The 115343-nt window shown below is 61.0% G+C and carries 97 protein-coding genes, 4 tRNA genes and 4 pseudogenes (1 of these 105 only partly in view); 29 read left to right on the forward strand and 76 right to left on the reverse strand.

Features of this window, described 5'->3' with window-relative positions:
• Positions 1-82 precede the first annotated feature (82 nt).
• Positions 83-514, forward strand: a complete 432-nt coding sequence (locus D3879_RS17690; RefSeq protein ID WP_119955579.1) for an anti-virulence regulator CigR family protein — start codon at positions 83-85, stop codon at positions 512-514.
• Positions 515-538: 24 nt separating this feature from the next.
• On the opposite strand, the gene arsJ is transcribed toward D3879_RS17690, so the two are convergent.
• The 8 genes and pseudogenes from arsJ to D3879_RS17730 all read right to left on the reverse strand — a co-directional run bounded on the left by arsJ (position 539) and on the right by D3879_RS17730 (position 6152).
• Complete coding sequence (gene arsJ, locus D3879_RS17695; protein ID WP_119955580.1) at positions 539-1759, reverse strand: organoarsenical effux MFS transporter ArsJ; 1221 nt, start codon at positions 1757-1759, stop codon at positions 539-541.
• A 111-nt stretch (positions 1760-1870) separates the two neighbouring features.
• Entirely contained in the window at positions 1871-2875 is a 1005-nt protein-coding gene (locus tag D3879_RS17700) for an ArsJ-associated glyceraldehyde-3-phosphate dehydrogenase (protein WP_119955581.1), read from the reverse strand.
• A 23-nt stretch (positions 2876-2898) separates the two neighbouring features.
• On the reverse strand, positions 2899-3414 hold the full coding sequence (locus tag D3879_RS17705; protein WP_119955582.1) for a phosphatase domain-containing putative toxin: 516 nt from the start codon (positions 3412-3414) through the stop codon (positions 2899-2901).
• A gap of 13 nt (positions 3415-3427) precedes the next feature.
• Entirely contained in the window at positions 3428-4144 is a 717-nt protein-coding gene (gene arsH / locus D3879_RS17710; RefSeq protein WP_119955583.1) for an arsenical resistance protein ArsH, read from the reverse strand.
• Between the two features lie 4 nt (positions 4145-4148).
• Positions 4149-4766, reverse strand: a pseudogene (locus D3879_RS17715) (arsenic resistance protein); the annotation flags it as partial.
• Positions 4767-4857: 91 nt separating this feature from the next.
• Positions 4858-5214, reverse strand: coding sequence for a metalloregulator ArsR/SmtB family transcription factor (locus D3879_RS17720; RefSeq protein WP_119955584.1), 357 nt, complete (start codon positions 5212-5214; stop codon positions 4858-4860).
• 7 nt (positions 5215-5221) lie between these two features.
• Positions 5222-5635 carry an arsenate reductase ArsC gene (locus tag D3879_RS17725; protein ID WP_119955585.1) on the reverse strand — a complete coding sequence of 138 codons (414 nt, stop codon included), beginning with the start codon at positions 5633-5635 and terminating at the stop codon, positions 5222-5224.
• A 442-nt stretch (positions 5636-6077) separates the two neighbouring features.
• Positions 6078-6152, reverse strand: a tRNA-Arg gene (locus D3879_RS17730).
• Between the two features lie 246 nt (positions 6153-6398).
• Here D3879_RS17730 and D3879_RS17735 point away from each other — a divergent pair.
• Complete coding sequence (locus D3879_RS17735) at positions 6399-6881, forward strand: GNAT family N-acetyltransferase (protein WP_119955586.1); 483 nt, start codon at positions 6399-6401, stop codon at positions 6879-6881.
• A gap of 3 nt (positions 6882-6884) precedes the next feature.
• Here the strand turns inward: D3879_RS17735 and D3879_RS17740 are convergent, their stop codons facing one another.
• Together D3879_RS17740 and D3879_RS17745 are read right to left on the reverse strand one after the other, a co-directional pair.
• Positions 6885-7940 carry a Glu/Leu/Phe/Val dehydrogenase dimerization domain-containing protein gene (locus D3879_RS17740; RefSeq protein WP_119955587.1) on the reverse strand — a complete coding sequence of 352 codons (1056 nt, stop codon included), beginning with the start codon at positions 7938-7940 and terminating at the stop codon, positions 6885-6887.
• Positions 7941-8053: 113 nt separating this feature from the next.
• Positions 8054-11521, reverse strand: coding sequence for an indolepyruvate ferredoxin oxidoreductase family protein (locus D3879_RS17745; RefSeq protein WP_119955588.1), 3468 nt, complete (start codon positions 11519-11521; stop codon positions 8054-8056).
• Positions 11522-11720: 199 nt separating this feature from the next.
• Between D3879_RS17745 and D3879_RS17750 the strand changes: the two genes are divergently transcribed.
• Positions 11721-12194 (forward strand): Lrp/AsnC family transcriptional regulator, encoded by a 474-nt coding sequence (locus tag D3879_RS17750; RefSeq protein WP_119955589.1) that lies wholly within the window; start codon positions 11721-11723, stop codon positions 12192-12194.
• Between the two features lie 115 nt (positions 12195-12309).
• Here D3879_RS17750 and phnP read toward each other — a convergent pair whose 3' ends face one another.
• The 10 genes from phnP to phnC form a co-directional block, all read right to left on the reverse strand.
• Complete coding sequence (gene phnP / locus D3879_RS17755) at positions 12310-13074, reverse strand: phosphonate metabolism protein PhnP (protein ID WP_119955590.1); 765 nt, start codon at positions 13072-13074, stop codon at positions 12310-12312.
• Entirely contained in the window at positions 13065-13640 is a 576-nt protein-coding gene (phnN, locus tag D3879_RS17760) for a phosphonate metabolism protein/1,5-bisphosphokinase (PRPP-forming) PhnN (RefSeq protein ID WP_119955591.1), read from the reverse strand. Before phnN ends, phnP begins: the two co-directional genes overlap by 10 nt.
• Before the next feature lie 2 nt (positions 13641-13642).
• Positions 13643-14788 carry an alpha-D-ribose 1-methylphosphonate 5-triphosphate diphosphatase gene (locus D3879_RS17765; protein WP_119955592.1) on the reverse strand — a complete coding sequence of 382 codons (1146 nt, stop codon included), beginning with the start codon at positions 14786-14788 and terminating at the stop codon, positions 13643-13645.
• A complete protein-coding gene (gene phnL, locus D3879_RS17770; RefSeq protein ID WP_119955593.1) occupies positions 14778-15500 on the reverse strand; it encodes a phosphonate C-P lyase system protein PhnL in 723 nt (240 codons plus the stop codon). The genes D3879_RS17765 and phnL overlap by 11 nt, the downstream gene beginning before the upstream one ends.
• Before the next feature lie 108 nt (positions 15501-15608).
• Entirely contained in the window at positions 15609-16430 is an 822-nt protein-coding gene (gene phnK / locus D3879_RS17775) for a phosphonate C-P lyase system protein PhnK (protein ID WP_119955594.1), read from the reverse strand.
• A 2028-nt stretch (positions 16431-18458) separates the two neighbouring features.
• Positions 18459-19070 (reverse strand): phosphonate C-P lyase system protein PhnH, encoded by a 612-nt coding sequence (phnH, locus tag D3879_RS17780; protein ID WP_119955595.1) that lies wholly within the window; start codon positions 19068-19070, stop codon positions 18459-18461.
• Positions 19070-19531 (reverse strand): phosphonate C-P lyase system protein PhnG, encoded by a 462-nt coding sequence (gene phnG / locus D3879_RS17785; RefSeq protein WP_119955596.1) that lies wholly within the window; start codon positions 19529-19531, stop codon positions 19070-19072. Before phnG ends, phnH begins: the two co-directional genes overlap by 1 nt.
• A gap of 142 nt (positions 19532-19673) precedes the next feature.
• Entirely contained in the window at positions 19674-20468 is a 795-nt protein-coding gene (gene phnE, locus D3879_RS17790; protein WP_119955597.1) for a phosphonate ABC transporter, permease protein PhnE, read from the reverse strand.
• Between the two features lie 57 nt (positions 20469-20525).
• Positions 20526-21533 carry a phosphonate ABC transporter substrate-binding protein gene (gene phnD / locus D3879_RS17795; protein WP_119955598.1) on the reverse strand — a complete coding sequence of 336 codons (1008 nt, stop codon included), beginning with the start codon at positions 21531-21533 and terminating at the stop codon, positions 20526-20528.
• 64 nt (positions 21534-21597) lie between these two features.
• Entirely contained in the window at positions 21598-22437 is an 840-nt protein-coding gene (gene phnC, locus D3879_RS17800) for a phosphonate ABC transporter ATP-binding protein (protein ID WP_119955599.1), read from the reverse strand.
• A 382-nt stretch (positions 22438-22819) separates the two neighbouring features.
• Between phnC and D3879_RS17805 the strand changes: the two genes are divergently transcribed.
• Positions 22820-23146, forward strand: coding sequence for an Arc family DNA-binding protein (locus D3879_RS17805; RefSeq protein ID WP_119955600.1), 327 nt, complete (start codon positions 22820-22822; stop codon positions 23144-23146).
• Positions 23147-23253: 107 nt separating this feature from the next.
• Here the strand turns inward: D3879_RS17805 and mgtE are convergent, their stop codons facing one another.
• On the reverse strand, positions 23254-24696 hold the full coding sequence (gene mgtE, locus D3879_RS17810; RefSeq protein ID WP_119955601.1) for a magnesium transporter: 1443 nt from the start codon (positions 24694-24696) through the stop codon (positions 23254-23256).
• A gap of 323 nt (positions 24697-25019) precedes the next feature.
• On the opposite strand from mgtE, the gene D3879_RS17815 reads away from it, so the two are divergent.
• On the forward strand, positions 25020-25523 hold the full coding sequence (locus D3879_RS17815; RefSeq protein WP_119955602.1) for a DUF4124 domain-containing protein: 504 nt from the start codon (positions 25020-25022) through the stop codon (positions 25521-25523).
• A 41-nt stretch (positions 25524-25564) separates the two neighbouring features.
• Here the strand turns inward: D3879_RS17815 and D3879_RS17820 are convergent.
• The 14 genes from D3879_RS17820 to D3879_RS17885 all read right to left on the reverse strand — a co-directional run bounded on the left by D3879_RS17820 (position 25565) and on the right by D3879_RS17885 (position 39621).
• Positions 25565-25641, reverse strand: a tRNA-Arg gene (locus tag D3879_RS17820).
• Between the two features lie 84 nt (positions 25642-25725).
• Positions 25726-25802: transfer RNA gene (locus D3879_RS17825), tRNA-Arg, on the reverse strand.
• Between the two features lie 106 nt (positions 25803-25908).
• Positions 25909-25999: transfer RNA gene (locus D3879_RS17830), tRNA-Ser, on the reverse strand.
• A gap of 61 nt (positions 26000-26060) precedes the next feature.
• Positions 26061-26246 (reverse strand): carbon storage regulator CsrA, encoded by a 186-nt coding sequence (csrA, locus tag D3879_RS17835; RefSeq protein ID WP_003283978.1) that lies wholly within the window; start codon positions 26244-26246, stop codon positions 26061-26063.
• Between the two features lie 192 nt (positions 26247-26438).
• Complete coding sequence (locus D3879_RS17840; protein WP_119955603.1) at positions 26439-27674, reverse strand: aspartate kinase; 1236 nt, start codon at positions 27672-27674, stop codon at positions 26439-26441.
• A 99-nt stretch (positions 27675-27773) separates the two neighbouring features.
• The gene (alaS, locus tag D3879_RS17845; protein ID WP_119955604.1) at positions 27774-30398 is read right to left on the reverse strand and encodes an alanine--tRNA ligase; all 2625 of its coding nucleotides are present in this window, start codon (positions 30396-30398) and stop codon (positions 27774-27776) included.
• A gap of 316 nt (positions 30399-30714) precedes the next feature.
• On the reverse strand, positions 30715-31719 hold the full coding sequence (ltaE, locus tag D3879_RS17850; protein ID WP_119955605.1) for a low-specificity L-threonine aldolase: 1005 nt from the start codon (positions 31717-31719) through the stop codon (positions 30715-30717).
• Between the two features lie 221 nt (positions 31720-31940).
• On the reverse strand, positions 31941-32951 hold the full coding sequence (gene astE / locus D3879_RS17855) for a succinylglutamate desuccinylase (RefSeq protein WP_119955606.1): 1011 nt from the start codon (positions 32949-32951) through the stop codon (positions 31941-31943).
• 51 nt (positions 32952-33002) lie between these two features.
• Complete coding sequence (locus D3879_RS17860; RefSeq protein ID WP_119955607.1) at positions 33003-33287, reverse strand: topoisomerase II; 285 nt, start codon at positions 33285-33287, stop codon at positions 33003-33005.
• 13 nt (positions 33288-33300) lie between these two features.
• On the reverse strand, positions 33301-34656 hold the full coding sequence (astB, locus tag D3879_RS17865) for an N-succinylarginine dihydrolase (protein WP_119955608.1): 1356 nt from the start codon (positions 34654-34656) through the stop codon (positions 33301-33303).
• Positions 34653-36116: a succinylglutamate-semialdehyde dehydrogenase gene (gene astD, locus D3879_RS17870; protein WP_119955609.1), complete on the reverse strand. Its 1464-nt coding sequence runs from the start codon at positions 36114-36116 to the stop codon at positions 34653-34655. The genes astB and astD overlap by 4 nt, the downstream gene beginning before the upstream one ends.
• Positions 36116-37153, reverse strand: coding sequence for an arginine N-succinyltransferase (gene astA / locus D3879_RS17875; protein WP_119955610.1), 1038 nt, complete (start codon positions 37151-37153; stop codon positions 36116-36118). The genes astD and astA overlap by 1 nt, the downstream gene beginning before the upstream one ends.
• An 11-nt stretch (positions 37154-37164) precedes the next feature.
• Positions 37165-38181, reverse strand: a complete 1017-nt coding sequence (gene aruF / locus D3879_RS17880) for an arginine/ornithine succinyltransferase subunit alpha (protein ID WP_119955611.1) — start codon at positions 38179-38181, stop codon at positions 37165-37167.
• A 219-nt stretch (positions 38182-38400) separates the two neighbouring features.
• Positions 38401-39621: an aspartate aminotransferase family protein gene (locus D3879_RS17885; protein WP_119955612.1), complete on the reverse strand. Its 1221-nt coding sequence runs from the start codon at positions 39619-39621 to the stop codon at positions 38401-38403.
• 714 nt (positions 39622-40335) lie between these two features.
• Here D3879_RS17885 and D3879_RS17890 point away from each other — a divergent pair.
• On the forward strand, positions 40336-41331 hold the full coding sequence (locus D3879_RS17890) for an IS110 family RNA-guided transposase (protein WP_119955613.1): 996 nt from the start codon (positions 40336-40338) through the stop codon (positions 41329-41331).
• 222 nt (positions 41332-41553) lie between these two features.
• Here the strand turns inward: D3879_RS17890 and argR are convergent, their stop codons facing one another.
• From argR to D3879_RS17935, 9 genes are all read right to left on the reverse strand, one after another.
• Entirely contained in the window at positions 41554-42534 is a 981-nt protein-coding gene (gene argR / locus D3879_RS17895) for a transcriptional regulator ArgR (RefSeq protein WP_119955614.1), read from the reverse strand.
• Positions 42535-42622: 88 nt separating this feature from the next.
• Positions 42623-43387, reverse strand: coding sequence for an arginine/ornithine transport ATP-binding protein AotP (gene aotP / locus D3879_RS17900; RefSeq protein WP_119955615.1), 765 nt, complete (start codon positions 43385-43387; stop codon positions 42623-42625).
• 26 nt (positions 43388-43413) lie between these two features.
• Positions 43414-44526 carry a succinylglutamate desuccinylase/aspartoacylase family protein gene (locus tag D3879_RS17905; protein ID WP_119955616.1) on the reverse strand — a complete coding sequence of 371 codons (1113 nt, stop codon included), beginning with the start codon at positions 44524-44526 and terminating at the stop codon, positions 43414-43416.
• A gap of 10 nt (positions 44527-44536) precedes the next feature.
• Positions 44537-45235 (reverse strand): ABC transporter permease, encoded by a 699-nt coding sequence (locus D3879_RS17910; protein ID WP_119955617.1) that lies wholly within the window; start codon positions 45233-45235, stop codon positions 44537-44539.
• Complete coding sequence (locus D3879_RS17915; protein WP_119955618.1) at positions 45232-45921, reverse strand: ABC transporter permease; 690 nt, start codon at positions 45919-45921, stop codon at positions 45232-45234. Before D3879_RS17915 ends, D3879_RS17910 begins: the two co-directional genes overlap by 4 nt.
• A 381-nt stretch (positions 45922-46302) precedes the next feature.
• Positions 46303-47082, reverse strand: a complete 780-nt coding sequence (locus D3879_RS17920) for an ABC transporter substrate-binding protein (RefSeq protein ID WP_119955619.1) — start codon at positions 47080-47082, stop codon at positions 46303-46305.
• A 599-nt stretch (positions 47083-47681) separates the two neighbouring features.
• Positions 47682-49637, reverse strand: a complete 1956-nt coding sequence (gene acs, locus D3879_RS17925; protein WP_119955620.1) for an acetate--CoA ligase — start codon at positions 49635-49637, stop codon at positions 47682-47684.
• 255 nt (positions 49638-49892) lie between these two features.
• The gene (locus tag D3879_RS17930) at positions 49893-50471 is read right to left on the reverse strand and encodes a hypothetical protein (RefSeq protein WP_119955621.1); all 579 of its coding nucleotides are present in this window, start codon (positions 50469-50471) and stop codon (positions 49893-49895) included.
• A gap of 447 nt (positions 50472-50918) precedes the next feature.
• On the reverse strand, positions 50919-52484 hold the full coding sequence (locus D3879_RS17935) for a sigma-54-dependent transcriptional regulator (RefSeq protein ID WP_119955622.1): 1566 nt from the start codon (positions 52482-52484) through the stop codon (positions 50919-50921).
• Between the two features lie 272 nt (positions 52485-52756).
• On the opposite strand from D3879_RS17935, the gene phhA reads away from it, so the two are divergent.
• The 3 genes from phhA (at position 52757) to D3879_RS17950 (ending at position 55262) form a co-directional block, all read left to right on the forward strand.
• The gene (phhA, locus tag D3879_RS17940; RefSeq protein ID WP_119955623.1) at positions 52757-53545 is read left to right on the forward strand and encodes a phenylalanine 4-monooxygenase; all 789 of its coding nucleotides are present in this window, start codon (positions 52757-52759) and stop codon (positions 53543-53545) included.
• A 152-nt stretch (positions 53546-53697) separates the two neighbouring features.
• On the forward strand, positions 53698-54069 hold the full coding sequence (locus D3879_RS17945) for a 4a-hydroxytetrahydrobiopterin dehydratase (RefSeq protein ID WP_119955624.1): 372 nt from the start codon (positions 53698-53700) through the stop codon (positions 54067-54069).
• On the forward strand, positions 54066-55262 hold the full coding sequence (locus D3879_RS17950) for an amino acid aminotransferase (protein WP_119955625.1): 1197 nt from the start codon (positions 54066-54068) through the stop codon (positions 55260-55262). Before D3879_RS17945 ends, D3879_RS17950 begins: the two co-directional genes overlap by 4 nt.
• A 112-nt stretch (positions 55263-55374) precedes the next feature.
• Here D3879_RS17950 and arfB read toward each other — a convergent pair whose 3' ends face one another.
• From arfB to D3879_RS17995, 9 genes and pseudogenes are all read right to left on the reverse strand, one after another.
• Positions 55375-55788, reverse strand: coding sequence for an alternative ribosome rescue aminoacyl-tRNA hydrolase ArfB (gene arfB, locus D3879_RS17955; protein ID WP_119955626.1), 414 nt, complete (start codon positions 55786-55788; stop codon positions 55375-55377).
• A 172-nt stretch (positions 55789-55960) separates the two neighbouring features.
• Positions 55961-57382: an amino acid permease gene (locus tag D3879_RS17960; RefSeq protein ID WP_119955627.1), complete on the reverse strand. Its 1422-nt coding sequence runs from the start codon at positions 57380-57382 to the stop codon at positions 55961-55963.
• A gap of 108 nt (positions 57383-57490) precedes the next feature.
• The gene (gene maiA / locus D3879_RS17965) at positions 57491-58132 is read right to left on the reverse strand and encodes a maleylacetoacetate isomerase (protein WP_119955628.1); all 642 of its coding nucleotides are present in this window, start codon (positions 58130-58132) and stop codon (positions 57491-57493) included.
• A gap of 100 nt (positions 58133-58232) precedes the next feature.
• Complete coding sequence (locus D3879_RS17970) at positions 58233-59216, reverse strand: fumarylacetoacetate hydrolase family protein (protein ID WP_119955629.1); 984 nt, start codon at positions 59214-59216, stop codon at positions 58233-58235.
• Between the two features lie 232 nt (positions 59217-59448).
• Positions 59449-60625 (reverse strand): annotated as a pseudogene (locus D3879_RS27650) (homogentisate 1,2-dioxygenase).
• Positions 60626-60830: 205 nt separating this feature from the next.
• The gene (gene hppD / locus D3879_RS17980; protein WP_119955630.1) at positions 60831-61913 is read right to left on the reverse strand and encodes a 4-hydroxyphenylpyruvate dioxygenase; all 1083 of its coding nucleotides are present in this window, start codon (positions 61911-61913) and stop codon (positions 60831-60833) included.
• Positions 61914-62433: 520 nt separating this feature from the next.
• Positions 62434-63750 carry a lipase family alpha/beta hydrolase gene (locus D3879_RS17985; RefSeq protein WP_158592100.1) on the reverse strand — a complete coding sequence of 439 codons (1317 nt, stop codon included), beginning with the start codon at positions 63748-63750 and terminating at the stop codon, positions 62434-62436.
• A gap of 64 nt (positions 63751-63814) precedes the next feature.
• On the reverse strand, positions 63815-64204 hold the full coding sequence (locus D3879_RS17990) for a hypothetical protein (RefSeq protein WP_119955632.1): 390 nt from the start codon (positions 64202-64204) through the stop codon (positions 63815-63817).
• Between the two features lie 257 nt (positions 64205-64461).
• Positions 64462-64731: pseudogene (locus tag D3879_RS17995) on the reverse strand (ABC transporter ATP-binding protein); the annotation flags it as partial.
• Positions 64732-64925: 194 nt separating this feature from the next.
• On the opposite strand from D3879_RS17995, the gene D3879_RS18000 reads away from it, so the two are divergent.
• The 9 genes from D3879_RS18000 to D3879_RS18040 all read left to right on the forward strand — a co-directional run bounded on the left by D3879_RS18000 (position 64926) and on the right by D3879_RS18040 (position 76336).
• Positions 64926-66059: a PAS domain-containing protein gene (locus D3879_RS18000; protein ID WP_119955633.1), complete on the forward strand. Its 1134-nt coding sequence runs from the start codon at positions 64926-64928 to the stop codon at positions 66057-66059.
• Entirely contained in the window at positions 66056-67510 is a 1455-nt protein-coding gene (locus D3879_RS18005; RefSeq protein WP_119955634.1) for a sigma-54 interaction domain-containing protein, read from the forward strand. Before D3879_RS18000 ends, D3879_RS18005 begins: the two co-directional genes overlap by 4 nt.
• Positions 67511-67950: 440 nt before the next feature.
• Positions 67951-68946: an IS110 family RNA-guided transposase gene (locus tag D3879_RS18010; protein WP_119952286.1), complete on the forward strand. Its 996-nt coding sequence runs from the start codon at positions 67951-67953 to the stop codon at positions 68944-68946.
• Positions 68947-69236: 290 nt separating this feature from the next.
• Positions 69237-69839, forward strand: a complete 603-nt coding sequence (locus D3879_RS18015) for a dimethylamine monooxygenase subunit DmmA family protein (RefSeq protein ID WP_119955635.1) — start codon at positions 69237-69239, stop codon at positions 69837-69839.
• A complete protein-coding gene (locus tag D3879_RS18020) occupies positions 69836-70804 on the forward strand; it encodes a PDR/VanB family oxidoreductase (protein ID WP_119955636.1) in 969 nt (322 codons plus the stop codon). Before D3879_RS18015 ends, D3879_RS18020 begins: the two co-directional genes overlap by 4 nt.
• Before the next feature lie 19 nt (positions 70805-70823).
• Complete coding sequence (locus D3879_RS18025) at positions 70824-71858, forward strand: heme-dependent oxidative N-demethylase family protein (RefSeq protein WP_119955637.1); 1035 nt, start codon at positions 70824-70826, stop codon at positions 71856-71858.
• A gap of 105 nt (positions 71859-71963) precedes the next feature.
• Complete coding sequence (locus tag D3879_RS18030; protein WP_119955638.1) at positions 71964-73502, forward strand: APC family permease; 1539 nt, start codon at positions 71964-71966, stop codon at positions 73500-73502.
• Positions 73503-73648: 146 nt separating this feature from the next.
• Entirely contained in the window at positions 73649-75073 is a 1425-nt protein-coding gene (locus tag D3879_RS18035) for a gamma-aminobutyraldehyde dehydrogenase (RefSeq protein ID WP_119955639.1), read from the forward strand.
• 393 nt (positions 75074-75466) lie between these two features.
• Positions 75467-76336: a methyltransferase domain-containing protein gene (locus D3879_RS18040; protein ID WP_158592101.1), complete on the forward strand. Its 870-nt coding sequence runs from the start codon at positions 75467-75469 to the stop codon at positions 76334-76336.
• Between the two features lie 2 nt (positions 76337-76338).
• Here the strand turns inward: D3879_RS18040 and D3879_RS18045 are convergent, their stop codons facing one another.
• From D3879_RS18045 to D3879_RS18065, 5 genes are all read right to left on the reverse strand, one after another.
• Positions 76339-78117 carry an ABC transporter ATP-binding protein gene (locus tag D3879_RS18045; RefSeq protein WP_119955641.1) on the reverse strand — a complete coding sequence of 593 codons (1779 nt, stop codon included), beginning with the start codon at positions 78115-78117 and terminating at the stop codon, positions 76339-76341.
• The gene (locus D3879_RS18050; protein ID WP_177412470.1) at positions 78110-78712 is read right to left on the reverse strand and encodes a DsbA family protein; all 603 of its coding nucleotides are present in this window, start codon (positions 78710-78712) and stop codon (positions 78110-78112) included. The genes D3879_RS18045 and D3879_RS18050 overlap by 8 nt, the downstream gene beginning before the upstream one ends.
• A 36-nt stretch (positions 78713-78748) precedes the next feature.
• Complete coding sequence (gene trhO / locus D3879_RS18055; RefSeq protein WP_119955643.1) at positions 78749-79687, reverse strand: oxygen-dependent tRNA uridine(34) hydroxylase TrhO; 939 nt, start codon at positions 79685-79687, stop codon at positions 78749-78751.
• A 204-nt stretch (positions 79688-79891) separates the two neighbouring features.
• A complete protein-coding gene (locus D3879_RS18060) occupies positions 79892-80197 on the reverse strand; it encodes a BolA family protein (protein WP_119955644.1) in 306 nt (101 codons plus the stop codon).
• A 12-nt stretch (positions 80198-80209) separates the two neighbouring features.
• Complete coding sequence (locus D3879_RS18065) at positions 80210-80731, reverse strand: DUF2059 domain-containing protein (RefSeq protein ID WP_119955645.1); 522 nt, start codon at positions 80729-80731, stop codon at positions 80210-80212.
• A gap of 305 nt (positions 80732-81036) precedes the next feature.
• Here D3879_RS18065 and D3879_RS18070 point away from each other — a divergent pair, with 305 nt between their 5' ends.
• The 3 genes from D3879_RS18070 to D3879_RS18080 all read left to right on the forward strand — a co-directional run bounded on the left by D3879_RS18070 (position 81037) and on the right by D3879_RS18080 (position 84151).
• Positions 81037-82050 (forward strand): DUF2804 domain-containing protein, encoded by a 1014-nt coding sequence (locus D3879_RS18070; protein WP_119955646.1) that lies wholly within the window; start codon positions 81037-81039, stop codon positions 82048-82050.
• Between the two features lie 93 nt (positions 82051-82143).
• Positions 82144-83538 (forward strand): class II fumarate hydratase, encoded by a 1395-nt coding sequence (locus tag D3879_RS18075; RefSeq protein WP_119955647.1) that lies wholly within the window; start codon positions 82144-82146, stop codon positions 83536-83538.
• Complete coding sequence (locus D3879_RS18080) at positions 83531-84151, forward strand: NAD(P)H-dependent oxidoreductase (RefSeq protein ID WP_119955648.1); 621 nt, start codon at positions 83531-83533, stop codon at positions 84149-84151. The genes D3879_RS18075 and D3879_RS18080 overlap by 8 nt, the downstream gene beginning before the upstream one ends.
• Positions 84152-84305: 154 nt before the next feature.
• Here D3879_RS18080 and D3879_RS18085 read toward each other — a convergent pair whose 3' ends face one another.
• Positions 84306-85274 (reverse strand): DMT family transporter, encoded by a 969-nt coding sequence (locus D3879_RS18085; RefSeq protein WP_119955649.1) that lies wholly within the window; start codon positions 85272-85274, stop codon positions 84306-84308.
• Between the two features lie 294 nt (positions 85275-85568).
• Between D3879_RS18085 and D3879_RS18090 the strand changes: the two genes are divergently transcribed.
• Positions 85569-85778 carry a DUF6316 family protein gene (locus tag D3879_RS18090; RefSeq protein WP_119955650.1) on the forward strand — a complete coding sequence of 70 codons (210 nt, stop codon included), beginning with the start codon at positions 85569-85571 and terminating at the stop codon, positions 85776-85778.
• A 131-nt stretch (positions 85779-85909) separates the two neighbouring features.
• Here D3879_RS18090 and D3879_RS18095 read toward each other — a convergent pair whose 3' ends face one another.
• From D3879_RS18095 to pap, 3 genes are all read right to left on the reverse strand, one after another.
• A complete protein-coding gene (locus D3879_RS18095) occupies positions 85910-87334 on the reverse strand; it encodes an IS1182 family transposase (protein WP_119955651.1) in 1425 nt (474 codons plus the stop codon).
• Positions 87335-87758: 424 nt separating this feature from the next.
• Positions 87759-88943 carry a thiolase family protein gene (locus D3879_RS18100; protein WP_119955652.1) on the reverse strand — a complete coding sequence of 395 codons (1185 nt, stop codon included), beginning with the start codon at positions 88941-88943 and terminating at the stop codon, positions 87759-87761.
• A 120-nt stretch (positions 88944-89063) separates the two neighbouring features.
• A complete protein-coding gene (gene pap, locus D3879_RS18105; protein WP_119955653.1) occupies positions 89064-90551 on the reverse strand; it encodes a polyphosphate:AMP phosphotransferase in 1488 nt (495 codons plus the stop codon).
• A 301-nt stretch (positions 90552-90852) separates the two neighbouring features.
• On the opposite strand from pap, the gene mnmC reads away from it, so the two are divergent.
• From mnmC to D3879_RS18120, 3 genes are all read left to right on the forward strand, one after another.
• A complete protein-coding gene (gene mnmC, locus D3879_RS18110; RefSeq protein WP_119955654.1) occupies positions 90853-92832 on the forward strand; it encodes a bifunctional tRNA (5-methylaminomethyl-2-thiouridine)(34)-methyltransferase MnmC2/FAD-dependent 5-carboxymethylaminomethyl-2-thiouridine(34) oxidoreductase MnmC1 in 1980 nt (659 codons plus the stop codon).
• A gap of 190 nt (positions 92833-93022) precedes the next feature.
• Positions 93023-95785 (forward strand): hybrid sensor histidine kinase/response regulator, encoded by a 2763-nt coding sequence (locus tag D3879_RS18115; RefSeq protein WP_119955655.1) that lies wholly within the window; start codon positions 93023-93025, stop codon positions 95783-95785.
• 71 nt (positions 95786-95856) lie between these two features.
• Positions 95857-96084: a YheU family protein gene (locus tag D3879_RS18120; protein WP_119955656.1), complete on the forward strand. Its 228-nt coding sequence runs from the start codon at positions 95857-95859 to the stop codon at positions 96082-96084.
• 49 nt (positions 96085-96133) lie between these two features.
• Here D3879_RS18120 and D3879_RS18125 read toward each other — a convergent pair whose 3' ends face one another.
• The 10 genes and pseudogenes from D3879_RS18125 to D3879_RS18170 form a co-directional block, all read right to left on the reverse strand.
• Positions 96134-96466 (reverse strand): YnfA family protein, encoded by a 333-nt coding sequence (locus tag D3879_RS18125; protein WP_119955657.1) that lies wholly within the window; start codon positions 96464-96466, stop codon positions 96134-96136.
• An 87-nt stretch (positions 96467-96553) separates the two neighbouring features.
• Positions 96554-96982, reverse strand: a complete 429-nt coding sequence (locus D3879_RS18130) for a hypothetical protein (RefSeq protein WP_119955658.1) — start codon at positions 96980-96982, stop codon at positions 96554-96556.
• Positions 96983-97962: 980 nt separating this feature from the next.
• Positions 97963-99435, reverse strand: a complete 1473-nt coding sequence (locus D3879_RS18135) for an inorganic phosphate transporter (protein ID WP_119956342.1) — start codon at positions 99433-99435, stop codon at positions 97963-97965.
• Positions 99436-99683: 248 nt separating this feature from the next.
• Positions 99684-100850 (reverse strand): MFS transporter, encoded by a 1167-nt coding sequence (locus D3879_RS18140; protein WP_119955659.1) that lies wholly within the window; start codon positions 100848-100850, stop codon positions 99684-99686.
• A 212-nt stretch (positions 100851-101062) separates the two neighbouring features.
• On the reverse strand, positions 101063-101872 hold the full coding sequence (locus D3879_RS18145; protein WP_119955660.1) for an SDR family oxidoreductase: 810 nt from the start codon (positions 101870-101872) through the stop codon (positions 101063-101065).
• Between the two features lie 216 nt (positions 101873-102088).
• Entirely contained in the window at positions 102089-103774 is a 1686-nt protein-coding gene (locus D3879_RS26835) for an N-acetylmuramidase domain-containing protein (RefSeq protein WP_218567845.1), read from the reverse strand.
• An 81-nt stretch (positions 103775-103855) separates the two neighbouring features.
• Positions 103856-104866, reverse strand: a complete 1011-nt coding sequence (locus D3879_RS18155; protein WP_119955661.1) for a DUF2235 domain-containing protein — start codon at positions 104864-104866, stop codon at positions 103856-103858.
• A 475-nt stretch (positions 104867-105341) separates the two neighbouring features.
• Positions 105342-105713, reverse strand: a complete 372-nt coding sequence (locus tag D3879_RS18160) for a DUF2784 domain-containing protein (protein ID WP_119955662.1) — start codon at positions 105711-105713, stop codon at positions 105342-105344.
• Between the two features lie 70 nt (positions 105714-105783).
• Positions 105784-106113, reverse strand: coding sequence for a DHCW motif cupin fold protein (locus tag D3879_RS18165; protein ID WP_119955663.1), 330 nt, complete (start codon positions 106111-106113; stop codon positions 105784-105786).
• Positions 106114-106153: 40 nt separating this feature from the next.
• Positions 106154-106333, reverse strand: a pseudogene (locus tag D3879_RS18170) (chorismate mutase); the annotation flags it as partial.
• A 545-nt stretch (positions 106334-106878) separates the two neighbouring features.
• On the opposite strand from D3879_RS18170, the gene D3879_RS18175 reads away from it, so the two are divergent.
• The 4 genes from D3879_RS18175 to D3879_RS18190 all read left to right on the forward strand — a co-directional run bounded on the left by D3879_RS18175 (position 106879) and on the right by D3879_RS18190 (position 111693).
• Positions 106879-108447, forward strand: coding sequence for an ABC transporter ATP-binding protein (locus tag D3879_RS18175; protein ID WP_119955665.1), 1569 nt, complete (start codon positions 106879-106881; stop codon positions 108445-108447).
• 34 nt (positions 108448-108481) lie between these two features.
• Positions 108482-109561 (forward strand): ABC transporter permease, encoded by a 1080-nt coding sequence (locus D3879_RS18180; protein ID WP_218567852.1) that lies wholly within the window; start codon positions 108482-108484, stop codon positions 109559-109561.
• A gap of 1 nt (position 109562) precedes the next feature.
• The gene (locus D3879_RS18185) at positions 109563-110495 is read left to right on the forward strand and encodes an ABC transporter permease (RefSeq protein WP_119955666.1); all 933 of its coding nucleotides are present in this window, start codon (positions 109563-109565) and stop codon (positions 110493-110495) included.
• Positions 110496-110595: 100 nt separating this feature from the next.
• Positions 110596-111693 carry a BMP family ABC transporter substrate-binding protein gene (locus D3879_RS18190; RefSeq protein ID WP_119955667.1) on the forward strand — a complete coding sequence of 366 codons (1098 nt, stop codon included), beginning with the start codon at positions 110596-110598 and terminating at the stop codon, positions 111691-111693.
• Positions 111694-111919: 226 nt separating this feature from the next.
• Here the strand turns inward: D3879_RS18190 and D3879_RS18195 are convergent, their stop codons facing one another.
• From D3879_RS18195 to D3879_RS18210, 4 genes are all read right to left on the reverse strand, one after another.
• A complete protein-coding gene (locus D3879_RS18195; RefSeq protein WP_119955668.1) occupies positions 111920-113065 on the reverse strand; it encodes a YncE family protein in 1146 nt (381 codons plus the stop codon).
• A gap of 155 nt (positions 113066-113220) precedes the next feature.
• Positions 113221-113661 carry a pyridoxamine 5'-phosphate oxidase family protein gene (locus D3879_RS18200; protein ID WP_119955669.1) on the reverse strand — a complete coding sequence of 147 codons (441 nt, stop codon included), beginning with the start codon at positions 113659-113661 and terminating at the stop codon, positions 113221-113223.
• A 162-nt stretch (positions 113662-113823) separates the two neighbouring features.
• Positions 113824-114090, reverse strand: a complete 267-nt coding sequence (locus tag D3879_RS18205; RefSeq protein WP_119955670.1) for a nickel-binding protein — start codon at positions 114088-114090, stop codon at positions 113824-113826.
• A gap of 995 nt (positions 114091-115085) precedes the next feature.
• A protein-coding gene (locus D3879_RS18210) for a cation acetate symporter (RefSeq protein WP_119955671.1) crosses the window boundary here: on the reverse strand, positions 115086-115343 show its 3' portion. Its footprint extends 1401 nt past the window's final position; 258 of the gene's 1659 nt are visible here — the last part of the coding sequence; the start codon falls outside the window, past its right edge; it ends in the stop codon at positions 115086-115088.

The following is a 115343-nucleotide window of genomic DNA, read 5'->3' on the forward strand; positions in this document are numbered from 1 at the left end:
CGGAATGCGCCGCTAAGATCAGTTAAAGCTGCATCTACTTGGACTTTCCAACGCGCACGGCTACCACCGCGGAGCCTCACCCATGCCCCTTCCACGTTCCTTTCTGCCGATCTTCACCAGCCTGGCTTTAGCGCTGAGCACACCGGCGCTGATGGCCGCCCCTAAAAATGGTCACAACAAGCATGACAACTATTCCAGTGGTGGCAGCTACGACGATAACGACGTCACCATCGACCTCAACGGTCCGCAGATAGACATCGGTCGGGTACGCATCATCCTCGGAGATAACCGCGACCTGATCGGCCCAGTGCAATCCCTACCCCCGGGAATTCAAAAGAACCTCGCTCGCGGTAAGCCACTACCACCGGGCATTGCCAAACGATTCGACAGCCGCCTGCAGGGCAAACTGCCGCACTACGATGGCTATGAGTGGCAGCAAGTCGGTCGCGATGTCGTCTTGGTAACGATTGCGACGGGCATCATCTATGAAGTGCTGCACGACATTCTGGACTAGGTCTCAACACTTGGCAGCGGGAGATCATATCGCCTCGGCATGCCTGGGTAAGGCGATAGAGATCAGCGCGGCCAACAGCACGAAGGCCGTCGAAATCCACAGGCAGGCCTCCAGTCCATAAGCCTGGTAGATCCACCCGGACAGCACGGTGCCGAGCAGACGGCCCAGGGCGTTGGACATGTAGTAGAAACCCACATCCAGCGACACCCCGTCTTCCTTGGCGTAGGAGACGATCAGGTAGCTGTGCAGCGACGAGTTCACCGCGAACAGCGCGCCGAACACCATCAATCCACCCAGCAGCACTGCATGTGCAGACAGCCCGGCATTCAGGCCCAACGCGATAGCGGCCGGCAGACCCGCCAGCAGCAGCGCCCAAACGAAGGCAACGCGGCCATCTGGGACGTGGCCGCGCTGCTTGCCGGTGATGGCCGGAGCGAAGGACTGCACGATGCCGTAGCCGATAACCCAAGCCGCAAGAAAGCCGCCGACCTGCCAGAAGTCCCAGCCGAATACCGCACTCAGATACACCGGTAGCGCCACCACGAACCACACATCGCGGGCGCCGAAGAGAAACATCCGCGCCGCCGAGAGGATATTGATCGCACGGCTCTTGGAGAGGATGTCGCGGAACTTCGGTTTGGCTTTGGCCTTGCCCAGATCCCTCTTCAGCAAGAACAGACTACTCAGCCAAATCAGCGCCAGGACTGCTGCCATGGCCAGCACCCCGCCCTTGAAGCCCATCAGCGCGAGCAAGGCACCGCCGAGGAAGAAGCCCACACCCTTGAGGGCGTTTTTCGAGCCGGTGAGGATGGCCACCCACTTGTACAGTGTGCCTTGCTGGCCGTCCGGCACTAGGAGCTTGATCGAGCTCTTGGCGCTCATCTTGTTGAGATCTTTGGCGATACCCGACAACGCCTGGGCGCCCATCACCCAGGGGATGGTCAGCCAGGCGACGGGCACCGTCAGCATCAGCAAGGCCACCACCTGTATGCCCAGGCCGATGTTCATGGTGCGATTGAGACCCAGGCGGGCGCCGAGGTAGCCGCCCACCAGGTTGGTGATGACGCCGAAGATCTCGTAGAACAGGAACAGGAATGCAATCTGCAACGGGCTGTAGCCCAACGAATGAAAGTGCAGCACCACCAGCATGCGCAGCGCGCCATCGGTGAGGGTGAATGCCCAGTAATTACCGGTCACCAGCAAGTATTGACGCACTTCGGGAGACAGGCGTGACAAGGCATGCATCGGAGGTTCCTGTTTGTTGTCGATCAATGCAGGACATGTAGGAGCGAGCTCTGTTCGCGAAGCTGTTAAAGGCTGTTCGCGAGCAGAGCTCGCTCCTACGGGAGGTTTGCCTTACCCGGCCACGCCAACCATGCGGGCCAGTTCAACGGTACGGTTGGCGTAGCCCCACTCGTTGTCATACCAGGCGTAGAGCTTCACCTGAGTCCCGTTGATGACCATGGTCGACAGCGCATCGATGATCGAGGAACGCGGGTCGGTGCGGTAATCGATAGACACCAGCGGACGCTCCTCATAACCGAGGATGTCCTTCAGCTCGCTCTCGGCGGCGGCCTTGAGCAGTTGGTTGACCTCTTCCACCGTGGTCGCGCGCTCCACCTCGAACACGCAGTCGGTTAGCGAGGCATTGGCCAGCGGTACGCGCACGGCGTGACCATTCAGGCGCCCGCGCAGCTCGGGGAAGATTTCCGCGATGGCGGTGGCCGAACCGGTGCTGGTCGGGATCAGGCTCATGCCCGAGGCGCGGGCGCGGCGCAGATCCTTGTGTGGCCGGTCGAGGATGCTTTGAGTGTTGGTCAGATCGTGAATGGTGGTGATCGAGCCGTGACGGATACCAAGGTTTTCGTGGATCACCTTGACCACCGGGGCCAGGCAGTTGGTGGTGCACGAAGCGGCGGTGACTATGCGGTGCTCAGCCGGATTGAACAGCTGCTGGTTGACGCCCATGACCACGTTCAGCGCGCCCTTCTCCTTCACCGGCGCACAGACCACCACGCGCTTCACGCCCTGATCCAGGTAAGCCTGAAGCACGGCGACGGATTTCATCTTGCCGCTGGCCTCAATCACCAGATCGCAGCCCGACCAGTCGGTGTCGGCAATCGCCTTATTGGCGCTGACCTTGATGCGCTGACCGCCAATCACCACGCAATCGCCCTCAGCACTGGCTTCGTGCTGCCAGCGGCCATGCACCGAATCGAAGTTCAGCAGATGCGCGTGGGTCGCCGCATCGCCCGCCGGGTCGTTGATCTGCACGAAGTCGAACGCCGTCCAGCCCCAGGCGGCGCGCAGGGAGAGACGACCGATCCGACCGAAACCATTGATGCCTACTTTGATGGTCATGCTGTTGTTCCCTGAGTCTGTTGTTAGTTGGCGCCCGACTTGTCGGAGTTGAACTGAGCGATGTACTGGACATGGGCCGGAAGCTGGAGGGAGCGAGGACGCAGCGCCTGCACCTCATTGATCGCTTCGCGGAACGGCACCCCACACTCGATCAACAGTTGCGCGGCAATCAACCCGGTACGGCCAGAGCCGCCCTTGCAGTGGATGGCGATGTTCTTGCCCTCGACCAGCAATTGCTTGATCCGCTCACGATGCTGTTCCCAGGCCGCCTGGAATGGCTCGCCGGGGGCCTGCTCGTCCTCCACCGGTAGGTGGAACCATTCGATTCCGAGTAGTTGGCACCCTTCCGGCAGCAGATCGATCTCGTTCTGGAGTAGCTCTTCCCTCGGCATCAAGGTCACCAAGGCTGAAGCACCGGCTCCCTTGAGTGTGTCCAACGCGTCGGCAACGGAGGTGTCCTTGGTGCCGGGGCACGGCGTGAAGATCAGTTGGCCTTTCACATCAGCCGCAGTGAGTATGGAGTAAGGGTGTTGTTGCACGATCAGGTGTTCCTCAGATGGAGCGTTGATTGACGCGTTTCGACAGTTCTTCCGCCGATTCCTTACGCTCGGAGTAGCGGTCGACCAGATAGTCCTGGCGCTCGCGCAGCAGCAAAGTGAACTTCACCAACTCCTCCATCACATCCACCACACGGTCGTAGAAGGAAGAGGGTTTCATGCGCCCCGCCTCGTCGAATTCGAGGAAAGCCTTAGGCACCGAGGATTGGTTGGGGATGGTGACCATGCGCATCCAGCGGCCTAGCACACGCAGCTGGTTGACCACGTTGAATGACTGCGAGCCGCCGCAAACCTGCATCACCGCCAGGGTCTTGCCTTGAGTCGGGCGAACTGCGCCCATGGCCAGCGGAACCCAATCGATCTGCGCTTTGAACACGGCGCTCATCGAGCCGTGACGTTCCGGCGAGCACCAGACTTGGCCTTCCGACCAGAGCACCAATTCACGCAGCTCCTGCACCTTCGGATGGCTATCTGGAACGTCATCCGGCAGAGGCAGACCGGAGGGGTTGAAGATGCGCGTCTCGGCGCCAAAGTGCTGCAACAGGCGTGCAGCTTCTTCCACCAACAGCCGGCTGAAGGAACGCTCGCGGGTCGAGCCATAGAGCAGCAAGATGCGTGGCTTGTGCGTGGTTTTCAGTTCAATGCCGAGCTTTTCAGGCGTCGGCAGTTCGACCAGTTCAGCATCGAGATTGGGGGTGTGATCGTCGTACATGAATTCACTCCTGCGCGAGGGCGCCGTTGGGCTGATCGAACCAGCGGCGCTTCAACCAGAAGGCCACGCCGACCAGGGAGATCAGCACCGGCACCTCCACCAGCGGGCCGATCACCGTGGCGAAGGCCACCGGCGAGGCGAGGCCGAAAGTTGCGATGGCCACGGCTATGGCCAGCTCGAAGTTGTTGCTGGCAGCGGTAAAGGCCAGTGCGGTTGTACGGGGATAGTCAGCGTGGAGCAGCTTGCCCATCCAGAAGCTGATGAAGAACATCACCACGAAGTAGATAGTCAGCGGGATGGCTATAAGCAGCACGTCCAGCGGCAGTTGCAGCACCCTGTCGCCTTTGAGGCTGAACATCGCAACGATGGTGAGCAGCAGCGCAATCAGGGTCAGCGGACTGATCTTCGGGATGAAGCGCTCGCTGTACCAGGTTTGGCCCTTGCGGCTGATCAGAATCTTGCGAGTGAGGAAGCTGGCCAGGAACGGAATGCCCAGATAGATCAGCACGGATTCTGCGATGTCGACGAATCTGGCATTGATCACACTGCTTTCCAGGCCGAACAGTGGTGGCAGCAGGCCGAGGAAAATCCAGGCATACACGCTGACGAACAGTATCTGGAAAAAGATGCTGCGGCAGCTGTTGGCCGTGCAGAGGAACAGGATCTTCATCGGGTAATCTCGTAATGGCCGAGCAAAGCCCAGACGAACGGGCTCAGCAGCAGACAGCAAGCCGTTCCGGCCGGTCGCCCATGCCTTCGAGGCGTTTCGAGTCAGGACTTAGCCAGTGCTTGTTGGCGTCGAGCACGGTGCTCAGAATGCTGTGCACCCAGTCCGGCAGGTTCGGGTGCAGACGGTAGTACACCCATTGCCCCTGGCGTCGATCCTCAAGCAGCCCGCAGGTACGCAGCTGCGCCAGGTGCCGAGAAATCTTCGGCTGGCTCTCATCCAGCGCACAGGTCAACTCGCAGACGCACAATTCGCCTTCGCGTGCGATCAGCAGCATCACGCGGACGCGGGTTTCGTCAGCCAGGCATTTGAATACGGTGGTCGGTGTCAGATGGTCAGCCATAGCGGTCTCAACGTTTGGTTTTCACCAGAACGAACATCTTGATGCGTTCATGGATCTCGTGAAGGGTGTGGCGGAATGCATCGGGCTTGCTGCTGGTCACCGGATCTTCGAAGTTCCAGGCCAGCACCTCACCCGCTCCAGGCAGGGCCTGACACTCCAGCGCCGATTTATCGCACAGGGTGATGATGTAATCGAAGCGTTCACCCTCGAACTCATTGATCGACTTGCTGCGCAGCCTTTCGGTGCTCACCCCCGAATGTTCGAGAGCATCTAAGGTGTGGGGGTCAACCTCGCTGGGCGCAGTACCGGCACTGAATGCCTCGAAGTGCTCGGAATCGGTATGCCGCAGCAGCGCCTCGGCCAGCTGCGAACGTGCAGCGTTGGCGACACAAACGAACAGGACGCGGGTCTTGTTGGTCATGACTGGCTCTCAGTACACATACGGGAAAACAAATATATGAATATTCGTATATAGAGTAAAGACTTCGAGTCGAACGGTGGCGTCATACTTTATGAATTTTCTAGCAAGCCGAAATTTATCCGGCTGCAAGCCTGATTTTTCAGGGCTCACAAGCTGCTTCAGACAAGTTTTTTCGGCAATAAACATCTGAGATATTGCATATGCAAATTTTGTAATTAATACATCACTATTGAGGCAGTAAGCAGGAGCCTGCTGATGAGAAAACGGAAGAGCCTCAAGGCGCACGCTGAGTCAGCCCCGCAGTTCAACAACTCTGGGACAGGTCAGGATTAGATAGAAGGCGGTGAGCGTTACCCTAGGATGGGACGCCTTGGAATGAGCGGCCGGGCCTTTCGATTGAAGCGCGCGATGCGCACCTAAAGACCAAAGAAGCCAGAGGTTATGGTGTCCCCTGCTGGAGTCGAACCAGCATCTAGCCCTTAGGAGGGGCTTATTCTATCCATTGAACTAAGGAGACAACGCGTAAAGCAGCGACAGATTCTACCCGTTTCCAACAGTTCAGTAGATGGATGTCTAGAAGAACTACACACCCTTCCCATCACAGGGATGCTCCATCCAGTTGAGCAACGGAAATCTGCCAACTATCGTGCTAAACAGTGCACGACAGGATAACCGGGCGGCATGTTAACGGCCGGCGAGATTTTTGTCATGCCGTCGCCATCCGCGTTACCCATACTCAACTGAACCATGCAGGAGCGCCGCCATGTCCCACGCCCCCAATGCTGCTCAGTTACCTGATTCGCCGTTCGCTACGTTTAGCCTGCGCGCCGCCTGCAGTGCGGATGCCGCGAAGCTCGCCAACTTGTTGCAGCAACTCGGCAACGATGACCCACGCCCCGACCCAACCTTGCTGGCTTTACGCCTAGCCGAGCTACCGGCCAGCCGCGAAGTGCTGGTGGCCGAGCGCGATGGCCAACTGCTCGGCACCTGCACGCTCAACCTGATCGAACACCTGGCGCACAACTTCGCGCGCTCGGCAGTCCTCGAAGACATGGTGGTGGACAGTCAGCAGCGTGGCCTCGGTATCGGCCAGGCACTGATCGAGAAAGCCGCCGAACGTGCCCGCGCCTGGGGTTGCTACAAACTGGCGCTTTCCACCAACCAGAACCGCGAGGTCGCGCATCGCTTCTACGCGGCCCTGGGTTTTCAGCCCCATGGGATCAGCTTGGCGCTACCCCTGGGTTGATCACTACTTCGCGCCGAAGCGTTCCTCGGCCAGGCGATCCGCGACGGCCGTAGTAGTACGGCCCTCCTGCTCGGCGCGGACGAAGATCTGCCGCAGGGTGTTGCCGATGCCTTCGATATGCGCCTTCAACTCGGCGGCGCTGCCGCCGCTGCGCTCGAAATAGACATCGATGATGCCGCCGGCGTTGATCGCGTAGTCCGGCGCATAGAGGCAGCCGTTGCGTACCAGTTCCTCGGCCAGTTGCGCGTCAGCCAGTTGGTTATTTGCCGCCCCGGCGATGATCGGCGCGCGCAGCGCTTCGAGAGTTTGCAGGTTGATGATGCCGCCCATGGCGCAGGGCGCGAAGACGTCGACATCCAGCCCGTAGATGTCATTCTGGCTCACCGCCTTGGCGCCCAGTTGCTCGACCGCGCGGCGCACGTTGGCGTCGACGATGTCGGTCACCCATAGCTCGGCACCGGCCTCTTTCAAGTGCCGGGCGAGGCTGAAGCCGACTTGACCGACGCCCTGGATCGCCACCTTGAGGCCACGCAGATCATCGCGGCGCAGGCGGTGCTTAACCGCCACCTGAATGCCGATGAACACGCCGTAAGCGGTGGACGGCGACGGGTCGCCATTGCGGATGCCGCCGTCGAAGGCTTCACGCTGCCCAGCGCCGGCCACATGGCGGGAGCGCTCGGCCATGATCTGCATTTCCGCCACACCGGTGCCGGAGTCGGCGGCGGTGATGTAGCGCCCGCAGAGGCTGTCGACAAAATCGCCCATGGCCTGGAACAGTGCCTCGCTCTTGCCGGTATGCGGATCGCCGATGATCACCGCCTTGCCACCGCCAAGTGGCAGGTTTGCCAGGGCCGACTTGTAGGTCATGCCACGGGACAGACGCAGCACGTCGCGCAGGGCTTGCTCGTCATTGGCGTAAGGCCACATGCGGCAGCCACCCAGGGCCGGGCCGAGGTTGGTGTTGTGGATGGCGATGATGGCTTTCAGGCCGCTGGCCTTGTCATGGCCGTAGACGACCTGCTCGTGACCATCGAATTCAACGTGGGAGAAAACGGACATGCGGGTACCTCGGGGTTCTTGTCTGGATTGAATGGGGGAACGGCGGATGCCCTCTCCCCAGCCCTCTCCCGTAAACGGGAGAGGGGGTTGCACGTGATAGGAGCGAATGAAACTCAGGCGGCCGATTCGTAGAGCCGCACCACTTGGAGTTCGCCGGCCAGCAGCTGGGTGCGCAGTTGCGCCTCATGCTCGCGGGCCTTGGCCATGGCGCGTTCCTTGACGTGGCCATAGCCGCGGATCTGCTCAGGCAACTCGGCGATAGCCACCGCCGTGTGGTAGTTGTCCGCACGCAGGTGGGCCAGCACGGCTTCGACACTGTCCTCGTAGTGGCCGATCAGCTCGCGCTCCTGACGGCGTTCTTCGCTGTAGGCGAAGGGGTCGAGGGCGTTGCCACGAAGGAACTTGAACTTCGCCAGCAGGCCGAAAGCGCGCAGCATCCAGGGGCCAAACTGGCGCTTGCGCGGCTGGCCGGTCACCGGATCACGCTTGGCCAGCCAGGACGGCGCCAGGTGGAACTCCAGGCGGTAATCGCCGCTGAACTGCGCTTGCAGTTGCGTGCGGAAATCACCGTTGCTGTAGAGCCGCGCCACTTCGTACTCATCCTTGTAGGCCAATACTTTGAAGTAGTAACGCGCCACGGCTTCGGTGAGCTGCTTGCTTGCATCGCTGTCGAGCAGCCGCACGCGTTCGACCAGATCGTTGTAGCGCTTGGCGTAGGTGGCGTCCTGGTAGGCGGTGAGGTAGTCGATGCGGAACTGGATGACTTCCTCCAGGGTTTCGCAGCTTGGCGCGCCCTGCTCCACCGGCGTGGCCAACTTCTCCACGGCCGACGGGTCATGGGCGGCGCGGCGGCCCCAGAGGAAGGCCTCGCAGTTGAGTTTTACCGCCACGCCGTTGAGCGTGATGGCTTGCTCGATGGCGGCGGCGGAGACCGGCACCAGCCCGCGCTGATAGGCGTAGCCGAGCATGAACAGGTTGGTGGCGATGCTGTCGCCGAGCAGGCGGGTGGCCAGGCGCGTGGCATCGATGAAGTGGGTCTTCTCTTGACCCACCGCCTCGATCAGCGCTTCCTGCATGGCCTGCCCCGGTACCTGGGCATCCGGGTTGCGGGTGAACTCGGCGGTAGCCGCCTCATGGCTGTTCACCACGGCGGTGGCGATACGCTCGTTGAGCTTGGCCAGCGCTTCTTCACTGGCGGCGACGACCAGATCACAGCCGAGCAGCAAATCGGTCTCGCCAGCGGCGATGCGCACGGCGTAGATGTCGTCCTGTTTGGCGGCGATGCGGATATGCGTGATCACCGGGCCGAACTTCTGCGCCAGACCGGCTTGGTCGAGCACACTGCAGCCCTTGCCTTCGATATGCGCGGCCATGCCCAGCAGCGCGCCGACAGTGGTCACACCGCTGCCGCCAACACCCGGCAGGAGGATGTTCCACGGCCGCTCCAGGGTGGGCTGGGTTGGTTCCGGCAGGGCCGCGAAGACTGCACCGGCACCGACCGCTTCCGGCTGGCGCAGGCTGCCGCCGTGCACGGTGACGAAGCTCGGACAGAAGCCATCGACGCAGCTGAAATCCTTATTGCAGGAATTCTGATCGATCTCGCGCTTGCGCCCCAGTTCGGTCTCCAGCGGCAGCACCGACAGGCAGTTGGACTTCACGCTGCAATCGCCGCAGCCCTCGCATACCGCCGGATTGATGAAGGCGCGTTTGGCCGGATCGACCAGTTTGCCGCGCTTGCGCCGACGGCGCTTCTCGGTGGCGCAGGTCTGATCGTAGATGATCACCGAGGTGCCCTTGAACTCGCGCAGCTCGCGTTGCACGGCATCCAGCTCACGACGATGGTGAAAGCTGACGATAGGCGCGAAGGTATCGCGAGTCGGGTACTTCTCCGGCTCATCGGTGACCACGGCGATACGTTTCACGCCCTCGGCGAACACCTGCTGGCTGAGCTGATCGACGCGCAATTCGCCGTCGATCGGCTGGCCACCGGTCATGGCCACGGCGTCGTTGTAGAGGATCTTGTAGGTGATGTTGACCCCAGAAGCGACCGCCGCACGCAAGGCCAACTGACCGGAGTGGAAGTAGGTGCCGTCGCCGAGATTCTGGAAGATGTGCGGGGTGTCGGTGAACGGCGCCTGGCCGATCCAGGTCGCGCCCTCGCCGCCCATCTGGGTGAAGGTGTCGGTATTGCGATCCATCCACTGGGTCATGTAGTGGCAACCGATGCCGCCCTGGGCGCGGCTGCCTTCCGGCAGTTTGGTCGAGGTATTGTGTGGGCAACCCGAGCAGAAATGTGGGGTGCGGACAGTATGATGCTTGGGCGCTGCCAGTGCTTTTTCCTTGGCGGCGAGGAAGCCCAGGCGCGACTCGATCTGCTCACTGCTGTAGATCGGCGCCAGACGCTTGGCGATGACCCGCGCGATCATCGCCGGGGTCAGCTCGCTGAGGTTCGGCAGCAGGGAATTGCCAGCCTCGTCGAACTCGCCGACCACCCGTGGGCGCTTGCCCACCGGCCAGTTGTAGAGCTGGCCGGTCAGTTGGTCCTCGATGATGCTGCGCTTCTCTTCCACCACCAGGATTTCGTCCAGGCCTTCGGCGAACTCATGCACCGAGACCGGCTCCAGCGGCCAGCTCATGCCGACCTTGAGCACCCGCAGGCCAACCTGGGCACAAAGCTCATCGTCGAGGCCGAGGTCGACCAGCGCCTGGCGCACGTCGAGGTAAGACTTGCCGGTGGTGATGATACCGAGGCGCGGGCTGGGCGAGTCGAGCATCACCTGGTTGAGGTTGTTGGCACGGGCGAAGGCGCGGGCGGCGTAGATCTTGTAGATATTGAGGCGCTTTTCCTGCACCAGCGGCGGATCAGGCCAGCGGATATGCACGCCGTCTTCCGGCAGCTCGAAGTCGTCGGGAATCTTCACCTCGACGCGCAGCGGGTCGACATCGACCACAGCGGAGGAATCGACGTTTTCGGCGATAGTCTTCAACGCCACCCAGCAGCCGCTGTAACGCGATAGCTCCCAGCCGATGATGCCGTAGTCGAGGATTTCCTGGACGTTGGCCGGGTTCAGCACCGGGATCGACGCGGCGATGAAGGCGTGCTCGCTCTGGTTGGCGATGCTCGAGGATTTGCAGCCGTGGTCGTCACCGGCCAATAACAAGACGCCGCCATGCGGCGACACGCCAGCGGAGTTGCCGTGCTTGAACACGTCGCCGCAGCGGTCCACGCCAGGGCCCTTGCCGTACCACATGGAGAACACGCCGTCATAGCGCGCGCCAGGGAACAGGCTGGTCTGCTGGCTACCCCACACGGCCGTGGCGGCGAGCTCTTCGTTGACCCCTGGCTGGAAGTGGATGGCGTTTTCCTGAAGGAAGGACTTGGCCTCCCAGAGGCTCTTGTCGAGGTTGCCCAAGGGCGAGCCGCGATAGCCGGAAATGAAGCACGCAGTGTTCAGGCCATGGGCCGTGTCACGCTGTTTTTGCAGCATCGGCAGGCGGGTGAGTGCCTGGGTGCCGGTGAGGTAGAGATGACCGGTTGCGAGTCGGTACTTGTCATCCAGGCGGATCTCGGCCAGAGACATGCGGCGCTCCTTTTATATTTATATGGCGACCTTACGTGGCAACGGTAAATGCCACGCTGGAAATTCCAGCACAGGATCACTGCGCTGGCGGCTGGCTAAAATATGACTCGCCTGAACGGATTTTTTCTTTCTCTTTTCGAGGTTGAACGCCAATATTGCGCATGATCCAACCTATAAAAATAAAATTTCGGGAACATTCATGCAGATTAAGTTGAGTGCTATCGATCGCAAGATTCTCCGCCTGCTGCAGCACAACGCCGACCTCTCGGCAGCGGAGATCGCCGAACGCGTGGAATTGTCGCAATCGCCCTGCTGGCGGCGGATTCATCGCATGCAGGAAGAAGGCGTGATCGAACGCAAGGTCGCCCTGCTCAACCCGCAACGCCTGGGCCTGAGCATGACGGTGTTCGTCAACGTCAAACTCTCCGGCCACGGCCGCCGTTATCTGGCCGAATTCGAGGAAGCCATCACCGGTTATCCCGAGGTGCTGGAGTGCTACACCATGGCCGGCGGCATGGACTATCTGTTGAAGGTGGTGGCGCCGGACATCGCCAGCTACGAGCGCTTCCTGCGTGATCACTTGCTGCAGAAGCCGCATGTGCAGGAGGCCCATTCGAATATCGCCATGAGCGAAGTCAAACGCACCACGGAGTTGCCGCTGGATCTGGTTTGACCGGCCATGGAAAAACTTGGCTATGTGCCAGTGATGTAGGCTGGGTAGAGTCGTTTTTTAGCGAAACCCAGCCTACGGTTTTGCGCTTTTTCAATACACGCCTGCAACAGCTAACTCAGATGCTCAAGCCATCGAAGGCCAGGCTGACGCCCGCCGGCAAGCTATCGGGATGATCCAGCAGCCAGGCGTCGAAACTGTGGCCGATATGGGTTAGCAGCGCCTCGCCCGGTTGCAACTGCTCGATCACCTGCAGGGCGCGGGTCAGATCGTTATGGTTGCGCGGCGCCTGCGGTTGCGGCGCGTTGGAGCAATCCAGCGCCAGCACATCCAGCGGTTTACCGGCGAGAAAGGTGGCGGTCTCTTCCGGCACGCCGACCGTGTCCGTCAGGTAAGCAATACGTCTGCCCTGGCCTTCCAGCCCCGCCTCTTCTAATAGATAGCCAAAGGTTGGCTTGGAATGGGTCAGTGGCAGGGCCGTGACAATCAGTTCGCCCAACTGGCGACGCTCGAAGGCGGCGAACGGCTGGGAAAAATCGAGAATCCCCGGATGCTTGTAGAGATCGGCCAAGCCTTCCGGGTCGGCCGGGCCATGCACCGGAATCACCAACCCTTGACCCCAGCGCAATTGCAGCAGGCCCTGGGCGTGGTCGGCATGGTAGTGGGTTTGCAGGATGCCGCTCAGCGAGTGCGGCGCAAAGCGCTCGGTCAGATCGCTCAAACCACTGTCGATCAACCAACGCTGCCCTCCACACTCGACCAGCGCACAGCAAGGTCCACGGCGGCGTTGCGGATAAACCCGGGCCCTGTCGCAAGCCACGCAGCTGCAACCGTAGACCGGCACTTGGCGAGCATCACCGGTGCCGAGCAGGGTCAGGCGCATGCGCGACTCGCGCCGATCAGGTTGAGCAGGTTTTCCACTGTCTGTTCGAAGTGGTCGGAATTGTCGAGGATATGCAGCCGGGCGCTGCCGCCCTCGCCTTCGGGGTTCGCACTGGCTTGGAATTGCGCGTTACGGGCCAGCCTCGCCTCGATCTCTTCGACAGTCTCGCGCCCCCGCGCCAGCAAGCGCTGACGCAATACCTGGCTGTCCACAGTCAGCAAGATGGCGAGCATATCCGGATAGCGCTGGCGCGCTTGCGGCAGATAAGCCCGCGAGCCGTTGACCAGCACGTCATGCCCGGCCGCCAGCCAGTCGTCGATCTGCTTGGGGATGCCATACGCCAGGCCATTGGCGCGCCAACTCATGGCAAACGCACCTTCGGCCTCCCTCCGGTCGAACTGCTCCGGCGTGACCGCCTCGGCGTCCTCACCCACCGCCTCGGCCGAACGAGTGATCACCCGCTGGACGATCCGACAGCCGCGCGCATCCAGCGTCGCGCGGGCGGCTTGTAGCAGGCTGTCCTTGCCTGACCCCGAAGGGCCGATCAAATAAATCAGCTTGCCCATGTTCAGAACACCCTCTTACCTTGGCGCCAGACCTGCTGGATCACCACCTGCCCTGCCTGCACCTTGGCCTGCAGCAAATCCGCCCGCAAACCCGGGCGAATTTCGCCACGATCCACCAGGCCGGCAGCCTGGGCCGGCGCGCGGCTGACAGTGCCAATAGCCTTAGGTAAATCATACCCGTTGTCCTGCCCGGCCAGCAGTAACGCCGCCGACAACAGGCTGGACGGATAGTAGTCGCTGGAGAGGATATCCAGCACACCTTGCTGAGCCAGTTCGGCGGCGGCGATATTGCCCGAGTGGGAACCACCACGGACGATATTCGGCGCACCCATCAGCACCTTCAAACCCAGCTCATGGCTGGCCTTGGCCGCTTCCAGCGTGGTCGGGAACTCCGCCACGGCCATGCCGAAACCCGCCGACTCCTGCACATGCGCCAAGGTCGCGTCGTCATGGCTGGCGACTGAAAGGCCACGCGCACCGCAGATATCGACGATGGCCGCGCGGTACTGCTCGCTGTACTCGCTGGAGTTGGCCAGCTGTTCGCGGATAAAAGCATCCATCTCCGCATCGCTGAGATGGTATTTGCCCTGGTAGTACTCGCGATACTTTGCCTCTTGGGCGAACTGGCGCTGGCCAGGTGCGTGATCCATCACCGACACCAACTGCACCAGCGGGTGCTCCACCAGCTCGCGAAACACCTCCAGCGTCAGCGGATGGCTAACCTCACAACGCAGGTGCAGGCGGTGCTCGGCACGGGTATGCCCGGCGGCCTCGGCCTTGGCGATCGCCTCGAGCATCGCCGGCAACTGCTGCATGCGTTTGCCCTTGGGGTTCACATCGCCGATCGACAGTGCATCGAACACCGTAGTGATACCCGCCGCGATGATCTGCGCATCATGCGTCAGGACTGCCGAAGCGGATGGCCAGTCCACCCCCGGGCGCGGGGTCATGTGTTTTTCCAGGTTGTCGGTGTGCAGCTCGACCAGCCCGGGCAGTAGATAGGCGCCCGCCAGGTCTTCGGCCTGCGGCAAGTCGCTGCGCCCTTCCTCCACTGCGGCGATCAGGCCGTCGCGAAGCACCACGGTGCCATGAAATACCTGATCGGCAGTGACCACCAGAGCGTTGGTCAGAATGCGTTCAGCCAACATGTGCGAGCTCCTTATCCAGCAATCCTTCGGCGGGCGTCATGTCGAGGTAACGGTCGGCGACCGCTTCGCGGGCCGCGCGGTCGTGGAAAATTCCGATTAGCGCGGCGCCAGCAGCCTTGGCTTCGCCGATCAGCTCCAGCACCACCTGGCGATTGGCCTCATCCAGCGAGGCAGTCGGTTCATCCAGCAGCATCAGCGGCCAAGTGACCATAAAGCCGCGGGCGATATTCACCCGCTGCTGCTCGCCACCGGAGAAGGTGCCGGGCGCCAGTTGCCAGAGCCGCTCGGGAATGTTCAACCGGCTCAACAGGCGTTTGGCCCGTGCCTCGGCCTCGGCTTTGGCCCAGCCGCGCGCCAACGCCGGCTCCATCACCACATCGAGACAAGCGACGCGCGGAATCACCCGCAGGAACTGGCTGACGTAGCCGAGGGTTTGCCGACGCACTTCCAGGGTCTGCCGTGGCTCGGCACCGACCATCTCGAGCATGTCCTCGTTATGCCGAATCCGGATGCTGCCGCCGGCGGGCAGATAGTTGCCGTACAAGGTACGCAGTAAGGTCGACTTACCGGCGCCGGAGCGACCATGCAGCACCAGACACTCACCGGCCCGTACGTGAAAATTCAGCTCGCGCAACACGTTCAACACCACGCCGTGCTGCTGGTGCAGGGTGAAGGTTTTTGAGAGGCCGCGGACCTCGATCATGTTATTCATCAACGACCACCTCGTTGCAAAGTCTGCGTGCGTATCTCCCCTCTCCCCAACCCTCTCCCGTAAACGGGAGAGGGGACTGTTCGCGCTCGGTCGGACCGACTGGGGTTTTCATGGCTGCAACACCGAGGACACCAGCAGCTGCGAATACGGATGCTGCGGGTCGTCGAGAATCTGGTCGGTCAGCCCCGCTTCCACCACATGGGAGCGGCGCATGACCATCAGGCGATCCGCCAGCAACCGCGCCACGGCCAGATCGTGGGTAACGATCACCACTGCCAGATCCAGCTCGCGAACCAGGCCGCGCAGCAGGTCGAGCAAACGCGCCTGCACCGAGACATCCAGCCCGCCGGTCGGCTCGTCCATAAACACCAGGCGTGGGCTGGAGACCAGGTTGCGGGCGATCTGCAGGCGCTGCTGCATGCCGCCGGAGAAGGTCCGTGGCAGGTCATCGATGCGCAGCGGGTCGATCTCCACCTGTTTCAGCCAGTCGAGACCGGCCGCCCGCAGCTCGCCGTAATGACGCAGGCCCTGGGCCATCAGCCGCTCACCGATATTGGCGCCGGCCGACACACTCATGCGCAGGCCATCGCGCGGGTTCTGCTCGACAAAGCCCCACTCGGTACGCAACAAGGTACGGCGCTCGGCTTCGCTGGATTGGTAGAGGTCGAGCCAGACGTCACCCTTGCCGCGATAGTTGACTACCCCGCGATCCGGCGGGCAGCGCCCGGAGAGCAGCGACAGCAAGGTCGACTTGCCCGAGCCGGACTCGCCGACGATGCCCAATACCTCGCCGGGATAGAGATCGAATGAGACCGCCTGGCAGCCCTTCTCCGGGCCATACAAGCGGGTCAGGTCACGCACTGACAACAGCGGTTCGACGCGTTCCGCTGGCGGCGTTTGCCGCGTGGACTTTGGCTTTCCAGGGAGCACTCATCGGCCGGCCTCTGCATTTTCAGGGATGAGCCACAACGTTGCGCGCAGTAGTCGGTAATCGGCGCAGACGACTGGCTTGCGCCGGCGTCGTCGACGATAGCTCGTCGAGGTAAGGAATTCGTGGCTGCCGCAAATCGGCAGTTCTCCTGCCCTGCTGGTCTGAACGGGTGATCTCGAAGCTCAGGGGCTGCCCCCGGGTGTACGGTTGGCACTGCGGTACAGAACGCTTCTCGGACCGGCGGGCCGAAGAGCTCAGCGCCGGGGCTCACTATCGAGTTTCGGGTTGTGAATTTGGGATCGGTGCGACGGGTCCAGATCACGGGTGGCCGCAACGTCACGTAAGGCGTAGTGGTGGCGAGATGTGGCGCGAAGGTGCCGCTGTCCTCGTTAGAGCTTCAAATGCATACACCGTAGTCGTTTATAGGCGCGTGCATTGGTCCGTGTCTCGTTTTTCCGGGGTTCGATAAAGGCAGCGGCTCTGGGATCGGCACTGTAGAAGAATGCTGCTCGGCGTTTAGCGGCGTGTTCGGGATGCGGTGACGGGGTCTGGGATCACCGGTCGCTCCGCCGTGCGCTGGCAGGTCTGGATGCGGCGGACGGGCGAAGAAGCGGGCTGGATGGACGCGTGGGTGGTGGTGTCGGGCGCCCTGTCATGATTTGGAGCAATCCTCGCGCCGAGGATCGCGGGTACTGCATGCGCGGTGCGCCCAACATAGGGCAGCGGCCATTTTCGCGGCCGCGGAAGGGCACTGATAGACCGGGGATGGCCAGGCGTTGAGACAAGCCACGCGGATATGCGTTTGGTCTGCCATCAGATAAGCGGAAGTTGTAACCTGGCTCGCGCTGTGAGCTTCGGATGGGCACGGCTGGGGGGGGCGACGGCGATTCATGGCGCGGTTCTCCTGAGCGACGGGCCGGGTTATCTGCCGTGCGTCTCCAGCTTGCGGCTTTCGGCCTGCTGCGACGCAACTTGCGGATCAGCTCAGCTTCGACTGGAAGTCGGTAATGCGGCAATTTCAGGTGCAGAGACGAAGCGCTGCGCCTCGGGAGTTGTGCAGTGCATGCAGCACGAATCTTGGCCTGTTGCGCCGGCGATCCACCTCCTTCGCGCGTACCTCGCCCGGCCCCAGCGCACGATTGATCCAGGGCGCATGCCCATGGCCTCTGCGCTGCGCGTACGAAGCCAGAACGTCGCCACGGGTGAAATTGCGTTTGCGCTGCGCGGTTTGCTACCGACGAATGTTGACCTATGCTCGCACTTCGGTCAGCTCCGATGTCCCCGAGCGGCACGGCACAAAAACCAGCTCTTGCGGCTCGATCCACAACCCATCTAACGGTGCCTGATGCGGATTTCCCCAGCGAACGGGTGGCTGGCCCGGTACAGGCGGGCGCTGGGTCAGGTAACTCAGCGCCAGCCAGGAAGCCTCGTCGCGCGCGCTAAGGCTTGCAGGCGCTGGGCAGGTTTGCTCGGGGAGTCAGGCGGGCGTCGCGGTGTTCGGCATCGCAGGGCTTTGCGCGGTGATGGCGCTTCCAGGCGATCAGCCCTTCGTCGGTCGAGCGTCGGCCCCGTGGCCGGCGTCCAGGTTGCACGCCTTCGACACCTGCGGTCGGACCGGTTTCAGTGCCTCGGCAGCAGGGCAAAGTCAGCAGTAGCTATCGGGTGTAGTCGAAGGTCGGGCCAAGCAGCTTGAGCCGCCAGGTAAATCCTGTGATGTCGCGTGAAATCGCCGGCTCAGCTGCATGCCGTGGTTTCCAACGAGGCTGGCGGCAAAGCGCGGCAGAAGTGGTGCGATAGCCGCGCAGGAAGATCTGCTTCCGTCAGAGTCGCCGGCAGCTTGCTTGAGTCGAGGCGGCAATTCTTCGTCGTGACACGAGCCCTCGGTCATCACCGGGCGGACGGACAGGCGGCTTTGTTGGGAATTGGGCGCGACGCTTCAACTCGGGAATGGGGTCGCGCCGGACGTTTGTTGGCAGTAGCTGGTGGCATTGGTGAGTGGCGCTACGCCACCTTTGCGGCAACGTACATCAGGCAGCTCCTCGGTTTTTAATCGGCGACACGGCGGTCTGCGCGGCAGCCAATGACCTGTGCTCGGCGGCGAAAAATGCATCGAGGCCACGCGGAAAGGCATTGCGGGCAGCACGTTCACGCCAGAAGTCGAACGCCAGCGGCAAGGCCACACTGCGCGAATCATGAATCCCCGGCCCTTGCCAGCTCAGCGCCCGGCCACCGTCCAGCGCACTTAGCTGGATCAGCAAGGTGCAGGACTGATCCGGGTAACGGTCGCTGCCGTTGTCGAACGCGGACAGATCGTGCAATTCGCGCTCATCCAACAGCGCGAACAAGGCGTCCTCACGCGCGGCAACGATCGGACAACCACAGTGAAAAGCCAGATTGGCGCGGATCGCCGGGCTGTCGAACGCCGGCGCCAGCCACAACGGCGTGTCGGCATCGAGAAAGGACAGACACAGGGCATAGGTCGCCGGTTGCAGCAGGTCCAGCGGCAAGGCGCGGTCCAACTGCTGCAGCGTGCCGGGTTCCGCCAGGGCCTTGAGCGCCGCGCGGAAGCTGCGTTGGGCGTCGAGCAGCGGGTCATTGAACGCCGGTTGTAGCCATTCAGAGGTGGGCACCGGAAGCATCAGTCTTCTCCTCGCAGTAAGGTGAAGAACTCCACCTTGGTCGTCGCGATTTCGGCAGCCTGCGCAGTACGACGAGCGGCCTGCGCCTGGGCCAGGGGCTCAATCAATTGTTGCAGCCAGTGTTGTTGCTGGCTGCCTTGCAGGTGCGCATCCGCCAGGGCGGCCAGCTCGGCGTGGCGCTTGTCGCGGCCGGCCACATAGCTGTAGCCGGTACGGCCGTCGGCCAGGCGCACTACACAACGGGTCACGCTCATTTCACCGAGGTTGAAGGCGCTGCCGGTGCCGCCCATGCGCCCGCGTACCAGGGTCATGCCGACTTCCGGAGCGCGGATCAGGCGGTAGTCGGCGTCCTTCAAGACCGGCTCGAAGCTGTGCAGATCGCCGCCGGCACGGGCGAGTACACCCATCCAGCGCTGCCGCGCTGTGATTGCCGAAACGGAGCTAGCGGAGCTGGCATTCATGTCTGTCTCCTTCATGGGGCCATCTGATACTGAAAGCACTTGGCGCGGCGAGTGGACAAGCACAGCTCCACCGGGCCGTCGGCCAGAGCGCAGGAAAGGCTAAAAAGCGTGAGCGAAGGTGCGTAGCGCGACCTCCTCTACTTCAGATAAACAGCTTGCGCAGGCGCTGCGAGAGGATGTCGATCAAGCTCACCACCACAATGATCACCAGCAGCACGGCGCAGGTTTGGCCGAACTGGAAGCCGCGAATCGCCTCCCAGAGGATCACGCCGATACCACCGGCGCCGACCATGCCGACCACCGTGGCCGAGCGGACGTTGGATTCGAAGCGGTACAACGAGTAGGAAATCCACAGCGGCAGAACCTGCGGGATCACCCCGAAGATCACTTCCTGCAGGGCGCTGGCACCGGTGGCGCGCACCCCCTCGACCGGGCCGGGATCGGAAGCTTCGACCGCCTCGGCAAACAGCTTGGCGAGCACCCCGGTGGTGCTGATGAACAGCGCCAATACACCGGCAAACGGGCCCAGACCGACCGCCACCACGAACAGCATGGCGAAGACCATTTCATTGATCGAACGGCAGGCATCCATCACCCGACGCACCGGCTGGTAGACCCACCAGGGCACGATATTTTCAGAACAGAGAATGCCCAGCGGAATCGCACAGATAATCGCCAGCACCGTGCCCCAAATGGCGATGTGTACGGTGGTGACCATCTCCTTCAGGTACAGCTCCCAATTGCTGAAGTCTGGCGGGAAAAAGTCGGCGGCGAAGGTCGCCATATTTCCCGAGTCACGGATCAGTGCCAGCGGATTCATCTCGGCGCCGTGCCAAGACCAAGCCAGCATAGCCAGGAGCAACCCCCAGCCAAGCACGTTCAGCCAGGAACGCTTGCCAGTCGCTACAACGGAGGTCGAGGAAGTCAGGGTGGTCATAAACAACTCTCAAGAACGGCAAGGTAAGCGCGGCGCCAGGCGCCGCGCTCGATCAGATCAACCAGCGTTAACAGCGCTGCTCTTCTCCAGCTCGGCAAGGCGTTTCTCAAGCTTTACCAACTCGACATCCAGGGCCTGAAGTTGTGCCTGTTTGTCCGCGGCGGACAACTTGTCGTTGTTCGCCACCTCAGTACGTTTCTTGAACAGCTCAAGCTGGCGGATCGGCAGCAACTGGTCGTCGTTGGAGGCGCGGAACTTGCCCCATTGCAGGCCTTCCAGCACTTTCAGCTCTTGCGGGTTGGCGCCATAGCTCATGAAGAACTCGCGCAGCTTGGTCTTGTCAGCGTCAGCCAGATTCTTGCGCCAAACAATTGGGTCGGCTGGGATCAGCGGCGAAGTCCAGATCACTTTCAACTGGGCAGCCTTGTCCGGAGCGGTCACTTGCAGACGCTCCATGCCTTCACTGTTAAAGGTGCCGACATCGACTTGTTTGTTGGCTACCGACAAGGCGTTCACTTCATGACTGCCGTTCAGCGCGCGCTTGAAGATCTTGTTGGCGTCGACATTGTGCTTGGCGAACACGTAATAGCCGGGCACCAGGTAGCCCGAGGTGGAGTTGGGGTCACCGTTGGCGAAAGTCAGGGTTTTCGCGTTCTTGAGCATGTCCTCGATCGAATTGATCGGGCTGTCTTTGCGCGCAACCATCAAGCTGTAGTAGCCCTGGGTGCCATTGGCCGCGACGGTCTGGGCGAAGATCTCGCCATTGGCGCGATCCACCGCCTCCATGGCGGCCTTGTTGCCGTACCAGGCGATGTCGACTTTGTCGAAACGCATGCCCTGGATGATCCCGGCGTAGTCCGGCGCGAAGAAGGCATTGATCTTCAGCCCGGTCTGCTTGGACATGTCGGCGAGGAAGGGATCCCAAAGGGTCTTCAGGTTTTGCGATGACTCGGTGGAGATGATGCCGAAATTGATTGCCTGCTGATCAGCGGCCTGAGCAGCGCCCAAGAGGGAGCCGGTTAACAGCGCGGAGGCGGCGAAAACACGGCCGATGCGTTTGAACATGGAAAACTCTCCTGTTACGGGTGGGGGTTGGTGGCAGACGCGGTGAATTGGGAGGCGCGATGAATCAGGCTTTGGCCAAGGCCAGCGGCAGTTCCTGCACGAGATGCGGGCGGTGGGCCTTGTCGGAAAACAGCAGGCTGGCGTCGAGGTCGGCGCCGTACAGGTCATTGAGGAAGTTCGGGCTGAGGCCCTCGGTGGGGCCATCGAAATGGATACGCCCGCCTTTCAGCGCCACGGCCCGACGGCAATAGCGCACGGCGTAATCCACTTGATGCAGGGTGACCACCACGGTCTTGCCATCGCGGCGATTGATGTCGGCGAGGATTTCCATGACCTTGCGCGCGGACTCAGGGTCGAGCGAGGCAATCGGCTCATCGGCCAGAATCACTTCGGCTCGTTGCGTCAGCGCCCGGGCGATGGCCACGCGTTGCTGCTGTCCGCCGGACAGCGTGGAAGCACGCTGCGCCGCCAGGTCAGCCAGACCGACGCGCTCCAGGGCCTCCATGGCACGCTGCTTTTCTTCAGCACTGAACATCCCTAAGGTGCCGCGCCAGCGTGGCATGCGGCCGAGGCCGCCGAGCAGCACGTTGTCCAGAACGCTCAAGCGAGCGACCAGATTGAACTGCTGGAAGATGTAGCCGATGTCAGCGCGCAACCGCCGCACTTCACCATTCAAGCGACCTTGCGCCTGTACTTCGCGGCCCAGCACCTGAATGCTGCCGCCAGCGCTGCGATCACAGCAGGCCAGGCCCGCCAGGTGCCGCAACAACGTAGATTTGCCGGAGCCAGAGGCACCGATCAGCGCGACCATCTCGCCCGGTTGTACAGACAACGCCAAGTCGTACAGCGCCTGCTTACGGCCGAACGTCTTGTTCAAGCGCTCAACACGGATCACTGCGTTCATGGGCTTGCCCTCTCATTAACGGTTGCTGGACGACTACTGGCCGCCATCTGGTGTAGACCAAGATAGACAAAGCCTGTGTCAGCTCCGTTAATCGGGCGTGACGCTTAGGTGACAATCAGTTTAAATTTTAATGCTGCAGCCGCCCTGGAACGGTCGTTTTGCCCAGCAATACGCATTTCTGACAACCGGTGCTGGCAAAAAGCCTGTACCCCGACCAAAATACGACACATAATTGGCGTCAATTAACCGCTGCAGTGGCCGCAAGGTCGCGAGACGCAAATTGCGATCCTGGTTGAACGGCTAGTGCTAATGATGGTCAAACCGGTGACAATCATGCGGCTCATTGCCAGCATCGTTCCCCTGAACTAACCGGTTTAAAAGTATGCGCCCTATGAAACAGGCTATTTACTCCAGCCGTACGGCTGACAAGTTCGTCGTCCGCTTGCCCGATGGCATGCGTGAGCGCATCGCCGATGTCGCACGCAACCACCATCGCAGCATGAATTCCGAGATCATTGCGCGCCTTGAGCAGAGCATGCTTCAGGAAGGCTCGCTTGATGATGACCTAAGCATGCGCTTGGACAGACCCGAACTGTCATTGCATGAGCGCGAGCTGCTGCAACGTTTCCGGCAACTGTCGCGACGCCAGCAAAATGCGCTGGTTGCCCTGATCGCCCATGATGCAGAACTAAGCGCCGAAGGGGCTTAAAAGCTCCTCGAAGCAAAAAGCCAGCGTAATGCTGGCTTTTTGCTTCTCCGCCAACCGTCGCCTATAAAAAAACCGCCCCAGGAGGCGGTTTTTTTATAGGCGACGACTTAGAGCAAGAATAGTGTCGCCAGCCCAAGGAAAATGAAGAAACCACCGCTATCGGTCACCGCGGTAATCATTACACTGGACCCCAAAGCCGGATCGCGCCCCATGCGCACCAGGGTCATAGGGATCAATACACCCATCAACGCCGCCAGAAGCAGATTGAGCGTCATTGCCCCAGTCATGACCAAACCCAGCGACCAGCTGCCATAAAGCATGTAAGCGACAACCCCGATCACCCCACCCCAGACCACGCCATTGAACAACGACACCGCCAGTTCTTTGCGCATCAAACGCGAGGTATTACCGGTACTCACCTGATCCAGCGCCATCGCCCGCACGATCATGGTGATCGTCTGGTTCCCGGAGTTACCGCCGATACCCGCAACGATGGGCATCAGCGCGGCCAATGCCACCAGCTTCTCGATCGAGCCCTCGAACAGGCCAATCACGCGCGAAGCGATAAAGGCGGTGATCAGGTTGATCGCCAGCCAGGCCCAACGGTTACGCAGCGATTTCCACACCGAGGCGAAGATGTCTTCTTCTTCGCGCAGACCTGCCATGTTCAGCACTTCGGCTTCACTTTCCTCACGGATCAAGTCGACCATTTCGTCGATGGTCAGACGACCGATCAGCTTGCCGTTCTTGTCCACCACCGGGGCGGAAATCAAGTCATAACGCTCGAAAGCCTGGGCGGCGTCGTAGGCGTCCTCATCCGGATGGAAACTCACCGGATCGTCGGCCATTACTTCGGCTACCTGCTTCTCCGGGTCATTGACCAGCAGGCGCTTGACTGGCAACACGCCTTTCAACACACCGTCGTAATCAACCACGAACAGCTTATCGGTATGCCCCGGCAACTCTTTCAAACGACGCAGGTAACGCAGTACCACTTCCAGGCTGACATCCTCGCGGATGGTGACCATCTCGAAGTCCATCAGGGCGCCGACCTGATCCTCTTCGTAGGACAAAGCCGAACGCACACGCTCGCGCTGTTGCGCGTCGAGCGTTTCCATCAGTTCGTGGACTACGTCGCGTGGCAGCTCAGGCGCCAGGTCAGCCAACTCATCGGCGTCCATCTCCCTGGCAGCCGCCAGGATCTCGTGATCGTCCATGTCGGCGATCAGCGTTTCTCGCACCGAATCCGAAACTTCGAGGAGGATGTCGCCATCGCGCTCAGCCTTGACCAACTGCCAGACGGTCAGGCGGTCAGCTAGCGGCAAGGCTTCGAGGATATGGGCGACGTCGGCAGAGTGCACGTCATCGAGCTTGCGCTGCAGCTCAGCGAGATTCTGCCGGTGAACCAGGTTTTCTACGAGATCCCGGTGCTGGCCTTCCTGACGATGCGTCAGGTCTTCGACCAGTTTGTGGCGATGCAGCAGTTCAACTACCTGAGCCAGGCGGTCCTGCAGGCTTTCTTGCGGTTTTTTTGCTTCTACTTCAGTCATAGCGCACTCCACCCCCAGCGGCAGGGCACGCCAAAAGGGATCAATCCGTCAGTTCATGATTGGACAATCGAGGTTCTGAGTTACTACTGGGTAAGTCCATGGTGGTATTCCATAAGCCCCGGCGGGGCTGACAGGAGAAATGATAACACTGCTCAATGGCTTTGCACGTTACAAAATCTAGGCAAGAACAAGCGCTTGCATCACAAATCTCGGCCTTGCCTGAATTCTCTAACTGCGACGTAGAGCACTTTCAACAGGGCACTACTGACGAGAGAAAAAGCACGCGTTAAGCTTGCTCGGCGACCGTCAAGGAGGACGTCCCCATGCATAGGCTGCTACGCGCAGTATCCTGCGCTTTTTTGCTTTGCCCTTCCCCGCTACTGCTGGCCTCGACCGTGTTCCGCTGCGAAGACGCCAACGGCCATGTCACCTTCACCCTGCAAGGCTGCCCAACGGAGCAGGCGCAGCAACTGCAAAACGCCGACAATCCAACACCAGGCAACGACAAACCCGTGCCTTTAGCGAAAACCGCCAAAGGCGCGCGCTCAAGCAAAACCAGTAAAAAAGCAAAGGCCAGCGAACTGGTGGTGGTCGGCGAGCAACAGGACGGCTGTGGCAACCGTGTCACGGGCAGCGCCCGCCGAGCAGCGATGATTCAGAAGGAAGTGCGCGCCGGCATGACTCGCGCGGATGTAGAGAGCACCCTGGGCAAACCGGACAAGATCAGCAGCCAGAATGGCCAGATGCGCTATCAATACCGCGACAATGAAGGCCGCAGTCGCCAGGTCAGCTTCGACGAGAATGGCTGCGTCCGCGGCAAACGCTAGACAAATAAAAAGGGCCTGCATCACTGCAGGCCCTTTCGATATGGTGCACTCAGGAGGATTCGAACCTCCGACCGCTCGGTTCGTAGCCGAGTACTCTATCCAGCTGAGCTATGAGTGCATTTTTACAACATCCAGAGACTGCCGAAGCGCGGCTCTGGTTAAAACAAAATGGCTTACATTGCTGTAAACCACTCTTTGAATATGGTGCACTCAGGAGGATTCGAACCTCCGACCGCTCGGTTCGTAGCCGAGTACTCTATCCAGCTGAGCTATGAGTGCTTTGGTGACGCGAATTATAAAGCTTCGAATCTGATGGTCAACTAATTTTTCCAGTAATTCCAACGACTTACCGTAAAACTCAACACATCAACTTCGTTAGAAATAATGGCGGAGAAGGGGGGATTCGAACCCCCGACACCCTTTTGAGATGTACTCCCTTAGCAGGGGAGCGCCTTCGGCCACTCGGCCACCTCTCCGCAACACGGGGCGCATGATATCCATCTTTGCCCCGTTTGCAAAGCCAAAAATTGATAAAAATTAGTGGCTTGGTTCTTGGTCTTTCTCTTTCTGGATGCGCTGGTAGATTTCCTCACGGTGCACAGCAACTTCCTTGGGCGCGTTAACGCCAATGCGCACCTGATTACCTTTCACACCCAACACGGTGACGGTGACATCGTCACCCACCATCAGGGTCTCTCCGACCCGGCGAGTCAGAATCAGCATTCCCTTTCTCCTCACGGATTACAGTTCAGGACAACAAACAGTCTGCAAAATTAAAATGGTGGCAGCCCCCATGACTCTCAAGCAGCGGAGACCTCCACCCAAGTATTGACTAGTGTAGGCAGAAAGAAAGCTCCACCACATCCGCCAAAATGACGAAAGGCGCGGGATCAACCGCGCCTTTCGGGCAACGCCTCACTCGCCCTGTCGGGCCGGAGCGTCCAATTCGAAAGCTGTGTGCAACGCACGCACGGCCAGCTCCAGGTATTTCTCTTCGATCACCACCGACACTTTGATTTCCGAGGTCGAGATCATCTGGATATTAATACTCTCCTTGGCCAAGGCTTCGAACATACGACTGGCCACGCCCGCATGGGAGCGCATACCGACGCCGACGATGGAGACCTTGGCAATCTTCAGATCGCCGCTGACTTCCCGCGCATTGATCTCACGAGCGGTCTGCTCGAGTACCTGCTGGGCGTTCTGGTAGTCATTGCGGTGAACAGTGAAGGTGAAGTCGGTGGTGTTATCGTGCGCGACATTCTGCACGATCATGTCCACTTCGATATTTGCGGCACTGATCGGGCCGAGGATCTTGAAGGCCACGCCAGGAATATCCGGCACGCCACGGATGGTCAGCTTGGCTTCGTCGCGGTTGAAGGCGATACCGGAGATGATCGGCTGTTCCATGGATTCCTCTTCATCAATAGTAATGAGGGTGCCCGGCCCCTCTTGGAAGCTGTGCAGCACGCGCAGCGGGACGTTGTACTTGCCGGCGAACTCCACCGAGCGGATTTGCAGCACCTTGGAGCCGAGGCTGGCCATTTCCAGCATTTCCTCGAAGGTGATCTTGTCCAGGCGCTGGGCCTGCGGCACCACGCGCGGATCCGTAGTGTAGACGCCGTCGACGTCGGTATAGATCTGGCACTCATCGGCCTTCAGTGCGGCAGCCAGGGCCACGCCCGTGGTGTCAGAACCACCACGCCCGAGCGTAGTGATATTGCCGTGCTCATCCACGCCCTGGAAACCCGCGACTACCACCACACGGCCGGCCTTGAGGTCAGCACGAATTTTCTGGTCATCGATTTGTAGGATACGCGCCTTGTTGTGCGCGCTGTCCGTCAGAATGCGTACCTGGTTGCCGGTATACGACACCGCCGGCACGCCACGCTTGATCAGCGCCATGGCCAGCAGGGCAATGGTTACCTGCTCACCGGTAGAAACCATCACGTCCAGCTCACGCGGTACCGGTTGGTCGCTGATCTGCTTGGCCAGGTCGATCAGGCGGTTGGTCTCGCCACTCATGGCGGATAACACAATCACCAAGTCATCGCCCGCTTCGCGGAATTTTTTGACCTTCTCGGCCACCTGCTCGATACGCTCGACAGTGCCGACGGAGGTGCCCCCAAACTTCTGTACGATCAAAGCCATTTCAAAGCCGCCTCAGCCCGTGAAGGGCGCCCATTAAACATTCAACTCAACCCATCGCCAAGGCCCGCCGGGCGGCGGGCGGGCAACTTGAGCCAAGCGTTAAAGACCTTGCTCGACGAAAGGCACGGTCAGCGCCAGTGCAGCATCCAGCGCCGCGGCATCGACACCGCCACCCTGCGCCATATCCGGACGACCACCGCCTTTACCGCCGACCGCTGCTGCTGCCTGTTTCATCAGCTCACCGGCCTTCAATTGGGCGGTCAGGTCCTGAGTGACGCCGGCGACCAGCACGACCTTGTCATCCAACACACCGCCGAGCAGGATCACCGCCCGACCAAGTTTGTTCTTCAGTTGATCGACCAGCGCCAGCAGCGCCTTACCGTCTAGACCATCCAAACGCGCAGCCAGGACTTTCACCCCGTTGACCTCGACCGCCGAACCGGACAGGTCATCACCCGCAGCACTGGCGGCCTTGGCCTTCAGCTGCTCCAGCTCTTTTTCCAGCTGACGATTGCGCTCGACCAGGCCGATCAACTTGTCCATCAGGTTGTCTCGACTGCCCTTGACCAGCACCGCGGCTTCTTTCAGTTGCTCTTCGGCACCATTCAGGTAGGCCAGTGCAGCTGCGCCAGTGACCGCTTCGATGCGCCGCACGCCCGCCGCCACACCACCTTCGCTGGTGATCTTGAACAGGGCGATATCGCCGGTACGGGAGACGTGGGTACCACCGCACAGCTCGACGGAGAAACCGCCGCCCATGGTCAGCACACGCACATTGTCGCCGTACTTCTCACCGAACAAGGCCATCGCGCCCTTGGTTTTAGCGGTTTCGATGTCGGTTTCTTCGGTCTCGACCTTGGAGTTCTTGCGAACCTCGGCGTTGACGATGTCTTCCAGTGCTTTCAACTGCTCGGGCTTGATCGCCTCGAAGTGGCTGAAGTCGAAGCGCAGGCGCTGGCTGTCGACCAACGAACCCTTCTGCTGAACGTGCTCGCCAAGCACCTGGCGCAGCGCGGCATGCAGCAGGTGGGTGGCGGAGTGGTTCAACGCGGTGGCCTGACGCACGTTGGCGTCAACCTCGGCCGCGACCTCGGCGCCGAGGCTCAGACTGCCCTGGGCGACGATGCCATGGTGCAGGAAGGCGCCGCCGGCCTTGGTGGTGTCGCGCACGTCGAAACGCACGCCGCTACCTTCCAGATAACCGCAGTCGCCGACCTGGCCGCCAGACTCGGCGTAGAACGGCGTCTGATCGAGGACGACCACGCCCTCCTCGCCTTCATTGATCCGCTCGACGGCCTGACCGTCCTGAAACAGCGCAATGATCCGACCACCGCCCGAGGTGCCGGCATAGCCGAGAAACTGGGTATCGCTGTCCACTTTGACCAGGCTGTTGTAATCCATGCCGAACGAGCTGGCCGAGCGGGCACGCACGCGCTGACCTTCCATTTCACGCTCGAAGCCGGCTTCGTCGATGCTCAGGCCGCGCTCGCGGGCGATATCGGCGGTCAGATCGACCGGGAAGCCGTAGGTGTCGTAGAGCTTGAACAGGGTCTCGCCGGGGATCATCTTGCCCTTCAGGCCGACCAGATCCAGCTCGAGGATCTTCAGCCCCTGCTCCAGGGTCTTGGCGAACTGCTCTTCCTCGGTTTTCAGCACACGCTCGATATGCGCCTGCTGCTGTTTCAGCTCAGGGAAAGCCTCGCCCATCTCGGACACCAGCGCGGCGACGATCTGGTAGAAGAAGCTGCCCTTGGCGCCCAGCTTGTTGCCGTGGCGGCAGGCGCGACGAATGATGCGGCGCAGCACATAACCGCGGCCTTCGTTGGACGGCGTCACGCCGTCGGCGATCAGGAAGCCGCAGGAGCGAATGTGGTCAGCCACTACCTTCAACGACGGCTGGTCGTCGTTGCTGCAGCCGATGGCCTTGGCGCAAGCGGCCAGCAGGCTTTGGAACAGGTCGATCTCGTAGTTCGAGTGCACATGCTGCAGCACGGCACTGATCCGCTCCAGGCCCATGCCGGTATCGACCGACGGCGCCGGGAGCGGGTGCAGCACGCCGTCGGCGGTGCGGTTGAACTGCATGAAGACGTTGTTCCAGATCTCGATATAACGATCGCCGTCTTCTTCCGGCGAGCCGGGTGGGCCGCCCCAGATGTCGGCGCCGTGATCGTAAAAAATCTCGGTGCATGGGCCACACGGGCCGGTATCGCCCATGGTCCAGAAGTTGTCGGAGGCGTAAGGCGCGCCTTTGTTGTCGCCGATCCGCACCATGCGCTCGGCCGGTACGCCGACTTCCTTGGTCCAGATGTCGTACGCCTCGTCATCGCTGGCGTAGACGGTGACCCAAAGCTTGTCCTTCGGCAGGTTCAGCCACTTGTCCGAGGTCAGGAACTGCCAGGCGTAGTTGATCGCATCGCGCTTGAAGTAGTCACCGAAGCTGAAGTTACCCAGCATTTCGAAGAAGGTGTGATGGCGTGCGGTGTAACCGACGTTTTCCAGGTCGTTATGCTTACCGCCGGCGCGGACGCACTTCTGGCTGCTGACGGCGCGGGTATAAGCGCGCTTTTCCTGGCCCAGGAAGCAGTCCTTGAACTGGTTCATCCCCGCGTTGGTGAACAGCAGGGTCGGGTCGTTGCCCGGGATCAGAGAGCTGGAGGCGACACGAGTGTGACCCTGCTCTTCGAAGAAGCGGAGGAAGGCTTCACGGATTTCTGCGCTTTTCATAGGTTCTTCCACGGGAAATGCGGCCACAAAGGTAATTGCAAAACGTCACGAGCGAAGAACTAGGTAAGGACCCAGCCCGTTCCAGACGGGCTTAGCGCACTTTCCACAGCCATGCGGGGCGGGAAAGCCGGCGAAAAAGGCCGTTTACGTGGTGTAAACGAGCATTTTTTGCCTGCTTTCAGCGCAACATCGTCGAGCGCCGTAGTTTTGCAACTGCCGTGCGAATCGCCGGCAAAGGGCCGCATTATATCGGCCCTGCGGCTTACGGGTAGTGCCTTTATCGGTGAGAAATCACCTATATGACCACTTGCACGACTCAGACGTGGCGAAAAGCGGCAAAGCTCTCGATCACCCGCTGGATGTCTGCGGCCGACACATCCAGGTGTGTGACCAAGCGCAGACGAGCTGCCGCGCTCACTTTTATCCCGCGCTCAGCCACGAAAGCCTGCAGCGCACGCGCCTGCTGGCCCATCGGCATATAGACCATGTTGGTCTGCACCGGCTCGACTGTATAGCCCAACTCACGCAACCCTTCAGCCAGCAATGCGGCGTTGGCGTGATCTTCAGCCAGGCGCTCGACTTGATGCTGCAACGCGTACAGCCCCGCCGCCGCTAGAATCCCGGCTTGGCGCATGCCGCCACCGACCATTTTGCGCAACCGCCGAGCCTTGCCGATCAGCTCCGCGCTACCGCAGAGCACCGAACCGATTGGCGCCCCGAGCCCCTTGGAAAGGCAGACCGAGACCGAATCGAAGTGCTGAGTGATCTCCCGCGCATCCACCCCCAGCTTGACTGCCGCGTTGTACAGACGGGCACCGTCCAGGTGCAACGCCAAGCCATACTCATGCGTGAGCTGCCGTGCGGCGGCCAGGTACGTCAACGGCAGCACCTTGCTCTGCATGGTGTTTTCCAGCGCTAACAAGCGGGTGCGGGCGAAATGGAAGTCGTCCGGTTTGATCGCCGCCGCCACCCGGGCCAGATCGAGCGTGCCATCGGCCTCGACTGCCAACGGCTGCGGCTGGATCGAACCGAGCACCGCCGCGCCGCCACCCTCATATTTATAGGTATGCGCTTCCTGCCCGACGATGTATTCGTCACCGCGTTCGCAGTGCGCCATCAGCCCGAGCAGGTTACTCATGGTGCCACTGGGCACGAACAGACCCTCAGCGAAGCCCAGGCGGTTGGCTAAGTGCTGCTCCAGGTGGTTGACCGTCGGATCCTCGCCATAAACATCGTCACCGACCTCCGCGCGCAGCATTGCCTCACGCATACCAGCGGTGGGCTGGGTGACGGTGTCGCTGCGCAGATCGATAACAGACATGGGCCAGGCTCCTGAATGGGCGAAAAGCCCGATGCTAAAGCGCCCCAAGAGGACAAACAAGGGTAGGCTGGGTTAGGCGCGCCCCGGCTCGTAGCAGTGCGGCAATCTCTGACGCGCCGTAACCCAGCGATACGCCAGCGCCAATGCCATCGCAATGCTGGGTTACGCGGCGTTTGCAATCGCGTGGGTTGTTGCGGATTTGCTTACGCCGCTAACCCAGCCTACGCCACGCTATCGGCGCTAGCCGGAACCACCAGAATGGCGGCGCGCAGGCCATTCTTCACTTTCGGATTGGGGAAGATGATGCGTGCGCCCTCTTCCTCCACGGTCCAGCGAGTGCCGGCGATGTCCTCGGCCAGCAAATAGCCCACTGGCAACTCACTGAAGTTCTCGATATCCGCCGGCAGATGCAAGGTAAACGCATCGCTGTGTTTGATGACCTCGCGGGCCACCGAAAACAGCTGCAAACCCTCCAAAGCACCCGCCTCCACCTGCGGTTCGCGGCCTTCGATCAGGCATTGCAAGCGCGCTTCCAAACGATCGAGGTTGACCTGCTGGTTCTGCCCGAACGGTCGAGCCTTACCCAGCTCCAACGTGAAGGCTTCGGCATTCAGCTGGGCATAGGTGTAGGAACTGAAGGTAATCGAGCCCTTGCTCTGCAACAGCACCGCAGCAATCCCGGCAGCCTGCAGGCGAGCCAACTCCAGACGCGAATGGATGCAGCCCTCACGCCAGGGATAAAGGGCGAACTGCTCGATTTTCGAGCCACGGATGGCGGTGTGCAGGTCGTAATGCAGGCGACTGCGTTGTGGCTTACTGAAGAACGCCGCGCTCAGGCGCTCCAACTCGCCCGCCCGCAGAGCCTCGAAGCCACTGGATAGTTCATGCCGGCCATTGAACAGACGATTGATATCCTGCTCGATATAGCGCTCGCCACGCCGCATGGCCTCGGGGTTGCCGAGCAAGAACAAAATGCGCGCACGTGGCTTCAAGGTGCCGCGGGCAATGCCTTGCAGCAGGCGGTCGAGCAGTTCGATCGGCGCGGTTTCGTTACCGTGAACACCGGCCGACAGCAACAAATCCAAGCCACTGTCATCCGAGCCGGGCGGCGTCACTTCCAACGCACCTTCGGCCAGCCAGCGCAAACGCGCGCCCTCGGCGGTCAGCTGAATCTTTGCGGCGGGCTCGTGGCCAGCCAGGGTCAGTTCAAGCAACTTACCGAGGGCTAACATGTGGTGATTCCCAATACTTACTTCTTAGAGGCTGTTCACGATCCAAGCGAGTTAGTGATCATGGCCGCAATCTGGACCATGCACGTGCTCGTCATCGACTTCCGCCGGCTCCATCTCCAGCTCCAGGCTGACCAAGTTGGTCGCCAGCGGGCGCAGCAACAGGTTGGCGTACTCGGCGTCGCCTTCCTCGACATCCACCCCGATGATCAGTTGGCCGCGACCATCTTGCTGAATCCAGACCTCCTTGCCCTGCCAGATCACGGCAAAGCGGGTGCAGGTGGTTTCCAGCTGTGTGCCGTCGGTGTCTTCGAGTATCAGTTGCAGGCTATCGGACATGGTTGCAGGACTCTTAATTGATCTGGAATGGATAAACCGAGCCTAGTTTAAGGATCTGCGTCAGTTCATCCAATGCCGAACGACATTCGACCAACAATTGCGGGTCGACCAGGTCGGCCTCGGCCAAACGATCGCGATAGTGCTTGTCGACCCAGACGTTGAGGGTGTCGTACAGCGACGGGGTCATGATCACCGCGGAATTCACCGCGTTCAGCTCGCCCTCGTTGAGCGCCACCCGCAAGCGCAGGCAGGCCGGGCCACCGCCGTTCTGCATGCTCTGCTTGAGATCGAATACCTTCACTTCGCGAATCGGGCCGTCTTCGGCGGTCAGGCGCGACAGGTATTGCCAGACACGCTCGTTGTTGCGGCACTCTTCCGGCACGATCAGCAACATCGAACCGTCGGCCTGCGACAGCAGTTGGCTGTTGAACAGGTAGGACTTCACCGCGTCTTCGACGCTGACCGCATCGCGCGGCACGCAAACCGCGCTGAAGCGCCCGCCGCGACGGCCGAGCTTGTCGTGCAGCTCGGCCAACACCTTCTCGGTGTCGAGGAAGGCGTCTTCGTGGTGGAACAGCACTTCGCCGTTGCCCACCGCGATCACGTCGTTGTGGAACACGCCCTGATCGATCACTGCAGGGTTCTGCTGGGCGTAGACCACGCCAGCCTCACCCAGGCCGTGCAGGCGAGCGACCGCCTGGCTGGCTTCCAGGGTTTGCCGCGCCGGGTAACGCTGCGGTGCCGGGAAGCGGCTATCGAAAGCGCTGCGACCAAACACGAAGAACTCTACGCCGGCCTCACCGTAGCTTTTGCAGAAGCGCGTGTGGTTGGCCGCGCCCTCGTCACCAAACTGCGCCACCGCTGGCAGAGCCGCGTGATGGGCGAAATGTTGCTGGTTGGCGAACATCGCCGCGAGTATGCGACTGGTGGTCGGATGCTCGAGGCTGCGATGGAATTTGCAGTTGAGATTGGCGGCGGTGAAATGCACACGGCCATCCGCAGTGTCGGCACTCGGGCTGACGGTCGCCGCGTTAGCCGTCCACATGCTCGAGGCCGAGCAGCTGGCGACCAACAGCGGCATGGCGTCTTTCGCAGCTTTCTCGATCACCTGCGTATCCGTGCCGGTAAAACCCAGGCTACGCAGGGCGGCGACGTCCGGACGTTCCTGCGGGGCCAGTACGCCCTGCTTGAACCCCATCTCCATCAGCGCCTTCATCTTCGCCAGGCCTTGCTTCGCGGCTTCCTTGGGGCTGGAGACCTGCTGGCTGCTGCCCTGCGAGGCGACGTTACCGTATGACAGGCCACCGTAGTTGTGAGTCGGCCCGACTAGACCGTCGAAGTTGACTTCATAGGCTTTTTTGACAGTCATAAGCTGACTCCAGGGGTCAGGGTTGCAGGCAGGCTCAAGCTTTCGCTTTCCAGCGAGGCCACCGGATAAGCACAGTAATCCGCAGCGTAGTAAGCACTGGCGCGATGGTTGCCAGAGGCGCCGACTCCGCCAAAAGGCGCCGTGCTGGCGGCACCTGTCAGCTGTTTATTCCAGTTGACGATGCCGGCACGGCTCTCGACCCAGAACTGTTGATAGCGCTCGCGGGAATCCGACAGCAGCCCAGCGGCCAGGCCATATTGGGTGGCGTTGGCTTCGCGAATCGCGCCGTCGAAATCGGCGTAACGAATCACTTGCAGCAGCGGACCGAAGAACTCCTCGTCGGGGCGCTCACTAACAGCAGTGACATCCAGAATGCCCGGAGTCAGCAACGCGGCATGGGCCAGCGGCTGACTCATCGCCAGCAGTGCAGTCGCACCCTGGGCGATAAGATGCTCCTGAGCCTTGAGCAGATGCCGCGCGGCATCCAGCGAGATTACCGACCCCATAAAGGGTGCCGGCTGCGCATCGAAGGCACCGACCTGGATGCTCGAAGCCACTGCCACCAGGCGCGCCAACAGGGCATCACCCCAGGCGCCCTGCGGCACCAGCAGGCGACGGGCGCAGGTACAGCGCTGGCCCGCGGAGATGAAGGCCGACTGAACGATGGTGTACACCGCCGCATCGAGGTCTTTGACCTGATCGACGATCAGCGGGTTGTTGCCGCCCATCTCCAGCGCCAGGATTTTGTCCGGGCGGCCGGCAAACTGTTGATGCAGCAAGTTGCCGGTGCGGCTCGAACCGGTGAAGAACAGCCCGTCGATACCCGGGTTGCCGGCCAGGGCGACGCCGGTGTCACGGGCGCCTTGCAGCAAATTGAGCACGCCTGCCGGCAGGCCGGCTTCGATCCAGCACTTCACCGTCAGCTCGGCGACTTTAGGGGTCAACTCGCTGGGCTTGAAGATCACCGCGTTGCCGGCCAGCAACGCCGGCACGATATGCCCATTAGGCAGGTGACCGGGGAAGTTGTAGGGACCGAACACCGCGACCACGCCATGCGGTTTGTGCCGCAATATGGCCGTAGCGTCGGCCAAGGGGCCACTCTTTTCACCGGTACGTTCGCGGTAGCTCTGAATCGAGATAGCCACCTTGTTGACCATGCTGGTCACTTCGGTAGCGGACTCCCACAGCGGCTTGCCGGTCTCTTCACCGATGGTGCGGGCCAGTTCGTCGCCGTGCGCTTTAAGCGCGGCGGCAAAACTCTCCAACACGCTGGCACGCTCTTCCAGCGAGCGTTTAGCCCAGGCTGGGAAAGCCGCGCGGGCAGCCTGGACGGCAGTTTCGACCTGCGCCGCAGTAGCAGCCTGACCAGTCCAGACCACGGCCTGACTGACCGGATTCAACGATTCCAACGCCTCACCCTGGCCTGTTTGCCAGGCGCCGGCAATGTAATGCGTACTCATTAAATCAGCTCCTTGTTCGCTGGCGCTCTGGCCGACAGCGGCACTGCGCGCACTTGGTCACCGGCGGTGAGTTGCAGACGCTTGGCCGTCAACGGATCGACCACCAAAGTGCCGGCCGCCATCCGCGCCGGTGCGGCGGTGATTCGGCAGTCTTCACGCTTGCGGTTGTGGATCAGGAACGGCGTGGCGTCATCGCCTGGCGTGCCTATCGCCAGCACCAGCGCCTGGCTGTCGTGCACGGCGCGGATTTTCGTGGTTTCGGCTTCGATGGCCGGGCCGGCGTCGAAGATATCCACGTAACCCTGATAACTGAAACCCTCGCCCTTGAGCATGGCCAGCGCCGGCTCGGTATCCGGATGGACGCGGCCGATGATGTTGCGCGCCTCCTCCGAGAGGAAGCAGGTGTAGAGCGGGAACTTCGGCATCAACTCGGCGATAAAGGCCTTGTTGCCGACGCCGGTGAGGTAATCGGCGCGGGAGAATTCCATCTTGAAGAAGTGCCGGCCGAGGCTTTCCCAGAATGGCGAACGGCCATGCTCATCGGACATGCCACGCATTTCGGCAATCACCTTGTTGCCGAACAACTGCGGGAACTCGGCAATGAACAGGAAGCGCGCCTTCGACAGCAGGCGACCGTTCAGCCCACTGCGATGGTTCGCCTGCAGAAACAGCGAACACAGCTCGGAGTTACCAGTCAGGTCATTGGCGAGGAACAGCGTGGGGATCTCGCGATAGATCTTCAGCTCCTGCGAGGCGCTGACGGTCAGGCCGAGACGGTAGTTGTACCAAGGCTCGCGCAGGCCGACGGCGCCGGCGACCGCCGAGATACCGACCACCTGGCCGGTGTCATCTTCGAGGACGAACAGGTAATCGGCGTCGGCGCGCTCGGCTTCGCCACGGAAGGCTTTCTCCGCCCAACCGACGCGGTGCGCCAGGCGTTCCTCGTTGGCCGGCAGCGTGGTCAGGCCGGCGCCGGTGCTGCGGGCGAGATTGATCAGGGCCGGCAAATCGGCACTGCGGACGGGACGAACGATCATAGGCAATCCTCTTAAACCGCAACCAGGCGCACGCTGGCGCCCTCGCCGACGCCCAAGGCTTCGGCGGCTTCAAGACTCAGGGTGACCGGTTTGCCCGGCACCCAATCCAGTTCGACGACAATCGCACGGAAGTCCTGCAATTGGCCGTTGGCCACCAGATAGGTACGCCCGCCTTTGCCGGGGTCGCCGATACGTACCGGCACCACGCGACTCTGGGCAATCGAGCGGATGCCTGAGGTGCGCGCGTGCAGGGTCGGGCCACCGTCAAAAATGTCGATGTAATGATCGGTCTCGAAGCCTTCACGCATGAGGATGTCGAAGGTGATCTGCGCCCGTGGATGGACCTGGCCCATGGCTTCCTGGGCGGCGTCCGGCAACAGCGGCACGTAGATCGGGTAATGCGGCATCAGTTCGGCGAGAAAGGTGCGGCTTTTCAGACCACAGAGGCGCTCGGCCTCGGCATAGTTGAGGTCGAAGAAATTCCGCCCGACCGCATCCCAGAACGGCGAATCGCCGTTTTCATCGCTGTGCCCGACGATCTCCACCACTACCGCATCGGCGAAGCGCTCCGGGTGGCTAGCCACAAACAGCAGGCGGCCACGCGAGTTCAGCTCGGCCCACGGCGAGTTCACCAACGGTTTTTCGACGTAGAAGCTGGTCAGCAGGCTATTGCCGGTCAGGTCGTGGCAGAGCGAGAGCACGTGAATCTTGTTGTGGATCGAAAGCGACCGCGAGGCATGCACGAAGGTCTCGTTGCGGAAGCTGTAGAACGGCTCGGAATAGCCGGCCGAAGCGACGATGCCGGAACAGCCGACCAGCCGACCAGTATCCGTATCTTCAAGCACGAAGAAATAGCTTTCTTCACCGTTAAAACTGACTTCGGCCGCAAACGACGCCTCCGAGGCGACAATCTTCTCGCTCAGGCGCTCGGCATCATCCGGCAGCGAAGTAACACCAACCGGGCTGTCCGCGGCCAGACGTTGCACGTCGGCCAGATCAGCCATTTGCGCAGGGCGCATCACCAGCATGGTGTTACTCCTTCAAGAAAAGCTCCAAGCCACTCGCGCAGAGAGGCCGGGAGAAAGCCATGACACAAGACCACGGCACACACAGAAATGGTCATCCTTGGTAAAAATACGGATCAACTCGTCCTGAGTTGATTAAAGCTACAACTGGGCTGCATGGTTGGCGCGGGCCGAAAATGCCCAGAGGCAAAATTCGGCTCGTGCCGCACACCTAAAGCCTGCTTAGGCCTGAGTCAACTTGGCCACAGCCCGCTCGAAACGGTTCAGGCCTTCATCGATATCCGCATCCGGAATCACCAGGCTCGGGGCAAAACGCACGACATCCGGGCCGGCCTGCAAGACCATGACGCCTTCCTTCTCGGCGGCGTTGAGCACGTCCTTGGCTTTGCCCTTCCAGGCATCCGACAAGGCGGCGCCGAGCAACAGGCCCAGGCCACGCACTTCGGTGAAAATGCCGTACTGCGCGGCGATCTGCTCCAGGCGCACCTTGAAGCGCTCGTGCTTGGCCTTTACGCCAGCGAGCACTTCCGGGGTGTTGATCACATCCAGCACCGCGCCCGCCACCGCACTCGCCAGCGGGTTACCGCCATAGGTGGTGCCGTGAGTACCGACCGCCAAATGAGTGGCGATCTTGCTGGTGGTCAGCATCGCGCCGATCGGGAAACCGCCGCCCAGGCTCTTGGCGCTGGAGAGGATGTCCGGCGTGACGCCGTAGTTCATATAGGCGAACAGCTCGCCAGTACGGCCCATGCCGCTCTGCACTTCATCGAAGACCAGCAGCGCGTTGTGCTCGTCACACAGCTTGCGCACGCCCTCCAGATAAGCCTTGTCAGCCGGCAGCACACCGCCCTCGCCTTGAATCGGCTCCAGCACCACGGCACAGGTCTTGTCGGAAATGGCTGCTTTCAGCGCAGCCAGATCGTTAAACGGTACATGGGTGATGCCTTCGATCTTCGGACCGAAGCCCGCGGAATACTTCGCCTGGCCACCGACCGTCACGGTGAACAGCGTGCGGCCGTGGAAGCTGTTGGAGGCCGCGATGATCTCGAACTTCTCCGGGCCATACACATCATGGGCATAACGACGCGCCAGTTTGAATGCGGCTTCGTTGGCCTCGGCACCGGAGTTGGCGAGGAAAACGCGCTCGGCGAAAGTGGCGTCGACCAGCTTGTGCGCCAGCCGCAGGGCCGGCTCGTTGGTGAAGACGTTGGACACGTGCCAGAGCTTCTGCGCCTGATCAGTCAGGGCTTTGACCAAGGCCGGGTGCGCATGGCCCAGGGAGTTCACGGCGATCCCGCCGGCGAAGTCGATCAGCTCACGACCACTCTGATCCCAAACGTGGGAACCCTCGCCACGCACTGGAATAAAGGCTGCGGGGGCATAGTTGGGGACCATCACCTGATCGAAATCGGCGCGCTCTACCTTTACATACTCAACGGACATCGGTGTTCTCCTGCCTGGAACGGCTAGCGATGGAATGAATTGTAGGGACTGATTTGGGGCGGGCATTGTCGTCATGCGACAACTTCTTATAGCGCCAACCCGAGAAATTTCGGTGCTTATGGAAATGCGACAGAAAGCGTCGCGAAGGCGCAGTTTAAACGCGGTTCAATGCAGAGATGCACAGAAGGAGAAAATTTCTGAATAGGCTGACTAAGCGGCTTCTGCTGCCCGGGTCGCGCTCCTGGCGACCCAGTTTCTCTCTGCGACAAGAACAACTGTACAGGCGCCGTACAAAACCATCAGGAGAACGCAAAGGTAGGTTGGTGCTGAGCCAAAGGCGATGCCCAACAACCGGCCTGCAAGGCCGGGCTTCCAGTCGCGAGCCCGAGAATAAGGAGCCGCAGGGCGACTCCCTGTTGGGCATCGCTGCGTTCAGCGCCAACCTTGTATGTTGTTTTCCGTCAACCGGGTTAGCCTTTCAGGCCCTGCGCTTGACGCAGAGAAGCAGTTACTGGGGAGGCCGTTCCAACCTGGAGGTGAGTTCACACTCAACCTCGTCCGTAGATCGGCCCCCCGCCTCATTGCCCACCGCGTGGAGTATCCGGAAGCCAGCTCATTGAGGTGGACTTCGCATCACAAGGTTGCAGCGGCAAGAAGTGCGAGGTCGGGGAACCGGTAGCTATTGTTGCTCAAATGCCGGGCGAGATGAATTCAATGAGCGTATTTGTCGGTGTGGATGTGGGTGCCAAGACAGTTGCCTTGGCATGGCGAAAGGGTGGTCGCACGCGGGGCAAGCTGGACATCCAGCAAACGCCCGAGGGTCACGCCCAGGCGGTGGAGCGGATTAAAGCGCTAGAAGCCGTCCAAGTCGTGATGGAGGCCACCGGCGTTTACTACTTGGACTTGGCCGTTGCCTTGAGCAAGGCCGGGATCGTCGTATCTGTCATCAACCCCAAAAGCTTCCACCACTTTGCCCAACTCAAGTTGGCGCAAAGCAAGACCGACCCGCTAGACGCGGCCCTCCTGGCCGAGTACGCCGAGCGGATGACGCCAGCCCCTTGGACTGCGCCGGATACCCTCCGTATGGCGCTGCGTGACATCGGCCGACAAATCAATCGGCTGACCGCGACCCGTACACAAGCCAAGAACCGCCTGCACGCCTTGCGCTCCAAACGTGACACGCTGGCGCTGCTGATTGAAGACGAAGTTGAAGCGGTCGAGAGGCTGGATCAGCGCATCGAGCGACTCAGCAACGCTGCACAGCGCCTGATTGCCGAGGACGCCGTGTTGAACAGTCAGTTTCAGCATCTGCTGGCAGCCAAAGGTGTTGGCGTTGCCAGTGCTATTGCGTTACTGGCTGAACTCAGTGTCCTGCCCCAGCATCTGAAGGCGCCGCAAGTCAGTCGCTATGCCGGGCTAGATATCCGCCTGTGCCAATCGGGCAGTAGCGTCAATAAGGCTTCACGGCTGAGCAAGGCGGGTAATGCCTATCTACGAAGCGCCCTCTACATGCCGGCACTGAGCGCGGTACGACATGACCCAAACGCCAAGGCCTTCTACCTGTCCCTACAACGCCGTGGCAAAAAGAAAATACAGGCCGTATGCGCCGTCATGCGCAAGTACCTGACCGGGCTTTGGGCTTGCATCCAACTGGGCGAACCCTTCGACTCCAGCAAGCTATTCAGCAAAATCCATCTGGCTGAAGCTTGACGTCCAACAGAGTATCTACGGGACTGCCGCTTACCTGCAAGTTTGCGCAAAACGTAGGTTGGCGCTGAGCCAGAGGCGATGCCCAACAACCGGCCTGCAAGGTCGGGCTTTTATAGGTGAGACCGAGCTTAGGGAGTCGCGGGCGACTCCCTGCTGGGCATCGCTGCGCTCAGCGCCAACCTACGAGGCGACGAGCCCACCCTTGTGTGAACGGACTTCTTATCAACCGCGCTCTACCGGCACGGAAGTGAGCTCAAAGGGGCTGCTGCTGCGGCGCTGATTGCGGTCTTCACGCGGGGTGGCGCCGAAGAAGTTGCGGTAGGCGCTGGAGAAGTGCGGGCCGGATGAGAAGCCGCAGGACAGACCGATCTGGATGATCGATTTGCTGGTCTGCATCAACAGCTGGCGAGCCTTGTTCAGGCGCAGTTCCAGGTAGTACTGGCTGGGCACACGATTGAGGTACTGCTTGAATATCCGCTCCAACTGGCGGCGCGAGACGCAGACGTGCTGGGCGATTTCATCGGTGGTCAGCGGCTCTTCGATATTCGCCTCCATCAGCAGCACGGCCTGGGTCAGCTTCGGATGACTGGAACCCAGACGGTTCTGCAGGGGAATACGCTGACGCTCCCCGCCTTCACGAATGCGCTCGACCACCAATTCTTCCGACACCGCACCGGCCAACTCCGCGCCGTGATCGCGGGCCAACACTGCCAGCAGCAGGTCGAGCACCGCCAGGCCGCCACAGGCCGTCAGGCGATCACGATCCCAATCGAACAAATGGCTGGTGGCAATCACCTTGGGGAAGCGCTCGGTAAAGTCGTCCTGCCAGCGCCAGTGCACCGCCGCACGATAACCATCGAGCAAGCCGAGCTGAGCCAACGGGTAAACCCCCGCAGACAGCCCGCCGATCACACAGCCAGCCCGCACCAACTGTTTGAGCGCACTGGATAAGGCTGGGGCAAGATGGGCCGGCGGCTCATCAGCCAGCAGAAAGAGCTTTTGACAGCCCTCCAGCTTACCGACCCAAGGCTCGCCCGGCAGGCGCCAGGCTCCTTCGACCATCGGTTCAGCCTGGAGGAACAGCAGCTCGTAAACCACATCAGGGTGAACACGCTGAGCGACACGCAACGCTTCCTCTGCCAACGCCAAAGTCATTGCTTTGGTGCTGGGCCAGAGGAGAAAACCAATTCGATGAGCAGTCATGGCTGGCAGTTTAGGCTCTGTTGGCATTGATGGACATGCCGTGTCGCGCCCAAAAGGGGCGTCATTCTTGTGCTTCCAGTGACCGGGGTTACTTCAAGCTACCGGAAAGAAACTGCTTGAGACGCTCGGACTGCGGGTTAACCAGTACTTCTTTCGGGCAACCGTGCTCTTCCACCACACCTTTATGCAGGAACACCAACTGGTTCGAGACTTCACGAGCAAAGCCCATCTCGTGCGTCACCACCACCATGGTTCGGCCTTCCTGCGCCAGATCCTGCATGACCTTGAGCACCTCACCCACCAGTTCCGGATCGAGCGCCGAGGTAGGTTCGTCGAACAACATGACTTCCGGCTCCATCGCCAGCGCACGAGCAATCGCCACACGCTGCTGTTCGCCACCGGACATGTGCGCAGGATAAGCATCTTTACGATGTGCCACACCGACTTTGGCCAGGTAATGCTCGGCCTTTTCCTGTGCGTCCTTCTTCGACATGCCGAGCACGTGCACCGGGGCTTCCATGACGTTTTCCAGGGCGCTCATATGCGACCACAGGTTGAAGTGCTGGAACACCATCGACAAGCGCGAGCGCATGCGTTGCAGCTGCTTCGGATCGGCAGCCTTGAGCGCGCCCTCCCTATTCGCCACCAGCTTGAGTTCTTCGCCATTCAGCAGGATCTTGCCAGCGTGGGGCTGCTCCAGCAGATTGATGCAGCGCAGGAAGGTGCTCTTACCCGAGCCGCTGGAGCCGATGATGCTGATCACGTCGCCGGCCTTGGCCGCTAGCGAGACACCCTTGAGCACTTCGTGGCTGCCATAACGTTTGTGCAGGTCTTGAACTTCAAGTTTGTACATGGTTTCGACTCTCGAATTCAGTGGAATCAGTCGCTGAGCAAACGGCCCTTGCGGATAGGTTCACGGCCGGCCACCTTGGCCAACCACAGGCCGGGCTGCGCAAAGCGCAGGCGCTCACGCGCGAAAAGCACGCCTGCCGTAGTCGCACGAACGATTGTGTGGCGATCATCCAAAGGATCGATCACCTCAAACAGCGGATCACCCGCTTTAACCTGCCCGCCCACCGACTGGAGAAAACTCACCACGCCGGGGTGCGGTGGATAAACATATTCCGCACCTTCAAAAGGCGTAGCCTCGCAGCACTCCTGTGGCGCCGCCGGCCAATCCCCGGCAATCAAACCCTGCTCGGCCAGGAAGGCTAAAATCCCCTCGGCACTGGCCTCGGCCTGCGCCTTCTCGGTATCCGCCATGCCACCCAACTCAAGGGTGGTCGCCAGACACGCCAGTGGAATCGCTGCCTGCGGGAAATGCCGAGCCAAGCGCAGCCAGGGCACCGAACAGGCCTCATCGAAAGAGTTACCGCCAGACTCCTCAGCCAGCAGCACAGCGCTGGCCTTCAACCGTGCAGCCAGGGAGCGCCATTGCGACCACTGCTGCGGGATCGCGTAAAAATGCACCGCCGCCTCAAAATCACAGTGCAGATCGAGCACCACATCCGCGTCACAAGCGTGTCGCAGCAGCAGCCGCTGTAAACCTTCCAACTCGGAGCCAGCCACCGGCAGCGCATCCAGCGCCTCGCACATCGCCGCACGGATCAGCCGCACATTCGTCGGCCCATCACTGCCGAGATAGCCCTCCAGCGCCGGCGCTATGGCCTCGGCCAGTTCGAAGAAATCACGGTTGAAGTTTTTACCGCTACCGAACTCGAAACGGCCTTGCTGAGTCGCCTGGAACAGCTGCCCCAAGCCAATCGGATTGGCCACCGGCACCAGTTCGATCACGCCGGTCAGGCGGCCTTGGGCTTCCAGCTCACGCAGGCGCCGCTTGAGTTCGACGGCAACGCGCATGCCCGGCAGCTCATCGGCATGCAAGGAGGCCTGGATATAGGCCTTGCACGGCCCGCTACCGAAACGGAACAGCGTCAAGCGGCGTTCGGTTCCCGGGCAGCCCCACGGCAATACATGCTCGATACGTTGCATGATCTGCCCCTCAGGCCTTACGCGGTGCCAGGTAGGCCAGCCAGCGGCGCTCGGCCAGCTTGAACAGGCGCACCAGGACGAAGGTCAAACACAGGTAGAACGCACCAGCAGTGATAAAGGCCTCGAACGGCAGGTAGAACTGCGAGCTGAGGGTGCGCGCCGCGCCAGTGATATCGATCAGGGTGACGATCGACGCCAGACTGGTGGTGTGCAGCATCATGATTACTTCATTGCTGTATTGCGGCAGCGCCCGACGCAGCGCCGAAGGCAGCAAAATCCGCCGGTACAGTTTGAAGCGCGACATACCCATCGCTTTAGCCGCTTCGATCTCGCCATGCGGGGTGGCCTTGAGGCTACCGGCGAGAATTTCCGCGCTATAGGCACTGGTGTTAATGGCAAAGGCCAGGCAGGCACAGAACGTGGCGTTGGACAGATACGGCCAGAGAAAGCTTTCACGCACCGCCGCGAACTGCGCCAGACCGTAGTAGATCAAAAATAGCTGCACCAGCATCGGTGTGCCGCGAATCACATAGGTGTAGAGCCAGGCCGGGAAATTGACCGCCGGCCGCCGCGAGACACGCATCAGGCCCAGCGGAATGGCAAGTAGCAGCCCAAACGCCAGGGAAATCAGCAAAATCTTGAGGGTCACCAACACACCACCGAGGTACAGCGGCAGATTGGCCCAAACGGATGAGAAGTCGAAGATCATAGTTCAGCCACCTTCATGCCTACCGAGTAGCGTTTCTCCAGGAAACGCAGGAGCAGCAAGGAAGCGCTGGTCAACACCAGATAAAGCGCCGCTACCGCCAAGTAGAAAGTGAAAGGCTGGTGCGTGGCATCCGCGGCGCTCTTGGCCTTGAACATCATGTCCTGTAGCCCGACCACCGAGATCAGCGCCGTCGCCTTGGTCAAGACCAGCCAGTTGTTGGTGAAGCCTGGAATGGCGAAACGAATCATCTGCGGCACCAGCACCCGGAAAAACACCTGCAGGCCGCTCATGCCATAGGCAGCACCCGCCTCGCCCTGCCCCTTGGGGATAGCCATGAAGGCACCACGAAAAGTCTCCGAGAGATAGGCCCCGAAGATAAAGCCCATGGTGAACACGCCCGTGGCAAAGGGGTTGAGGTCAATGTAATCCTCATAGCCCAGCAGCGGCGCGACCCGGTTAACCACATCCTGACCGCCATAGAAAATCAGCAGGATCAGCACCAGATCGGGAATGCCGCGAATCACCGTGGCATAGGCTTCGCCCAGCAATGACAGCCACTTGATCGGCGAGAGACGAAACGCCGCCCCGAGCAACCCCAGCACGCAAGCCAGCGTCATCGAGGTCAGGGCCAACGACAAGGTGAGCCAGGCACCGTCGATAATGGTCGAGCCGTAGCCGTTCAGCATGATAAGAGCCTATCGTTGAATAATTCCGGCCCGCATTGCCGCCCAAAAACAGTCCTGGCAAGGCGCGGAACGCCGGTAATGGTGATGCGCTGACCACGTCCAGCAGAAGCGCATGGCGTACCTTCAGGCACACCCCGAAGGGACGGGGCCATTTCTGCGCATAGCTGCGTCAGTCGTCGCTCATTTGGAGTAACCAAACTTCTCTCCTCCTTTTCTTGCCCTGCGCCAAATGGCTTCCGTCGCGGGCAGGAGTTACTCAAGGATAGGCTCTGCGTCCTTATGCAGCGCACCCAACCAAGCGGATCGCCCGGGAGCACCACCACAACGAAAAAGTGGCACAAACCGCAGGATTGAGTTTGTGCCACCTTTAGAGAAAAGCGATTACTCGCCGTAGACGTCGAACTTGAAGTATTTGTCCTGTACTTCTTTGTACTTGCCGTTGGCGCGGATAGCGGCGATGGCAGTAGTGATCTTATCGGCCAGCGCCTTGTCACCCTTACGTACCGCGATCCCGGCGCCTTCACCGAAATATTTCACATCGGTATAAGCCGGACCGGCAAAAGCGAAGCCTTTCCCAGCGTCAGTCTTGAGGAAGCCGTCATCGATGTTCACAGCATCCGCCAGAGTGGCATCCAAGCGACCCGAGGTCAGATCCAGGAACACTTCGTTCTGCGAGCTGTAACGGACGACTTCAACACCGGCCGGGGCAAACACTTCAGTGGCGAAACGATCGTAAGTGCTGCCACGCTGCACGCCCACCTTCTTGCCCTTCAGATCAACCAACGGATCGTTCAGCACAGTGCCGGCTTTCATCGCTAGCTTGACCGGTGTCTGGTAGTATTTGCTCGAAAAGTCGACGGACTTCTTACGCTCTTCGGTGATGGTCATGGAGGAAAGAATCGCGTCGATTTTGCGTACTTTCAAAGCTGGGATCAGGCCGTCGAACTCCTGTTCGATCCACTGGCACTTGACCTTCATCTCTTCGCACAGCGCGTTACCGATATCGTAGTCAAAACCTGTGATAGCGCCATCAGGCGTCTTGCTGGCGAAAGGCGGGTAAGCCGCTTCGATGCCAATACGCAGGGGCTTAGCATCGTCAGCGATGGCCAGCGAGGACAATACGGACAACGCCAGGGCGCCGAGAAGTGCGATCTTCTTCATCTTATGACTCCTTCGAGTAGGGGTTTGGCTTCTGTTGGCAGAATTGGAGATCGCCCAGGCCGTCCGTTAATTGTAGAAAGAGTCGCCGTCTTTGCAGTGTGCTAAGCAGCATCCAAGAGGCTACGGCTGGGTGAGCGGCATTCTAACGACAGCTCCAAAGCCGATATTTCTTCAATGCGACAACTAATTACAAAAGGCTCTGGCAGGCTTACCAGGCATATTGACAGGCACTCCAAAAGCTGGAGGACCAGAGAGAATTAACAACCCCAGGCTAAGGCAATAATCGCGCCTTATTTTGCAAAACCCTTATATTTCGGCACCTCCAGCAAGTTGGAGAGCTTTTAGCCAGCTAAAAAAAGCAGCAAACCAACGCAAGCTGTTTCCGTACACCCCGCCAAAGTGCGCGATGTTACCCAGCTTGTTACGCCCACAAAAACCCTTCGCTCAGCCGTGCAAACCAGCCCCTAAAACCGATATCAATCTCCATAAGCCAGCGATTTATAGGTTGAGCCAGCAAACTGCGACGCAACGACCAAGCCGAAACAAAAACGCCCCGCCCCAGCTTGTGGCTGGGGCGGGGCGTGACTAACAGCAATCGATCAGGCGGCCTGCATACTGCGATGTGTGTCGATCAGGTGTTGCACCACGCTGGGATCGGCCAGGGTGGAGATGTCGCCGAGCCCCTCATATTCGGCGATGGCAATCTTGCGCAGGATACGGCGCATGATCTTGCCCGAGCGAGTCTTTGGCAGCCCCGGCGCCCACTGGATCACGTCCGGTGCGGCGATCGGGCCGATTTCCTTGCGCACCCACTGCTTGAGTTCCTGGCGCAGCGTTTCGCTCGGTTCTTCACCACTGTTAAGGGTGACGTAGACATAAATGCCCTGCCCCTTGATGTCGTGAGGCATGCCGACCACCGCGGCTTCCGCCACTTTCGGGTGGGCTACCATGGCGCTCTCAATCTCGGCAGTGCCCATGCGGTGGCCGGAGACGTTGAGCACGTCATCCACCCGACCGGTGATCCAGTAGTAACCGTCCTCGTCGCGCCGCGCACCGTCACCGGTGAAGTACATGCCACGGAAGGTTTTGAAGTAGGTATCGACGAAGCGATCATGGTCGCCGTACAGCGTGCGCGCCTGACCCGGCCAGGAGTCGACGATCACCAGGTTACCTTCAGCTGCGCCCTCGATCAGGTTGCCGAGGTTATCCACCAGGGCCGGCTGCACGCCGAAGAACGGCCGCGTCGCCGAACCCGGCTTGAGCGCCGTAGCACCCGGTAGCGGGCTGATCAGGATGCCGCCGGTTTCGGTCTGCCACCAGGTATCGACAATCGGGCAGCGCTTCTGACCGACAGTGTCGTAGTACCACTGCCAGGCCTCCGGGTTGATCGGCTCGCCGACCGAACCGAGCAAGCGCAGGCTGGCACCGCTGGCATCGCGTACCGCAGCGTCGCCCTGGGCCATCATGGCGCGGATCGCCGTCGGCGCGGTGTAGAGGATATTGACCTGGTGTTTATCGATGATCTGACCGATCCGCGATACATCCGGATAGTTCGGAATGCCTTCGAACAACAGCGTGGTCGCGCCATTTGCCAGCGGGCCGTAGACAATGTAGCTATGGCCGGTGACCCAGCCCACATCGGCGGTGCACCAGTAGACTTCGCCCGGCTTGTAGTCGAACACCCGTTCATGGGTCAGTGCGGCATACACCAGATAGCCAGCAGTGCTGTGCAGCACACCTTTCGGCTTACCGGTGGAGCCGGAGGTGTAGAGGATAAACAGCGGATCTTCGGCGCCCATTTCTTTCGGCAGGCAATGGCTGGAGGCGACCGCCATCAGATCCTCGTACCAGACATCGCGATGCTGATGCCACTTGATCGGCGCACCGGTGCGCTTGCAGACGATGAGCTTCTGCACGCTGCTGGTTTCCGGGTTGGTCAAAGCCTCGTCAACGTTGGCTTTCAGCCCAGTTTTCTTGCCGCCGCGTACGCCTTCATCGGCGGTGATGACGATCTTCGACTTGCAGTCGATGATCCGCCCCGCCAGCGCCTCCGGCGAGAAGCCGCCGAACACCACCGAATGCACGGCACCGATACGGGTGCAGGCGAGCATCGCCACCACGGCCTCCGGAATCATCGGCATGTAGATGGTCACCACGTCGCCACGATGCACATCCTGGCCGCGCAAGGCGTTGGCGAACTTGCAGACCTGCTCGTGCAGTTCGCGGTAGGTGATGTGCTTGTGCTCGGACGGATCGTCGCCTTCCCAGATGATCGCGACCTGATCGCCACGCTCGGCCAAATGCCGATCCAAGCAGTTGGCGGAGACGTTGAGGGTGCCGTCGGCAAACCATTTGATATCGACGTGATGATCATCGAACGAGGTCTGCTTGACCTTGCTGAAGGGCTTGATCCAGTCAATGCGCTGCGCCTGCTCGCGCCAGAAACCGTCGGGATTGATCACCGATTGCTGGTACAGGGCTTTGTAGCTGGCCTCATCGGTCAACGACTGAGCCGCCACTTCGGGGCGCACGGGATACAGGGAAGCAGCACTCATCAGGAAATACCTCAGCGGGTAGTTGTTGTTTTATGGCGCCTTTTGTAGCTACTGCTTTCCTAAATAACCATTCGACCATGGTCTTACCAGCCATAGCTCCTGTCAGCTTGGCGCCCTGCGAGCCCCCAACTAAAAAGGGCGACCCCAAGGTCGCCCACTTAAATCATTCCGAGATAAACACTGGCGTCCCGAAGAACGCCCCACAGACGGTGTCGCTGCATCCCTGCTCGGTCTAGACGGACCATTCCCCTCAGCCTATGAAGCAGCGGACCGCTCCCCCTCCTCCTCGACCACAGCGCCCGCTGCACTGGCGACTGCAAACGCCACGGCACAGGCCAATAGCGAGAACACAGCGAAAGCGCCCATCACATACAGGTAAGGCAACACGTAATTCCACGCTCGAGCCACACCCAAGAAAGCGGCGAATAGCCAGCCACTCATGGAGAGCGCGCCCAAGAGAGCAAGGCGGGTGCGGGCGGAGTTGGGCAACCAGACGAAAGGAGCCTTTTGCAGCAGCGGGAAACCGACTCGATGCAGCAACGCGCCGTTCACGCTAAGCAGCGCGACAACGGTCACCTTAGCCCAGAGTTTCTGATTGAGCAGATACGTGGCGCCCTCATCGAGGTAGCCCTGCAACACCAACAGCAGGCCACTTCCCCAAAGAGCCAGCAGCGCCAAGGTGACGATCTTCTGAGTTTCCTCGAGATACTCACGCTGCGCCTGATCCAACGCCTCCCTGCGCCAACTCCAGAGCTTGTGATCGGCCTGCAACACCCGCCCCAGAGCAATGCAGGTGGCGAGCAGATGACCGTATACGAGTAGCATTTTAAGCATTGCCTTGACCTTATTTTTATTTGGGCAATGCACTCCTTGCGCCCCCTAAATTTGAAACTAAATGATACACATTCATATTTACGCCGACAAGCTCCCTCCCCGACCGCATATCCGGCAATGCCCACACTCAAGCGCAAGGCGAAATGCTGCTTCGAAGGGATCGAGGTCCGGAACCGAAAAGCAAGACGCCACCGGCTACCGAGGGAGGCGACGAGCGCGGCGGTTATTTCAGGGCGCGAGGAGAATAAAAAAAGGCGACCCTAAGGCCGACCATCAAGTCATTCCGGGGAAGGAATGCTAAAACGCTGCATCCAAGATCACGCTCGATTCGGATGGCGCCTTTGTATGCCCGTCGACTAAAGCGAAATCATTGCACTAACGTCGTAGGGCGACTAATGCCTAGCCTTATCGGCTGCCCAGCGGAGCTAGGCGGATGCAGCTACCGACCTATTCACCCGCCCCTTCTTTGCCCAAACCATGCTGACGCAGCTTGTTGGCAATGGTGGTGTGCGAAACACCCAGGCGCTTACCCAGTTGCCGGCTGCTTGGGTGCTCGGCGTAGAGCCGCTCCAGCACGGCTTTTTCGAAACGCCCGAGAATCGCCTCCAGCCCGCCCTCGAGGGAGAAATCACCTAGCGGCTGCGGCGCACCATAGTCCGGCAGGCGGATATGTTCGGGCTTGACCGTGCCGCCATCACAGAGCGAAACCGCCTGAAACAGCACGTTCTCCAACTGCCGTACATTGCCTGGCCAGTGGTAGTGATTGAGTCGTTCAAACGCATGCGGCGCCAGTTTGGGTAGCGGGCAACCAATCTGCCGGCTGGCCTGATCGAGAAAGTGATCGGCCAACGGCGCCAGCCCATCCAGGCATTCGCGCAGCGGTGGAATATGCAGGCTGAGCACATTGAGGCGGTGGTAGAGGTCCTGGCGAAACTCGCCTTTCGCACAGAGTTCGGAGAGATCCACCTGAGTTGCGCAGATTACCCGCACATCCAGGTACACCTCCTCGTCGCTACCGACCCGACGGAAGCAACCATCTTGCAAGAAACGCAGCAGCTTGGCCTGCAAGCGTGGGCTCATCTCGCCGACGCCATCGAGGAACAAGGTACCGCCGGCGGTCAACTCCAGCAGGCCGAGCTTGCCCTCCGGACGAGCCCCCTCGAAGGCGCCTGGGCCGTAACCGAACAGTTCGGTCTCGGCCATGGATTCCGGCAGCCCGGCGCAGTTCAGCGCCATAAACGGCGACTGCCCACGCGGGCTGGCCAGGTGGCAGGCGCGCGCTAGCAGCTCCTTACCGGTGCCGGTCTCGCCCTCGATCAGCAACGGCGCATCCAACGGCGCCATCCGCCGGGCTTCGCGCACCACCGCCGCCATGACTTTCGAACTTTGGAAGATGCTATCGAAGCCACGCAACTCCTGTTTGCGTACATGGTAAATGCGCTCACCGACACGATCGGCGCGATGCAGGGTCAACACCGCACCAGCCAAGGCTTCGCTTTCATCGTGCTCGGATTGCAGCGGAGCGATGTCGGCGAGAAACACATCGCCCTTCACCTTGACCCGCAGGCCATTGATTCGCGACTTGTTCGCCCGCACCAACTCGGGCAAATCGAAATCTTCGGCGTAGCGTGACAACGGAATCCCCGGCACCTCGTCCACCCGCACCCCCAGCAACTGCGCCGCCGCGCGGTTGGCGGCGACGATCGAGCCGCCCATGTCGATCGACAGCACCGGAAAATCCAGCGCGCCGAGCAAAGCATTCAATTCCAGATGACGGCGCTCGCTGGGCATCAAACCGACGCGCTTGACCCCGAACACGCCGGGAATCGCCTCGAACTTCGCACGCAGAGACTGGAACTGTAGGTTGATCAGGTTCGGGCAGTGCAGATAGATGGCGTTGCCCTGCTCGCCGCCGACCTCGCCGCGGGCGACGTTGATGCCGTACTCGACCAACAGGTTGAGGATGTCGCGCAGGATGCCGACGCGGTTCTGGCAGTGGACTTTAATTCTCATCGCAAGCGCCCTGTTATCGATGCTGGTGGCGGGCTAGCGGTGTTTTTTCGCAAAATCACCGCAGATTTTCGTCAAGAATATCTGACAGACGACCGCACCAACAAGGCTGAAATCCGCAACTCCGCCAGGATCGTAACTATATCTTTACGATTTTGTCGCTACTTCCTGCCCACCCGAAGCCATTAGCGGGCTGCGCCGCGCAACGCTCTGCGGTATTGCTAGGTCAAGACAACAACAATGCGCTGCGGCATTGCGACCGCGCAGGAGACCGTATGAAAACCACGCAGTACGTGGCCCGCCAACCGGACGAGCACGGTTTTATCCATTACCCGGAAGCCGAGCATGAGGTGTGGAACACTTTGATCACACGCCAGTTGAAGGTGGTCGAAGGTCGCGCCTGTCAGGAGTATTTGGACGGTATTGAGCAGATTGGCCTGCCCCACGAGCGCATCCCGCAACTCGGCGAGATCAACAAGGTTCTCGATGCCACCACCGGTTGGCGCGTGACGCGGGTACCAGCATTGATTCCGTTCCAGACCTTTTTCGAGCTGCTGGCCAGCAAGCAATTCCCCGTTGCCACCTTTATTCGTACGCGAGAAGAGCTGGACTACCTGCAAGAGCCGGACATTTTCCATGAAATCTTCGGCCATTGCCCGCTGCTGACCAACCCCTGGTTCGCCGAATTCACCCACACCTATGGCAAGCTCGGCCTCAAGGCCAGCAAAGAGGAACGCGTCTACCTCGCCCGCCTGTACTGGATGACCATCGAGTTCGGTCTGGTCGACACGCCACAGGGCCGCAAAATTTATGGCGGCGGCATTCTCTCCTCGCCGAAGGAGACGCTCTACTGCCTGTCCGACCAGCCCGAGCACCAGGCTTTCGACCCGATCGAAGCGATGCGCACGCCTTACCGCATCGACATCCTGCAACCGCTGTATTTCGTGCTGCCGGAGCTTAAGCGGCTGTTCGATCTGGCCCAGGAGGACATCATGGCGATGGTGCCCAAAGCCATGCAGCTAGGCTTGCACCCGGCGAAATTCCCGCCGAAACAGGCGGCCTGAACGATATCCGGACACCAATACCTGGACACGTAGGCTGGGTAGAGTCGCGTAGCGACGAAACCCAGCGCAGAGCATCGAGCTGGGTTTCGCTACGCTCTACCCAGCCTACCTAGACTATCTAGACAGCAAACGCCAATAAGAAGGAACCCACCATGACCGCGTTGACCCCCTCAGTTCTGAATCAGGCCCACTGCGAAGCCTGCCAAGCCGGTGCCCCGCAAGTCAGCGATGCCGAACTGCCCGAATTGCTGCGGCAGATTCCGGACTGGAATATCGAAGTTCGTGACGGTGTGATGCAGTTGGAAAAACTCTTCCTGTTCAAGAATTTCAAACAGGCCCTGGCCTTCACCAACGCCGTCGGCGAAATCTCCGAGGCCGAGGGCCATCACCCTGGCCTGCTGACCGAATGGGGCCAGGTCACCGTGACCTGGTGGAGCCATTCGATCAAAGGCCTGCACCGCAACGACTTCATCATGGCCGCCCGTACCGACGAGGTCGCGAAAACCGCGGAGGGGCGCAAGTGAAACACTTCCACGCTATCTCCCGCGTGCCCGGCGACCCGATTCTCGGCCTGATCGAGGCCTTTCGTGCCGACAGTAATCCGGCCAAGTTGGATCTCGGTGTTGGCGTGTACAAAGACCCCCAGGGTCATACGCCGATTCTGCGTGCGGTGAAGCTGGCCGAGCAGCGCTTGGTCGACAGCGAAACGACCAAGAGCTACATCGGCGGTCATGGCGATGCGCTGTTTGCTGCGCGCCTGGCTGAACTGGTGCTCGGTGCCGATTCCCCACTGCTGCGCGAACAACGCACCGGCGCCACGCAAACGCCTGGCGGCACCGGCGCCCTGCGCCTGACTGCGGACTTTATCGCCCATTGCCTGCCCGGCCGTGGCATCTGGCTGAGCGACCCAACCTGGCCGATCCACGAAACGATTTTTGCCGAAGCCGGGCTCAAGGTCGGTCATTACCCCTACGTCGGCAGCGACAACCGCCTGAACGTCGAAGCCATGCTCGCCGCCCTCGGCCAGTTACCGCTCGGCGACGTGGTGCTGCTGCACGCCTGCTGTCACAACCCGACCGGCTTCGACCTGAGCCAGGACGATTGGCGCCGGGTGCTGGAAGTGGTGCGCGCGCGTGAGCTGTTGCCGCTGATCGACTTCGCCTATCAGGGCTTTGGCGACGGCCTGGAAGAGGATGCCTGGGCGGTACGGCTGTTCGCCCAAGAACTACCCGAACTGCTGATCACCAGCTCCTGCTCGAAGAACTTCGGCCTCTACCGCGAACGCACCGGCGCCTTGATCGTCTGCTGCGAAAATGCGGAAAAACTGCTGGATGTCCGCAGCCAGCTGGCCTCTATAGCCCGCAATCTGTGGTCCACCCCACCCGCTCATGGCGCTGCGGTGGTCGCGCAAATCCTCGACGATCACGCCTTGAAAACCCTCTGGGCCGATGAAGTGGAAGCCATGCGCCGCCGCATCACCGAATTGCGTATGGGCTTGGTCGAAGCTCTGCAGCCTTACGGTCTGGCCGAACGCTTTGCGCATATCGGCATACAGCGCGGGATGTTCTCCTACACCGGCCTGACGCCCCTGCAGGTGCAGCGGCTACGGGATGAATACAGCGTGTATATGGTCGGTTCCGGCCGTGCCAACGTGGCAGGGATCGATGCCAGTCGTCTCGACGACCTGGCCCGAGCCATCGCCCAGGTGTGCGCCTGACCTTCAAACCCGTAGGAGCGGGCTTGCCCGCGATGCTCTTGTTTGAAGAGCTTCGCGAGCAGAGCTCGCTCCTACAAAGTTATGCCCTCTCCTCTGAACCACCTACTGAAACTCAGTAATCCACCTTGCCGCGCCCGGCCTTGATCGAGCCGCGCTGGCTCTTGCCTTCCAATCGACGCTTCTTCGAACCCAGGGTTGGTTTGGTCGGGCGGCGGGCTTTTTCCACCTTGGCGGCACTCAGAATCAGCTCCTTTAGCCGCTCCAGAGCGTCCGCGCGGTTCTGTTCCTGAGTGCGGTACTGCTGCGCCTTGATCACTACCACGCCATCGCCGGTGATACGGCTGTCGCGCAGCGCCAGCAGGCGTTCCTTGTAGAACGGCGGCAGCGACGAGGCGTGGATATCGAAACGCAGATGCACCGCGCTGGAGACCTTATTAACGTTCTGCCCACCGGCGCCCTGGGCGCGGATGGCCGTCAGCTCGACCTCGGCATCGGGCAGATGAACGTTATTGGAAATCACCAGCATGACGAACGCACATATAAGGAAGGAGGAGGCCAGGATAACCCGAGCGCCCGCTCGGCGCTTAAAGCGCCGACGCCAGCATTCATCTCAAGCTTCCGCCCTGCTGAAACAACAAACCCGGCTTTAGCCGGGTTTGTTGTGTATCGCACCGAATTCATCGGCCTGTGTTGCGCGCTTACTCGACTGCCGGGGCGCCGGCCAGATCGACCGTCGCTTTACCTTTGGACAGTTTGAGGCGGTAGCAACCCCACATAAACACCAGCCAGAACGGAATCGCGTAGACCGACACCTTGATCCCTGGGATCAGCAGCATGACGCCGAGGATAAACAGCACGAAGGCCAGGCACAGGTAGTTGCCGAACGGGTACCAGAAGGCCTTGAAGCCCGACTGCACGCCCTTGCGCAGCATGTGCTGGCGGAACTTCAGGTGCGAATAGCTGATCATCGCCCAGTTGATCACCAATGCCGCAACCACCAGCGACATCAGCAGCTCCAGCGCGTTCTGCGGAACCACGTAGTTGACCACTACGGCGAGGAAGGTCACCAGCGCCGAGAGCACCAGTGCCCGCACCGGCACCCCACGTTTGTCGACCTTGGCCAGCGACTTCGGCGCATCGCCCTGCTCGGCCAGACCCAAGAGCATGCGACCGTTGCAGTAGGTGCCGCTGTTGTAGACCGACAGCGCGGCGGTGAGCACCACGAAGTTGAGGATGTGCGCGGCGGTATCGCTACCCAGCATCGAGAACACCTGGACGAACGGGCTGCCGCTGTAGGCGTCGCCGGCACTGTTGATGTTCTGCAGCAGCGCATCCCAGGGGGTCAGGGAGAGCAGCACGACCAACGCGCCGACATAGAAAATCAGGATGCGGTAGATCACCTGGTTGATCGCTTTCGGGATCACGGTTTTCGGCTTGTCGGCCTCGGCCGCGGTGAAACCGAGCATTTCCAGGCCGCCGAAGGAGAACATGATGAAGGCCATCGCCATCACCAGACCGGAGATGCCGTTAGGAAAGAAACCGCCGTGTTCCCACAGGTTGCTCACCGCCGCCTGCTCGCCGCCGGCACCGCTGAACAGCAGGTAGCAGCCGAGCACGATCATGCCGATGATCGCCACCACCTTGATCATGGCGAACCAGAACTCCGCCTCGCCGAACAGCTTCACGTTGGCCAGGTTGATCGCGTTGACTATGACGAAGAACACCGCCGCGGTAGCCCAGGTCGGGACATCCGGCCACCAGTAATGAATGTACTTGCCGACCGCGGTCAGCTCCGACATGCCCACCAGGATGTACAGCACCCAGCAGTTCCAGCCCGAGAGGAAGCCAGCAAAACCGCCCCAGTACTTGTGGGCGAAATGGCTGAAGGAGCCGGCTACCGGCTCTTCGACGATCATTTCACCGAGCTGGCGCATGATCAGGAAGGCGATAAAACCGCAAATGGCGTAGCCGAGGATCATCGACGGCCCGGCGGATTTCAGCACCCCGGCCGAGCCGAGGAACAAACCGGTGCCGATGGCGCCACCGAGCGCGATCAGCTGGATATGGCGATTTTTCAGGCCGCGCTTAAGCTCGCCCGAGGGAAGAGTGTCATGCTGCATTAGTACGTCACCTTTTGTTTTTATCTGTGACGGGATCGGACCCGCCGCGCTCGTGGTGCGGCGGAATTCAGCAAGGCTTGTAAGCCTTTGCAGTTAGTTGCGGGCCCCTTACTGAGCGTCGGGCTGTTCCTCCGGAGCGGCGTTTTTAAACGCATCAAGGGATTCACAGTGGGCGACCACATCGAGGATGCGAGGGTACGCATTGAGGTCACAGTTAAAACGGCGCGCATTGTACACCTGCGGAATCAAACAGGCTTCCAGATAACCCGGCCGTTCACCCAGTGACAGACGACCGGGCAAGCGCATCAAGCCCTGCTCCACGGCCGCCAAGCCAACATCCACCCAGTGCCGGTACCAGGTGTCTTTCGCTTCACTCTCAACCCCCAATGTGCCGGATAGGTATTGCAACACCCGCAGGTTGTTAAGCGGGTGGATATCGCAAGCGATATGCAGCGCCAATGCACGCACCTGCGCGCGCAGGGCCGGATCGCTCGGCAGCAGTGCCGGTTGCGGGTGGGTTTCATCGAGGTATTCGAGAATCGCCAGGGACTGCGCGATCTTCGTCTTGCCATCGACCAGCAGCGGCAACAGCCCCTGCGGATTCAGCGCCAGATAGTCAGCCGAATGCTGCTGGCCGCCGTCCTTGACCAGATGCACCGGCACTTGCTGGTAGGCCAACCCCTTCAGGTTAAGTGCGATGCGCACCCGATAGGCGGCGCTGGAACGCCAGTAGGAATAGAGCGTCAGCATGGACATCCTTCCTGAGGTAGTGGTCTGGACCGTAGGAGCGGGCCATGCCCGCGAACCGTTTGCGGGGCTGCCATTCGCGAGCAAGCTCGCTCCTACAGGATCAGTGGGCGTATTTTTCCACCGCCTGTTCGATAGAACCGAAGATGCTTTGCCCACGGGCGTCGAACATCTCGATACGCACACGGTCACCGAACTTGAGGAACGGGGTTTTCGCCTCGCCGTGCTCGACGATTTCCAGCATGCGCTTTTCGGCCAGACAGCTGGAACCGGCACTGCGGTCGTAGTTCGACACCGTACCGGAGCCGATGATGGTGCCGGTTCCCAGCGGCCGGGTCTTGGCGGCGTGAGCGACCAGAGTCGGGAAGTTGAAGGTCATGTCGACGCCGGCATCCGGCTGGCCAAACAGCTGACCATTGATATGCGAGACCAGCGGCCGATGCACCTTGCCCTCGCGCCAGGTATCGCCCAGTTCGTCCGGCGTCACCGCCACCGGCGAGAAACTGGAGGACGGCTTGCTCTGGTAGAAACCGAAGCCCTTGGCCAGCTCGCCGGGAATCAGATTCCGCAGCGACACGTCGTTGACCAGCATCAGCAACTGAATGTGCGAGGCCGCTTCGGCCGCCGAGGCGCCCATCGGCACGTCGTCGGTGATCACCGCCAGTTCGGCTTCCAGGTCGATGCCCCAGGCCTCGTCGGCCATGCGGATCGGGCTGTGCGGCGGGATAAAGGTATCCGCACCACCCTGATACATCAGCGGGTCGTGCCAGAAGGATTCCGGCATCTCGGCGCCACGGGCCTTGCGCACCAGTTCGACGTGGTTGACGTAGGCACTGCCATCGGCCCAGTGATAGGCGCGCGGCAACGGGCTGGCGCAGGCGCTCTGCTCGAAGGCGAACGCGCCAGCTTCCAGACCATCGTTCAGTCGTTGGTAAATCGCGTCCAACTGTGGGCGCTTAGTTGCCCAATCATCCAGTGCTGCCTGCAATGTCGGGGCAATCGCCGGGACTTTCACCGCACGACTCAGGTCGCGGGAGACTACGACCAGCACGCCGTCACGGCCTTGATTCAGAGATGCGAGTTTCATAAGTCAACCTTTCAAAAATTCTGTCGGAGCGCTGCATGTCTCTCCCCTCGCCCATTTATGGGGCGAAGAGGTACGTTTTTAGAGCCGCCGGCTCGTGTGCCGATGAGCGCCTGAACGCTCCGCGCTCAGGCCGGGGCGCAGAGCGGGGGCCGGGGGAGAGGGTGAAGTCGTCAAACGCTACCCTCTCCCCCACCCTCTCCCTGAAGGGAGAGGGAGTCGCACGGCGCTAGCCTCAACTGTCTTTCCCTGGCGCACGCCAGGAGTTCACGTATTCGGGCACATCGACCTGCGCGGCGGCTGGGTCTATCTCCAGGGCGCGACGACTGTCGATCATCACCGCCACTTCGTCGGCGAAGGTGGCTGGGGCGTCCTGGCTCTTCTTCAGCGCCTTCGGGTGCGGTCCGTGAGGGAAGCCACAGGGGTGCAGCGTGACCATCCCGGCCTCGATGTTGTCGCGACTGAAGAAGTTGCCACGGTGGTAGAACAGCACTTCGTCGTAGTCGTCGTTGTTGTGATAGAACGGCACCTTCAGCGCACCTGGGTCGCTTTCAACCGGGCGAGGACAGAACGTGCAGACCACAAAACCGTTGGCCACGAAGCTGGTGTGCGCTTACATGAATGGCGGCACGTGCGTAGCGATTTGCGGCTCATTCATGGGCGGATATCCGCCAGTGAGAACGCACCACGGCTGTTTGTCGCCATGCCAGCGACCACGTCCAGCGGGTTATACGGTATAGGTCACCGGTGTCTGATCTGGTTGCGCCGTGTGATTCGCACCTGCCAGGTGTTCTCGTCCTGTGGGCCTGAACGCGTCGTCGAGATGCGGAAGGGCGTCGAGTACCGCCGGATCGAATGATCGCATGCGGCCCGACGCGACCTTTATCCGGCAGCTGATAAAAGCACCGTCGGTGTTCTCCCCGATCAACAAGAGCATAAGCTCGGCCCTTCCTGGCCTCGATTGCCCAGCAGGTGCCACGCGGCAACCATCAGGTAATCGCCGTCGCGCGCAACTCCAGGTGGGCCCGAAGTCGCAGTTAGAACAGTGCCCCCGCCGCCTTCGTGAATGAAACAACAGTCATCGCCGTCGCCATATTGCGCACCAGGTGGCGCATGGCGCCGTTGGTCTTCCACACCCGCAGCTTCATGTCGCCGTTGTGCAGGGTGATTGGGGCTTCCAGCGGGCAATCGCGCTCACTGGAGAGCTGGTTGAAGTTGAAGGCATGGGGCCGCAACGGCCCCTCCCAATCGATCCAACCGGTGGGCGGATGCTTGTGGTGCAGGTGCGAAGCCGGGCCGAAGAAACCCTCACGGCCCATTTCCCGCTCGTAAGTGCCCGTCGGAAAATCGCAATGCGCCTGCCGCGAGCACTCGCCTTCACGCAGGGGGAAGCTGATCCATTTACGGCTCATAGCCGGTGTCTCCTCGATTCGACGTTTTTTCGTAGGGTGGGTTAGGCGCAAGCACGCTGGTCGGGATCGAGCGTGATAGCCGAAGCGCCGTAACCCACCGTTGCTGCGCCTGCTGACACGGATCGGTGGGTTACGCGGCGCCCATGCCTTGCGATGTTCGAATCTCCAGCGATACGCGCCGCTAACCCACCCTACGGTTTTCCGTTCACTCGGCCTTGAGAACGCCGCGCTTGACCTGATCCTCCTCGATGGACTCGAACAAGGCTTTGAAATTGCCCTCGCCGAAGCCCTGGTTGCCTTTGCGCTGAATGATCTCGAAGAAGATCGGGCCGATCACGGTATTGGTGAAAATCTGCAGCAGGATGCCATCGTCTCCCGGCGCACCGTCGATCAGGATGTTCAGTTCGCGTAGCAGTGCAGTCGGCTCGGTATGGCCGGCAACGCGCTGATCGACCTTGTCATAATAGGTGTCCGGCGTTTTCATGAAGTCCACGCCGTTGGCGCGCAGCTTGCGCACGGTCTCGTAGATGTCCTCGCTGGCCAGGGCGATGTGCTGAATGCCCTCGCCGTGGTACTCGCGGATGAACTCTTCGATCTGCGACTTATCGTCCGCCGATTCGTTGATCGGGATACGGATCTTGCCGCACGGAGCGGTCATGGCGCGCGACAGCAGGCCGGTGAGCTTGCCTTCGATATCGAAGTAACGGATCTCGCGGAAGTTGGCGATGCGCTCGTAGAAGCCGGACCAGACGTCCATTTGCCCACGTTTGACGTTGTGGGTCAGGTGATCCAGCTCCATCAAGCCAACTGCGTTGTCCTGCGGCGTACGGCCTTCGATGTACTCGAAGTCGACGTCGTAAATGGTCTTGTCGCCATAGCGGTCGACGAGGTACAGCAAGGAGCCGCCGATACCTTCGACGCAGGGGATGTTCAACTCGCCGAAGTTGGCGTGGCTGCCGACCAGTGTGGCGCCCTGGGCTTCGACATAGGCGGCCGCCTGGGCGGCATTCTTCACGCGGAAGGCCATGGCGCAGGCGCTCGGGCCGTGCTTGAGGCCGAACTCGCGGACGTGGCCGGTCGGGCTGCCGTTGAGGACGAAATTGATGTCGTTCTGCTGGAACAGAAAGACTTCCTTGGAGCGGTGCTTCGCGGTTTCGGTGAAGCCCATGGCGGTGAACAGCTCACGCAGCTGCTGAATGCCCTCGGGCGTCGGCGCGGTGTATTCGACGAATTCGAAACCGTCGGTACCAATCGGGTTGTGCTGTTCGATTTTAGTCACGGCGTTCATTCAGCCTCCTCGTTGTTGTTGTCGGCTCAGCACCTGCTCAATACCAGCCGGGCGCTGCGGATAACCTCATAACAACCGAGGGACGGGAGCCGTACAAGCGCATGGCAGAGCTGCCAGCAGGTACTTGGCCCGCACTAGCGGCACGTTTTCCTTACAACCCTGAAAAGCCGAGAAAGCCTCACCGCAGGGGCTTTGCTTGCGTAACGATTTATTGACAGCGCGGTGCGCCAGGCTGACGCCTGACAACGAGTCGCGTGCAAGCCTGTTGGACGATGGGCTACCTTTCTGTGCCAGGCCCAGGCTAAACGCCATCACCACCGAAGTCCGCGAATCAGGACGGAGGTTTGCCATGCCTCGAGTAGATAAGAACAAGATGAGCACGTTAGATTGGCGTGGCCGGCGGGCTCAATCGAGTGAGCAAACGGGTGGCCCATCGCTATGACTTTAAGATCGGCTCCCGCCCATTTGACAAGGGCCATGGGTCAGAATCACCTCCGCAACTGAGCAGGACACGCGCCCGCTATTTGCTGTCAGGAGGAGGTTGGCGTGACAAGAGCGCGTTGAGCAGGTTGTCCTGAAAGTTGATGTTGCTCGTCAGGAACGCGTGGTCCTCGCACAAGAAGAACGCATAAGCCACTGGCAGAAAGCTGTCCTCGCTCTGTGGCGCGCCGGGGTCCAGCGTCTCGCGCGCCAGCAGAGAAGGCTTGGTGACGCGGCCATCGCCGGGTTCGATCATCAGCTCGTCGTAGGGCACACCGGGCCGGGGTGCGGCAATGTCTGATGGCGTGAGCCGCACCGTGTCGCGTCCATTGAACTGCTCCACCAGCAGCCGTGCAGGCGTCATATGGCAGCCACCGCCAAAGAGTACATAGCGGATCGGCGACACCGGCTCGGCCACAGACAGCATCCAGGCCAAGCGCCGTGCACGCTCCAGGTTATATGCGAAATAGCGCTGAAGCGTCGGCGCGTCGGCAGCGGCGGCCAGGGTGGGCTCGTAGACCGACCAGGCCATGCGCTGCCAGGTTTTGGGGTCAAACAAGTCGTCGTGGCGGGGCTTGCCCTCAATATCCACCAGCCAGTTGTTGAGCGGATGGGGAAATAGCTGGTAGCCGCTGGGAAAGGTGGCCAGAGTGCGCGGCGAAATCCGGCCCCAACCGACCTTTTCACCACTGATGAACGCATGCAATGAGCCGACCGAACCCAGGTTTGGCGTGCCCAGCAACACCAGTTTGCGCACCCGGTCCGCCCCATCCATGGTCACCAGATGGGGCTCGCCGTCCAGCACATCGCGGGTGCCAAAGCGCAGGTAGTAGCGTGCGATCAAGCCACCCATGCTGTGCGCCACCACATCGACGCGTAAGGTCGGGTCGGCGTAATCACGGCGCACGGCCGCAATCAGTCGATCCAGTTCCCGCACGCTGCGCAAGGTGTCTTGCCGCCAGTCGTAGGAAAGGACGTAGTAACGTCGCTCGCCCTTGCGCGCCGGTGTCCCGGGCTGGGCGCGCACATAGCCACCAAATTGCGTCAAGGTTCGTAAAATTGGGCGGTAAAAGTCGCGACGCAGCGCCTGCTCGGCAATCCCCGAAGCTTCCAGTCTCGAAGGCCGTGGCATATTCGTTTGCGGATCGATTTCAAGGGCCAGCTCCGGGTAAGACGAGAACAGAATGCGCCACCACGGCCCCGGCCAAATTTCTTCGCCGCTGACCCGGTCGCGCAAGCGGGTGCCAAAGGCCCCTGGGATCAAGATGACCGGCGCGGTTTCGGCGCCGGTGGTGCTGAGCTGGTAGAGCCGCTTCAGGTCGGGACGCGGTGACTCGTTGCAGCCCAGCAGGCCCACCGCAAGCACCACTATGACAATCAGCCGTGCTACAGGCTGCGCCAGACTCCACCGGACAGAACTGTCAGAGCGCATGGGCTGAGCCCCGCGGCTGCGACGCTTTCACCGAAGCTCCTGGCAAATGACCAGTTTCAGGCCGGAGTACAGGTCGTTGACCGCGCAGACCTTGATATCGACGAAGCCCAACGCAAGCCTGATGAAGCTTGCCGACGGCGAGGTCGGCCTTGCTGATGACCTGATCCAGGGTCACCACGACCCAGGCGCTGCCGTTGTGGTAGTGCAGGCTGCCGATGGCTGGCAGGCTGGTGATCTTCACGGCCGCTAAATGGGTGTTTTCAAAATCGCTGTGGCTGTCGAAGCGGTAGCTGTCATCGCCGCCCAGGCCATTGAGAATGTCGCTGCTGGCTGAACCCGTCAGGATATTGGTGCCTTCAATACCACTTACGGCGGCCATGAGCACGCTCCTTCAGCGTTGGCGGCAACTTGACGGTATGAGTCTAGTGCGCGGCGACTACCCAGCCATCTTTCATTTGAATGAACTTAAAAGCCTTTCGTCCGAAGCCCCCCCTGCGAAGGAGGCCCAGGGCTTGCGGGCAGGCTGCGCGGCATGCGTCTGCGCTTTTTATCCCCCTCGCCCCTCAGGGGAGAGGGTTAGGGAGAGGGGAGCCAGATGCACAGACCTTAAGTGAATGGCATTAAGGCTGGACTGCGCTAGCTCTGTTGCAAATGCCCGTACAACTTCGCGTACAAGCCGCCGTCGGCGATCAAATGCTGATGGTCGCCATCCTCGGCGATGTGCCCGCCATCGAAGACCAGCACCCGATCCGCCTGTTTCACCGCTGACAGGCGGTGGGCGATGATCAAGGTGGTGCGACCCTTGAGGAACTGCCCCAGGGCCTGGTGCAGGGCGTATTCGGTGGCGGCATCGAGGGCGGAAGTCGCTTCGTCGAGAATCACCACTTTCGGCTCGGCCAGTACCATCAAGCGCTGCCATTTCGCCAATTTCGCTGCAAAAATGCAGCGCCCATATCCCTGACGGCCGTTGAAACGCCCTTGCCACCGCGAAAAATGCGCTGGCATGCAATGTGCGTTAGCGAGCTGTATGCACCACACTTCGTTGGCTACTGTGCCAGAACGAATCACACAACGGCGCTCGCCAAGCTTTTGGAAATGACATGGACACACTTCAACTGCTGACCGACAAAGGGCTTCTGCTGTCGGACACCATCACCTCGCACGGTCGCCTGCATGACGTCTCCGTACATCAGAGCGATCAACTGGGCTATGCCCCGGGCGCCTTGCTCGATCAGGGCATCGAGCAGATCTACACCGCCGAATCCGTGCATGCCCTGAACCAACTGTTCAGCAACCCGCCCGCCGATGAGCGCGTCCATGATCTGGAACTGACCATGATCCGCCAGAACGGTGGCCTGCTGCCGGTGCTTGCCAGCGGCGTGCTGGAATGGCGCAACGTGCAGCCCGCCCGCCTGCACCTGATCAAGATGCCGCTGGGCCAGCTGAGCCGGCGCATGGCCGAGTTGCAGAGCGCCAACGACGTCATGAGCCAGATGCTCTTCAGCGCCAAGGTGGCGTACTGGTGCATCGAGTTCGCCGAGGCGGTGGACATAAACCAGACGCCCGACGAGATCGTCCGCCAGGTATTCGAGAACCGCTCCTACTGGCGCCTATGCAATCGCGCCATGGCGGACGTCTACGAGTTGCCGGCGGATGTCGATTTCAGCCAGCAGCCCGTACGCCTCTACTGGCCACGCAGCCCAGCCAACGAAGAATTCGTGCGACGCCTGATCGAAGCCAGTTTCTGTGTCGACGGCGCGCTCTCAGTCGATCGTCGCCACGATGGCTCGCCGGCCTATGTGGAAAACGATGTGCGCGCTACCATCAGCAACGGCCAACTGCTGCGCATGTGGGGCAGCATCCGCGATGTCAGCCAGGAACTGCGCATGCAGCACGATGCCGAACAGCGCATTGAGGCCCTACGCAGGGTGTTCGACGCGGTGCCCGACGCAGTACTGGTGATCGATGAACAGCAGCAACCGCAATGGCGCAATGCCGCGTTCGAAAACACCTTTGGCATCACCCAAGGCACCAGCATCGCCAATGCCCTGCTCGACACCACGCTACCCGAGCGCACTTGGCACAGCCTGTCGCTGCATGACCTGAACGGCCAGCCGGTGCTGTTCAATATCCATTGCTCGCGCATCCTGATCAGCGAGGGCGTTGCCTGGCGGGTGGTTGTACTGCGCGCAGAGCAGCGCAGCACCAGTCAGCCCAGCGAGCTGCATCCATGAAAAAAAAGGAGCTGCTCCCTTCCCTGAAGATGGGCATGCGCTCGTCGGTCAACGTCAGCAGCGAGATCCTCGCCGCGCTGCTGGAAACCCCAGCTCTGCACGCGCTGCTGGACAGCTTCAGCGACGCCATCATCCTCTGTGACGGCGAGTCGCGAGTGCGCTTTCTCAACCTCGCCGCCGAGCGCATTAACCGCATCTCCCGGCAGGAAGCCATCGGCCTGGCGGACAGCGAACTGTTCCAGCGCTCGGCGCTGAGCTTCGATGACTTCCAACAAGCCATCGGCCGCGGCGGCTACAGCGCACTGACCCGCGCCCGCGATGGGCGGATGTTCCTCACCAGCACTCAGGCGGTGCCGACCGGTGCATACGAGAAACCCTACACGCTGCTGCTGCAACGCGACTATGACGGCCGCGAAGCGCCTCGGCGCAGCACAGCCGCGCCCGCGCCAAGCGACGCCAATGGGCTAGGCGACCCGCAGGACAATGCCCTGCACATGTCGCCGCAACTCTCCAGCATCGCCGATACTGGCGTGCGTGCCTTCCGGCGCCGCGCGCGTCTACTGCTGCTCGGTGAGCCGGGCGTGGGCAAGACCGCCATCGCCCGCCATATCCACCGCGCCGCCGGCTGGGGCGACCGGCCATTCATCCACGTCAACTGCGGCAGGATTCCCGAAAGCCTGTTCGAGTCGGAGATGTTCGGCTACGAGCGCGGCGCCTTTACCGGCGCCCTGCAAAGCGGCAAACGCGGTTATATCGAGGCGGCCTCGGGGGGCACCCTGTTCCTCGACGAGATCGGCGAGATCCCCTTGCACGTGCAGGCCAAGTTGCTGAAGTTTCTCGAGGACGGCAGCATCCAGTCGGTCGGCTCGCCGCTGAGCAAGAACGTGCAGGTGCAGGTCATTGCCGCCACCAACAAAGACCTGCGCCATCTGGTCAGCACCGGCGAGTTTCGTGCTGACCTGTATTACCGGCTGGCGGTACTGCCGGTGGAAATTCCGCCGCTGCGCGAGCACCGCGACGATCTGCCCTTTCTCATCGACATCCTGCTCACCCGCATCAACCGCGACCGGGTACCACCACTGCGCCTTGCCATCGGTTGCCGGCAGCATTTGCTGAGTTACGACTACCCCGGCAATATCCGCGAACTGGTGAATATCTTCGAGCGCCTGGCGGTGCTCGCCGACGATGAAGCCCAGGAGCAACACCTGCCCGCCGAACTACTGGAAAGCCGACCACGACAGCAAGCTGCGGCTATAGCGCCAAGCGATCAGGATGACAGCACTACCGAAGCGCTTACCGGCCCCGTCGGTGAGCCACTCAAGACCCAGGTACAACGCCACGAGCGACAATTGATCCTGCGCGCAATACACCTGTGCGGCAGCAAGCGCAAAGCGGCGCAGCACCTGGGTATCGACATCGGTACGCTGATCCGCAAATTGCAGCGCGACTGAGCCTGGCGACTGCTACTCAAAGCCATCAAGAGAGTACAGAGGTAGATTGCTGCTGAGCCGAAGGCGATGCCCAACAACCGGCCTGCAAGGCCGGGCTTCTACGTGCGAGACCGAGTATAGGGAGTCGCGGGGCGACTCCTTGTTGGGCATCACTGCGTTCAGCACCAACCTTGTATGTTGTTTTCCGTCAACCGGGTTAGCCTTTCAGGCCCTGCGCTTGACGCAGAGAAGCAGTTACTGGGGAGGCCGTTCCAACCTGGAGGTGAGTTCACACTCAACCTCGTCCGTAGATTGGCCCCCCGCCTCATTGCCCACCGCGTGGAGTATCCGGAAGCCAGCTCATTGAGGTGGACTTCGCATCACAAGGTTGCAGCGGCAAGAAGTGCGAGGTCGGGGAACCGGTAGCTATTGTTGCTCAAATGCCGGGCGAGATGAAATCAATGAGCGTATTTGTCGGTGTGGATGTGGGTGCCAAGACAGTTGTCTTGGCATGGCGAAAGGGTGGTCGCACGCGGGGCAAGCTGGACATCCAGCAAACGCCCGAGGGGCACGCCCAGGCGGTGGAGCGGATTAAAGCGCTAGAAGCCGTCCAAGTCGTGATGGAGGCCACCGGCGTTTACTACTTGGACTTGGCCGTTGCCTTGAGCAAGGCCGGGATCGTCGTATCTGTCATCAACCCCAAAAGCTTCCACCACTTTGCCCAACTCAAGTTGGCGCAAAGCAAGACCGACCCGCTAGACGCGGCCCTCCTGGCCGAGTACGCCGAGCGGATGACGCCAGCCCCTTGGACTGCGCCGGATACCCTCCGTATGGCGCTGCGTGACATCGGCCGACAAATCAATCGGCTGACCGCGACCCGTACACAAGCCAAGAACCGCCTGCACGCCTTGCGCTCCAAACGTGACACGCTGGCGCTGCTGATTGAAGACGAAGTTGAAGCGGTCGAGAGGCTGGATCAGCGCATCGAGCGACTCAGCAACGCTGCACAGCGCCTGATTGCCGAGGACGCCGTGTTGAACAGTCAGTTTCAGCATCTGCTGGCAGCCAAAGGTGTTGGCGTTGCCAGTGCTATTGCGTTACTGGCTGAACTCAGTGTCCTGCCCCAGCATCTGAAGGCGCCGCAAGTCAGTCGCTATGCCGGGCTAGATATCCGCCTGTGCCAATCGGGCAGTAGCGTCAATAAGGCTTCACGGCTGAGCAAGGCGGGTAATGCCTATCTACGAAGCGCCCTCTACATGCCGGCACTGAGCGCGGTACGACATGACCCAAACGCCAAGGCCTTCTACCTGTCCCTACAACGCCGTGGCAAAAAGAAAATACAGGCCGTATGCGCCGTCATGCGCAAGTACCTGACCGGGCTTTGGGCTTGCATCCAACTGGGCGAACCCTTCGACTCCAGCAAGCTATTCAGCAAAATCCATCTGGCTGAAGCTTGACGTCCAACAGAGTATCTACGAGGCTGCGTGGGCTCACGAGTTAGAAACGCCCCCACACCCCACCGCCCGACAGGGCCATCCAGCACGGCAAACCGCTGCAAGAATGCCTACAGGCATAGTTAGTTCTGCCTACCTCGTCACCCACGAAAATAAATAAATCTTTTAAAAACATATAGTTAACATTTTGGCACAACCTGTGCTCAAGCAACCTCCGACTCGTCCACCTGAACGGGTCATCGCATTCGTGCCGGTGTCGCAAGCGTGCCGGCAGCTTAGGAGGTCCAATAACAATGCTAATCACAGGTATCAAGAGCCGACCGATCTACGACCAGTTGCGCCCTCTGTTAGGCGGCACCCGGCATATCGTCGCAGGCCAGGGTAGTGGCGGGCGCGCCATGCTGCGCCTGCTCGATGAAATGGCGGGGCTGAACCTGCGCACTACCCTGCTCTACTCGCTGGAGTCCTTCTCCGGGCAGAACCATCTCGACGAGCTGCAGCTGATCCCGGTGGCCGATCTGCGCGTCTACGCCAGCAACCGGGAGCTGATCAAAGATCTGACTGAGCTCTTGGGCCAGGCGCGGATGGGTACCCGCCTGTATCTCTCCGGCTCGGAAAGCTTTATCGGCACCACCATGCAGGTGGTCACTGCGTTCGACCTGAACCGCGATGAAGTGCTGCGCGAAAACTCCGGAACCCTGGTGCGTCGGGTTTGGTGCGTGCATTGCGACACCTATATCGAGAACGTCACCCAACGGGTGTTCCAGTGCCCGGGCTGCGCCCTGACCCTGGTGGTGCGTGACCATTATTCCCGTCGTCTGGCTGCCTTCCAGGCGGTCAAGGCCGATGCCGAAGTCCCCGGTGAATTGCCGGAAGCCGAGGAGCTCGACACATGAGCCAGAGCAGCGGAACCCTCAGCGTGCGCGTTGCGCACATCGAAGCCGTCACCCCCGAGATCAAGCGCTTCACCTTGGTCCCGCCGAACGGCGGCCACCTGCCGGCCTTCTCCGGCGGCAGCCACGTGGTGGTACTGATCCCCAATGGCCAGAGCACCTACCGCAACCCCTATTCGCTGATGAGTTCGCCCTACGACTCCAGCGCCTATCAGATCGCCGTGCGCCGCGTCGAAGGCGGCCGTGGCGGCTCGAAGCTGATGCACGAGCGCCTGCGTGAAGGTGACCTGATCGAGATCACCGCACCGGTCAACCTCTTCCCGCTGGTCAAGCAGGCGCGCCAGCACCTGTTCATCGCGGGTGGCGTGGGCATTACCCCGGTGGTTTCGCAACTGGAAGAGCTGCGCCTGAGTCAGGTGCCCTTCGAGCTGCATTATGCGGTACGCGGCGCCGACCACTCTCGCATCGGTCAAGAGTTGCAGCGCGTGTATGGCGACCGCGTGCACCTCCACCGCAAGAATCAGGACCCGCGCATGGACATCGGTGCAATACTCGCGGACCGCCCGTTGGGCAGCCATGTGTACGTCTGCGGGCCCGACGCGATGATTGACGACACGCTGGCCCGCGCCCGCGAACTGGGCTGGACCGACAGCCACGTGCACTACGAGCGCTTCCTCGAACAAAGCAGCGGCGGCGAAGCCTTCAGCGTCACCCTCGGGCGCAGCGGCATCACCCTCGAGGTCTCGCCCGACCAGAGCATGCTCGAAGCGGTGGAAGCCGCCGGCGTAGCCATGCCCTACCTGTGCCGGGGCGGCGCCTGTGGTCATTGCGAGACCACGGTGCTCGAGCTGGATGGCGAAATCCTACACACCGACGACTGGCTGTCCGACGATGCCAAGCTCGCCAACAAAACCATCATGCCCTGCGTATCCCGGGCCAAATGCACGCGCCTGGTCATCGACATCTGAGCGCCGGAGGAACACAACAATGACAATCCAATTCAAGCCCGACGAAACCTTCCGCGACGACTACACCTTCAGCAACAGCCCGGAGTGCATCGCCCGCGCACCGTTCCCCTTCCCGGACGACAACTACATGTACTCGATGAACCTCGAGCCGCATGTCTCGGTGGGTGACGGCGCTTTCCGCGCGGCGTTCGACATCGACGAGCACTACATCAGCGAATGCCGCGACCGCGCCATCACGCTGGAGAAAGATCCAGGCATGCACTACGTCTCCGCACCACACATGCTGGAAGCGCAGTGGGACCTGCTTGAACTGATCATGGAGTCCTACGCCCGCGACTACCCGGAATACTTCAGCCTGGAAAAGGACGGCCAGCGCTGGCACTGGGTCAACCGCCTGCTGCAGATCGACGACACCTTCACCTTCGGCGACCCCTCGACCCTGCCCTATGAGCCGATGGAATACGTCACCCGCCAGGCCCAGGGCGACTGGGTGCTGCAGGAAGAGCGCGACGGCACCCTGTACTGGGGCGCCGGCATCGCCACCCAACGCGCCGACTATTCGCTGCGTTTCAACCTGGGCATGAGCTGGGAAGAGTTCCACGGCCCGGTGCCGTTGGTGAAAGAGATCGGCATGCTCGACCGTGCCCTGAAGTTCCTCCTGCGCCTGCGCAACGGCCACCCGGTGCGCCGCCTGAACTGGTCGCTGACGGTCAACCCGCGTCTTGAAGTGTCCGCCGAAAGCCTGCCGGAATGGGCACCGGATCGCACCATCGTCACCGCGGAAAACGCAGGCCGGCTGGTCTACCTGCGTATCGAGCTGCAACCCCTGCACCGCCTGCCGCGCAGCAACGCCATCGTATTCCCGATCCGCACCTACTTCCTCAGCCTGGAAGATATCGCCACCAACCCGGCCTGGGCCCGGCGCATGCACCGCGTGCTCAGGGATCTCGACCAGCAGTTGGTGGACTACAAGGGCTTCAGCCGTTACCGCGATGCCGCGGTGGCCTGGCTCTCGCAATACGACAAGGACGATGCCAGCGAAAGCACCAACTAACCCAGCAACAGATGCACAACACCGATAACAACAGCCCGTACAGGGCACAGGCGGGTTCACCCGCCGGCAGCCTCATCGACTGCCATTCACTATGAGGAAAATAAAATGAGTGGGTCACCCGCCGCGCGTGCAAGCAACGCAACCGATCATGACGCCGAGCAGCTACGTGCGCTCGGCTACAGCTCCAACTTCGACCGCAGCATGAGCCTATGGGAGAACTTCTCCCTCGGCTTCACCTACCTCTCGCCAGTCGTTGGCGTCTACACCCTGTTCGGCCTGTGCCTGGCAGCCGGTGGCCCACCGATGTTCTGGTCGTACTTGCTGATTGGCCTGGGCCAACTGCTGGTGTGCCTGGTCTTTGGTGAAGTGGTTTCGCAGTTCCCGATTTCCGGTGGCGTCTACCCCTGGGCACGCCGCCTGGTGGGCAAGCGTTGGGCGTGGATGGTCGGCTGGGTCTATGCCTGGGCACTCTGCGCCACCATCGCCGGCGTGGCCATCGGTGCCGGCCCTTACTTGGCGGCAATGCTCGGCTTCGCCCCCAGCTCCAACGCCAACATCTATATCGCCCTGGTGCTCATTCTGCTGTCCACCGGGCTCAACCTGGTGGGTACCAAACTTTTGGCGCGAGTGGCCATGTTCGGCTTCCTGTGCGAGCTGGTCGGCGCCATCCTGGTGGGCGGCTACCTGCTGATTTTCGAGCGTCACCAGCAGTTCAGCGTGCTGTTCGACACCTTCGACATCAACATCAACGGCTCCTACCTGCCGGCATTCCTCGCGGCCTCCCTGGCTGGCCTGTTCCAGTACTACGGTTTCGAAGCCTGCGGCGACGTGGCCGAGGAAACCCCCAACCCGGGCAAGCGCATCCCCAAAGCCATGCGCATGACCATCTACATTGGCGGTGCCGCGGCGATGTTCGCCTGCCTGGCGCTGATCCTCGCGGTACCGGACATGGCCAAGGTGATCGCCGGCGAAGACACCGACCCGGTTTCCACCATCCTCGCCAACGCCTTCGGCCCGGTTGGCTCGCGACTGGTGATGGCGGTGGTGATGGTCTCCTTCATCTCCTGCGTACTCAGCCTGCAAGCCGCCGCCAGCCGTCTGCTGTTCGCTTACGCACGTGACGAGATGATCGTCGGCAGCTCGCTGCTTAAGCGCCTGTCGGCCAACCAGGTACCGTCCATTGCCTTGATTGTCAGCGGCGTAGTCCCAGCGCTGATCGTCTGCCTTGGCCTGTTCATGGCGGATGCGGTGGCGACCATCGTCGGCTTCGCGGCCATCGGTATCTATGTAGCCTTTCAACTGATCGTGATCGGTGCCCTGATCGCTCGTGCCAAAGGCTGGCGGCCGAGCGGCCAGTACACCCTCGGCGCCTGGGGCCTGCTGGTCAACATCGCGGCCCTCGCCTACGGCCTGGGCGCCATCGTCAACATGGTCTGGCCGCGCATGCCCGATGCCGCCTGGTACATCAACTACTCGATGATCCTGACCACCGTGGTGGTGATGGGCGCCGGCCTGCTCTACATGCTGCTGGCCAAGCCCTATGACAAAGGCACCGCACCGGCTGGTGACGCCTGGGAACTCTCTCGTTCCGGCAGTCACGCAACGGGCCGGGCCACTAGCCAGGGCTTCCAGCAGGCTCAGTAAAGCCTGACTCAAGCGTCCCGCGGCGGCTAACCGAGTTGCAGTTAGCCGCCGGCACATAACTCGAAATTGACGTAGGGCGGATAGCGCCAAGCGCTATCCGCCAGACATCACAGAACTCGTAGCAGCCCGATAACGAGGTTTTACCCATGCAAACCAAACTGCTGATCAACGGCCAACTGGTCGCCGGTGAAGGCATCGGCCAAGCCGTACTGAACCCTTCGTTGGGCACCGCCCTGGTCGAGATCAACGAGGCCAGCAGCGCCCAGGTCGACGCCGCCGTACGCGCTGCCGATGCGGCCTTCGACAGCTGGTCGCAAACCGCGCCGAAAGACCGCTCGCTGTTGCTGCTGCGCCTGGCCGACAAGATCGATGCGCACGCTGAAGAATTGGCCAAGCTGGAATCGGACAACTGCGGCAAGCCCTACAGCGCCGCACTGAATGACGAGTTGCCGGCGATTGCCGATGTGTTCCGGTTCTTCGCCGGCGCCAGCCGTTGCCTGAGCGGTTCCGCCGCCGGTGAATACCTGCCGGGCCACACCTCGATGATCCGTCGCGACCCAATCGGCGTGGTCGCCTCCATCGCCCCGTGGAACTACCCACTGATGATGGTCGCCTGGAAGCTCGCCCCAGCCCTGGCCGCCGGCAACACCGTGGTGCTCAAGCCATCCGAACAAACGCCGCTAACGGCCCTGAAGCTGGCCGAGTTCCTCGCTGAGATATTCCCGGCTGGGGTGGTCAACATCGTCTTCGGCCGCGGCCCGAGCGTCGGCAGCCCGCTAGTGACCCACCCGAAGGTGCGCATGGTGTCGCTGACCGGTTCGGTGGCCACCGGTTCGAACATCATCTCCAGCACCTCCGACAGCGTGAAGCGCATGCACATGGAACTGGGTGGCAAAGCGCCGGTAATCATCTTCAACGACGCCGACATCGACGCTGCGGTAGAAGGTATCCGCACCTTCGGTTTCTACAACGCCGGCCAGGACTGCACCGCCGCCTGCCGCATCTATGCGCAGAAAGGTATCTACGAGAAATTCGTCAGCAAGCTGGGTGAAGCGGTCGGCAGCATCAAATACGGCCTGCAAAACGATCCGAGCACCGAACTCGGCCCACTGATCACCGCCGAGCACCGCGAACGCGTTGCCGGCTTCGTCGAGCGCGCCCGTGGCCTACCGCATGTGCAGGTGATCACAGGTGGCCGTAAAGTCGACGGCCCGGGCTTTTTCTACGAGCCGACCGTACTGGCCGGCCTGCGCCAGAACGACGAAATCGTCCGCCGCGAGGTATTCGGCCCGGTAGTCACCGTCACCCCGTTCGATGATGAAGCGCAGGTACTGGCCTGGGCCAACGACTCAGACTACGGCCTGGCCTCCTCCGTGTGGACCAGCGATGTCGGCCGTGCCTCGCGCATCGCCGCCCGCCTGCAATACGGCTGCACCTGGGTCAATACGCACTTCATGCTGGTCAGCGAAATGCCCCACGGCGGCGTAAAACACTCCGGCTATGGCAAGGACATGTCAATGTATGGCCTGGAAGATTACACCGCCATCCGTCATGTGATGTTCAAGCACTAAGCACGCAACAGCGGCGGCCTTATCTCGAGGCCGCCCATTAACCAATATCTGCAATACAGCCGACTGATCTGCTTCTCAAGTAGCAGCGCTCAGCTGCGGCACTCAAGCATCGATTCTTTCGGGTTGCTAGCTACAAGGCCGAAAAGTCAGAGCACAAGCCTCGGCTTCCTCCCCCGCTCACATCCCCTGCGACGTGAACGGTTCTCCATAGTCGACGCAAGCCACCTCGCTGAATTCTGCGTTGAATATCTCGGTCTTTCATCCACATGAATGATGGCAAGCCGTCCGCAAGCCAGCTTTTTGCACTGTGAGCTGCCGCCCGTTGCTTCGTACACACCAGGAAACCGGCAGCGGCAATCCGCGCGTCTCCCGACAGCAGATGGAGGTAGTCGCATGGACGAGATGATCCAGCCTGGAACACACGCATTGGAACAGCTGCAAGCCGAGCAGTTCGAGTCTGCGACTGCAGCACCGCGCTCCGGCAAACCCGAGGCTGCTGCGTCCGCAGTTGCGAGCAACGTCGTGCCCTTCCCCACCCGCCTGCCTGCCAGCCCGCAGCGGCACCAGGGCAATGCCGTTCTCCTGGATTACCTCTACGGCATTGACGATGGCGCCCTGCAGAACACCCCGAGCGGGCACATCCGGCAGCTGTTCGACTATGCCACCAACTCGCCAGCAGCCCGCGCCCTACGCTGCCGCAGGCGGATGGTGGCCAGGGCCATTGACGAAACCTGCCTGCGGCTCGGCCACGGCGCACGTATCCTCTGTATCGCCAGCGGGCATTTCCGCGAAGCGGAACTCTGCCAATCGATCCGTTACGGCAACTTTGGCGAGATCGTGGTCTGCGACTCGGACAGCGAGTGCCTGCGCGTGGTCAACCAGTGCTATGGCGAACTGGGTATCCAGACTCAGTGTGTGCATCTGGAGCAGCTGCTCCATGGGCCATGCCAGTTTGCCGGCTTCGATCTGGTGTACTCCGCCGGTCTCTGCGATCACCTGAAAGACAAGGCCTGCCGGCAACTCGCCGAACAACTGTTCAGGGCCCTCAAGCCCGGCGGCAAGTTGCTCCTCGGCAACTTGCGCATGCGCATCGTCGGCATCGGCTTTCTACAAGGCTTGTTGGACTGGCGACCGCAATACCGGCGGGATGAACAGCTGCTCAATCTGCTGCGCGGCGTCGATTACAAAGACATCGCCGGTGCTCGAGTCTTCCATGATATCGGCCACCGCCTGGCCTTCCTCGAGGCCTGTCGCTACGGCTAACCTCAGTGTTGCAAATGCCCGTACAGCTTGGCGTACAAGCCGCCGTCGGCGATCAACTGTAGATGGTCGCCATCCTCGGCGATGCGCCCGCCATCGAAGACCAGCACCCGATCCGCCTGTTTCACCGCTGACAGGCGGTGGGCGATGATCAAGGTGGTGCGACCCTTGAGGAACTGCCCCAGGGCCTGGTGCAGGGCGTATTCGGTGGCGGCATCGAGGGCGGAAGTCGCTTCGTCGAGAATCACCACTTTCGGCTCGGCCAGCACCATTCGAGCGATTGCCAGGCGTTGCCGCTGGCCGCCGGAAAGGCGTACGCCGGAGCGCCCGACAATGCTCTCCAGACCTTGCGGCAAGACACGAATGGTCTGTGCCAATTGAGCGATTTCCAGCGCGCGCCAGCAGTCTTCGTCACTGCGTGAACGTCCCATGGTCAGGTTCGCGCGTACTGTGTCGTTGAACAGCGCGGGATGCTGCAGCACTACCGCGACCTGCTCACGCACGGTCTCCAGGCCAATCTCTTCCAGGCTGAAACCGCCATAGCGGATACTCCCGGCCTGGGCCGTGTACAGGCCGAGCAACAGTTGCACCAGGGTGCTTTTGCCGCCGCCGCTGGCACCGACTATGGCGACCTTCTCACCCGCGGCGATGGCGAGGTTCAGTTCATCCAGCACCGGTTCATCGTGGTAGGCGAAGGTCAGGCCGCGCACTTCGATACCGAGCGTGTCGCGCCCGCTGAAGGGATCGACGCCACCTTGATACTGCGGCTCATCGGCCCGCGCGAGCAGCTCGTTGATCCGCGTCAGCGCACCACCGGCGGCGTAGAAGGCATATTGCAGATTCAGCAGCTGTTCGACCGGGCCGATCATGAACCACAGGTAGCTGAATACCGCGAGCATCTGGCCGATCGACAAGTCGGAGAACAAGACGGTGAGCATCGCCGCCGCACGGAAAATATCGATACCGAACTGGAACAGCAGACCGCTGGCGCGGCTGGAGGCATCGCTCTTCCACTGCGAGGCCACCGCATAGTTGCGCACCTCTTGGGCGCGCGCACCGAGGCGACCGAGGAAGAAGCCCTGGCGGTTGCCGGCACGAATTTCCTGAATCGCCTCCAAGGTCTCGGTGAGAGCCTGGGTAAAACGCGAGGTGCTGTCGTTCTCGAGCTTCTTCAGGTGCTTGACGCGTTTGCCCAACTGCACCGTGGCGTAGATCACCAAGGGGTTGAACAGCAGGATCAACAACGCCAGTTGCCAGTGCATCCACATCAGGATGCCCGCGGTGCCGGTCAGCGTCAGCACGGCAACCAGGAAGCGGCTGAGGGTTTCACCGACGAACTTGTCCACGGTGTCGAGATCGGTGACCAGGTGCGTGGTCACCGTGCCACCACCGAGACTTTCGTATTCGCCGAGGGAAATCCGCTTGAGCCGCTCGATCAGGCGAATGCGGATGCGGTAGACGATGTCCTTTGACAAGCGGGCAAACAGCCGCGCCTGCAACACGTTGAAAACCAGCGCCAAGCTGCGCAACAGCAAGGTCAGCAGCACCATCAGACCGATGTAGCCGACGGCGTTCTCCCAACTGCTCGGAAGGAAACGATCCATGACCTTGAGCGCTGCATCGCCCTGCTTGAGCAGCACCTCGTCGACCAGCAACGGCAACAACAGTGGAATCGGCACGCTGCAGATGGTCGCCAGCACCGCCACGCCATTGGCAATCAACAAGGCTTTTTTGTGGCGCAAGGCCAGCCGGCGTATTTCCGCCCAGCTCAGCCGATCAAGCATGCGCGCCCCGCTCGAGCCAACGCGCCAGGAGCGGTGCCAATTCGCTGAGCGGCTGATAGCCATTGGTCAGCAGAGCCAGTTGGCCATTCCGCTCGGCGAGCAGGGTGGGGAACCCGGCGATGCCCAGATCCTGCACCCAGGTAAAATCGGCGGCGGTGGCGGCGTGCTGTTCGACACTGTCGAAAGCTGCCGCGAATTCGATGCGCGGCAAACCGGCCGCTTCCGCGAGTTCGACCAGCACGCTGGCCTGCGTCACGTCGCGGCCTTCGGCATAGAAGGCCTGCTGAATGCGTTTGACCAGCGGCCAGGCACTGGCCGGATCGAGGGAGCGTGCGGTGACCAGGGCACGGCAAGCCGGCTCGGTGTCGTAGACGAAGCCCTCCGGCAAAGCACCGTCGAACTTGAACGGCTGCCCGGTGGCCTGCGCGACCGCCTGCCAGTGCTCGAGAATGTAGCGCTGGGTGGTCGGCTCCAACGCCGCGCCACTGCCGGTACGCAAGCCTCCGGCAACCATGTGCAGCGGCACGCCCGCCGCCTGCGCCTGCGTGGCGAGTCCCTCGAGCACCGGCGCGAAGCCCCAGCACCAGGAACACATTGGATCCATCACATAAAGCAGGCGAGCATGCATGGGTCAGGACTCTGCACTAAGTCGAGGGTTATAGCCCAAAGGGTGCGGTTGATTGCGCGCTTTGGCCAGTTCGATCTGCTTCTGCCGCTCACGGGCACTGTTGCGGGTTTTCTCACTCAGCGAGTCCCAGCAGTGCGGACAGCTGATGCCCAGAACGTAATGTGGCGCCTGGCGGTCTGCCACCGAAATCGGGATGCGGCACGCGTGGCACTGGTCGTAATCGCCTTCGCTCAGGTCGTGGCGAACGGTCACGCGGTTATCGAAAACAAAGCAGTCGCCGCGCCACAGGGTATCTTCCTGCGGCACTTCTTCCAGATATTTGAGGATGCCACCCTTGAGGTGATAGACCTCATCAAAACCCTGACCGAGCATATAGCTGGAGGCCTTCTCGCAACGGATGCCGCCGGTGCAGAACATCGCGACCTTTTTGTGCTTGGCCGGATCGAAGTTGGCTTTTATGTATTCGGGAAAGTCACGGAAGCTCTTGGTCTGCGGGTCGATGGCGCGCTCGAAGGTGCCAATCGCCACTTCGTAGTCGTTGCGGGTATCGATCAGCAGCACTTGCGGGTCAGCGATCAGCGCGTTCCAGTCTTGCGGCTCGACGTAGGTACCGACCTGCTGGTTCGGGTCGACGCCCGCTACGCCGAGGGTGACGATTTCTTTCTTCAGCTTGACCTTGGTGCGATAGAACGGCTGCTCGTCGCAGTACGACTCTTTGTGATCGATATCGACGAAACGAGGGTCTTGCTTGAGCCAGGCGAGCAGCCCGTCGATACCCTCACGGGTACCGGAAACGGTGCCATTGATGCCTTCTTCGGCGATCAGCAAAGTGCCTTTGATACCGTTATCCAGCAGGCTTTGCAGCAGGGGCTCGCGCAGTGCAACGTAGTCCTTCAGAGTGACGAACTTGTACAGCGCCGCCACGACGATGTTCTGAGTCATGCGGGTGATTACTCCAGGTGGTCGTCCACGTAAAGGACGGACCGGGTTTTAGAAACGCTAACGCTATAAACGACAGCGCCGGCTGGGCCGGCACTGGGTGGAGTCTACCAGAAAGCCACACCACCCAGCCTGCGGCCAAGCGGCACATAGCCGGGAGGCTGTCGGGCTTAGGCACCCAAGGGCAACTCTAAGTCCGACAAACTCCTAATGGTCGTGCTTACTGCCACCCAGGCAGGTGGGCGAATCGGGCGCATGGCCCAGCTCCGCCCATTCTTGCGGGGTATAGGTATGCAACGCCAGCGCATGCAGCTGCCCCATCAGGTCGCCAAGACTGGCATAGACCTTCTGGTGCCGCTTGACCGCATTCAGCTCGGCGAATAACGGGCTGACTACCACAGCCTTGAAGTGCGTTTCCAGCCCACGACTGTGCATATGGCTTTCATCCAGCACCTCGAGGTACTGCGGTTCCAGCGCGGCCAGAGCCGTCTGGATACGTTCACGCATGCTCATACAGGGCTCCGCTTAGGGCTTCTTGGCTTCAGGTTTGGCTTGCGCCGGTTGCAGTTCGGCGGTCATGTCGGCCAGCAGTTTGTTCACTTCCGGCACGGCAGTTTCCAGCTTGGCCTGTGTCAGCTGGGCCGATTGCGCGGTCAAGGCCGGCATTTTTTCCAGCACTTTCTTGCCCAACGGCGATTGGTAGAAGGCAATCAGATCCTTCAGTTCTTGCTCGCTGAAGTTGCTGGTGTAGAGCTTGACCATGTCCGGCTTGAGCTTATCCCAGCCGACGGCCTTATTCAGCGAGGCATTGGCCTTGGCCTGATAGCTTTCGAGCAGCGCTTTCTTAGCTTCCGGGGCCTGAGCCTGGGCGAAACGCTGGGCAAACATCTGTTGCACCTGGGCATACACCGGCACGGCCAGCTTGTCGGCATGGGCCAGCTTGAGGAACCGCTCGGCATCGGCCGCGTGGCTGGCTGCATCCGCCAATACCTGGCCGCTGGCGCAAGCAAACAGAACTGCAGCGCAAAGGGTACGAATCGGGGTCATCGAAATTCCTTGTCTTCTCGGGAAGGGCTAATGATCAGGGCGAACCCCGGAGTTGGCCATTCTGCGCTCAAGCTCGCCCCCGGCTCAAGCGAGTGAGTTTGCACGCAGGCTCACACAGACCGCGTGGCGCAGCGCAGCCGTTGATCCGTTGCCAAAGTGCCAGTACTTGCCCATCCTTTAGGTGGGTTGGCATGCTGCGCGCGATCAAAACGACAGCTATCCTGTCGGCAGAGTATCTGTCCGCTGAGGACGCCTGCACCCCTCAAGCGACTTCGCGCCTATACCTGCACACATGGACGTGCCCGATGAACAGTTTCACTTCCGCTTTTTCGCCTGAGTCCTGGAAACCGCTGTGCGATGCCCAAGGCCAGCTCGCCCCCAAGGCGATTGGCTGGTCACCGCGACCGCAGGTGCATTGCGCCCTGCCCGGCCATTATGGGCGGCGTAAACGCTGGAATCACTGGTGCATCACCACCCCACAATGGATGCTCTCGCTGACCCTGGCCGACCTCGACTACTTGGGCTATGGCGCCGCTTATTTCCTCGATTTAGAGACCGGCCACGCCGTCGCGCATACCCAGTTACGCGCCTTCGGCCGCGGCTGTCAGTTGCCTGATACGCCACTGGAAAGCCACGAGTTCGACCATCCACGCCTACAACTCAAGGTCGATGAGCATCCAGGGCGCCTGCGCCTGACGGTCGCCGCGCCGGATATCGGTGGCCAACCGTTGCAAGTCGCGCTGGATATTCAACGCCCGGCGCATCTGGATTCGGTCAATCTGGTGGTGCCCTTCGCCAGCCGCGGTTTTCATGCCACCTGCCGTCAATTGGCTCTGCCGACCAGCGGCAGCGTGCAGTTGGGGCGCACACAATACAGCTGCATACCGGGGCAGAGCTTCGCCGCCCTGGACTTCGGCCGTGGTGTCTGGCCTTTGCACAGCCATTGGACGCGCGCCGCCTTCGCCGCTCCTGGGGGTATCGCCGGTAACTTCGGCTCGGGCTGGACCGAGAGCAGTGGCTTGTCCGAGAACGCCCTGTGGTTCGGCGGCGAGCTGCTGCATCTGAACGTCCCGGTGTGCATCGAACAGACCCTGCAGAGTCCATTGGCGCCCTGGCGCCTGAGCAGCTCGGATGATCGCGCCGCCCTGACCTTCACCCCGCGTCAGCATCATCAAGCTTGCCCACAGCTTGGCCCATTCTACGCCGACACCCGTCAGTGGTTTGGCCGTTTCGACGGCGTACTCCGTGACCCGAGCGGCGAACGCGTGCCGGTCAATGGCGCCCTGGGCTGGCTCGGCACTACCCACGCACGCTGGTAAATCGGTCATCGGCACCGCTTTAATCCACTGGACATGGAACCAGAGCAGCGCTGAAGCGCCTAAACTTCCGGAACAGCACCCCGGAGAAGATCCATGAGCCGCATCGAAACCGACAGCCTCGGCCCCATCGACGTCCCTGAAAAAGCTTACTGGGGCGCGCAAACCCAGCGCTCACTGATCAACTTCGCCATCGGCCAAGAGCGCATGCCGCTGGCGGTGCTGCACGCCCTGGCCTTGATCAAGAAGGCCGCTGCACGGGTGAATGACCGCATTGGCGAGCTGCCGCCGGATATCGCCCGGCTGATCGAACAAGCCGCCGACGAGGTACTGGCCGGCAAACACAACGAGCAGTTCCCGTTGGTCGTCTGGCAGACCGGCAGCGGCACGCAAAGCAATATGAACGTCAACGAGGTGATCGCCGGCCGGGCCAATGAATTGGCTGGCCACGGCCGCGGCGGCAAGTCGCCGGTGCATCCGAACGATCACGTCAACCGCGCGCAAAGCTCCAACGACAGCTTCCCCACCGCCATGCACATCGCTGCCGTGCAAGCAGTGCGGCATGACCTGCTACCGGCGCTTGCCGAGCTGTCTGGCGGCTTGGTCGAACAGGCGGCGCGGCATGCGTCCCTGGTCAAGACCGGGCGCACGCATTTGATGGACGCCACACCGATCACCTTCGGCCAAGAATTGTCGGCCTTTGTCGCCCAACTCGACTACGCGGAGCAGGCCCTGCGTGCAGCATTGCCGGCGGTCTGCGAGCTGGCCCAAGGTGGTACGGCCGTGGGCACCGGCCTGAATGCCCCGCACGGCTTCGCCGAAGCGATCGCCGCCGAGCTGACGGCTCTGTCCGGCCTGCCCCTGGTTTCCGCCCCGAATAAATTTGCCGCCTTGGCCGGCCACGAACCGCTGGTGACGCTGTCCGGCGCGCTGAAAACCCTCGCAGTGGCCTTGATGAAGATGGCTAACGACCTGCGCTTGCTCAGCTCCGGCCCACGCGCCGGGTTCGCCGAGGTCAAGCTACCGGCCAACGAGCCAGGCAGCTCGATCATGCCCGGCAAGGTCAACCCGACCCAATGCGAGGCGCTGTCCATGCTCGCCTGCCAGGTGCTCGGCAACGACGTCACCATCGGCTTGGCCGCCAGCCAAGGCCACCTGCAGTTGAACGTGTTCAAACCAGTGATCATCCACAACCTGCTGCAGTCGATCCGTCTGCTGGCCGACGGCTGTCGCAACTTCCAGCGGCACTGCATCGAAGGCCTGGAGCCCGACCCGGCACAAATGGCCGCGCACCTGGAGCGCGGTTTGATGCTGGTGACCGCTCTGAATCCGCATATCGGCTACGACAAGGCCGCGGAAATTGCCAAGAAGGCCTACAGCGAGGGTACGACCCTGCGCGAAGCCGCTCTGGCCCTGAGTTATGTCAGCGCAGAAGAGTTCGACGCCTGGGTGCGCCCCGAAGAGATGCTGGAGACCGGTCACCATGGTTGAGACGACGAAAAGCGGCGCCACCCCACTGGAAGGGGACGGAAAGCGCATTCTGATGATTCTCGGTACACCGAAGAGCGGCAGCCTCTGCCATGCCCTCGGCGAGGCTTACGCCCAAGGCGCGCGCAGCGAAGGCCATGTGGTACGTCAACTGAAGTTGGGCGAGCTGGAGTTTGATCCGGTGCTGCGCGGCGGCTACGACCAGAGCCAGAATCTGGAGCCCGACCTGCTGGAAGCGCAACGGCAGATCCACTGGGCCGAACACCTGGTGTTCGTCTACCCAGTCTGGTGGGGTGGCTTGCCAGCCCTGCTCCAAGGCTTTTTCGACCGAGTGTTCCTGCCCGGTTTTGCCTTCAAGTATCGCGAGCGCTCGCACACCTGGGAGAAGCTGCTCAGCGGGCGCAGCGCCGATCTGCTGGTGACGCTCGACACCCCGCCTTGGTATTTCCGCTGGATTTACGGCGCACCGGCACACCGGCAGATGGTGCGCACCATCCTCGGCGCCTGCGGTGTCAAAACCCGACGGCTGACCGAGTTCGCCCCAATCCGCCAGTCCTCCGAGGAACAACGGCAGGGCTGGTTACGCCGCGCCGAGTTACTCGGCACTCACGCCTGACGCGCCCGTAAGCTGGGCAGAGCGCAGCGATAAAACGGCAGGAAAGCCGTTTTGCACAGCTTCAGCTGCCCGCAGGGCGAGGTGCATGGATGCACCTCGTGAAACCCAGCAGTTAGCTACAAACTGGGTTTCCCCCTAACGAGCTCCACCCAACCTACAAATCATGGGCTGCCGCGAGCCTTGCTCGACGTGCCCGCCAGCCTGCGATAACCGATGGCCCCAGCGCGGTCAACGCCGAACCCAGCACCACCAGCAACGCACCCGCGTAGGCGATCCAGTTGATTTGCTCGGGCTGCACATGATCAGGCCATAAGCTGGCCGCCAAGGCGACCGACGCGAAGGTCACCAAAGGGGTAATCGCCAACGTGGCGCTTACCCTCGAGGCCTCCCAATGCGCCAAGGCCTCGGCAAAAGCCCCATAGGCCACCAGCGTATTCAGGCAACAGGCCAGCAACAGCCAGCCTTGCAGCGGACTCAGCGACAATATTTGCACCGGCTGCGCCCAAGGCATAAGCAACGCGGCGCAGGCCAGGTAGATCACCATCATCACCTGCACCGAGTTCCACACCGTCAGCAGCTGCTTCTGCGCCAGACCGTAAAAAGTCCAGACGAAAGCCGCCAGCAACACGATCAGCACACCCGTGGTGTATGCCGTAAGTGAGGACAGCAGCTCATGCAAACGTTGGTTGAAGAACAACCCGAAGCCCAGCAATAACACCGCCAAGCCGATGCCCTGGCCCACGCTAAAGCGCTCGCGAAAAACGAACAGGCTGCTGATCAGAAACAAAATCGGCGCCACCTGGATCACCAACTGAGTTGTGCCCGGGCTGAGCAGATTAAGTCCGATCAGATAGAGCACGTAATTGCCGGTCAGCCCAGCAATGGCCAGCACCAGCAGCCAGATGCCGTTCTTGCCCAGCAAGCGAAAACTCGGCAGGCGTTTCGCCGCAGCCAGGTAGGCCAGCAAAATCGAACCGGCAACCAAGAGGCGATACCAGGTGACGGTGATGGGGTCCATCACCTGCAGCACTTCTTTGAGTTTGATCGGCAAGATGCCCCAGAGCACGGCAGTGGTCAGAGCGAGAAGCAGACCGTAAAGCCAACGGCCGGAAGAGATGTGCATGACAGCCTCGAATGCGCCGCGACCGCTACAACCACGGTGAAACCGGGTGGCGGTCGCAAAGAGTCATTCTAGGCTGCGACCGCAGACCAGCACAGGAACAGTTAAAACTAGTTGGACTCGGCAACTGTACCGCTGGCCTCGCCCACAACCGTCACATGCTTGACGCCAAAAGAATGAAGAACCTTAAAAAAGCGCCGATTTCCGCGCAAAAGTCGACCATTTGTCGCGAACACCAACAGCCGCCCGACCACCGATTAGACTAAAAACAGCCAGTTCGTTTCAGGAGTCATAGCTATGTTCGGTCAACGCAGCAAAGATCCTGCAGCCGCCACGCACTACCGTAGCGAGCGTGTCAGTGCGGTCAATGGTCAGTATTTTTTTGCGACGCGTGAAGGCACTTTGGAAGGCCCATACTTCACCCGGTTCGATGCTCAGCGCGAGAGTGCTATTTATGTCCGTCGCCAAATACAGGGCAATGACATTATCGAGAGTCGAAATTTCTAGACACTGAATCGCCCATAAAAAACCCGCGCCAAGCAGGCTGTGCGAAAACGTACTAATGGTTGACCAAGCAAACGCCCCGACTGGTTCGGGGCGTTTTGCTGTGTGCGGACCCAGGGGAGAAAAAGGCTGTATCAGCCCATCAATCCGATGAGGTGGCGTGCGCCGAGCACGTTGATCGCTCTTTTGAGGTTATAGGCCTGTACCGCTAAGGCCATTTCGGTTCGTGCTCCCTTCAATTGGCGAAGCAGGAAGCGACCATTACCAAATAGCCATTGTTTGAGGTTGCCAAATGGATGCTCGACGATGGATCGCCTACTCGCCATCATCTCGGGCTGCGCCTGCAGCCGCTGCTCCATTCGCTCAAAGGCCGCCTCGTGGGCATGGCGTCTCAGGTAGCGACGCTGGGCGTTGGTGCACTGTGCCTTGAGCGGGCAAGCGCTGCAGTCGCTGATCGCCGCGTGGTAGATACGCTCCCCGCGATTCAGTTGCTTGAGCGTCAGCAACTTGCCTGCCGGACAGCGGTACTGGTCGCTCTCTGCGTCGTAAGTGAAATCACTTCGCTCGAACAGCTGCGTATCACCACCCCGGTTGTTAACTGCCCGGTTGGGCGGCACATAGGCGGTAATGCCGGCATCTTCGCATGCCTGGAACTGCTCGCCGTTGGAGTAACCGGCATCGGCAGTGACCGTCAGCACGTCCTGCTGCAACTCGGACTGGGCGGCTTTAGCCATCGGCTCGAGCTGCTGGGTATCGTTGCCGTCCTGTGTGACCTCGTGATGCAGGATCAGGCAATGCTCGGCGTCCACAGCTGTTTGCACGTTGTAAGCGACGCGCCCACCCCGAGGGGTACGCATCATCCGGGCATCGCTCTCGGTGGTGATGAATTGCTCAAGCTCCAGGGCCTGCATCAGTGCTTGGCAAGTCAGGTTGTCGGCCTGTTTGGCTTGCAGTCGCTCCAGCGCCGTTTTTACCGCGCTACGGTCAACGGCCTCATTGGCTTCGGACTTGTCCGCCTCATCCAGCTCCGCCAGGTACTGGGCGATACGCTTATCCAGCTTCTCTTGCTGACACTTGAGCTTCTTCAGATCCACATGCCGACGCGCTGAGGCCACGGCCTTGAATTTGCTGCCATCGATGGCCACCAACTCTCCGGCGATCAGCCCGGCTTGACGGCAAAACTGCACGAAGGCCCGACAGGTCGCGCTGAACGCTTGTCCGTTGTCCTTGCGGTAATCGGCGATGGTCTTGAAGTCCGGCTTGAGCCGATTGAGCAACCACATGACTTCGACGTTGCGCAGGCATTCAGCTTCGAGGCGTCGGGAGGAGCGGATGCGTTGGAAATAGCCATACAGGTACAGCTTGAGCAGGTCCGCCGGATCGTAGGCAGGACGCCCCGTACTCTTGGGAGTGGCTTTGGCAAACCCGAGTAGCTTGAGGTCCAGTCGAGCCACGTAGGCATCGATCACACGGACCAGATGGTCGTCGGGAATCAACTCGTCCAGCGAAACCGGAAACAGACTGGTCTGGTCTCGCGCCTCTCCTTGGATGTACGCCATAACGAAAAATGCCCGTGTCTTTCGATGCGGGCATTTTCTTCAACTACCAATCAGAACGCTAGGTTTTCACACAATCTGCAAGGCGCGGGTTTTTTATGGCTGAAACGGCTGCACAGACTTAGAACCTGTTCAAGATCGTCGCGAGCGCAGGTCAGGGCCGCACCCGTTCTCGAAAATGCTCCCGGCATTTTTCCTACCTCCCCCATCCATGGGGTCGCCTACGGGTAGCGGTATTCCCCACATCGATGTGGGTCACAAGGCGTAACGAGTCAAACAGGCGAGGAAGCGGAATTTACGAATGGTAAATGAGCATTACTCGTTTCACTCGCCCTCCGGGCCGTCCTGCGGACGTTCTCCCGCAAGCGGTCGTCCGAGCCTGTTTTCAACGCAGCATGGCCAAGTGCAGCAGATATTGAACAGGTTCTTAGCGTACGGCCTCGAACAGACCCGTAGCACCCATGCCACCGCCCACGCACATGGTGACGATGCCATAACGCAGGTTACGCCGCTGCAGCTCACGCACCAGGTGACCGACCTGGCGCGAACCGGTCATGCCAAACGGGTGGCCGATGGAGATGGAGCCGCCGTTGACGTTGTATTTCTCGTTGTCGATTTCCAGGAAATCGCGAGCATAGAGGCACTGCGAAGCAAAGGCTTCGTTCAGCTCCCACAGATCGATATCGGCAACGTTCAGGCCACGAGCCTTGAGCAGCTTCGGTACCGAGTACACCGGACCGATACCCATCTCGTCCGGCTCACACCCAGCAACGGTGAAACCGCGGAAGAAGGCCAGCGGTTTCAGACCCAGCTCGAGGGCTTTTTCCAGGCTCATCACCAGCGTCATGGAGGCGCCGTCAGACAGCTGTGAGGCGTTACCGGCAGTCACCGAGCCGTCTTCAGCGAACACCGGTTTCAACGACGCCAGGCTGGCCAAAGTGGTATCTGCACGGTTGCAATCGTCGCGATCAACGACGCCATCGAGGATGCTCTTCTCGCCGGTGGCTTTGTCTTCCACCTGGTATTTCACTGCCATCGGCACGATTTCGTCGTTGAACAGGCCTTCGGCCTGCGCCCGCGCGGTGCGCTGCTGGCTTTGCAGGGCGTAGGCGTCCTGCTGCTCACGGCTCACGTTGTAACGCCGTGCGACGATTTCAGCCGTCTGCCCCATCGGGAAGTAGATCCCCGGCACGTTCTGTTTCAGCAGTGGGTTGATCAGATTGTCGGTGTTGACGCTTTTCATCGTCATGGTGATCGACTCGACACCACCGGCAATGATGATGTCACTGCAGCCGGAAGCGATCTGGTTGGCGGCAATGGCAATCGCCTGTAAGCCGGAAGAGCAGAAGCGGTTCAGGGTCATCCCGGCAACCTGAGTACCCAGGCCCGACAACACCGCGACGTTACGACCGATATTGAAGCCCTGCGCGCCCTCGTTCGAACCGGCACCCACGATGCAGTCCTCCACCGAAGCCGGGTCGAGTTTATTGCGAGCCAGCAGGGCGTTGACGCAATGAGCCGCCATATCGTCAGGACGGGTCAGGTTGAACTTGCCACGGTAAGACTTGGCCAGACCAGTCCGTACGCTGTCGACTATCACCACTTCACGCATGACGCACCTCGTTGTTGTTTGTTTAGAGCATATTTGCTTAGAGGTCGGCAGGATAAAACCTGACGCCGCGACTGCGCGACGATCATTCACCCTGCGTATGCGCAACCATCCCCTTGGCCGTCAATCGCGCTCAAAAGCCGCTTCCAGCGCATCGTTGATAGTGCGTAGCACTTTGACCCGAGCGAAGCGCTTGTCGTTGGCCTCGACCAGTGTCCAGGGCGCGATCTCTGTGCTGGTACGATCGACCATATCGCCGACTGCATCGCTGTACAGCGGCCATTTTTCGCGGTTGCGCCAATCTTCCTCGGTGATCTTGAAGCGCTTGAAGGGAGTCTGTTCGCGCTCCTTAAAGCGCTGCAACTGCGTGTCTTGGTCGATCGAAAGCCAGAACTTCACAAGCACTACACCTGCACGAGTCAGCTGCTCCTCGAAATCATTGATCTCACCGTAAGCCCGTAGCCAGTCCGCCTGACTGCAAAAACCCTCAACCCGCTCCACGAGCACCCGGCCATACCAGGAGCGATCGAACACGGTGAACTTGCCGCGTGGTGGGACATGCCGCCAGAAGCGCCACAGGTAGGGCTGCGCACGCTCCTCCTCGGTCGGCGCGGCGATCGGCACGAGGCGGTACTGCCGCGGATCGAGCGCCGCAGCCACCCGGCGGATGGCACCGCCTTTGCCAGCCGCATCGTTACCCTCGAATACCGTGACCAAGGCATGCCGGCGCATGCGTTTATCGCGCATCAGCCCCGCCAACCGTGCCTGTTCGCTCGCCAGTTGCTCCTGGTAAGCGTCCTTATCCAGTCGCTGGCTCATGTCCAGGCTGCCCAGCAGGCTGCGATTGTCCAAGCTAACGGTCAACGGCCCGGCATGTGGGTGACGCTGTGGCCGCTGCTTGCTTTTGAGCGCGGTTTGCAGGCCTTCAAGCAATATCTGGCCCATCGTCAGGCTGCGGTAATACTCGTCAAAGCCCTCGATGACATACCAGGGCGCATAGTCGCGACTGGTGCGGCGCAACACCCGCTCGCCATAGCGGACGAACTTGTCATAGGTCTGCGATTGCTGCCAATCCAGCGGGCTCAGGCGCCAACTGCGCAGCGGGTCGTCCTGCAAGGCCTTGAGGCGCGCCTTCATCTGCTTTTTCGAGAGGTGAAACCAGAACTTGAAGATCAGCGCGCCCTCGTCACACAGCATGCGCTCCAGGTTCTCCGCGCTGTCGATGGCCTGATCCAGTACCGCATTCTTGAAGTGCCCATGGACCCGCCCTTGCAGCATCTGGCTGTACCAGTTACCGAAGAAAATCCCCATCCGTCCCTTCGGCGGCAGCTGCCGCCAGTAGCGCCATGCCGCCGGGCGAGCCAGCTCCTCGTCGGTCTGCTGGTCGAAGGTGCTGACCTGAATCAGACGTGGGTCCATCCATTCATTGAGCAACTTGACCGTTTCGCCCTTGCCGGCGCCCTCGATGCCATTGATCAGCACGATCACCGGGAAGCGCGGCTGCTGCTGCAACTCGAACTGCGCCTCCAGCAGCGCCTCGCGCAGGGCCGGCAGTTCGGCGTCGTAGGTATCCTTGTCGATGGCGTGGCCGATCTCGGCGGACTCGAACATAAATGTGGCTCCGTTCCCTGACTTGATGCGCTCAGCCTAGCGGATAACGTTAGGGCGTAGGGTGGGTTAGGCTCCCGAACACGGATGCCGATACACAAGCGAAGCGTAAAGGAGCCGTAACCCACCGCCTCATGCCGCCAATGGTGGGTTACGCCGCCTCTCGGCATTGTGCAAGCAATCCGAATGGCGAATGGGCGTCTAACCCACCCTACGATCCGCGCCATCCACACTAGCGTCCGGGCTACGAGGCGATGGCATGCGGATCGGCTAGAATGCGCCCCTCGTCGTGGTAGAAGCTGATATGTCCGACACTCCCCGCACTCAACCCGCCCACGCCCAAATAGACTGGGACGAGCAAGGTCAACCGCACTCGCGCGCGTATGACGACGTGTACTTCTCCAACACCTCGGGTTTGGAAGAGACACGCTACGTGTTCCTCGCCAATAACGACCTGCCGGCGCGCTTTGCCGCCCTGCCCAGCGGCGGGCGCATGGTGATTGGCGAGACCGGGTTCGGCACTGGGCTGAATTTTCTCTGCGCCTGGCAGTTGTTCGCTGAAACCGCGCCAGCCGGCGCACAGCTACATTTCGTCAGCGTCGAGAAATATCCCCTCAGCCGCGCCGATTTACAGCGCGCGCTGATGCTGTGGCCTGAACTGGAAGCCTTCGCCAACGAATTGTTGACGCAGTACATCGCCATTCATCCCGGCTTCCAGCGCCTCGTGTTCGCCGACGGGCGGGTGGTGCTGACGCTGCTGATTGGCGATGCCCTGGAGATGCTGCCGGAGCTGGATGCCCAGGTCGACGCCTGGTTTCTCGACGGCTTCGCCCCCGCGAAAAACCCCGACATGTGGACGCCCGAACTGTTCACCCAACTCGCCCGGCTCTCCACCGCGGACACCACCCTGGGCACCTTCACCAGCGCCGGCTTTGTGCGCCGCGCGCTGAAAGACGCGGGTTTTCACATACGCCGGGTGCCCGGCCTGGGGCACAAGTGGGAAGTGTTGAAAGGCCGCTTTAGCGGCGAACTGAGTAAGACAGCTAAACCCTGGTTCGCCCGCCCCAGCTTTGTTGCCCCCACACGCTCAGCACTGGTGATCGGCGCAGGCCTCGCCGGGTGCGCAAGCGCAGCCAGCCTGGCGGCGCGCGGCTGGCAGGTACAGTTGCTGGAACGCCACGCCGAGTTGGCGCAAGAGGCCTCCGGTAACCCGCAGGGCGTGCTCTATCTCAAGCTGTCAGCCCATGGCACGACGCTGTCACGGCTGATCGTCAGCGGCTTTGGCCATACTCGGCGCCTACTGGAACGCATGCAGCGTGGCATCGATTGGGATGCCTGCGGCGTGCTGCAACTGGCTTTCGATGACAAGGAAACCGAGCGCCAAGCGCAACTGGCCAACGCCTTCCCGAATGACCTCCTGCAGAACCTAAGCCAGACAGACGCGCAAACGCGCGCCGGCGTCAGCCTGTCCGCCGGCGGCCTGTATTACCCCGAGGCCGGCTGGGTGCATCCGCCGGCACTCTGTCGCCTGCTGGCCACTCACCCGAACATCAGCCTGCAGCCACATCAAGAAGCACTGGAACTGCGCCGCGCAGGTGAGCTGTGGCAAGCCTGGGCCGGCGATCAGTTACTCGCCAGCGCGGCGGTTGTGGTGCTAGCCGGCGCCGCCGAAATCCGCCGCTTCCCGCAGAGTGCCGGGCTGCCGCTGAAACGCATTCGCGGGCAAATTACCCGCCTCGTGGAAACCACCGAAAGCGCCGCGCTACGCACCGTGGTTTGCGCCGAAGGTTATGTCGCGCCGGCTCGCCTGGGTGAGCACACCCTTGGCGCCAGCTTCGACTTCAAGAGCGACGACCTGACCCCGAGCGCCGCCGAGCACGCCAGCAACCTCGAGTTGCTACGGGAAATCTCTGCGGATTTAACTCAGCGTCTGCATGCTGAGCAACTCGATCCCGCCACGCTTGCCGGCCGCGCCGCCTTCCGCTGCACCAGCCCGGATTACCTACCCATCGTCGGCCCACTGGCGGACCGTGCAGCCTTTGCCAACGCGTATGCGGTGCTGGGCAAAGACGCCCGGCAAACCCCGGACATCCCCTGCCCCTGGCTGGATGGTTTGTACGTCAACAGCGGCCAAGGCTCGCGCGGGCTGATCACCGCGCCGCTGTCTGGCGAACTGCTGGCCGCTTGGATCGATAACGAACCGCTACCCGTACCCCGAGACGTCGCCGAAGCCTGCCACCCCAATCGCTTTGCCTTGCGCGAACTGATCCGCGGCAAGAAGTAAGCCCGCCCAACCGGCACAAGGCTTGCTCGCTTTAGCCAGCAACTGGAGCACGGCGCGAGCCCCGCGTGCTAACCGTCGACAGCCTGAAAACGACACTTGAAGGCCGGCCGGCATAAGGGCACAGTGCCAGACATAAGGCGAGGGGAGCAGCACCGTTAGCCCCTCCAGATAACAACAATGAGATTTGCGGATGCCTCGAATTTGTCTGGCGTTGCTGCTGCTCTTGCTCACCGGGCCCGCCTGGGCTTGGGCCTGGTTGCCCGCACCGCTGAACCAGGATGAGCTGCGCCTGTCACTCGGCCCTTACATGGGCTACCTCGAAGATCGCCACGGCAGTTTCACCCTCGAGGACGTCCGCGCCTTGCCTGATACGGACTTCCGACCGGTCACCGGCGATCACGCCAACCTCGGCAAGAACAGCTCGGTCTGGTGGTTCAAGGTACAGCTGCTCAACAGCCGCGCACATGACTTGGCCGGCTATCTGGAAGTCAATTACCCGCTGCTCGACCGCCTGCAGGTCTACCTGCTCAAACCGGATGGCCAGCTCCAAGAGCAGGAAAGCGGCGACAGCTTCGCCTTCTCGCAGCGACCGGTACAGGTGCGCAATTTCTGGTTTCCAGTCAGCCTGCCAGCAGGCAGCAGTACCCTGCTGATCCGCGTGGAAACCACCAGCACAGTATTTGTACCGCTGTTCTTCAGCACCTACGGCGCCAGCGCCGCCGCCCAGGAAAGCCTGATGGGCGTTAATGGCGCCTTCTATGGCGTGCTGTTCGCCATGTTCTGCTACAACCTGTTTCTGTTTCTATCGCTACGCGAGCCGGCGTATTTCTGGTATCTGATTTACAACCTGAACATCGGCCTGTTCACCGCCTGCTTCGATGGCACCCTGTTCAAACTGCTGCCCGAGCATGTCGCCCTGCAATCGGTGAGCATCTACATCCTGATGTTCCTGCACTGCTTCAGCGCCACCCAGTTCAGCCGGCACTTTCTGCATACTCGGCACCATTTCCCGCGCCTCGATCTGGGCCTGCGCCTGTTTATGCTGGCCATCTTCGGCTGCCTAGTGTCCCTGCCGCTGATCGGCCTACAAGCCTGGAACATCCTCGCCAGCCTGACCGTACTGGCCGTCTCCGTCATCCTCCTGCTCAGCGGTGCCTACGTCTGGCGCAGGGGTTTGCGCTATGGCTCCTACTACATCCTGGCCTGGGGCATTCTGCTGGTCTCGTTCATCATCGCCACCAGTGGCTCTCTAGGTATCGAGCTGTTCGGTATCTACGGCGCGACGGTGATCAAAGTCGGCGTCACTATTGAGCTGATCACCCTCTCCATCGGTCTCGCCGATCGGATCAATCGGCTCAAAGAGGAAGGCTTCCACTCACGCCAAGCCGCCGAGCAGTCGGAGATCGAGAACCAGGCCAAGAGCCGCTTCCTGGCCAAGATGAGCCATGAGATCCGCACGCCGCTGAACGGCGTGCTGGGCATGCTGCAACTGCTCAAAAGCACGCCGCTGGACCGTAGCCAACGCTTCTATGTCGACACCATCGCCAGCTCGGGCAGCTCACTGATGGCGGTGATCAACGACATTCTCGACTACGCGCGGATCGAGTCCGGCAAGCTGAGTTTGGAACATATCGACTTCGACCTCGAAGTGCTGCTCTCCGACACCCTCAGCCTGTTTACCGCCCAGGCCCTGGAGAAACACCTGCGCCTCTACGTCAGCCTCGAGGGCGGCGTACCGCGACGCATCCAGGGTGATCCGACGCGGCTGAAACAGGTACTGATGAACCTCTTGAGCAATGCCCTGAAGTTCACCGCCGAAGGTCATGTGGCCGTCAACGTCTGCCGCCGTCGCGATAGCCAGGGCGCAGCGCATCTGGTCTTCGCCATCAGCGACAGCGGCATCGGCATTCCTGAAGAGGCGCTGACCCAGCTGTTCGAGTCCTTCGCCCAAGGCGATTCCAGCACCACCCGCCGTTACGGTGGCAGCGGCCTCGGCCTGGCCATCAGCAAGGAGCTGGTGGAAATGATGGGCGGCCATATCGAAGTACAGAGCACGCCAGGCCAGGGCACCCGCTTCGCCTTCGATGTAGCGCTGCCCGACAGCGACGAACCAGCGGATGAGTTGAGCCAATTGCTCAAGGGGCGCACCGCCCTGCTCACTTCGCTGGACGGCCTCGGCCTCGATGCCCTCAGCCGGCTGCTCGGGCGCTGGGGTATGCGCACCGAGCGCTGCCAAAACCCACAGCGCCTACACGACTACCTCGACGATTTCGCCGTCTCTCCGCTGCTGGTGCTGATGTCGCCCTGGCCTGGCAGCGTGGCGCACTGGCTGGACTCGCTGCGCCCACGCCTGCAACCCGGCCAACGCGTACTGCTGCTGTGCCCACCCGAACAGTGCCAACAACTGCCGACCAGCGACGGCCTGCGCCTGCTCAACCTGGCCCAGCCGGTGGCCGTAACGCCCTTGCGCGAGGCGCTGTTAGAGCTTTACCAAGAACGTCGGACAGAACCCCGCCCGCCAACCAGCGAAATCCACAGTGCTAGCGGCACGACGCCATGCATCCTGGTCGCCGAGGACAATCCGGTGAACCAATTAGTAGTGCAGGGCTTTTTGAAGAAACGCGGCTACATCGTGCGCCTGGTGACCAACGGCCTGGCCGCCGTCAGCGAATACAACCGCAACCCCGCCGCCATTCAACTGATCCTGATGGACTGCGAAATGCCCGAGATGGATGGCTTCGAAGCCACCCGGCAGATCCGTCGATTGGAGCGCAACAAGCAGCTAACGGCAGTACCGATCATCGCACTAACCGCCCACATCCTCGATGAACACCGGCAGCTTGGCGCCGACGCCGGTATGGACGACTTCCTCGGCAAGCCACTGGACAGCAAACTGCTGTACGGCACCCTGGATCGCTACCTGCTCAGCCAGCCGCTGGAAACCTCCAGCTAACAGCGAGGTTTTGGCCTTGCTTTACGACCTCAGAGCGCTAACATCGCCCAGCGTTTTGGAGAAGTGCCCTCGTGTTAATCCCCCAGCAGCTGTTAGAAGTCGACACCCTCACCCGTCTGATCGAAGACTTCGTCACCCGTGACGGCACCGACAATGGCGATGAAACCCCACTGGAAACTCGCGTTTTACGGGTTCGTCGCGCGCTGGATAAAGGCGAAGCGGTGATCGTGTTCGATCCGGAAAGCGAACAATGCCAGCTGGCAATGAAGCGCGACGTGCCTCGGGATTGGTTGCCCTGACGGGATTGCAAGTCCCCGTAGGCCGGGTAGAGCGATAGCGAAACCCAGCCTACGATTGCGAGAAACGTGGGCCCAACAGAATGATGCTCGCGCCCAGCACACAGAGCGCCGCCCCCAACCAATCACTGGCCAACGGCCGCGCTCGTTCGATCACGCCTAGCCAGAACAGCGAAGCAACGATATAGATGCCGCCATAGGCCGCATATGCACGCCCGGCATAGGACGCTTCGACGCGGGTCAGCAGCACCGCGAACAGCGTCAGGCTGAACAGCCCAGGCGCCAGCCACCAGGCACTTTTGCCCATCCGCAGCCACATCCAGAAGACATAGCAGCCAGCAATCTCGAACAATGCGGCAAGGAAGAACCACAGGTAATTGAGCATCCAGGGCTCTCTTGGTTAATTGCAATTTAGCGGGTGGGCATGGCGCACGCCTTGCCCAGCGAAAGGCCCGGCGATGGACAGTCCGCCCTAACCGCGTAAGCCGCCCTCATGCTCCCAGGCACAGCGCACGCGTAAGCCATCTTCCTGGGGGCTGTGAAAGCCCTTCTCCGACTCCCAGCGGAAGGTATGGGTGCCATTCAGTTCGGTTTCCAGGTGGACGACCGCACTACCCCAGTACAAACGCTTGAGCAGGGCCTCGAACTGTTCGACCCACAGACTCCACTCGTACTCCACCGCGCGGTAGCTCGCACCGAAGTGGATCACCTGCGTCTGGTACAGCCCTTCACCTGTTTGCTCGCAGAAAGAAAACATCTCCCGCCCGAGAAACGGCCAAGCCTCGCCATCGGGTAAAGCATTCAGCTCACGGTGGTTAGTCACACGCCGCAAGCGCCGCTGCTCCGGGTCGGCGGACGGCCAGTCACGGATACAGCCATAGACGATGGATTCGGACTCCACGCGGGCACTCCAGGAAATGAAGGCAGCCTTCTAACACAGGACAAAGGCCTGGAAAACCTCTGCCTTATACAGCGATTTGCCAGAACCGGGGTGAGTGGTAATTCAATCAGCGATTGGGGTCACTGAAATATGGCTTAAAGCAGCACGCGCGCGCCTACAGGAGTAAGCGGCGAGCGTCTGTGGGAGCGGATTTATCCGCGATGGGACCACAAAGCATCGCGGATAAATCCGCTCCTACGGCCCTTTCCAGCGTCATCGGGTAGGAGGCGGGGTCACCCCCGCCGTCCTCCCACACCACCGTACGTACGGTTCCGTATACGGCGGTTCCTGCCTACTGACAAACTGCATCAGCGAGCTTGGTTTCGTTCGATGTGTCGCCCGCGTAGTCTAAGCACCCGGACAGGCTCTCGGGACTTCCGGCCCCTACCTCCTGATTGTCCAGGCCTCCGTATAAGGGAGCTTGTGCCTGCGACCCGCTCAGAGAGCACACCTGACTATCCGCTCATGGCAGGTTCAGCCCTTCATTGCTCCGGTTCCGAGCAACTACTACGGCCTCGGCTGACTTCTGCTCGCCCATCCCGTCACCTCACGATGCCGGTAGCACATGGCAGGCGAACAGATCTCCCAGGGTAATTCGCGCGACCTTCCTGCTTATGCCTGTCGGATATACGTCGTAGCGTTCCGTGCAAGTATCGGGCTTTGGCAATTATGGCTACCTCACCCTGCTACGCCGCCTAATCCGCTTCCTGTTCGTCAGGCCAGCAGTTTGCCTTCGGCTTCCTTCAGATTCGCAGTCGCCCGCGACACCCTTGCCTTCAGCTAACACTTCCCCTTGCCGGGTGTGTAGAGGACTTCCACCTCCAAGTCATCCAGCTCACCACCACAGTGAGCCAGACAGCGCCAGTCACGGCGCTACGCGCCATGCCTGGCGCACCATAAAAAAAGCCCCGCACTAGGCGAGGCTTTTTCAAAATTTCGACTTACCCGAGCAGCTTGGTCGCCAGCCAGAACAAGCCCGCCGCCAAGGCCATCGACGTCGGCAAAGTCAGCACCCAGGCCAGCAGGATGGTGCGCACGGTACCGCCTTGCAGGCCGCTCTTGTTCGCGACCATGGTTCCGGCGACACCCGAGGACAGAACATGGGTAGTCGATACCGGCAGGCTGAACACGTTAGCCAAACCAATTGCGCAGGCTGCGGTGATCTGCGCAGACATGCCTTGGGCGTAAGTCATGCCTTGCTTGCCGATCTTCTCACCAACGGTCAGCACCACCCGCTTCCAACCGACCATGGTGCCAATCCCCAAAGCCAGGGCGACCGCAAGGATGACCCAGAACGGCGAGTATTCGGTGGTAGCGGTCAGATCCTTGCGCAGCTTCTCCAGGTCGGCCTTCTCGCGCTTGTCCAGGCCTTGCAGCTTGCCAACCTTCTTCGCGGTGTCATCCAGGCAGAGCAGGTAGCGGCGGGTCTGGATGCGGCTTTCCGCCGGCAGCTCGTTGTAGTTCTGCACGCCTTCCAGGCCTTTCAGCAACGCGGCGATGGTCGGTTCGGTCAGCTTGGCGTCGCAGCGAAACTTCTTCGGCAGCTCAGTGCCGTTGTTCCTGCCGAGGGCCAGGTATTCGCTGAGGGTGGCGTGGTTACGTTCGTAGAACTGACTGAGGTGCACAGTGGCATCGCGGGTCCGCTCGATCTGGTAGGTGGTGCTGTTCAGATCCAGCACGAACTGGCTCGGTACAATGCCGATCAGCACCAACATGATCAGGCCGATGCCTTTCTGGCCATCGTTGGAGCCATGCACGAAGCTCACGGCCATGGCCGAAAGCACCAGCACCAGGCGATTCCAGAATGGTGGGTGCTTCTTGTCGTCGATCTCGCGGCGCTGTTCCGGGGTCTTGTGCATCTTCGACAACGGCCGCCACCAGCGCAGCGACAGCAGCAGCAGCGCGGCGACCATGAAACCGGCGGCCGGCGAGGCGACCAGGGAGATGCCGATATCAATCGCCTTCTGCCAGTTGACCCCATCCGCCAACGGGATCTCGGTAATCAGCGCATTGGCCAGGCCAACCCCGAGGATCGAGCCGATCAAGGTGTGCGAGCTGGAGGCGGGAATGCCGAAATACCAGGTGCCTAGGTTCCAGGCGATGGCGGCGGCAAGCAGGGAGAACACCATGGCCAGGCCGTGGCCGGTATCGACATTGATCAACAGTTCCACCGGCAGCAGATGGACGATGGCATAAGCCACGCCGACGCCACCGAGCAGCACGCCGAGGAAATTGAACAGACCGGAAAGCATCACCGCCAGATGCGGCGGCATGGCTTTGGTATAGATGACCGTGGCCACCGCGTTGGCGGTGTCATGGAAACCATTGATGAATTCGAAGGTGAGGACGAAGGCCAGGGCGAGTAACAAGCTCACGACGACCCAGGCATCAAGCCCGCTGAAGAATTCGAACATGAAGGTTTTATGACCGGAACTGAAGGGGGCGCGATTATGCCAGATAAAGCCTGTGAGCAAATCCACAAACTGTCGGTTGGTAAAGCTAGCAGGCCAACTCGCTTCGCGTGCTTCGAAGGCAACAGCTCTAAAGCGGAGGTTTCTGATGCGTCGATACGACACATCAGAAACGCCTCATAACATCGACTCCACGGGGTCAACAGCGGCAAAGGCGCTGCGTTGGCCGGCGTTGCGCTTACTCTATGAATTCAGCACGCTTTGCCCGGCCGTAGGCGCAGCTGCCAGGCCAGAACGCTCATCAGCAGCGCCAGACCCGTGAGTACCATAAAGGGCAACTGGTAATCGCCGGCCAGATCGCGGCCGAGGCCGGCCAGAATCGGGGTCAGGCTAGCCATGCTGTAACCGGCACAGAGCATCATCGCGGTCCAGCGACTGACGGCCAGCGGCGTGTGCGCTTCGTACAACGGCAGTACCAGCGACAGTGCGAAGGAGCCGCTCAAACCAAAGCCCATCAACATCGCCCAGAACTCAGGTATGAAGGTCGGCATGAAGGTGATCATGCCCAGGCACAAGGCTGAAGACAGCCCACAAATCAGCAGCAGCTGAGAACGGTTATCGAAACGCTGCGCCAGCCAGGGCAACAGAAAGGCGCTCGGCAAACCGACCAGCATAAAGGTGCTGAACAGCGCATTACTGTGCAGCAGGGTGAAACCGGCTTCGTGATAACGCGCCACCAGCCAGGTGGCCAAGGCGTAGAACAGACCGGCCTGGATGGCGAAAAACCCGGTGATCAGCCAAGCCCGCGACTCGCCCCACGGCAGACCGCCACTGGCACCGGCTTCGCTGGCGGTTTCGGCTTTATTCGGCAGACGCAGCCACAGCAGGAATGCGAACAAGGCCGGTAGCGCCCAGATCGCCAGGCCAAAGACCCAGCGATCACCCAGCAGTTGGGTTGCCGGTATGGTGAGCACCGCGCCAGCCGCACCGCCAATCGCCATGCTGAAGGAGTACCAGCCGACGATTTGACCAAGATGTTCGACAAAATGCCGCTTCATGAACCCGGAGAGCAGCGGCCCGGCTATCGCGATACCGGCACCGATCACTATCGCGCTGCCGATCAGAATCAGGCTCGACTGCCCGGCCAGGCGCAACAGCAAGGCCGCGCAGATCAATCCCAAGCAGGCTGCGATGGTCCGTTCCAGGCCGAAGCGCATTGCCAGACGCGGGGCCAGCGGGGCCAGTAGGCCCATGCACAACACTGGTAAGGCGGTGGTCAGGCTGATCAACCCACGGCTGAGCGCGAGTTCGTTGGCGATGCGCTCGATCAGCGGGGCAAGGGAGGTAATGCCGGGGCGCAAATTAATCGCCGCCAGCACCAGAGCCAGCAACAGCATGGCCCGAGATGCGGGTTTCACAAGAACTCCAAGGGCTTACGGCAAGCAGGCCGGGCCAGCCACCCTACTTCCCCGGCCAGCAGGAGGCAAGCCCGAGCATAGGGTTGGGTTAGCCGCGAAGCGGCGTAGCCCACCAGACGGATTGCCAGACGGCGCTCATGTATCGCCTAACAGGCTTTCTGGCCAGCCCCCCTGGGCTGATTGATGGGTTACGGCCTGCGGCTTAACCCACCCTATCCCTGCTTGCCCTTGGCACGCATTTTATCGGCGACCGTGCTCATCTCGTCATAGAGCGCCTGCGGGTTTTTCTGTTTCAGGGCCCAGGCCATCCGGCCTTGCTCATGCGGCAGGATCATGAATTCGCCCTTGGCGATTTCTTGATAGATGTAATTAGCAATATCCGCCGCGCTGATCGGCCCGTTTTCCAGCAATTTGCCGACTTGCGCCTTCATCGCCGGGGTTGGGCCACGGAAGGAGTCCATCAGGTTGGTCTGGAAGAACGACGGGCAGACCACATGTACGCCAATCTCCTGCTGTTTCAACTCGACCAGCAGGCTCTCGGAAAGTGCCACCACGCCAGCCTTGGCCACGTTGTAGTTGCTCATGGCCGGCCCCTGCATCAATGCCGCCATGGAGGCGATGTTGATGATCTTGCCCTGGCTGCGTTCGAGCAATGGCAGGAATGCCTTGCAACCCTTGACCACGCCCATCAGGTTGATTGCGATCTGCCAATCCCAATCCTCCAGCGACAACTCGCTGAAGAAGCCGCCGGAGGCCACGCCAGCGTTGTTGACGATGATGTCGATGCCGCCCAGCTTCTCTTCGCAGGCCTGAGCCAGCGCGGTGAGCTGGCTGTAGTCGCGCACATCGCAACGCTGGGTGAAACCATCACCGCCGGCCTCACGGACCAGTTGCAGGGTTTCCGTCAGGCCCGGCTCGTTGACGTCGGACAACGCTAGTTGCCAACCTTCGCGCGCCCAACGCAGAGCGATTTCGCGACCCAAGCCGGAACCCGCGCCGGTGATCATCATGCGGTTTTGCATAGTGAGGTTGCCTTGTGTGTTCTGTGGTAGATGGCCGCAGTGTAGCGAAGGCAATAGTGCAGCCCACGCACCATTAGGCTGCTGAATGATGCGAGAAAAATGCGGCCGCGCCCGGCCAAGACTTACCCGCCGCGACCTCTCTCTGGCCCCACCGGCAACCTGCCAAGACAGAACTGCCACCGGACGGGAGTGGGTGCTGCCGAGCAGCCCCAGGTATCAGCTAAAGGCCACGGCAACCAGCTTCTCGTAGGTGCCCGCATCCAGCTCGCCACTGGCCGGCAGACCATTGGCGATCTGGAAGTTGCTCAGCGCGCCCTTGGTGCGCTGGCCCATGACACCATCGATCTTGCCGGGCGCATAACCCAGTACCAACAGGCCAGCCTGAGCGGTACGCACCTCGATGTTCGGCATCGAGCCACTGGAGAAGCGGGCATACTGTTCCTCCAGCTTGATGTGGTACCTGTTCTGCGCATAGCTCTTGCCGTTATAGCCCCTGGCGAAGGCTTCCCAGTTCTGGCTCTTCAGATGTTTGACCAGGCCGGTGCTGGCCAGATAGCCGATCATCCCCAGCAGTTGGGCATCTTCGCTGTGCACCATCGCCTTGACCATTTCCGTGGCCGAGGCGAAACCCGCTAACTCATAGTTGAATCCCATGACCTGGCCCAGCCCCCAGGAGGCCGAGCGCAAAGCTGGTTCGGTCCCCAGCCCCGCCTCTTCACTCAGCGCGATGGCCTTATCCAGCTTCGGGTATTGAGTGCTCAGGCTGCCATAACCGCCTTGCGGCCCGGAGATATCCGGATGGCTAGTATTGAAGCGGCCTTGCGTCGCATCACGAAACTTGTGCCGCTCGAAGAGAATCTGCGGTCGGCGATCGGCGCGAAAGCCGAAGCCCTGGGTGATGCCGGAGGTTTCCACCTCGAACACCGCCCACAGCGCCGCAGTTTGCCCGCTGCCTAGCTCGAGCCGCTCCAGCCCCTCGGCCAGCCCCTTGCGGCTGAGCGGCCGTGCCTTATCCACGAAGTTCATGTCCAGCCCTCCAGGTAAATGGCGGACCAAGGGGTTCGGACAGGGATTACGGCTCTCTGCGCCCGCCTCAGCCAACGATTGCTTTTCCTGTTTGTCGGTGGCGGCCAGGATCAGGCCGGTGGTCAGCCTCGCCCGCCCCACAGTTCCCATGAAGAACCTGGCCTTGTTCACCACCGGCAGTCTATCGATGTCGAGATCTTCCATGCGCGCCAACGCATTGCGCTTGGAGGTGTCGTTGGTTACCGCCAAGTCGACGCCGACGAACCCAGGTAGCTTGCTCAGTTGCGCCCTGTCGACCTCGCTGTTGCTCTTCAACAGCTGCTGGAACTGCACGTAACCCGAGTCGCCAGCGAGGCGCAGATAGTCGATCAGACTGGTCGCTTTGTAAGTGCCGAACAACTTACCGTGCGGTTCATTGATCACCACCACCCGCAGATAGGAGCTGCCATACAGCGCTTCGAAATAGGCCTTGATCGCCGGACCGGTGTAACCGTCGTGACCGAGCTTGAATTCCAGGTCTCTGATGCACCGCTCTTTCAGCTCCCGCAGTTCCTCATTACCGACCCTGCCACCGTTCTTCACCACCTCCTCCGCATTCTTCACGTTCAACTGTTCGGAGTTGTGGAGGACCTGATCCTCGATCCCGGTGTTCGCCGCATTCACCAATTGCTCGGAGAGATTGACCTTCACCCCGAACATGTCGACATCCTTGAGCTTGCCGGTGGCGATCGACCAAACCATCAGCGGAACGATTAGGAACGCCAGATCGAGGGTCTTGACCTCGTACTTACCGACCGTATGCACCCGCATCACGATAGAAATGGCCCCCAGCACCACGCCGGCTGCCAGCAACCATATGGTTGTCCCGTTATCCATCGCCACCCTCCTCGCCTGGCCTCCTCCGCTCAAGGCCCGTCAAAGTGGCTGACGAGCTCGAGCCTATGGCTACCTGGCTGGTTAATCACTCGGCCTGTCGCTATGCGCTAACAGGCAGGCCGGTCGATATGCGGGGTCCGCTTTCCAACGCAACCAGACCGAGTCATCGACGGTTTCATTGACCCCCAGGCCGAAAGGGCGGTTGAACTCATTTTTCAGATTCTTGTACAGACCGAACATGAACTGGGAGTAGGAGTCGACCACCAGCGCACGGTGATCGCTGTCTCCTACCGTCGCTTTTGCGGCGAACGTCAAACCGCAAGCCCCCGCTTTGTCCTGCAGCCAACGCAAAGGAATGCTGGGCAGTCGGTCATTTTTGTAACCGCCGCCCACATTGGCGTGAGCACCGATAAACCAGCGCTGCTCGACCTCGATATTCTCGGCTTTCTTCTGTTTGTCCTGAGTCACCCAAACCGCCGCTTGGTAGTCCTTTCGATGCTCGTCGAGGGCGATGGCATGGTAGGCATAGTCGACGATCCTGCTGAGCTCGGTATCGTGCCACTGGTAGTAGTCACGGCTGAAGGGCAGACCGGAAACCGGAATCCCCAGGGCCCCGACTGTGTCCCAGACGCCGATGAACTTCACCCGCGCCTCCCGCGCGAAGGACTGGCGGAAGGCCTGCGCCAGCGGACTTTCGGGGGCGACCGCCTTATCGCGATAGAGATCGTAGGCCTGGGCTACCAGATTCGCTGAGGCACTTCGCAGCACGCCGCATTTGCGGATCAAGCCGACCAGGCTGCGCGCGGTATACGCGCCGCGACTGAAGCCAAACACAAAGATGTTGTCATCTGGCTGGTAGTGCTCGCATAGCCACCGGTAGCCCTGGCGAATATTCGCCGACAGCCCATAGCCAAAGGCGCCCCCCGCCAGCACTTCATGCCAGTCGGTCCCCACTCCAGGATCATAAAAATACGGTTGCTGGCCATCATGCGGCCCCGAGGAGGTAATTGACTCCAGCATCTGGCAAACATTGGTCTTGTCTTGCTGTTTATTCCAGGTGCCATCGAATAGCAGTACCAGATTCCGCTGCATCGCCCTCTCCTCGGGCATAGCCCTAAGCCATAGGCCGAACCCACCCTGCGCACGCCCTGTGGAGCAGGGTTAAGCCGCAGCCTTGCGCGAACAAGGCTGGCATTAAGTTAAAGGCTAGGCCGGGGCCCGGCGGCTGCTAGAGAGCTTCGCGATAAACGTTATTTCCGCGCATAAGCAAGGAGCGGATCGCTCCCATTTGCCCAACAGTGGGAAGCGGGCCGCCGCATGACAGGGAAGGAAGCTGGCTGGGCTGGTGCTAAGCATCCTCTATTCGCGGAACCACGGCTCAGGCGTTTGAGGGCCATGGCCAGAATTCGGCCTGCTTGTAGCCCTGTTGGTTCTCGATGATCAGGTCATCGATGAAGGCCCAGGGCGGCGTGGCGTGGCGAGCAAACTAGGCCAGGTTTCCAGCGGCTGCCCAGTAACTAAGCCGTGAGTTGTGCCCTGCGCAGGCACCGGCGGGCGGCGCAGCGCCCTAGCGCTGCTGGCTAAGCAGGCGATTCAGCAGCCAGGCATAGACCAGCGTATTGATCAGCAACACCAGGCCGCCCAGCCACAATTGGAGCTGCGGGGTCAGCCCGGCCGGGTAGATCAGGGGAAGCAGGTAGTGCTCGATAAAACCGCCGGCATAGCCCGCCTCGCCGGCGGCCCGGCGCAACTGGTTCTCCAGCGGCGTCAGTGGGCAGAACAGATGGAAGAGTTCGACCGTAGTACCCCAGGCCATCGCCGGCAGGTGAACCCAGGCCAGCCAGCGCCACTTCAGCACCAACAGCCCGCCGAGCAGCACGAAGAGGATAAACAGCAGATGGACCAGCACCACGGCGTCCGCAGCCAGACGGTAGATCATGCCGGCGTCCTGCCCTGCGGCAACGACAACGACAAGTAGGAGGCAGAGTCAGCGACCATCGGGGACAGCCTCAATCCAGCACAAACAGCTTGGCGCCCATCGGCGTGAAGGAACGGTGCGGCTCGGCGTTATCCGCCACCTGATAGCTCATCCCCGGTTTGAGCAGGAAGTGGCGACCATCCTTCAGTTCTGTATGCAGCTCGCCCTCCAGACACAGCAGGATATGGCCCTTCACACACCAGTGGTCGGCCAGGTAACCTGGCGAGTATTCCACCATCCGCACCCGCAGCGCGCCGAACTGGCGGGTGCGCCAATAGGCCACGCCAGTCTCGCCAGGATGCTCGGTGGGCTCCACGGCCGACCAATCGGTGGTGCCGAAGGGGATATCGCTCAGTTGCATGGGGCCGTCCTTAGGGTTTGCTGGTTATTGAATAGGCGGCTCATTCGCTGAGCCGCGCTTGCTCGGCCAGCTCGGCCTCGATAAAGGCCGCGATCATCGCCCGATACAGCGCCTCCACCACCTGTGGGTCGGCGCCCTGATCCTGCGCCAGCCCCCTGACCTTGGCGAGCACCTGCGCCACCCGCTGTGGGGCCTGCACCTCATCGGTGTTGCGCTTAAAGCGCGAAGCGCGCCGCCATTGCTCCTACATGAACAGCACGCTTACGTAGTACTTACCACCTGGGCGAGTACAGCACCTTAACCGACGCAGCCCTGCTCGGTGAACTTCACCCAGGCGACGGCAACTGCAGCAGCTTGTACCAGCCCAACAGTAGCACGCCTGTTTCCGCAGGTTACGGCAACAACCGGGCATGCCGATCGGCCAGCAGCCCACGACGAGCGCGGTGCGATAGGCGGCCAGGATCGGCAGCGGATTGCCGTCCATATTGGGGAAAAAGCAGTCACCTTTTGCTGACTCTGGCGAGTGGTCCGGTCCTGGCTCTTCCGCCGACAATTTTGTCGACATATTTTTACTACATTGTTCACAGCCTGTTGCACAACTTTCCATAAACGTAGTACACAACAGCACGCTCCCGCGCATAACTTGTCGGGCAGCGGGTGGGCACTCAAAAAGGGAGCATCGGCGAACACCGCGATGAGCCCCCCAAGACACCGAGCCCGGCTCGTCAGGGCTGCTAAGGTCATCGGAGACAAGGAGAAAACTCAATGAATGAGTTCGCTACAGCCACGCCCGATACGCTGCCTAGATTGACCTTGAAAGGCATCTGCAAGGTGTACCCCACGGTCGTCGCCAACGATGGGATCGACCTGACCGTCATGCCCGGCGAGATTCATGCCGTGCTGGGCGAGAACGGCGCCGGCAAGTCGACGCTAATGAAGATCATCTACGGCGTGACCCGGCAGAGCGCTGGCGAGATGTTCTGGGAGGGCCAGCCGGTCGCGGTGGAAAACCCGGCCCATGCCCGCAGCCTGGGCATTGGCATGGTGTTCCAGCACTTCTCGCTGTTCGAGACCCTGACCGTGCTGGAAAACGTCGCTCTGGCCCTACCGGGCAAACCCGATTTGCTGGATCTGGCCCGCCGCATCGAGGCGGTCTCCGAGCGCTACGGCCTACCGGTCGATCCCCGTCGGCACGTGCATGCGCTGTCCGTCGGCGAGCGCCAGCGGGTCGAAATCGTGCGTTGCCTGCTGCAAAACCCCAGACTGCTGATCATGGACGAACCGACCTCGGTGCTCACCCCGCAGGCGGTGCGCAAGCTGTTCGAGACCCTGCGCAAGTTGGCGAGCGAAGGCTGCTCGATCCTCTATATCAGCCACAAACTCGACGAAATCCAGGACCTGTGCCACAGCGCCACCGTGCTGCGGGCCGGCAAGGTCACGGGCGCCTGCATTCCCGCCCAGGAAACCCCCAAGAGCATGGCGCGGCTGATGATCGGCAAGGATCTGCCGGCCTGCGAACACACGACGGCGCAGGCCGGCGGCGAGGTCCGACTCAAACTGGCGGGGCTGTCCCTGGCCTCGGCCGATCCGTTCGGCACCGATCTCAAAGACCTTCAGCTGGAGGTGCGCTCCGGCGAGATCGTCGGCATCGCCGGGGTTTCGGGCAATGGCCAGGCCGAGCTGTTGGCGGTCATTTCCGGGGAGACCACGCTGCGCGAGAAAGCCCCGGTGCTGATCTGCGGGAACGCGGCGGGACACTTGCCGCCCGACCGCCGCCGGCAGATCGGGCTGTGCTTCGTGCCGGAAGAGCGCCTGGGCCGCGGCGCGGTGCCGAGCATGGCGCTCAGCGACAACGCCATCCTCACGGCCGCCACATCGAAGGCCCTGGTCAAGCGCGGGCTGATCGATTTCCGCGCCGCCAAGGCCTTCTCACGGGAGTGCATCGAGCGATTCAACGTCAAGTGCGGCGGGCCAGCCGCGCAGGCCAGGTCGCTGTCCGGCGGCAATCTGCAGAAGTACATCATGGGCCGCGAAATCATGCAGGCACCTAAGCTGCTAGTCGCCGCACAACCGACCTGGGGCGTGGATGTGGGCGCGGCGGCCTTTATCCGCCAGCAGATCATCGACCTGAGAAACAGTGGCTGCGCGGTGCTGGTGGTCTCCGAAGAGCTGGATGAATTGTTCGAGATTTGCGACCGCATCGCGGTGATCGCCAAGGGCAGGCTGTCGCCGACCCGACCACCGGCCGAGACCTCGGTGGAGGACATAGGCGTGTGGATGAGTGGCATGTGGCCGGGCGCCGAGAGCGCGCCGGCATCGACCAGCAATCAATAAACCGGCCATCAATAAAAAGGGAAAACGAGCCATGCTGTACTTCAAGCTTGAAACCCGTCCCGAAGCCTCGCGCACCATGAGCTATGTGTCGCCGCTGATTGCGGTGGCACTGACCGTGCTCGGCGGGCTGCTGGTGTTTTCCGCCTTGGGTAAAGACCCGCTCGAAGGCTTCCAGGTGTTCTTCCTCAATCCGGTGCGCAACTGGAACGGGGTGGCCGAACTGCTGTTAAAAGCCACCCCACTGATGCTCTGCGCAGTTGGGCTGGCCATCGGCTTCCGGGCCAATGTCTGGAATATCGGCGCGGAAGGCCAGTTTATCGTCGGCGCCTGCGCGGCGACGGGTGTGGCGCTGTACCTCGAGAACGTTAGCGGCCCGCAGGTACTGGTGGCGATGGTTGTGGGCGGGGCGCTCGGTGGCGCGGCCTGGGCGGCGATTCCGGCGCTCTTGCGCACCCGTTTCAACGCCAATGAGATTCTGGTCTCGCTGATGCTGGTCTACATTGCCCAGTTGCTGGTGTCCTGGCTGGTGTTCGGGCCCTGGATTGACCCCGAAGGCTTCAATTTCCCGCAGACCAAGATGTTCTCCGACTCGGCGCTGCTGCCGATGCTGATCGAGGGCACACGGCTGAACCTCGCCTTCGTGATCGCCCTCGGAGTACTGGCGGTCGGCTATGTGTTTATGCAGAAGAGCTTTCTCGGTTTCAAGATGCGCGTGGCCGGCGAGGCGACGGATGCGGCGCGCTATGCCGGTTTCTCGGCCAAGCTGATGATCTGGATCGGCCTGCTGGCGGGCGGGGCCAGCGCGGGTCTGGCCGGCATGGCCGAGGTCGCCGGGCCTATGGGCCAGTTGACTGACAAGGTCGCCAGCGGCTACGGATTTGCCGCCATCATCGTGGCCTTCGTCGGGCGGCTGAATCCCATCGGGATCTTCTTTGCCAGCCTTTTGATGGCGCTGCTGTATATCGGCGGCGAGCAGGCGCAGCAGTATCTGAGCCTGCCCTCTTCGATCTCAAAGGTGTTCCAGGGCATGTTGCTGTTCTTCCTGCTCGGCTCCGACCTGTTCATCAACTACCGGCTGCGCGTGCGTCGGACACTGGCTAAGGCGGGGAACTGAGATGGAGCAGAGTCTGATTACCTCAATTCTGTTCGCCACCCTAGTGGCGGGCACTCCGCTGATTATCGTGGCCCTGGGCGAACTGATCACCGAAAAGGCCGGGGTGCTCAACCTGGGCGCGGAAGGCACCATGGCGATGGGCGCAGTAGCCGGCTTCGCCGCCACCCATTACAGCGGCAACCCCTATCTCGGTGTACTGGCCGGCATGGCTGCCGGTGCGCTGATGAGCCTGCTCTTTGGCCTGTTGACGCTAACGCTGATGGCCAATCAGGTGGCCTCCGGGCTGGCGCTGGCGATCTTCGGTGTCGGCCTGTCGGCTTTTATCGGCAAACCCTACGAGTCGCTGACCCTGCAAGCCGTACCGGCGCTGCGCATTCCGCTGCTGGCCGATATTCCGCTTATCGGGCCGGCGCTGTTCAACCAGCAGTCCTTGGTCTATTTCTCCTGGGCCCTGCTCGGCGGCGTGCTCTGGTTCCTCTACAAAAGCCGCGCCGGACTGATCTTGCGCGCCGTCGGGGAATCGCCTTCGTCTGCCCATTCGATCGGCTATTCGGTGATCGGCATCCGCTACCTGGCAACCACCTTTGGTGGAGCCATGGCCGGTATCGGCGGCGCCTTCCTGTCGGTGTTCTACACCCCGCTATGGGTCGAGGGTATGGTCTCGGGCCGCGGCTGGATCGCGCTGGCGCTGGTGGTGTTCGCCACCTGGCGGCCGCTGCGAGTGATGGTCGGGGCCTACCTGTTCGGCGGGGTGATGATCAGTCAGTTGTTTATCCAGGGCTCGGGACTGCAGATCGATGTGCCGTCGCAGTTCCTCTCGGCGCTGCCCTATCTGGCCACGATCATTGTGTTGGTGCTGATTTCCCGGAACCTGCAGACCATCCGGCTGAATTCACCCATGTCGCTCGGCCAGCCCTACCGGCCGGACGCTTGATTTAACTGCGGGCCGTGAGGGGGGCGGCCCGCATTCTGCATTTCCCCCAATAACAAAAAACGGCTTACCAGCCAGCGCAATTAGGCAAGGAGAGGAACTGATGGGCAATCGCAGACATTTCATCAAGGCAGCGGGTGGTATGGCGGTGGCGGCAGTGTTTGGCGTCGGCCTGCTCGGTCAGGTGCAGGCGGCCGATCCGCTCAAGGTTGGTTTCGTTTATATCAGCCCGATCGGCGACGCCGGCTGGACCTACCAGCACGATCAAGGCCGTAAGCAGATGGAACAGGCGCTGGCCGGCAAGGTGGAGACCAAATACATCGAGAACGTGCCGGAAGGCGCCGACGCCGAACGGGTGATCCGCGAACTCGCCTCCAGCGGCTATACGCTGATCTACGCCACCAGCTTTGGTTACATGAACTACGTCGATCGCGTCGCCAAGCAATATCCGAACGTCACCTTCATGCACGCCACCGGCTACAAGATGGGCAAGAACTTCGGCAACTATAACGCCCGTTTCTATGAGGGCCGTTATCTGAATGGCGTGGTCGCCGGCAAGATGAGCAAGTCCAATGTCCTCGGTTATGTCGCAGCCTTCCCGATCCCCGAAGTGGTGATGGGCATCAATGCCTTCGCCCTCGGCGCCCGCAGCGTCAATCCGAAGGCCGAAGTCCGGGTGATCTGGGCGAACAGCTGGTATGACCCGGGCAAGGAGCGTGAAGCCGCGCTGACCCTGATCTCACAGGGTGCCGACATGCTCACCCATCACACTGACTCGACCGCGGTGGTTCAAGCCGCCGAGGAAAAGGGCGTGTATGCCTTCTCCTACCATTCGGACATGGCGAAATATGGCCCCAAGGCGCAGCTCTCCGGCACCACTCACCAATGGGGCGATTTCTACACCAAGACCACCACGGATGTGTTGAATGGCACCTGGAAACCGGCCTCGACCTGGGGCGGAGTCAAGGAGGGCATGATCAAGACCGTACCGCTCAACCCGTCCGTCCCGGCCGAGGTGAAGGACCTGGTCACCAAGCTGGAAGGCGATCTGCGGGCCGGCAGCTTCCATCCCTTTGCCGGCCCGGTCGTGGACCAGGACGGCAAGACCCGCGTCGCCGCCGGCCAGGTGATCAGCGATAGCGATCTGGGCAAGATGGATTACTTCGTGCAAGGCGTGGCCTCCAAGCTGCGGCAGAAGTAAACCGGGCAAGTACCAGCAAAAGGCCAACCGAGAGGTTGGCCTTTTGCTTGGCGCCTATCGCCTGGAATCGGCTGGGCGGCCTCTTACTGGCCGGCCCCAACTTCGATGGAGAGTTGGTAGGGCGGGTGAAACCCGCCAAATAAAAGGAGCAAAACAATATTGGCTAATCATCAGCCGCGCGGGTTTCACCCGCCCTACAAGGCTCAACCTCCGCGCCGCGATCCGCTCATGGCCGCTGGGGTAAGAGCACGATGCAGTTGGGGTTCAGCCCCATGTTCTTGAGCGTGTCCATGCTGGCGATGGGCTTGCCCTCGGCCACGTCAATCACGGTTATGGAACCGTCGCTCATGCCCGGCAGGTTGAGCAGGCTGTTCTGGACGAAGAGGTAGCGCTCGTCAGGGGAGAAGGCCAGGTGGTGCGCCCCAGCCGCCGCCGGGATGGCCTTGAGGAACTTGGGCTTCTGTGGGTCACTCACGTCGTAGACGCTGACGTGCCCTGGCTTGGCGGTGGTCACATAGAGCCGGTCACGCTTTTTGGTGTGCTCCATCTCCAGGGCCACCCCGTGGTTGCGTGAGCCGTAGTCGTCCACCTGACTGAAGCCGAAGCCCTTGGTGGCGGGATTCCAGGCCGCCATCCAGAGCGTGCCCCCGTACATGTTGGTGATGTAAGCCACCGGAGGGGTCGCGCCGGGCATAAACATTACCTCGACCGGCGCCTCGCCGGAAGGCGAGGGCTTGCGCGATACTTTGTGGGTGGAGAGCACCTTGCCTGTGCTCGCCTCCAGCACGGTCACAGTTTCGCCTGGGTCGCCGAGGTCGGAGGGCCGCACTGTGCTCGTGATCATGACGCGGTCAATGCCATTGTGGATGCTGATGCCGTGGGGATACTTGATAAAAGCCGGCCCTCCAGCGGGTGATCCGATGGTTTTGATCGGCTTGTCAGTGGCTGCGTCACCCATCACCACGTTACTCGAGCCCATGCAGGTGAGATACCAGGTCCGGCTGTTTTCCGAGAAGACGACGTCCTCCAGCACCTGGCAGTCCGGCACCGGCACCGCCTTCATCCGATAGGGAAAGCGGGTAAGGTCCATCACATGAAGGACACTTTTGCCGAGAGCTGTGATGTAGGCCTTGCTCTTGTCGCGGTTGAAGTAGATGTGGTGGGCTACGAGGTCAGGCGGCAGAGGGATCTCCATCAGCAGCTTCCCGAAGCTCGGCGACTTCGGGTCGACATCGACGACCGCCAGTCCTTCCTTCCTCATTATCTGCTCAGGCTTGGTCTCGTAATTGAGCAGGGCCAGGATCTCGGCCTGAGCCTGAGAGGCAGACAGGACCATCGCGGTCAGCAGCAGCGTACGGACGAAGATTTTCATCGAACTCTCCTTTCCTAGATGGAATATGGCGACAGCTCGCATTCAAACTCCGTCAGACCAGTCAGACAGCAGCCTAGCGTTTGAGTTAAGGGCGCGTTTTGGGCTAGCCAAAAACGTCGACCCTTCAACGAGTTGTTAGGCCAGAGCGCTCTTGGCTACGCGGGCTCGCTCTTTCTGCCGGTCATCTCGGACGGACGAATGCGAACGAAGACGACCTTGCCTTGCTCCTGCTTCTCGGCGTACTCGGCTTGCATCCAGTTCGGCATATCCGGAAACCTAGAAACCAGCAGAGGCGAAATCGCCTTGACCTCTTTCGAATCCGTGACGATCTCAAATGTGCCCTCACCGGAAATGCTGTGCCAGCTGAAGGGGCCGGTTCTTGCTGAAGTATCGATTTGAAAGGATACCTTTGGGTTAGCCGCGGCCAGCTGGGTTTTTCGACCTTTGGTTGTCATTGCGTACAGGGCACCCCCGTGCCAGATGAATCCGAGAGGCACGAGGTAGTGCTCTCCGTTCGCCTCGAAACCGACGCGCATAACGCGCTCCACACTGAGTAGATCATCGATCTCTGCCTGGCTTATTTGCTTGAACGCCATGATTTTCTCCTGGGCTGGGGATGATTTCGCCTAGGCCTAACGGTAAAGCTCAACAGCGGGATCGGCCGGCGAGACCTTCATACCTCGGAAAGCCAGCATGCCGGCCCCGTCTGCTGCAACGCTTTGTTAGGCCAAACTCCTGCCCATGAATGATTCCTGTGCTTATGCCTCCTTGACCACACCGCGCTCGCCTTCCAGTTCCACGGGCGTGATGTAGTCACAAGGCATCTTCATCTTTTGGAACCAGGCGGCCAAAGCTTGCTGGTCGGGGGCTTCCATGATGCAGAAGATTTTGCCTTCGGACAGATTGAGGAAGCTCCGGTATGGCCGCACCGTCGGGTCATTCTGTGCGGCCTGGGCCAGTTGGTTGACCTGCTCGCGCTGGAGCGCTCCGGCAGGCATCGTGTGACTGCTCATGAACTTCGGCATGGTTGGTTCTCCTTTCGAACTCGATGTGACAGAAACTCGGCCCAGGTGGTGGATAACATTCCAGCACTGCCATCACCAAACTGCCCTGGCATGCCGCTTTGCGCTGCTCAGTGTCCTGATAAGGAGGTTATCCACCGCTTGGGCCGAGCTATCTGCCGGAAGAGAGTTGGCGAGAAGATTCAGGCTTCCCGCCCAGCGAGGTACATTCCAGCGAGTAGCGTTGAGGCTAGCCCTGCTCAGACCGTCCGGCAAAAACCACTCGTCATCGGGTAGGAGGCGGGGTCACCCCCGCCGTCCTCCCACACCACCGTACGTACGGTTCCGTATACGGCGGTTCCTGCCTACTGACAAACTGCATCAGCGAGCTTGGTTTCGTTCGATGTGTCGCCCGCGTAGTCTAAGCACCCGGACAGGCTCTCGGGACTTCCGGCCCCTACCTCCTGATTGTCCAGGCCTCCGTATAAGGGAGCTTGTGCCTGCGACCCGCTCAGAGAGCACACCTGACTATCCGCTCATGGCAGGTTCAGCCCTTCATTGCTCCGGTTCCGAGCAACTACTACGGCCTCGGCTGACTTCTGCTCGCCCATCCCGTCACCTCACGATGCCGGTAGCACATGGCAGGCGAACAGATCTCCCAGGGTAATTCGCGCGACCTTCCTGCTTATGCCTGTCGGATATACGTCGTAGCGTTCCGTGCAAGTATCGGGCTTTGGCAATTATGGCTACCTCACCCTGCTACGCCGCCTAATCCGCTTCCTGTTCGTCAGGCCAGCAGTTTGCCTTCGGCTTCCTTCAGATTCGCAGTCGCCCGCGACACCCTTGCCTTCAGCTAACACTTCCCCTTGCCGGGTGTGTAGAGGACTTCCACCTCCAAGTCATCCAGCTCACCACCACAGTGAGCCAGACAGCGCCAGTCACGGCGCTACGCGCCATGCCTGGCGCACCATAAAAAAGGGCAGCCCAAGGGCTGCCCAAATCACTCAGAGAGTTGTTGCTTAGTGAGCCGCGGCACCGCTGGCACCCAGGCCGGTTTGCGAGCGAACGAATTGCGGCAGGAAGCGTGCGCGCTCATCGGCAGCGGAAGTGGACTTGTCCGTAATGGAGAAGAACCAGATACCGACGAAGGCCACGATCATCGAGAACAGCGCCGGGTATTCGTACGGGAAGATGGCCTGGGCGTTACCCAGTACCTGTACCCATACGGTTGGGCCAAGGATCATCAGGCCCACAGCAGTCCCCAGCCCCAGCCAGCC

This window comes from Pseudomonas cavernicola, assembly GCF_003596405.1.
In the GTDB taxonomy this organism is placed as follows: domain Bacteria; phylum Pseudomonadota; class Gammaproteobacteria; order Pseudomonadales; family Pseudomonadaceae; genus Aquipseudomonas; species Aquipseudomonas cavernicola.

Coding starts and splice junctions, on each gene's coding strand:
- D3879_RS17690 (WP_119955579.1), top strand. CDS start 83: ATGCCCCTTCCACGTTCCTTTCTGCCGATCTTCACCAGCCTGGCTTTA.
- arsJ (WP_119955580.1), bottom strand. CDS start 1,759: ATGCATGCCTTGTCACGCCTGTCTCCCGAAGTGCGTCAATACTTGCTG.
- D3879_RS17700 (WP_119955581.1), bottom strand. CDS start 2,875: ATGACCATCAAAGTAGGCATCAATGGTTTCGGTCGGATCGGTCGTCTC.
- arsH (WP_119955583.1), bottom strand. CDS start 4,144: ATGTACGACGATCACACCCCCAATCTCGATGCTGAACTGGTCGAACTG.
- D3879_RS17720 (WP_119955584.1), bottom strand. CDS start 5,214: ATGGCTGACCATCTGACACCGACCACCGTATTCAAATGCCTGGCTGAC.
- D3879_RS17725 (WP_119955585.1), bottom strand. CDS start 5,635: ATGACCAACAAGACCCGCGTCCTGTTCGTTTGTGTCGCCAACGCTGCA.
- D3879_RS17735 (WP_119955586.1), top strand. CDS start 6,399: ATGTCCCACGCCCCCAATGCTGCTCAGTTACCTGATTCGCCGTTCGCT.
- D3879_RS17740 (WP_119955587.1), bottom strand. CDS start 7,940: ATGTCCGTTTTCTCCCACGTTGAATTCGATGGTCACGAGCAGGTCGTC.
- D3879_RS17745 (WP_119955588.1), bottom strand. CDS start 11,521: ATGTCTCTGGCCGAGATCCGCCTGGATGACAAGTACCGACTCGCAACC.
- D3879_RS17750 (WP_119955589.1), top strand. CDS start 11,721: ATGCAGATTAAGTTGAGTGCTATCGATCGCAAGATTCTCCGCCTGCTG.
- phnP (WP_119955590.1), bottom strand. CDS start 13,074: ATGCGCCTGACCCTGCTCGGCACCGGTGATGCTCGCCAAGTGCCGGTC.
- phnN (WP_119955591.1), bottom strand. CDS start 13,640: ATGGGCAAGCTGATTTATTTGATCGGCCCTTCGGGGTCAGGCAAGGAC.
- D3879_RS17765 (WP_119955592.1), bottom strand. CDS start 14,788: ATGTTGGCTGAACGCATTCTGACCAACGCTCTGGTGGTCACTGCCGAT.
- phnL (WP_119955593.1), bottom strand. CDS start 15,500: ATGAATAACATGATCGAGGTCCGCGGCCTCTCAAAAACCTTCACCCTG.
- phnH (WP_119955595.1), bottom strand. CDS start 19,070: ATGCTTCCGGTGCCCACCTCTGAATGGCTACAACCGGCGTTCAATGAC.
- phnG (WP_119955596.1), bottom strand. CDS start 19,531: ATGAATGCCAGCTCCGCTAGCTCCGTTTCGGCAATCACAGCGCGGCAG.
- phnE (WP_119955597.1), bottom strand. CDS start 20,468: ATGACCACCCTGACTTCCTCGACCTCCGTTGTAGCGACTGGCAAGCGT.
- phnD (WP_119955598.1), bottom strand. CDS start 21,533: ATGTTCAAACGCATCGGCCGTGTTTTCGCCGCCTCCGCGCTGTTAACC.
- phnC (WP_119955599.1), bottom strand. CDS start 22,437: ATGAACGCAGTGATCCGTGTTGAGCGCTTGAACAAGACGTTCGGCCGT.
- D3879_RS17805 (WP_119955600.1), top strand. CDS start 22,820: ATGCGCCCTATGAAACAGGCTATTTACTCCAGCCGTACGGCTGACAAG.
- mgtE (WP_119955601.1), bottom strand. CDS start 24,696: ATGACTGAAGTAGAAGCAAAAAAACCGCAAGAAAGCCTGCAGGACCGC.
- D3879_RS17815 (WP_119955602.1), top strand. CDS start 25,020: ATGCATAGGCTGCTACGCGCAGTATCCTGCGCTTTTTTGCTTTGCCCT.
- csrA (WP_003283978.1), bottom strand. CDS start 26,246: ATGCTGATTCTGACTCGCCGGGTCGGAGAGACCCTGATGGTGGGTGAC.
- D3879_RS17840 (WP_119955603.1), bottom strand. CDS start 27,674: ATGGCTTTGATCGTACAGAAGTTTGGGGGCACCTCCGTCGGCACTGTC.
- alaS (WP_119955604.1), bottom strand. CDS start 30,398: ATGAAAAGCGCAGAAATCCGTGAAGCCTTCCTCCGCTTCTTCGAAGAG.
- ltaE (WP_119955605.1), bottom strand. CDS start 31,719: ATGTCTGTTATCGATCTGCGCAGCGACACCGTCACCCAGCCCACCGCT.
- astE (WP_119955606.1), bottom strand. CDS start 32,951: ATGTTAGCCCTCGGTAAGTTGCTTGAACTGACCCTGGCTGGCCACGAG.
- D3879_RS17860 (WP_119955607.1), bottom strand. CDS start 33,287: ATGTCCGATAGCCTGCAACTGATACTCGAAGACACCGACGGCACACAG.
- astB (WP_119955608.1), bottom strand. CDS start 34,656: ATGACTGTCAAAAAAGCCTATGAAGTCAACTTCGACGGTCTAGTCGGG.
- astD (WP_119955609.1), bottom strand. CDS start 36,116: ATGAGTACGCATTACATTGCCGGCGCCTGGCAAACAGGCCAGGGTGAG.
- astA (WP_119955610.1), bottom strand. CDS start 37,153: ATGATCGTTCGTCCCGTCCGCAGTGCCGATTTGCCGGCCCTGATCAAT.
- aruF (WP_119955611.1), bottom strand. CDS start 38,181: ATGCTGGTGATGCGCCCTGCGCAAATGGCTGATCTGGCCGACGTGCAA.
- D3879_RS17885 (WP_119955612.1), bottom strand. CDS start 39,621: ATGTCCGTTGAGTATGTAAAGGTAGAGCGCGCCGATTTCGATCAGGTG.
- D3879_RS17890 (WP_119955613.1), top strand. CDS start 40,336: ATGAGCGTATTTGTCGGTGTGGATGTGGGTGCCAAGACAGTTGCCTTG.
- argR (WP_119955614.1), bottom strand. CDS start 42,534: ATGACTGCTCATCGAATTGGTTTTCTCCTCTGGCCCAGCACCAAAGCA.
- aotP (WP_119955615.1), bottom strand. CDS start 43,387: ATGTACAAACTTGAAGTTCAAGACCTGCACAAACGTTATGGCAGCCAC.
- D3879_RS17905 (WP_119955616.1), bottom strand. CDS start 44,526: ATGCAACGTATCGAGCATGTATTGCCGTGGGGCTGCCCGGGAACCGAA.
- D3879_RS17910 (WP_119955617.1), bottom strand. CDS start 45,235: ATGATCTTCGACTTCTCATCCGTTTGGGCCAATCTGCCGCTGTACCTC.
- D3879_RS17915 (WP_119955618.1), bottom strand. CDS start 45,921: ATGCTGAACGGCTACGGCTCGACCATTATCGACGGTGCCTGGCTCACC.
- D3879_RS17920 (WP_119955619.1), bottom strand. CDS start 47,082: ATGAAGAAGATCGCACTTCTCGGCGCCCTGGCGTTGTCCGTATTGTCC.
- acs (WP_119955620.1), bottom strand. CDS start 49,637: ATGAGTGCTGCTTCCCTGTATCCCGTGCGCCCCGAAGTGGCGGCTCAG.
- D3879_RS17930 (WP_119955621.1), bottom strand. CDS start 50,471: ATGCTTAAAATGCTACTCGTATACGGTCATCTGCTCGCCACCTGCATT.
- D3879_RS17935 (WP_119955622.1), bottom strand. CDS start 52,484: ATGAGAATTAAAGTCCACTGCCAGAACCGCGTCGGCATCCTGCGCGAC.
- phhA (WP_119955623.1), top strand. CDS start 52,757: ATGAAAACCACGCAGTACGTGGCCCGCCAACCGGACGAGCACGGTTTT.
- D3879_RS17945 (WP_119955624.1), top strand. CDS start 53,698: ATGACCGCGTTGACCCCCTCAGTTCTGAATCAGGCCCACTGCGAAGCC.
- arfB (WP_119955626.1), bottom strand. CDS start 55,788: ATGCTGGTGATTTCCAATAACGTTCATCTGCCCGATGCCGAGGTCGAG.
- D3879_RS17960 (WP_119955627.1), bottom strand. CDS start 57,382: ATGCAGCATGACACTCTTCCCTCGGGCGAGCTTAAGCGCGGCCTGAAA.
- maiA (WP_119955628.1), bottom strand. CDS start 58,132: ATGCTGACGCTCTATTCCTACTGGCGTTCCAGCGCCGCCTATCGGGTG.
- D3879_RS17970 (WP_119955629.1), bottom strand. CDS start 59,216: ATGAAACTCGCATCTCTGAATCAAGGCCGTGACGGCGTGCTGGTCGTA.
- hppD (WP_119955630.1), bottom strand. CDS start 61,913: ATGAACGCCGTGACTAAAATCGAACAGCACAACCCGATTGGTACCGAC.
- D3879_RS17990 (WP_119955632.1), bottom strand. CDS start 64,204: ATGGCCGCCGTAAGTGGTATTGAAGGCACCAATATCCTGACGGGTTCA.
- D3879_RS18000 (WP_119955633.1), top strand. CDS start 64,926: ATGGACACACTTCAACTGCTGACCGACAAAGGGCTTCTGCTGTCGGAC.
- D3879_RS18005 (WP_119955634.1), top strand. CDS start 66,056: ATGAAAAAAAAGGAGCTGCTCCCTTCCCTGAAGATGGGCATGCGCTCG.
- D3879_RS18010 (WP_119952286.1), top strand. CDS start 67,951: ATGAGCGTATTTGTCGGTGTGGATGTGGGTGCCAAGACAGTTGTCTTG.
- D3879_RS18015 (WP_119955635.1), top strand. CDS start 69,237: ATGCTAATCACAGGTATCAAGAGCCGACCGATCTACGACCAGTTGCGC.
- D3879_RS18020 (WP_119955636.1), top strand. CDS start 69,836: ATGAGCCAGAGCAGCGGAACCCTCAGCGTGCGCGTTGCGCACATCGAA.
- D3879_RS18025 (WP_119955637.1), top strand. CDS start 70,824: ATGACAATCCAATTCAAGCCCGACGAAACCTTCCGCGACGACTACACC.
- D3879_RS18030 (WP_119955638.1), top strand. CDS start 71,964: ATGAGTGGGTCACCCGCCGCGCGTGCAAGCAACGCAACCGATCATGAC.
- D3879_RS18035 (WP_119955639.1), top strand. CDS start 73,649: ATGCAAACCAAACTGCTGATCAACGGCCAACTGGTCGCCGGTGAAGGC.
- D3879_RS18040 (WP_158592101.1), top strand. CDS start 75,467: ATGGACGAGATGATCCAGCCTGGAACACACGCATTGGAACAGCTGCAA.
- D3879_RS18045 (WP_119955641.1), bottom strand. CDS start 78,117: ATGCTTGATCGGCTGAGCTGGGCGGAAATACGCCGGCTGGCCTTGCGC.
- D3879_RS18050 (WP_177412470.1), bottom strand. CDS start 78,712: ATGTGTTCCTGGTGCTGGGGCTTCGCGCCGGTGCTCGAGGGACTCGCC.
- trhO (WP_119955643.1), bottom strand. CDS start 79,687: ATGACTCAGAACATCGTCGTGGCGGCGCTGTACAAGTTCGTCACTCTG.
- D3879_RS18060 (WP_119955644.1), bottom strand. CDS start 80,197: ATGAGCATGCGTGAACGTATCCAGACGGCTCTGGCCGCGCTGGAACCG.
- D3879_RS18065 (WP_119955645.1), bottom strand. CDS start 80,731: ATGACCCCGATTCGTACCCTTTGCGCTGCAGTTCTGTTTGCTTGCGCC.
- D3879_RS18070 (WP_119955646.1), top strand. CDS start 81,037: ATGAACAGTTTCACTTCCGCTTTTTCGCCTGAGTCCTGGAAACCGCTG.
- D3879_RS18075 (WP_119955647.1), top strand. CDS start 82,144: ATGAGCCGCATCGAAACCGACAGCCTCGGCCCCATCGACGTCCCTGAA.
- D3879_RS18080 (WP_119955648.1), top strand. CDS start 83,531: ATGGTTGAGACGACGAAAAGCGGCGCCACCCCACTGGAAGGGGACGGA.
- D3879_RS18085 (WP_119955649.1), bottom strand. CDS start 85,274: ATGCACATCTCTTCCGGCCGTTGGCTTTACGGTCTGCTTCTCGCTCTG.
- D3879_RS18090 (WP_119955650.1), top strand. CDS start 85,569: ATGTTCGGTCAACGCAGCAAAGATCCTGCAGCCGCCACGCACTACCGT.
- D3879_RS18095 (WP_119955651.1), bottom strand. CDS start 87,334: ATGGCGTACATCCAAGGAGAGGCGCGAGACCAGACCAGTCTGTTTCCG.
- D3879_RS18100 (WP_119955652.1), bottom strand. CDS start 88,943: ATGCGTGAAGTGGTGATAGTCGACAGCGTACGGACTGGTCTGGCCAAG.
- pap (WP_119955653.1), bottom strand. CDS start 90,551: ATGTTCGAGTCCGCCGAGATCGGCCACGCCATCGACAAGGATACCTAC.
- mnmC (WP_119955654.1), top strand. CDS start 90,853: ATGTCCGACACTCCCCGCACTCAACCCGCCCACGCCCAAATAGACTGG.
- D3879_RS18115 (WP_119955655.1), top strand. CDS start 93,023: ATGCCTCGAATTTGTCTGGCGTTGCTGCTGCTCTTGCTCACCGGGCCC.
- D3879_RS18125 (WP_119955657.1), bottom strand. CDS start 96,466: ATGCTCAATTACCTGTGGTTCTTCCTTGCCGCATTGTTCGAGATTGCT.
- D3879_RS18135 (WP_119956342.1), bottom strand. CDS start 99,435: ATGTTCGAATTCTTCAGCGGGCTTGATGCCTGGGTCGTCGTGAGCTTG.
- D3879_RS18145 (WP_119955660.1), bottom strand. CDS start 101,872: ATGCAAAACCGCATGATGATCACCGGCGCGGGTTCCGGCTTGGGTCGC.
- D3879_RS26835 (WP_218567845.1), bottom strand. CDS start 103,774: ATGGATAACGGGACAACCATATGGTTGCTGGCAGCCGGCGTGGTGCTG.
- D3879_RS18155 (WP_119955661.1), bottom strand. CDS start 104,866: ATGCAGCGGAATCTGGTACTGCTATTCGATGGCACCTGGAATAAACAG.
- D3879_RS18160 (WP_119955662.1), bottom strand. CDS start 105,713: ATGATCTACCGTCTGGCTGCGGACGCCGTGGTGCTGGTCCATCTGCTG.
- D3879_RS18165 (WP_119955663.1), bottom strand. CDS start 106,113: ATGCAACTGAGCGATATCCCCTTCGGCACCACCGATTGGTCGGCCGTG.
- D3879_RS18175 (WP_119955665.1), top strand. CDS start 106,879: ATGAATGAGTTCGCTACAGCCACGCCCGATACGCTGCCTAGATTGACC.
- D3879_RS18185 (WP_119955666.1), top strand. CDS start 109,563: ATGGAGCAGAGTCTGATTACCTCAATTCTGTTCGCCACCCTAGTGGCG.
- D3879_RS18190 (WP_119955667.1), top strand. CDS start 110,596: ATGGGCAATCGCAGACATTTCATCAAGGCAGCGGGTGGTATGGCGGTG.
- D3879_RS18195 (WP_119955668.1), bottom strand. CDS start 113,065: ATGAAAATCTTCGTCCGTACGCTGCTGCTGACCGCGATGGTCCTGTCT.
- D3879_RS18200 (WP_119955669.1), bottom strand. CDS start 113,661: ATGGCGTTCAAGCAAATAAGCCAGGCAGAGATCGATGATCTACTCAGT.
- D3879_RS18205 (WP_119955670.1), bottom strand. CDS start 114,090: ATGCCGAAGTTCATGAGCAGTCACACGATGCCTGCCGGAGCGCTCCAG.